The sequence below is a fragment of the Actinoplanes hulinensis genome (genome assembly GCF_019429605.1).
Taxonomy (GTDB): Bacteria; Actinomycetota; Actinomycetes; order Mycobacteriales; family Micromonosporaceae; genus Actinoplanes; species Actinoplanes campanulatus.
Map to the genome: position 1 here is coordinate 252,891 of NZ_JAHXZI010000007.1, position 114,546 is coordinate 367,436.

Genomic DNA, 114,546 nt, shown 5'->3' on the forward strand with positions numbered 1-114,546 from the left:
GCCGGCGGCCGCACCGGGATGCTCCGGGCCGGATGGGACTTGGCGGGGACGTGGATGCCGCGCAGGTCGGCCGTGACGGCGAGGACGCCCTTCGGGCCGAGGTCCTCGCAGATCTCGGTGAGCAGTGGCAGGATCACGTCCATCGCCCGGGGCGGCAGCGCCCACTTGGAACGGCGGATCAATCCGGCGTGCCGGTGCAGGCTGGCGGCCAGAGCGGCCCATTCGGCGGCCGGGTGGGTCGCGGCGAACCCTCGTTCGAGGATGAGCGCCTGGTGCAGCGGGTGGAATCCCGCGATGGCCGCCTTCTGCTTGCGCCAGAACATGACCCGGACCGTATCAGTGGGCTTCGACCCGGTCGTACACACCGGCCAGCCGGGCGCGGGCGTGTTTCCAGGTGAACCCGTCCTCGACGTGGCGGCGGGCGCGCTCGCCCAGATCCCGGCAGGCGTCCGGGTACTCCAGCAGCACGCGGATGGCGCGGGCCAGTTCGGTCGGCCGGTCCGGTGGCACGAGCCGGCCGTGGTCGCCGAGCACCTCGCGGATCACTGGCAGATCCGAGGCGACCACCGCGGTTCCGGCCGCCATCGACTCCCACACCTTGATCGGGCTGCATCCCTGGTCGAGGTTGCGGGGGCCGGCGGTCAGCGGGGCCACCGACAGTTCGGCGTGCGCCAGCCAGGCGGCCACGTCGGCGTGCGGAAGCTGGTGCTCCCACCGGATCCGGACACCGAGGCGTTCGGCGAGGCGGCGCAGCGGGCGGGCGCGCGCCGGCGACACCGACGAGCAGACGACCAGGGTGAGGTCGGTGAGGTCGGCGAGCCGGGCGAAGGCGCGCAGCAGCACGTCGACGCCCTGCCACGGTTGCAGCGCGCCCACGTAGATCACGTAACGGCCCGGCGCGGTGGGTGGTCGCGGCACGTCGGCCGGCACCGGGTCGGCGCCGTTCGGCACGAGGTGCACGCGGTCCGGTTCGGCGCCGCGGTCGGTCACCGCCTTCAAGATCACCCGCGATGGTACGACCACCGCGTCCGCTTCCTGGAGACAGTGCTCCTCCAGCTCACGGATCTTGGCAAGGGTGCTGGGTGCGGCCAGCGGCCAGTGGTACGGCAGTTCGATGGACGGCAGGCCGTTCGCCTCGTAGACCAGCCGGGCGCCGGTGGACAGGGCGGGCAGCGCACCCCACGGGTCGCGGACGTGGCAGATCTCCAGGGTGTCGCGGTGCGGGGCGAGCCGGTCGGCGGCCCACCGCGAGAATGCCGCGGCCCGGTCCAGCAGGTTCGGCACCACGTCGGTGAACCGGACGATCTCCACGTCGCCCTCGCGCTGGTAGGCGGGCAGTTCGCCACCGCCGAGCACGCAGAGCAGGCCGCCGCCGTACCGGTCGAACAGTTCCGCCGCCATGTGCCGGATGTGCACGGCCGAGCCCTTGGCCGACGGGAACCGGTCGAACGCCAGATACGCGGCCCTATGCACGGCGTCTCCCCCGATGCCAGTCGATCTGTGCGGCCAGGCCCTCGTCCAGGCCGGTCGTCGCCGTCCAGCCGAGCAGTTCGGCGGCCCGGGTGGTGCCCGCCCATGTTCTGGCCACGTCGCCGGGCGCGGCGTCCTTCGGGACGGTCGGCGCCGGGGTTCCCAGCAGGTCGGCGATGCGGTCGAGGGCGTCGCGCAGGCTGGTCGTCGTGGGGTGGCCGATGTTCAGGACGGTCCCCGGCGGCAGCGGCGTCCCGGCGGCGCGGACGGTCGCGTCGACGACGTCGCCGACGTAGGTGAACGAACGGCTCTGGGCGCCGTCGCCGTACAGCGGGACGGGTGAGCCGTCGAGGGCCGCCTCGATGAACCGGTGGAACGCCATGTCCGGGCGCTGGCGGGGCCCGTACACCGAGAAGTAGCGCAGGATGACGACCGGCAGGCCGTCCGCCGCGGCCTTCTGCGCGAGCCGCTCCGCTTCGGCTTTCGAGGCGGCGTACGGGCTGCGCGGGTCGATCGGGTCGTCCTCGGCGCACGGGCGGTCGGCGCTGCCGTACACCGACGAACTCGACGCCAGCACGAATCGGGGCCGGGTGGCCGCGCAGGCGGCGAGCAGGCGTTCGGTGGCGGTGACGTTGTCCCGCCAGGTGGCGGCCGCGCCGTCACCCCACGACGCCCGCACCCCGGGCCGGCCCGCCAGGTGCAGGACCACGTCGGCATCGGCCAGCGCGGTGAGGTCGCCGGTGGCGAGATCGCACCGGTCCGGGCCGTTCACGTCGACCGGCACCACGTCGTGGCCCTGCCCGGTGAGCGCGTGCACGAGATGCCCGCCGATGAAACCGGACGCCCCCGTCACCACAACCCGCACACGCGGCACTCTATCCGGTGGCCCACCTGCCGGGAGCGGCCCGGGAGACCAAGACCGATCGGTACGGCACGACGACGATCCTTCCCGCCGGGAGCGGCCCGCGAGACCAAGACCGATCGGTACGGCACGACGACGATCCTTCCCGCCGGGAGCGGCCCGCGAGACCGAGACCGGCCCGTACGGCACGGCGGCGGTCCTTCCCGCCGGGGCTACGCCGCCCGGCGTCCGCGGCCGGTTGATCCTGATCGGGCGTCCACCGCGCAGAGAGCGGCGGGCCGGGCCAGGCCGCTGCTCGGGTTCTCCCGCAACGGGCGGACGGCGGCCGGAACCGGCGAACCGGCCGGGACATAGGCCGCCGTAAAACTGCCGTGGTAGCCGAACAGCGGCCCGAAGCGCCGGTTCGTGACGGTCACCCGGATCCGGAACCGTTCGGCCCGCTCGTCCCACCACTCGTGCACCTCGGCCTCACCGGTCACCGACGACGGGCAGCGCACCCCACCTCGCATCGTCTGCGGCCCGCTGCGGATCCGCAGGCCGCCCCGGCCGTCGACGGACACGTCCAGGTCGACGGCCAGGTGCTGGGTGGTGCCGAGGTAGTCGATCACCGTGTCGCGGCCGCCGTCGTACACCATGGTCGCGTCGAACCGGCGGCGCCGGTGCGGCCGCACCTGGAAGGTCCGCACGAACGTCAGCGTGGGCCGGCCGTAGGTGTCCGGGTAGGCGTAGTTCTCGATGGTGAACGGGATGCCGGTGCCGGTCTCCGGGAACAGGATGTGCCGCAGCGTGCCGAAATGCAGGAACGGCACCGTGAAAGCGCCACCGCGCCACACCCGGTCCATCACGCCGGTGCCGACACAACCCTGGTCGCGGTCGCCGTCGACGCCGAAGCGCCGTTGCAGCCGCGGGTGCAGCCGCCCGAAATCCGCACGCAGAGCGTGCTCGAAAACCGAGGTCATCGCGGGGTCTTCCTCTCCGGCCAGGCCACTCGTCACAAGCGGTCGGCGCTTCACAAGAGCCTTCTTTGGCTGCCCACGGCGTGGATCCGCAATCCCTCGCCAGTGGACGCGTCACCCGGAGCGATCTTGGTCGATTTACCACAGTTTCTGGTGGCAAGTCGTTCAAGATCGCATAAACCCGGCATGCAAAGCGGGCGAAACGGGCGCATGTTTCCGATATAAGCCCCATTTCCGCCTAGCCCGGCAGACGGCGCCCCCATGCGGCGATTCGCCCGACCGGCGCTTGACGTGGAACCGCGAACACCCAAGAAGAAGACTCACAAGCAGTTGGCGTTTCATAGCGGTTGGCGCCTCACGAGCGGGCACGCGATTCGAGCCCGACGACTTCCGAGCGGGACACGCGAATCGAGTGGGTCGCTCTTGCCGGGTCGGCGGCGGCATCGTCGGGCCGCGGGCGTGTGCCGATGCGGGGGTACGCCGAGCGCCAGCCCGAGCGCGATCAGGACGACGAGCGGGCGGCCGTCGAACGTGACGGCGGCGGTCACCAGAGCCGCGCGTGCCGACAGCTCGGCGAGGGCCCGGCGGCGGGCGCTCTCCGGGGACACGCCGTGTTCCAGCCACAGGCGCAGCCGATCGAACGACCAGGCGGTGGCCCACCCGAACACCGGCCCGAACACCAGGTCGACCAGGCGGCCGGTGCGCCCCCAGCGGGTCCGGTAGGCGTACCCCGTCAGGAAGCGCACCCCACCGGGAACCGGAACATAGCGCCAGTAGCCCGACCCGTCCCGGATCGGCGAGCGAGGGTCGGCGGAGCCGAACCGCAGCGCCGACGTGGCGGAACCGTCGGCCTGCCGCCGCTCCCCGCTGTGCTCGCCGTGCCCGGCGATCTCGACACCGGGCAGGACCGCGGTGGCGTAGGTGAATGCCTCCGGAACGCTGCCCGGCACCGGGTCGATGCGGCCGAACCGAACGTCCCACCGGGCATGCCGCCGATGGTCCTGGGTCGCGGCCCACACCTCCTCCAGCGGCGCGCTGATGATCGTTTCGACGTAGACCCGGGCCACGGCACCCCCTTTGAGCGAGTGCTCAAACCCTAGCAGTTTTGAGCAGATGCTCAAGACCGTGTTCGCCGGATCACCCACTCCGCCACCACGATGTTGATCAGCCACCCGGCGGCCAGCGTCCCGGTCTTGCCCCACATCGTCAGCGGCCCCGCCGTGACCAGCCAGAATCCCTGGGTGAACGCCTGCGTGCCGGCCCCCATCCCGATCGCGTAACCGCGGATCATCCAGGCCCGGTGCCGCGCGAAATCCCGCCGCAGCACGGCCGCCAGCCCGAGACTCAGCGACACCGCCATGTATACGACGACCACGACCCGGACGGCGGCGGTGGCGTCACCGTCGATCGGCGAACGCGGCAGGAACAGACTCAGCCACAGCCCGCTGAACGCCGCGACCAGACCGGCCGGGACGACGACCCGCCCGGCCACCCGATGCCAGCCGCGCCGCCGCCGCAGCCGTGGCGCGAACTGGAACGCGCCGAGCACGCTGAACACCAGGACACTGACGATGTGCACGATGACCGGCAGGGGCGCCGAGGTGATCCGCTCGCTGTCCGCCAGCACCTGGGCGCCACCCGCGAACTCGGCCAGCCGCAGACTTCCGGCGATCCCCGGAACCGCGGCTAGAAGCAGCAACGCACCCGGAACGAGCCAGTTCGATGTTCGCATGTGCCCATCGTCGCGAGGGACACGCGCCGGTTCATCGGAGCGAGGTCCGGAACCGGCCCGTGCTGAAGTGCCGTCCGGATCCCGTACTTCAGACCGATCCGTCCACGCCCACCGAGTGTCAGGCGAAGCCGCCGTTGCTGAGCAGCAACTGGCCGTTGATCCACTGGCCCTCGGGTGAGCAGAGGAAGGCGACCAGGTTGGCGGTGTCCCGCGGGGTGCCGAGGCGGCCGAGCGGCGTCTGCCGCAGCAGCAGATCGCGGCCCTCGCCGGACATCCAGCCGGTGTCGATCGGACCGGGGTTGATCACGTTGCAGCTGATCCCGAGGTGCGCCAGCTCGTGGGCGGCGGCCTGGGTGATCCGGTCGAGGGCGCCCTTGCTCGCCCCGTACGGCAGGTTCCCGACCGTATGATCACTGGTCAGCGCGATGACACGGCCGTCTCCGTGGCGGCCGCGGTACCGCTGACCGTGCTCCCGGATCAGCAGCCAGCTGGCCCGGGTGTTGACGGCGAAATGCCGGTCGAAGCTCTCGACCGTGGTGTCGAGCAGACCGGAGTCGACCGACTCGCAGTGGCACATCACCAGGGCGGTGACCGGCCCGAGGCGGCGCTCGGCCTCGTCGTAGACCGCCGCGGGCGCCGCCGGGTCGGCGAGATCGGCCTCGATGGCGGCGACGGCCGCGCCGTACCCGATGAGGGTTTTGGTGATCGTCTCGGTGGCGCCTTGCTCCACGCCCCAGGTCATCCGGTCGTCGTAGGGCGTCCAGTAGGTGAAAGCGATGTTCCACCCGGTGGCGGCCAGGCGGGCGGCGATGCCGGCGCCGATCCCGACGGTACGGCCGACCCCGGTGACAAGTGCCGTCGGCCGGGTCTGCTCAGGATTCGTCACGGGCGGATCCTCCACAACCGGCCCGAACCGCGCAAACGGTTTCCCGGTCAGTCCACGTAGGGCAGGCACAGTCCTTCGGGGTACCGCCAGAGGTTCATGCTCGCTTGCGCGTCGGCCGCCGTGTAGAGGGCCGCGTTCTTCTTGTCGACGTCGGCGCCGGCCTTGTCCAGCAGCGCGATCACCGCCTTGCGCGCCGCGATCTGGTCGGCGAGGGCGGCCCGCACATCCTTGTCGGTGGTCAGGCCCCGGGCCTTGGCCACGGCCCGCACATTGGCCTGATAGCCGCTACGCAATGCGGCCACGGCGGCGGTGACCTCGGCCGGGGTGGCGTCGTCGCCGACCGCCATCGGGCCGTTGGCCGCAGCGACCTCGTAGAGGCGGTCCTCGGCCTTCCCGGTCGCGTCACAGGCCGCATTCGGGTCGCTCTTCGGGTCCGCCGTGGCCGGCTTGGGCGACGGGCTGCGCTTCGAAGCCGACGGGGACGCCGACGCCTTCCTGGACTTCGACGTCATCGGCTCGGGCGAGGACACCGACGGGGACGGCGGCGTCGAGGTGACCGGGGCCGCGACCGCGATCTCCGAGGTGCCCGGCGACACCAGGACCGGCTCCGCGGTCTCACCGCAGGCGGCGGTCAGCAGGCACGCGCCGAGCGCCAGGACGGCGAGGGTGCTTCTCATGCGGATTCCTCAAGATCAATCAACCGGGCGGCGCGACTATACCGGTAGGTCGCATCGGCGGCCATGAACCTCACCGCGTCAGAACGCAGGGCGAGGTTTCCCAGCCGGAGACATGTCCACCGGTCCGATCACGACGGGGATCCTAGAGCGGGCGGTCCAGGGCGGCGCGGACGGTGTCGAGGCGTTCGGCCAGGTCGGGGGCCCGGTCCCGCAGCGAGTCGGTCAGGGCGGTACGTGTCTCCAGCAGCTGCCCCCACAGCACGTTCCGGCCCATCTCCAGCAACTGGGCCGCCTCGCCGGGCGGCCCCGCGTGCACGGCGCACGCCGCCGCGTCGGCGCCGAGCCCGGACCAGTCGGCCAGCAGGAGTTCCTGGCTGGCCCGGTTGATGCCGCGCCCGGCCTGGAGCGGGATGAGCTCCACCGCGGCGGCGTACCCGGCCCGGGCGGACGGCCAGTGCTCCCGGCCCGCCGCCGCGGCGCCCCAGGCGCGGGCCGCCGCGATGCGGTTGCGTGGCGGCCCGGAAGCGGTCTCGACGGCGTCCCGCCACACGTCGACGGCGCTGTCCACCTTCTCCTGCGCCTGGAGCACGCGGCCGAGGAGGTAGAGGTAGCCGGCCCGGTTGGGATTGCCGGGCGGGCAGGCGTCGATGGCGAGCCTGGCGAAACCGGCGGCCTCGTCCAGGTCCGCCTCGCCGTCGGTCGCGCGCCACCGTTCGTGGAGGGTCAGGCTCAGCTCGCCGAGCGCGTACAGGCGGGTGGGCAGGTCGGTGCCGGTCAGTGCGACGGCGGTCCGGGCGGCTTCGACGGCGTCGTCCAGATCGGCCGGCTGTTCGGTGTCCTGGTACCGGGTTCGCAGGACGCGGGCGAGGCCGAAGAAGTAGGCCTGCCGGTCGGGGTCGGCCGGGTTGACCGTTTCGGCGGCGGCGCGGCCGTTCCGGACAGCCTCGTCGATGTCGGCCCGGTCGGCGACGGCGTCGAACCGGTCCAGCAGCGCCAGTGCGAGGTTCGAGAGGCAGAGCGGCCGGTGCGGATGCCCGTCCGGCAGCGGGGCCAGCGCGGCACGGCCGATCTCGACCGCCTCGTTCAGGTCGGCGAGCTCACCTCGCTGGATGGCACGGGACCGCAGCGCGCTGAGCAGGTTCACGGCGCAGAGGACCCGCTCCGGCTCGTCGTCCGGCAGGTTCTCGAGGGCGGATCGGCCGGTGGCCACCGCCTCGTCGAGATCGGCGACCCGGCCGGTGTGTTCGAACCTGTGCCGCAGGGACTGGCTCAGCACCGTCAGATGTGCCCCGTACTCCCGGTCTCCGGGCCGGAGTGCGGCACCTGCCGCCCGCGCGAGCCGGACCGATTCCTCCAGGTCAGTGGGGTCTCCCGCGGTCAGGAAACGCATGCGCAGGGTGATCGCGAGGCCGCGGAGCCCGGCCGGGCGGTCCGGTGCCATCTCGACGGAGACGCGGTGAACGGCGATCGCCTCGGCCAGGTCCGCGGCCACGCCGCCGACGGTGTACCGGTAGGTCAGCGAGGTGCCGAGACGCGACAGAAAAGCGGCGCGATCCAGGTGATCCCCCGGTTCGGGCACCGGCGCGGCACGAAACGCCGCGAGCGCCTCGTCGATGTCGGCGCGATCCCCGGTGATCTCGGCGCGCCGGACGGCGATCGCCTCGTCCAGATCGGAGCGCCGACCGGCTTCGTCGTATCTGCTGTAAAGGGCCTCGGCCAGGGTGCCGGCATGGCGGAACCGGCCGGGATCGCCGGATGCCGTGGTCTGCCACCGGGCACGACTGACGTCGATGATCCTGTCCAGGTCCTCGGCGCGATGGTGCAGGTCGTAACGCCTGGTAATGGCGTGTTCGAGGGTTTCCCGGAACGCGTCGGCACCGGACTCGGCGAAGCTGCCGGTACGCAGCGCCGCCACCGCGGCCTGCACCGCCAGGTCGAGGTCGCCGGGCGCCCCGGCCCGGTCGAACCGCATGACATATCCGCTGGCCAGGTTCTTCAGATGCACGCCACGATGCGGATCGTCGGGCGCGACGGCGGCGAGGCCCTGCTCCAGCATTTCGATCGCGGTGTCGAGGTGGGCCGGGTCGGCGTCGGCAGCGAGGTCGGCGAGGACGCGGGCACCGGCATACGGCCAGCGCGCCCGGTCCGGATTTCGGAGCTCGGGCGGGATCAGCTCGGGGAACGTGTCGCGAATCTCGGTGAACAGGGCGCGCGCGATGTCGAGATCCCGCGGATCGGGCATCGCCTGCCAGCGAGTCCAGTGCAGCCAGGCCAGCGTCTCCACGACCTCCACCGGCACCGACTCGGCGTGGCTGAGGCAGAACTCGTGCAGTTCGGCGAGGTCGGCGCTGGCCCGTGGCTCGAACAGGCCCAGCCGGTCGCCGTCGTCGAGACAGGCACGGATCCGCCGGCGAAGGCTCTCGACGAGGCGCTGCGAATCCGTCATCCCGCCATCGTGGCGGCCGGCCATGACAACTGGTAGCCCACTGCGCCGCGCCGCGTACCCCCGAAATGGTCTGAGAAGGATCCGCGCCAGCGCCGTCGCCGCACTGGCCCGCCCGCGCCATGATGGGCGGCATGGATTTCCAGAGCGCGCTTACCTCACTCTTCTCCGCCGAGGGACGTCAGGATCCGTATCCCGCCTATGACGTGCTCCGCGGCCATGCGCCGGTCTTCCAGGCGATCGACGATCGCTGGTTCGTCACCACCCACGAGCTGACCAGCCGGATCCTGCGGGATCCCGGCATGCGGGTGTCCGACGCCGGCGACTACGACGTGTTCTGGCCGGACTGGCGGGAGAACCGGGGCGTGGCCGCGATCGTGCGATCCATGTTGCAGAACAATCCGCCGGATCACACCCGGGTGCGCCGGGCGGCGGCGTCCACGTTCACCGCCCGCCGGGTCGCCGCGATGCGTGACGTGATCACCCGCCAGGCCGGAGAGCTGATCGAGGCGATGCCGGGCGAGACCGACTTCATGACGGCGTTCGCCTACCCGCTGCCGATCGGCGTGATCTGTGCGCTGCTCGGCGTTCCGGACACCGACATGCCGTGGTTCCGGCGGCAGGCCGCCGGCCTGACCGTGGTGCTGGAGCCGATCAGCACCGAGGAGGAGATGCGGGCCGCCGACGCCGCCGCCCGCGAGTTGGAGGACTACTTCATCGGTCTGATCGCCGAACGGCAGCGCCACCCGCGGGAGGATCTGACCAGCGCGCTCGCCGCCGCCGGATCCGGCCTGACCGGGAGTGAGCTGCTGGCCAACCTGGTGCTGCTGCTGGTCGCCGGCTTCGAGACCACCACCAACCTGCTCGGCACCGGCCTGCGGATCCTGTTGGACCATCCCGATCTGGCCGCCCGGTTGCGCTCCGATCCGGGCCTCGCGCCCGCGTTCGTCGAGGAGATGCTCCGGTACGACTCCCCGGTGCAGTTGGCGTCCCGGTTCACCTCGACGGCGGTGGAGCTGGACGGCCGGAAGCTGGAGGCCGGCTCGGCGCTGACGCTGCTGCTCGGCTCCGCCAACCGCGACCCGGCCCGCTATCCCGACCCGCACCGGTTCGACCCCGACCGGCCCAACGTCCAGCCGGTCTCCTTCGGCGGTGGCGCCCACTACTGCCTTGGCGCCCCACTGGCCCGTCTGGAGGCGCAGGTGGCGTTTCCGCTGCTCCTGGCCACGCTCCCCGGCCTGGCGCTGGCCGGCGTCCCGGAACACCGCGACCGCCTGGTTCTGCGCGGCTACGCCACTCTCCCGGTCACCACGGGATGATCCGCCAGGCCGGATGGTCTGGCGGATCACGGGCACGAGGGCTGCCTCAGCCGGCGGCGGGAGAGGTCAGGATGGGGCGCCGAACCGCAACTCGATCAGGCCCAGGGCGGAGGCGATGCCGAGGGCCAGGACCAGCAATGCGAGCAGCAGGAGAAGCAGGGCCGCGCCGAACACCAGGAGACGCATCGGTCCAGGTTCGCACCACTGTGGCTGTTTCGCGAAATTGGCTAGGCCTCGGCCTGGTACTCCTCGACCTTCTCCAGCGGCCAGCCGATGAACTCGGCGATCTCCTCCGGGTCACCGGTCAGGACCCAGTCCTCGATGGTGGCGGCCAGGCCCTCGGGCAGGCCGGGTGTCTCCACGTACTCCGTCTCCTCGTCCTCGAGGATCTGGTCGAGGTGGATCCAGGTGCCCTCCGGATCGAGCTCGGTGCCGGCCGCAGCGTACCCGGCCAGGCCGTCGGTGCCGGCCGCGAGGATCTCGTTGGTACGCCAGTCGATGATGTCCCAGGAGTCCTCGCCGATCTGGCCGCCGGTGATGACGCGGCGGCCCTGCTCCTCGTACTCCTCGACGCGCTGCATGGTCTTGGAGACGGCAGCGAAGTTGGCTTCGAGAACGTTCTCGATGTGCGTCTTGAGCAGGTCACTCATTTTCCAGCCCCGATGATCATGATGGTTACGCCTTCGAAGCATACGGTCCGTCACGCCCGTACCGGAGAATGGTCGAGATCGCGGCGTCGAGATCCGCGTCGTCCCCGGCCCGCTCGTATCGCAACCACAGCGCGTACCCCGGATTCGACAGGCCAACACGGTTGCCGGGACTTCCGGTAGGGAAGGCCCCGGCCGCGGACCGGAGCACGCTTATCGCCTCGGTCAGCGCCCCCGGGTCGTCTTCCTCCTCCACGTGCCGGACCAGGCGCTCGCCGATGGTGAGCAGCTGGAGGGGACGTCGTGTGCCATCGCCCGGAGCAGCTCGTCCAGCCGGGCGGCCGCGGCGGCGGCCGTGCCGTCGAGGACCGGCGCGGGATCACCGGCACGGGCCGCCTCCACGCGCGCCCGCAGCGCGGCGGTCAGCTGTGCCATCTCCTCATCGATGTCCGGATGCCAACGCTCGATAGGGTGGCGCGATGCGCGTACTCCTGAGGGTTCTGGCCTCGGTCGTCACGGTGCTCGCGCTGATCGGCGCGGTGCGGCTGGTCGTTTCGGCGACAGACCCTTCAGGGGTACGGCGTCAGCTCGCCTTTCTGCGCGCGGAACTGGAGGGCGGCGCGGACGCCGACGCGCAGGCACTGTTTCCGGAGGGCTACTACTTTCTCAACGTCCTGTACGGGCTGACCTGGGTGGACCTGGGCCACCGGGGGGTGGAGCCGGAGCGGGCGGCGGACGAAGCGGCCTGGGCCCTGGCGCGGGTGGAGTCGCCGGCCGGGCGGGCGCCGTTCGAGGCGGGCGCGGTCCCGGCGTACGGGGTCTTCTACGCAGGCTGGACGGTGGACGGCTCGCGCGGCACCTCGCAGGCGCTCATCCAGCGGTTCCTGGTGGACGTGGACCCGGTGTTCGCCCGTGAGCAGTACCTGCGGTTTCGGGAGGAGTTCCTGGCCCGGCCGCTCGGGATCACCCCGGCGATCCGGGAGTATCCGCACGGTGTGAACGGCGCCGGGGACGTCGACTCAGGGCCGCTGCTCCTGGGGGTCAGCCTGTCCACGACGGTGGTCGCGCTCGGGGCCGCCCGCAGCCAGGGCGACGACCCGCTGGCCGAGGCGCTCGCCGGGTTCGGGGAGTTCGCCGGGATCCCGTTCTCCACACCGGGCACGAAACGGTACGCGCTGGGCCTCGTACCGATCGGTGACGCCTTTCTCGCCTGGTCGAAGACGGCCCGCCCGTGGACCGTCGAGACACCCGCCGCCCCGGACCCGGCCGTGTCCTGGTGGTGGCGGCTGCCCCTGCTGACGCTGCTGTTCCTGATCGGGGCGGCGCCCTGGTCGCCGGTCCGGCGAAGGATCGGGATGGCGTTGTGGTCGCCGGTCCGGCACACAGCACGCCGACTTGCGGCGCGGCGGGCGAATGGGTAGCAATGCTGCGATGAGGACGATCACGCGTGGTGTCGTGGGCATGAGCCTGTTGGTCGGGCTGGCGGGATGCTCGTCGGAGGAGCCGGTCGCGCCGATCCGGCCGACGGTGCCGCCGCCGTCGTCGGCCGTGGCGCGGGTGCCGGACCTGGCGGCCACCGACGTGCGGGTCCTCGACGGGGCCGGAACGGCGCCGTTCGACGGGAAACGGCGGGTGCAGGCGCCGCCCGGCTGGACGGTCAGCGTGTGGGCGCGGATCCCCAGCGCACGGCTGCTCGCGTGGGCACCGGACCGGCGGCTGCTGGTGTCGCGGCCGAAGTTCGGGGACGTCGTCGCGCTCGTGCCGGGCAACGGGGCGCCGCGACAGGAGACGCTGCTCAGTGGGCTCAATCAGCCGCACGGGCTGGCGTTCAACGGAGACACGCTCTATGTGGCCGAAAGCGACCAGGTCAACGCGTACACGTACCGGAATGGAAAGGTCTCGGATGAGCGGGTCGTGGTCGGCGGGTTGCCCGACGACAAGAGCCCGGAGCTGCGTGGCGCCTACTCGCACGCGCTCAAGAGCGTGGCGATCGGCAAGGACGGGACGATCTACATCTCGGTCGGGTCGACCGGCAACATCTCGGAGGAGGACCGGGACGCCTCGCCGGAGCGGGCGACGATCCTGAAGGCGCCGGCCGCCGGTGGTGAGCCGACGGTGTTCGCGCGGGGTGTCCGCAACGGGACCGGGCTGGCCGTCGACCCGGGCGGGGCGGTGTGGACGGCGGTCAATCACCGCGACAACATCGAGTTCCCGTACGACCGGGACTACGACGGCGACGGCCGTGGCGACCGCGGCGAGGTGATGCAGTCGTATGTCAACGACCACCCGATGGAGCAGCTGGCCCGGCTGACCGAGGGCCGTGAGCTGGGCTGGCCGTACTGCAACTCGGAACCCGACCTGTCGCCCGGCGACCCGGAGTCGGCGCTGAGCTACACCGGGCGGCCGTTCGTGCGGGACCTCCAGACCAATCCGGACGGCGCGAAGCTGGACTGCTCGAAGCTGGCGCCCGTCGAGCAGGGCATGGGCGCGCACTCGGCGCCGCTCGGCCTGAGTTTCGCCGTCTCGCCGGGCCTGGCCGGGTCGTACGGGCCGGGCGCGCTGGTCGGCATCCACGGCTCGTGGAACCGCAACCCGCCCCGGCCGCCGGAGGTGTCCTTCTTCGCCTGGCGCAACGGGACGCTCGGCCCGCAGCAGACCCTGCTGACCGGCTTCCAGAACGAGGACGGCTCCCGGTGGGGCCGCCCGGTGATGGCGGTTCAGGGCCCGGACGGCGCCCTCTACGTCAGCGACGACCACGCGGGCGCCGTCTACCGGGTCACCGCCCCCTGACGTCGATACCGGCCGGCTCGTCAAGAAGGCGGCGCAGTTCGGCCTCGGTGCCGATGGCGGGCCGGTGTTCGGGGTGGTCGGCGTACTCCTGGATGACCCGGGCCAGGAAGGTGCTGTCGATCTTCCAGGTGGACAGGCTCCGAGCCCCGAGCAGGACCTGGAAACCCGATGAACACCGTGGTGCTCAGACGGCGACACAGGCGGCGGCCAACAGGATCTCGACGAGGACGACAGCCCGGGCGAGGAACGCCGAATTCAGCACGGCCACATCGTCATGGGATGCGATCCACAGGTGATTCGCGGCTATTTCACAGCGCCAGAACAGCGCCGTGGTCATGAGCGCGGAAAATGAGGATCGAAATCCGCGTCCTCGAATTCTCGGTCGTCGTCGGCGTCGTCGAAATCAAAGTCGAAGTCGAAGCCCACCTGCGGGTCAGCACGCCTGTCCGGGCTGGCCGGAGCGGGTCGACGGAGGCGGGTCATGAAACCTATGGCGTTGCGGACGGCGGTAGACATGAAACCCTCCGAAGAAGAGAATCCCGGCTGTTGCGAGAAACGTTAGGAATCCCGGTCAGGCGCTGTCAAGAATCGACGGGCGGGCACGCGATATTGCTATCGACCGCACAGTTTCCGCATAGAACGTACGGCCGATCACAGCGCCCCCGCGGCGGATTGGGCAGACTTCACCCTGTCCGGTGGCGCGGTGCCGCCGGGCAGGAGGGAAACCGTCTTGTCCACCCCGCCCCGGCGCCCCGCCCTGGTCGCGTTGATCCTGGTCATGGGGGTCGGCCCGTTCGCCACCGACACCTACATCGCGGCGCTGCCGGAGCTGCGGCGCACCCTGGAGACCAGCGCCACGGTGGCGCAGCTGACGCTGACCGCGTTCATCGTCGGCCTGGCGGCGGGGCAGTTCCTGATCGGGCCGCTGAGTGACTCGTACGGTCGCCGCCGCCTGCTCATCGGGTGCAGCGTGCTGTTCGCGGTGCTGTCGGTGGTGTGCGGGCTGAGCCCGACCGGGGCGGTGCTGGTGGCCGCCCGGCTGTTGCAGGGCTTCGTGGCCGGCGGCGGCGTGGCACTGGGCCGCGCGGTGGTCACCGACACCTACCGCGGGGACCGGGCGGCGGCCGCCTTCGGCGCGATCTCGTCGGTCACCTTCTTCGGGCCGGTGGTGGCGCCGGCGATCGGTGGCGTGATCCTGGCGCACGGCACCTGGCGGACCGTCTTCGCGGCCCTCACCGTGCTGGGCGCGGCGATGGCCGTGGCGGTGACACTGGGCATCGCCGAGACCCTGCCACCGCCGCAGCGGCATCCAACCGGCCTGCGGGCGCTCGGCGTCCGGATGGCCGACCTGGCCCGGGACTGGTCGTTCATGCGGCACGTCACGCTGCAATGCCTGGCCGCGGCGGGCTTCTTCACCTACATCGGCGGCTCGGCGTTCGTGCTGCGCTCGGTGTACGACCTGAGCCCCACCCAGTACACGATCGTCTTCGCGTCGAACGCCGCCGGGATGGCTCTGTTCAGCCTGCTCTTCCGGGCGCTCGTGGCGCGGGCCGGCGCGGTCCGGCTGCGGGCGGTCGGCATCACCGTGTCGACGCTCGGCGCGGCCGGCCTGCCCGCGGTGGCGCTCGCCGGGCCGGAGGCGGTTCCGCTGGCCGTGCCGTGGGCGCTGCTGTGCGCCGTCGTCGCCGGGATGGGCTTCTCGATTCCGGCGAGCACCGCGCTGGCGCAGGAGGCCGGGCGGCGGGCGGCCGGCACCGCGTCGGCGCTCCAGGGCGGCCTCACCTTCCTGACCGCCGCCCTGGTGACGCCGCTGACCGGCGTGTTCGGCCACGACACGCTGACGCCGATGGCGATCGCCATGAGCGGCTTCTTCGCGGCCGCTTTCGTCCTGATGTGCGTGCTGGCGAAAACCCGTCGCCCGGCATCGGCCATCCCGGTGGGCTGATCTCTTACCCTTCTTCGGTACGCCGGACGCGCACCGCCGAGGAGGTCGAGTGTCCGTAGTCTTCATCACCGGCGCCAACGGGTTCATCGCACGCGCGCTGGCGGCCCGGCTCCGTGCCCGCGGCGACACGGTCACCGGCGTGGATCTGCGCGCCGACGAGGCCGCCGGGGTGGCCGCCGGGGACATCGGCGAGGAGGGCGCCTGGCAGGAAGCCGCCGCCGGGGCGGATCTGGTCATCCACACCGCAGCCGTGGTCTCCAACGCGGTCGGCCTGGACGGGCAGTGGCGGGTCAACGTCGCCGGGACCCGCCACGCCCTGGACGCCGCGGTCCGCGCCGGAGCGAGCCGGTTCGTCCAGTTCTCGTCGATCCGGGCGTTCTCCGACCTGGGCTTCCCGGACGGCGTGAGCGAGGACCATCCGGTCCGGACGGACGGCAACCCGTACGTGGACACCAAGATCGCCGGCGAGCAGGTGGCGTTGCAGGCGCACGCCGAGGGCCGGGTCGCGGTGACCATCGTGCGGCCCGGTGACGTCTACGGGCCGGGCTCACGTCCGTGGACGGTCCTGCCGGTCGAGCTGATCCGCAAGAACCGGTTCCTGCTGCCGGCGGGCGGCCACGGGATCTTCAGCCCGGTCTACATCGACGACCTGATCGACGGGGTACTGCTCGCCGCCGAGAAGCCCGAGGCCACCGGACAGATCTTCACCCTGACCGGCGGCGCCGGGGTGCCGTGCCGGGAGTTCTTCGGCCACTACTACCGAATGCTCGGCAAGCGTGGCCCGGTCGTGGCGCCCACCCCGGTGGCGGTCGCCGTGGCCGGAATCATGGGCGCCGCCATCCGGCTGGTCAGCGGCCCGACCGAGGTGAACGCGATCTCGATGCGCTACTTCACCCGGACCGGCACCTACTCCATCGAGAAGGCCCGGCGGCTTCTCGGCTACCGGCCCCGGGTGGATCTCGCCGAGGGGATGGCGCGAACCGGGCGGTGGCTACGTGATCAGGGCCTCCTGCCGGCCTGATCCCAGACGGCCAGTTCCCCGTTGGCCAGGCACACGATGAGACGGCCGTCCGCCCCGGCGATCGCCCACGACTCAGTCTCCGCGTCGGCGTCGACCACCAGCCGCGCCCCGCTGCCGAAGCTGATCAGCAACTCTCCACCGGCCCCGGTGCGGGCGTCCCGGACCACGTCACCGAGCAGCGTCACGAGAGTGTCCACCGAGTCGTCGCCGGGCCGGATGCCGTGACCGTCGAGGTGCGCGACGCCCTCGAACAGCACCTCGTCGCCGCCGGTGAACCGCAAGGAGACGGCGTCCCCGAGCAGGACACTGGTGAGCCGCTGCCCGGTCAGCGCCGCCAGTTGTGGGGAAGACATGACCGCCATGGCGAGAACGTAGCGGGCACTTCCATAAGAGAACCTTAACGACCACTAGACAGATTGGTGATCGTGATCTACGGCCACGCCGGGTGAACACCCGCGCACGATGGCGTCACCGGCTGTCTCCCGTGGTCCGGCGGGTGCGGCGTTTGGCGGCCGGCCGGGCGGCCTTGGTGGCGCCCTCCTCCGCGGCCGGCCGCACCGCACGGGCCAGCGGGTCGAAGAGCAGGCGCAGGTCGGTCTGCTCGCCGGGGCCGGTGACCCACGCCAGCGGGGCGTGCGCGACGGTGCCGCCGGACGGTTCGGCCAGCAGAGGGCGGCCGGCCCGGTCGCGGGGCCACTCGACGTCGCCGGTGGCGGTCCGGGCCGGGATCAACCAGGAATCGCCGGTGGCGTAGGCGAAGTCACCGGCCGCGAAATACACCTCGACGCCGTCCTCCAGCGTCAGCCAGCGGCCCTCCTCCACCCGGATCACACCCTCCGGGGTGCCGGCGGTGTGGTCCCAGCGCCGCAGGTAGGGCCGCAACTCGGGACGGCGGCCCACACCGGCGGCGGGTTCGGCGGACAGGCGCACCCGGCCGGCCGGCAGGTCCACCTCCTCGACCCGCAGCAGCGGCAGCGGCTCGTGGCGGCTGGTGTAGGCGGTGTCCACCACCTCCACCCACTCCCCCGCGCTGAGCTGCACCTTGTCCACGGTGTCGAGTTCCACCCAGGCGCCGTCGACGTCGTGCACGGCGAACACCACCGAGCCGTTCTCCCGCGACCACTTGAACGTCGCCCCGGCGGCCGGGCCGGCGTCGTGGATCTCCACCCGGTACAGCTGGTTCTCACGCCCACGGAACCGGGCCTCCGGCCGGATCAGGCACGGATCGTCGGTCGTGTCCTCGGGGCGGCGGGCACGGGCGGCCAGGCGCGGCTCGTCGTCACGGCTCGCCCAGTCGGCCAGCGCCGCCCGTACCGTGCCGGGGTCGGGGTCTCCGGAGAGGCCGAGCTCCGCCTCAGGCACCGTGTGCACCTGCCAGACCACCCGGATCCGCGCCGCGGTGTCCGGCATCGCCGGACCCAGCGCGACCTCGCGCAACGAGGGCTCCTCGACGGCGGTCACGGCCCGTTCCCACACCTTCAGATACACGAGGTACGGGTAAGCGCCCGGCAGCCGGTCGCCGGTGCGTTCCTGGTCGCGGAAGCCGTCGGGCTGGGTGAACCAGGTCCACGGCCGCGGGTCCTCCGGCTCCCGCGGGGCGCCCTCGTCGGGCACCGCGATGGCGGGAACCGGGCGGGTGGCGTCGATGAGGACACCATCGACGTAGTAGCGGCCCTCGCCGATGGTCAGGTCGTCGAGGGCGCCGCCCTCGCCGGGCACGTGGGTGATGGCGAATCCGGCGTCGTCGCGGGGCCCGCCGTCCGGCCCGATCAGGTCGGCGACGACGGTGCGGAGCCGGTGGTTCTGGATGGCGGCCTGCTCGTTGAGGTCGGCGTCCAACTGGACCCGGCCCTGCTGGGCGAGCACCATCGAGTAGTTCCGGCCGGCACGGAAAGTGTCGCGGGACAGATCTGCGTGCATGTGCGGGTTCCCCTTCAACTGACGAAGCTGATGGCGGCACGGGTGCCGGCGGGCGTGTACTCGGCGAGCCGCGCACGCAGGTTGTCCTCGCGTTGCGGCTGGTAGAGGTCGTGGAAGACGCCCATCTCGGAGCCGTCCTCGGCGCCACGGGCGATCTCGGCGGGGCAGCGCGTGGCGAGCCGCCCGTAGTCGGGTGCGCCGTGTTCCAGACTGTCGAACAGTGGCCAGACCCGGGTGGCCGCGTCCGGTCCGGCCAGGTCGGGCTGGCAGCGGAACCGGCGCGGTGTCCGCGAGCCGGGCGGCACGTAGCAGAACCGCAGGGTGCCCCGCTGGCGGCGGGCGACGTTCACGATCCCGGTGAAGATGCTGTCCGCGGCGGTTTCGACAGCGTGCACGCGCGCCTCGCCGACGACGGTCACCCGCTCGGCGTGCAGGACGGCGTGCGCGTGCCGGCCGTCCGGGGCGCCCAGCGCGGGCCGGTCGTGGCCGGTCGCGTCCAGGATGCTGTCGCGCAGGTGGATCGGGGCCGGGTCAGTGCCGACCTCGTCGGCGAGCACCACGATCGGGCCGAGAACGCTGCGCTCGATGTGGACCGCCGTGGTGGCGCGTTCCAGGAACAGGCTCGGCTCCTCGCCGTCCGGGACGAGGGTGCAGTGCCGCAGGGTGAGCGCCGCCAGCGGCCCGCCGGCCCGGATGCCGCGCCCGGCGATCACCAGCCCGTCCAGGGTCATCGACGACTCGCGGCAGTCCTCGCCGGCCTCGATGACGAGGGCGTCAGGTTGGTCGCTGGACCAGTCGAGCAGCCGCAGCACCGGGCGGGCACCGTCGGCGGCGCGCAACGTGAGCCGCTGCCCGTCGTCCAGTTGGAAGGCGAGTTCCTCCTGGTAGGCACCGCTATCGGTGATCTCGATCACGGCGTCCGCGGGGCGGTCGGCGCGCCACTCGCGGTGGGCGTCGGCGATCCGCCGGTACGGGTGACCGGGCCCCACCCGATAGACGTGCCCGGGGGTGGACAGGTCCCGCGGATACTCACCGCCGCCCAGGTCGTCGCTGAACGCGTAGTGGTAGGTGACCCGTACCCCCTCGTCGAGGTCGGCGCGCGGGCTGAACGCGATCCGGCCCAGCTCGGGGTCGACGGCCACCCGATCGCGGCGCGGCTCGTAGCGCCAGCCGCTCAGGTCGGCGACCACGATGTCGGACACCGGTACGAGCCGGTCGCCGCGCCGAATCGCCACCGACTTGCCGGGCCCGTAGAAGTCGGCGAGGCGGTCAGCGAACAGGCGCCGCCGCAGCCGGGCGGGCACGTTGTCGACGGTGGCGAGGTGGGTGGTGGACGGCTCCGGCTCGGGTTTGGTGACCAGGGCGGTGTCGGCGCCGAGGACGTCGAAGGTGAACAGGTCGCGGGCGCCCTCGACACGGTAGGCCGGGGCGTCGGTGACCGGGTACGCCTTCTGCCGCCACACGTACAGCTCCACCCCGGGGCGGCGGACGTCGAAGGTACGGGCGGCCGTCTGGAACGCGGTGCCGGTCAGGTCCAGGGTGCTGCCGTCACGCAGGTCGGCGAGGCGGCCGCGGGACGCGCGTACGGTGTCGGTCCGGGCCGTGGCAGCGCCGTAGAGCCGCACCGGCTGGGTGTGCGCCAGCAGGCGGGACGTCTCCACGGCACGGGCCGGCCAGCCGGCGGCCGACTCGGCGAGTTCCTCCAGCAGCGACAGGGTGCCCTTGCGACGGCGGTATCCGACCGTGTTCGCGACGTCGCGCCGTGGGGCGAGCGCCTCGGCCAGGCGGCGGATCGACTCCGCGGCCGGGCCGCCGTCGCGCAGCCCCTCGCTGAGGATCCGCTGGTAGCCGGCGAGCGGCCGGTAGCCGACCAGGTCACCGATCAGGGGCAGGGCCCGGGCGTCGGCGGTCTCGACGAACCAGTCCTCGTACTGGCGGGCGGTCGCGTCGCGTACCCGGTCGATCTGTTCCTCGATGGCCGCGAGCAGGCCGCGCAGATGGTCGCCGGCCTCCTCGTCGGCGAGCAGCCAGCGCGGCAGCAGTCCCGCAAGTTCATCGGTGGTCATGCGATCTCCGTCAAAGTCAGATTGCCGGCCGCGAGGACGGCGAACTGCGCCGGCCGGATGCCGCGGAAGGTGGTCACCGTGCTTCCGGCCGGAAGCGGCCGGACGCTGGTGATGCCGGGGTTGAGCCGGGCCAGTTCGGTCAGCGGGATGCCGGCCGCCACGGCGACCGACGTGACGGTCTGCCCGTCCTGGGCGGTGACCCGGTGGACCTGCTCGGTGTAGCTGGCGGGCCGGGCCGGCACGACCGGGAGCGGTTGCTCAGGCCCGTCGACGGGGGCAAAGACGGCCACGTCCATGTAGTCGACGCCAGGCGTGCGGTCGGCCACCGCCAAGACGTCGCTCAGGTATGCGTCGCGAGCCAGATCCCGGCCGGAATAGCCGAGCCGGGCCAGCAGCGCCCGCTCCAGCCGTGGCGCGACGATCTCGAAGGAGTGCCCGGGCGACACCTTCACCCCGGCGACCAGCCGCAACGCGACCAGGTCACGCACGTCGACCCGGACCGGCAGGCGGGGGTCACCGTGGGCGGCCAGCGCCGCCCGCAACGCGGGCACCAGGTCAGAGCCCTCATCGAGGGGTACGTCGTCGACCGCGGCCACCGTCACGTGCACGACCCGCCGGCGGCCGTCGAACATCTCCCACGCGGCCGCCCGCCCGATCCCCACCCGGGACCGGGTGAAGTCGGCGTAGTCCCGCGCCGACACCAGCCGGTCCAGGGTGGACACCGCGAGCGGGATCCGCCGGCGGGCCAGTCCCGGCCCGTCCGGGTCGGCGCCGCCACTGGCCGGAACCGGGTTGGTGACGCCGATGACGCCGAGCGGCCGGGTCACCGGCTGGGTGATCCGACCCGCCGGCAGGTTGCCCTCCGGCCCGGCCCCGAACCGGTGGCGGGCGCGAACGTTCTCCTGCCCGGTGGGCAGCCGGGCACCATGCGCCCCGTCGCCGAAGGTGACCGTGGTCCGGCCGTCCGGCGTGTTCCCGAGCACGTAGACCCGCTCCGCCGGGCCGCGCCCGTCCAGGCTGTCGACCGGCTGCCAGAGCAAGCCGTCGACCCGGATCTCCAGGGCCGGGCGTGCGCCGGACGGGTCTTCGGACGGCAGCCAGGTGAGCGGCTCCTGCCACAGGGTGAAACTCTGGTGCACGGCGGTGGCGTCGCCGCTGCCGAGCGGGTCGTCGCGGGTCTCGCCGTGGCTGGCCGGCACCACGTTGCCGAGAATCCGCACGGTGTCCCGCGGATAGCGGTGCGCCAAGGCGTCGGCCAGCACGATCGTGGTGTTCGCGGGCCCGTGCTCGACCGCGGCGATCGTGGCGAGTTCGGTGTGCGCGCCGGTGACCGCCAGGATCCGGCCGGGGCGCAGGCCGTCCTGGCGGTCGGCCAACTCGATCCGGTCGCCGTGCACGTCCTCGGCGAGCGGCTGCCCGGCCGGGGTCAGCGGCTCGCCGCCCGCGTAGACCGTGGTGTCGCGGATCTGGGAGAGCAGCACGTCGCGTTCGTCGAGCCAGTCGTCGTCCAGGGTGAGCTGGGTGCCGCGGCCGGTGATGCCGAACATCGCGAAGGTGGCGGGGCGGGCCTCGGCGACCCGGGTGACGATCGTGGGCCGGCCCGCCCGTTCGACGACGATCGGGCTGCCCACGGTGATCGCCTGGTGGACCGCGTTCAGGGACAGGACCGCGCGGCGGCTCTGGTCCGGAACCGTCGCCACCACGATCTCCAGCGAGGCGGGCTGGGTGGCGGGGGCATGCCGGACGGTGACCACCTGGCCGTCCACGGTGATCGGCCGGGTGTCGCCGGGGCTCAGCTCGAACGACTGCCCGTCCACGGTGACGGCGACCCGGCGCTCCGCGGTGGGCGTAGCGACGGTCAGCTCGTGTGTGGGCAGGCCGGCCCGCAGACTGACGGTCACCGCCGTGGCGGTTCCGGTCACGGCGACCTGGCCGGGGCCGAGGTCAAAGGTGGTCTCGCCGATCGGCAGGTTCTCGCTGTGCTGGACGGTGCCCTCCGGCTGGGCGTGGATGAACTCGGCCCGTACGGCGGCGCGCCCGGCCGTGTCGAAGACGATCCGGGTGGTGGTCAGCGTGGCGCCGGGCAGCGGCCAGTCGGTCAGGTTGATCACCCGGCCCTGCTGGTCGCGTACCGGTTGCAGGGGTGCCGTGGCGCCGAACGGGGTGGCGACGACCCGCAGCGCGAACAGGCCGGTCAGGGCGGTCGAGGCCAGCGCGGACACGGAGGTGTCGACGTCGACTCCACCCAGGCCGAGGGCGCGGTCGGCGAGGTCGGCCAGGACCGCGGCGAGGCGGTCGAACCAGTCGGCGGCGTCCTGGCGGGGACCGGCCAGCGCGGCCGCCTCGGTGAGCCGCTGGATCGGCCCGGCCAGGCGTTCCGCGTACCCCTCGGGGGTGTTGATCTGATCGAGATCGGCCTCCAGCGGCGCCAGCACGAACCGGTCCACGTCGGCCACGAGCGGGGCGCTGGGGCGCGGCTCGGCGAGACGGCGGCGCAACTCGGCGATCAGCTCGGGCAGGCTGGGTGGCGGCGAGCCGGGCAGGCTGATCGCGGTGACGTCGCGTTCGCGGTCGGCGCGCAGGCGGGCGACCGGGATCAACCGCCGGTCGTCGCCGAACTCGAACAGCAGCCGGTCCCCCACCACGAGCAGCGTGTTCGTGCCCGCGACCAGGATCTCCGCGCGCCGGGTGAGGTCGTCGGCGGTCAGCGGATCGGGGCGCTGCCGCCGGACCGCCAGCTCGTTCCAGGCGGCGCGGGCCAGCAGGTCGGCATCGGTCTCGAAGGTCTGCGGCTGCTCCCCGGCGGACGCGGGCACGCTACGGCTTCGTGAGCCGCGGGGAATCAGCACGCCAGCGGGCTGGGAGCGGGCATCCAGCCGGTACGCGAGATGAGTGTCCGCCGCGAGCCCCGGCCGCGGCCGGTAGTCGACGAGCCTGCCCAGCAGCCCGAGCGAGCGCCGGTCCCGGGCGGTCCGCAGGTAGCCCTCGGCCGCGATCCGGTCGCCGTGGAAGGTGAGCAGGTCGGCGACCACGGCGGCGGCGTCGAGCAGGGCGATCGCCGGGTCGTCGGTGGTGCGCACGGTGAGCCGGCGCAGCGCCGGGTGGTCCAGCATGTCGCTGAGGAACGTGCCGTGGTCCATGTCAGTCGCCTTCCTCGGTCAGAACCGTCTCCAGGCGGCCGTTCTCCGGTCGGTCCGGATCGTTGTCGCAGCGGGCGACCTCCAGCGGGCCGAGGCGCAGCAGCCCGGCCGCGAGTTCCCCGGCGTCCGGTGCGGACAGCCGCCGGAGCCGGGTCACCCGGGCGGTGCGCACCCCGGGAACCGACGCGGCCAGTGCGGTCAGCCGGCTCACCCGGACCGGGTCGCCGAAGGTCAGCGCGTCCGGCCGGAACGCCGCGAGCAGCTTGCGGTGCAGGTCGGCGAGGATGCGGCCGTGCTGGTGGCCGGGCGCCGCACACACCTCGACGACGATGTCCAGCGGGACCGGGCGGGCGGGTGTGACGACCAGGTCGTGGCCGATCCGCCGGTACGCCTCCAGCCGGTCCGCCACCTCGTCCAGCAGTCGTTGGGAGGGGTCGGCGGAGCCACGGGCGTCGATAGCGACGTGTGCCTCGGCGGTGCCGCCGGTCCAGCGGATCTCGGCGGCCGCCCGCTGCACGCCGGGCAGCGCGGAGGCCAGTTCGGCGTAGTCGGCCGCGGTGATCGCCCGCCGCTTCTTGCGGCGCAGGTCGAGCGGGGCGAGGCGGCGGACCCGGTCGACCGGTTCCGGGTCGGCGCCGCCGACAGCGGGCAACGGATTGCGTACGCCGGTGACCGCCGGTATTCCGCCATCGTCACGGCAGGTCACCAGGTGGGTGATCGCCTCGGCGCCGACGTTGCCGGCGGTGCCGCCGCCGATCCGGTAGCCGATCTCCGTACCGGGTGGGGGTGTGGTGTTGAAGCGCAACCGGAGGCGGCCGTCGTCGGTGAGCTCGCCGACGACGTGCCGGTCGCGGGGGCCGCTGTCCAGCAGGTCGCGGCGCGGCTTCCAGTCGCCGCGCAGGGCGGGCAGGGCCTGAGCGGGGTCGCCGGCCAGGGCGCTGATCGGACCGGCCAGGACCGGGTCGCCGGGGCGCAGGCCGTCGGCGTACCGGTCGCCCCAGGTCTGGGCGATCTCCTCGGCGACGTGGTCACCGAGGATCGTGCCGGCGCGGGCCCGGGCGGCGAGCACGTCCAGGCGGCGGCGCTTGGCGGCCAGCAGCCGGTCCGCACGGTGCAGCAGGTGACGCAGCGTGCGCACCGGTTCCTCGCGCAGGGCGGTGCGCACACCGTAGGACAGGTCGAACAGGACGGTCAGTTCGTCGACCTCGGTGTCGGAGAGCCCGGTGCGGTCGCCGGCGCTGCGCCACAGTGCGGTCAGCCGCTCCCGGGCCCGGTCCGGGATTCCGGCGAGGTGGGCGGCCTGGCCGGCGCAGACGTGGGCGGGCAGCGGGTACGGGACGGCCTGCGTCACCCACCGTGGTCCCGAAGTGGTGACCGGCACGGTACGGCCGTGATCGGCGAGGATCGCATTCCCGCGTGCCACACTCTCGTCGAGGTCCAGTCCGTGGGTGAGCGCGTCCTCGTCTGCCCAGGTCACCTCCACGATCGTCTGGCCGGAGAGCCGGTCGGTGCCCGGGGTGGCGGAGAGCAGGCGGACCGCCTGCCGATGGCCACGGGTCTCCTCGAGGACCAGCACGTCGCCGGGCCGCAGCCGCAGACAGCGGTCGTCGTCGCGCAGCGTCGCCGCGGTGGCGCCGGCCGGCAGTGACGGCTGGTCGCCCTCCCACGTCCAGAACCGGATGGCGTTGTGCTCCGGCCACAGTCGCGCCGGCCGCCGGTCGAGCGGTTCGAAGATCAAGGCGTTCTCGTCTTCGATGACGCTTCCCCGGTGCCCGCCGGCCGCCGCGAACCGGTACTCGCCCGGCCGCAGGGTGACCGGCTCGGCGACGTCCACCACGACGACCACCCGGGCGTTCGCGCCGTCGTGCATCGGGTAGTCGATCAGCCTGGTGTGGCGGCGGACCGACACCCGGTGGCGGGCGGTGTCCAGGTACGCCTCGGTGGCGACCGCGTCCTGCTGGTACGAGATCTGGTCAGCGGTGTAGGCGAGCAACTCGACCAGGGCGACGCCGAGGTCGACCGGCCCGCGTTCCACCCACGCCGGAATGGTCAGGGCCATCCGGTCCAGCAGCAGCCGCCGTATGGTGTCGTAGTCCCGGGCGGTGTAGTCGATCACCGGCGCGGGCGGGCTCATCGGCTCCGGCTCCGGCGGCTCGAACGGCGCCGGGCACTGCGGCCGGAACCGGAACGTGGCGCTGAGGTAACGCTGGTCGAAACCCGGGTACGGGGTGTCGCCCGGCCGCCCGTACAGGTCCGGCTCGACGATCGACAGCCGGTAGCGGGACGTGTCGCCGGCCCGGTCCACGGTGACGTGCAGCCGGTCGTCGAGTTCCGGGTCGTCGGCGTGTTCCACCTCGACGGCGACCGCGGTGACGCCGGTGATACGGCGGCCACCGTCGATGCGTACGTTGCCGGGTTCGAGATCGTCCGGGGCCCGCCCGAGGAAGGTGACGGAGAGCCGCAGCCCGTCGTCGCTGACCTCGACCTCGTCGACCCCGTTGTGGCCGGCCGCCCGGATCGCCGCGCGCCTCCGGTCGCTCATGATCTCCCCTCGAAGACGTCTTTACGCTCGTTGCCGGTACGCCGGACGGTGTAGGTCAACTCGACCCGGACGACGCCGCGCGACACGGTCATGTCCAGCGCCCGCACCTCGATCAGGTCACCGAGCCACCGCTGGAGGGCAGCCCGGACGGTCAGCTCCAGGGCCGCGACCAACTCCGGGGCGGTCGGGGCGAACACCAGGTCGAGCAGCCCGCAGCCGAAGTCGGGCCGCATCACCCGCTCCCCCGGGCTGGTGAACAGCAGCTGCTCGATCAGGTCACGGGCGTGCTCGTCGAGGGTCGCGGTGGCGGTCCGGCCACGGACCCCGATCCGGAACGGGACAGCGATGTCGGTGCGCATCAGGTCCTCCCCGGAAAGATCTGTCCGTTGACGTCGACCCGGCCGCCGGAGACCGTGAGCACGCCGCCGGCACCGTCCTCGATACGGACGCCGCCGCCGTCGATCCGTACCGACGCGCCACCGGCCTGCAACAGGATCCCGCCACCGGCGGTGTCGAAGACGACCACCTTGTGGCCGGCCCGGGTCTGGATCACGACCGGCTGGGTGGGCGGTTCCGCTTCCTGGGCGGTACGGGCGTCCGGCGGCAGTTCGCCCGCCTCGCCGTACCAGGTGCCGGACCAGATGGGGTGGCTCGGATCGCCCTGCTCGAACTCGATCCACACCCCGGCGCCGACCGCGGGCAGGTTGAAGTGCCCGGCCTGCTCGCCGGTGAACGGCAGGCACGGCATCGCCCACGTGGACCACTCCCGGCCCAGCACGTCGGGCACCTCGGCCCGCAGCCGGGCGATGTGCCGGGGGTCGGCGTTGTCGACCACCCGGCCCCGGTACTTGCCGAGGAAACGGTTGTTCGGTTCCGGCATGTCCAAAGCTCCTTAGGGCCGCACGGTGTCGCCGCGCGCCACCATTCCCTCGCGGGAGATCGTGAAGTTCTGCAGGTACTGCCCCGGCCGCAGAGTGTGTGTGACCGAGGTGACGAAGTAGTCGCCGTCGTACGCGACCCCCGCGCCGCGTACGCCGACCAGCTCACGGGGACGCAGCACGAAGCCGTACCGGGTGACGTCCAGCGACCCGGATCCGGCGATGGCGTCCGCCGAGGTGGCGGCGCGGGCCAGCAGCTCGGCCTGCGCCTCGGCGGTGCTGAGTTTGGCGGTGGTGCGCACGCTGGGCCGTTTCAGCGCCTCGGTCGGGTCGCGGCCCAGCGGCGGGCGCAGCGGGTCGATCGTCGGCTGGCCCAGCTGGATGATCTCCCGGGTGGCCGGAGTCTGCACCAGCACGGTCGGCTCCTCGCGGGCCAGCCCGTCGTAGGCGAAGGTCAGCTGGTCGACCGTGGAGTTGGCGTCCATGTTGACCGACAGCGCGTGCTGGCGGACGCCGGCGCGGATCTGCGGCCCCCAGTAGGCGGTCGACCGGCCCGCCTCCGGCCCCGGCTCCAGATAGAACGTGTAGCCGTTGGCGCGCGCCAGCCGGTTGAGATAGTGCAGGTCGGTGCCGCTCTGGTAGTCGATCCGCTCGGCCGCGTCCGGCGGCTGCGGCACCTGCTCGGTGATCACCCGCGGCGTGATCCCGTAGTTCGCGTAGCGGCGCAAAATGAGCTCGGCCCGCTGCGACGGCGCCAGGTTGGGGAAGCCTTCCGCACGCTCCTCCAGGTCCATGACCAGCGTCAGGTCCTCACCGGTGACGGTCAGCGTGGACTGGCCGGGCCGATTGCTGGCGCCCACCTCCTGCCGGGTGATCAGCCCATCGAAGATCACCGTCGTGACCCCGCGCAGCGTGGTGCTCATGACCACCCGCGTCTTCGGATGGAAGAACCGCTCCGGCAGGTAGCGCCGGGCGATCGGCCCGTTCTTGGTGAGGTCGAAGGCCAACTGGAAGCCACTGCGCTCGCCCGCGGTCGCGGTGATCTGCGCCGACAGCAGCGCGTCACCGATCTCCGGCGGCACCGGCCGGGGCAGGTCGCGGCCCATGCTGAGGTCGAGGTGCAGCGGTCCGCGCCCGAAAGGTTCGTCTGACAAGATCAAAACCTCGTTTCCGGTACGCCGATGGCGCGGCCCGGCTCGTCGGTCAGCTCCCGCGGGTCGAGCACCGGATTGGCGTCGGCGATCCGCCACCACTGCTCCGGGTCGCCGTAGAAGCGCCGCCCCAGCAGGTCGGGCCGCTCCCCCGAGGTGACCGTGTGGACGATGGTGTCGTCGCCGTCCGGCAGCGGCGGCAGCAGCCGGTGCCGGGCGTACCGGACCTCGGTGCCGTCCGGCCGGGTGTGCACGGCGATCTCGGTGCCGGCGTAGCGGCTGGTCCGCGGGTACGGCCCCGCGCCGGGGATGCCGTCATAGACGCTCTGGTACGGCTCGGGCACGTCAGCCTCCGATCCTGCTGCCGCGGGCGGCGAGTTGTTCCTTCATCGCCAGGTGGGCGAGGTAGAGGTCGGCGCCGGGGTGCCCGAACGGCAGATCGCTGACGGTCAGGATCTTCATCCCGATGCTCAGCGATGCCCGGATCGGGTTGAGGTTGACGTCGAACGCCTGCTCGTTGACCGAGAACTCGGTCAGCCGGACCGGCATGATCCGCTTGTTCCCCCAGGTGAACAGCGTCAGCGGCGTCTCGATCGGATTGACTTCGATGACCCCGCGCCGAGTGGCCTCGATGGACTCCCGAAGCTGCGCCGTGGTCGGCTGCAGAAGCATCTCCAGCGCCGCCAGCTGCGGATGAATCCCATCCGGCGCCGCCACATCCAGCTGATCAGTCGAGTCGATCTCCGCGGTGAACTTCCACTGCTCCTCGGCCGGTCCCTTCAACCGCAGCGCCTCGTTCCGATCCCCATCGGTCCCGCTGCCACTCGCGTCGGCGGTCCCCCCGGCCGCCTGCGGCTGAATCGACCGTTCGAGAGAGTCCGGATTGAACTGCATGACGATGGCCCGCTGCGGCGTGGCGGTATCCGGATCCACGACGACGATCGCCGCCCGAATAGCCCGGGGAATGTCCGGGAAGGTCACGACCGCTCCTCCATTTGCCGCTGGAGCAGCGAGTAGTCCTCGTCGGGGAAGTGTTCGGTGAACACTTCCAGGCCCGTCCTGACGTTGTCGAGGAGACCCGTGTACGGCCCGGAGAAGAAGTCCAGGTCGGTAAACAGGTACTGCCAGCCGTGCAGGCCCTTCGTCAGCGACAACTGCTCTAGGTACTCCTCGTAGGTGAGAGTCAACCGCAGATATCCGGGCGGGTATGGGGGTACCTCGATGTCCTCCAGCACGTTGTGCCACAACTCGAACGACGAGGATTCCGAGGACAGCCGGATACAGGTCTTGATCCCGCGCGAGGACGCGAACGAGTGATCTATGAAACGGAGACCGGCGACGAAATCTCGCTGGAATCTATCGCGCATGGAGCCGATCACCGGGTCTGGCTTCTGCCGCAGCAGGCCCAGCGCCCCGGGAAGGCGGAACTCGCCGGAGACGGCCGGGAGCGGCTTCTCGGTTTCCCACCAGACCGCCATCCCACGGAATCGCGGGGCGGCGTCCAGCATGTACCGATCCAGTTCGATGTCCTTCCACGCCGGATACCTCGACAGCGGCATGAGTTCCCGAAAGGAGCTGTCGACCGCGCCTTCCACCTGTTCGATGATGTCGATCCGGTCCGCCTGCTCAAGCTTCTCGACCGCGACCGAAAGTTTGATCTCTATGTCGTTCAGTGGCTTCACACACTTGTTCCTCACGCCTAGAAGGTGAAGAGGCGGTCTTTGTATCGCACTTCCAGATCCGCCAAGATCGCGTTGAGGCCGCGAAGTTTCGCCCCGGTGCTGGTGTACGCCGTCAGTTTGACCCGCATGTCCTCGAAGGGATCCGCCCCGACGTACGGCTGGCAACTGATCAGCGCGGTGATCAGAGCGTCTCGCCTCCTCGTCCCGTCCTTCCGCTTGATCGCATTTCCGATCTTCTTCCGGTCCTTCTCGGTGCTCAGGTTGACCGGGCCCCGCACCTGCGGTGGCGGCGGGAAGGTCAACGCGGCGGAGTCGCGCTGCTCGGGAGCCCACGAGGATCTGAGGCGCGGATTCTCGCGGCCCTTTCGGTGGTACACGCCCCATGCCGCGACAAGGCCCTGCGGGAAACCCTCCGGCCACCTGTCTCCGGGATAGCCACGCGCCGGGCCGGAGCGCAGCTGCAATCCGATCCGGTACCACCCGGGGAACGGCGGATGCGGCGGGGTGAATCGCGGATCGTGCCCGAACTCCGGCACCGGGAACTTCTCAAAGGAGTGGTAGAAACCCTTGTTGATCGAATTTCGCGCCGGTATGAAGTTGGTGCCGGCCGCGTTCCCGCCCAGCTGCCGGGGAAGCAGGTGCATGAGGTCCCAGGTGTCACCGCTGTCCGGATTCTGCAGATCGTTGGCGATGATGTACCGCATACCCCTGGAGCTGTGCCTGTTGCTGGGCGGATAGCGACCTTTGTCCTTGGCGAACTTGGGATTGATGAACCGGATGTAGAAGCTTCGCGGCAGCTCGTTGTCGACGAACGGTAGCGAGTCCGGCGGCGGCAGCTCGTCCACGTCTTGTGGGTCGTCCCAGTCCTCGACGGTGCCGTTCACCGAGTTCGGGACCTGGTTCACGTCCTCGACCGGAACGAGCGGGCTCAGACCAGCATGGACCATCGTGATCGGCTGGCCCAACCCGACCAGAACCTTCAAGCGGTAGTACATGCGCAGGCGCACCAGCATCGCCCGGAACAGCCGATCCTGCATGCCGTGCTCTGTCCTCTGCTTGATGATCTTCCTGATCTTCGGAACGATGAGCGCTAGCCGCTTCGATTTCGCGGCGGGTGAGTCCTCCTCCCGGCGTCTCTGGTCCCGCTGGTCCTCCCGCCGGGTGCGCTTGTCGCGGGTCGACGGCCTGCCGTCACCGTCGCGTTCCGGCTTCGACGGCTTGTCCCGGTCGGGCCTGGGCCGGCCACCGTCCGGGTCACGGGCGGTCTTGTCCGGGTCATCGTGTCTGGTCGATGGAGGCTTGTCGCTGACGCCACGGTCGGCCCTCGGCGCGCCTCCGTCGGTCTTCGGTGTGCCTCCGTCGGGCTTCGGGCGGGCATCGGCCGCAGCCCGCTCGTCCTGTCTCGGACGCGCACGGTCCGGCGTCGAACCAGGCACGGGCGTCGGAGCCGCCGACGAGGCCGGGCGGGTCCCCGTTTTCTGATCCGTGGACGTCCCCGGCTTGCCGCTCCTGTCCTTGGAGCCGGCAGGCACCGACGGTTTCGCCGTCGCGGCAGGGGTCGGTCGCGGGGGTACGGAGGCCGGCCGTCTTGCCGGTGGCGGTGTATCCCGGTCACCCGACGGCCTGCCGGGAACGCTTGCCGCCCTCGTTCCGGGGCCTGCGGGAGGCCTACCGTCAGGTCGCGGGCCGGCGGGGGGACGGCCGTCCGGTCGCGGGCCGGCGGGGGGACGCGGTCGTGGGATGGTGCCGGGACGTCCGGGAAAGCCCGACCGCGGCACTGCCGGTGGGGTTGCGGTGTCCGGCCGCCCGGTGGTGGTTTCCCCGGCCCTCTCGCCGGTGCGGTCCGGTCCATCGTCGTCGCGTGGGGACTCGCCCGGGGTGCCCCGCTTCTTACCCTTGAGCATGCGCTGGGCCACTGCCTTGAGGCGTTTGCCTACCTTGGCGACGTACTTGCCTACGCCGCTGATCAGGGCCTCGTAGGCGAGTTCGAGCAGGGCCACGATGCCGGCCGCGACCGCCTTGGCGAAGAGGATGCCGGCACCGCCCTGCCGGACGGACATCAGCCAGGTGAGGACCGCGCCGAACGCTCGGAGGATCTCGCCCATCGCGCCGATCGCCGTGCGGATGGCGTCGATCACGGCCATCACCCAGCCCGCGCCGGGGATCAGTTTGGCGATGACCTTCGTGATGACGATCTCGCCGATGATGATCGGGAGCATGGGGACGATGGCGTCCCACGTCTCCTTGACGATCTTCTCCAGCGTCAGGCCGCCCTTGACCAGGGTGTCGAAGACGGCCTTGCCGATGCCGAGAACTTCCTCGATCTTGGACTGGAACCACGCCTTCACCGCGGACTTGACCTCGCGGAAGAGGTGGTTCTTCGCGCCGTCCACGGCCGAGTTCTTGGCGCCGCCGAGCCAGCCGCCGGGATCGGACAGGAAGTCGATGGCGACGAACATGAACTTGCCCAGCGCGCCCAGCAGATGGGAGGCGGCGGCCAGAACCTGCTTGACCGCGTCCACGATCGCCTTGATCACGTCCAGCAGGGCCCGCAACAGGATCTTCAACAGATCCTTGAGCAGTTTGCCGAGAGCGTCCAGCAGGTCCTTGATGATCTGCTTGAGCATCGTGGCAAGCTTGTTGACCAGGGCGATCGCCGCATTGATCAGGTCAGTGATCAGCGTTCGGATGCGGTTGGCCAGGTCGATGATCGCCTGCACCATGGCCTTGGCGAACTCGATCAGCTCGTCGATCAGCTTCTTGATCGCGTCGACGATGAACGTACGGGCCTCGTTGATCCAGCGTTCGACGGCCGACTTGAAGTTCCTGATGAAGCCGACCACCGCGTCCCGCGCCGCCCGGATGACCCGGACGATCGCGTTCTTGATCTCGATGACCTTCTGCTTGAGCCATTCGAAGGCCTTCGTGACCCAGTTCCCCGAGTTCTGGACGGCGGTCTCGCGTTCCCGCTCGGCGTCGCGCTCGGCGTTCGCCGCCTCGTCGCGGATCTTCTTGTCGCTGGCGCCCTTCTCCTTCGTGACGTCGTCGTCGGCCTTCTTCTCCCGGTCCTGGACGTCGCTGCGTACCTTCGCCTGCCGGTCGGTCTTCTTGGTGCCGAGCTTCGACAGTTCCTCGTCCTGTTCCGAACGCCAGGTGGCGCGCTCGGATTCGACGTCGGCGAGGGCGTCACCGCGTACCCCTGCCTGGTCCTTGGTGTTGATCGTGATCTCGGTGTCGACCCGGGAGCGATGGGTCGCCTGCGAGTCGCGGAAGCCCCGGTCCTTGTCCTGGCGGCTCTGTGCCATGCCCTGGCGGCCCTGCTGGAACGCCGTCTGGATGCGCGGGCCGTTGTCGTGCTCGGCGACCTTCGAGGCGGCCTCGGCCGGCACCACTCCGGTCGGCGCGCTACCCGCGGGCGGTGGTGGCCCACCCTCACGGCCGGGGACCTGCGCCTCCATCTGTTCCGGCGGTACGTCCGGGTAGACCTGGTCCTCGCCCATGCCCCGGCCGGTGTCGTCGCGGGCCGCGCCGACCGTCTGCTGTCCCTTGGTGTCGACGGCCGCGCCCTGCTCGTTCGACGTCTGGTCGGCGGCGCCGGTCATCTGCACGCCCGGCGCGTTCCCGGCCATCGCTTGTTTGAGGGCCTCGTCCTTGGTGGGCAGTCCGGCGAACTTGGCGGCCAGTTCCTGGGCGTCCACCTCGAAGCCGAGCCATTCGGCGACCTTGCCGATGCCGAACCCGAGGGCCATCTTGAAGGTGTCCCAGCCGCTCGGCTCCTCGGCCTTCTCCGCCTCGATCTGGCCCTCGGGCTCCTTCGCGCCCGCGACCTCGGCCTTCTGGTTCTCCGGGGTGGTGGAACGGGCCGCCGGATCCTTCGAGTACTGGACCGGGGCGTCGGTCTTCGGGTCACCGGAGAGGGTCTGCGGGGCGCCGGCGGGGCGTTGCATGGCGGGTGGGGCGGTGGCCAGATTCTTGTGTTCGTCGCCGACCGCCCGGTCCGAGGCCCGGCCCACGCCGGTCATGGCCTCCAACGCCCGATGCGGTTTGAGTCTCGCGGCCGTCGCGAGGCCCGCCTCCGGGGAGGCGGTGGAGAGGTCGGGGGCGGGTTCGGACTGCTTCTTCTGCTCGACCGGGGCGGCGGCGGTGCCGCCGCTCCTACCCGGCTCGGTACGGGGTGCGGGTTCCGCAGCCCGGGGTTCCGCGCCCTCGGGTGCGGCCGATCGCCGGTTGGCGGACGCGGGCGCCGCCGACCCCGGCGAAGCCGAAGCCGAAGCGGGGGTGGCAGCGGTGGGCGCGGCCGAAGCGGGCGCGGCGGTGGGCGCGGCCGAAGCGGGACCGGGCACGGACTCGGCCGGAGCGGGCGCAGCCTCAGCCGGAGTGGGGCCGGCGTCCGTCGGAGCGGGGGCCGCCTGGCCGCCGGCCGGCTGCTGAGCCGCCTTCTCCGGCGCGGCCGGAGCCTTGTCCCCGGCCGCCGGGGTTCCCTTCTCCTCCTTGGCGGCCTGTTCGGTCTCCCTACCGCTGCCGTCGGATCGGCCGCCCGCCTCCTGCACCGTGGTCTGCGCCTCGACCGGCCCGCTCTTCGGATCGGTCCCGCTCGCAGGATCCCGCAGCGTGAGGCCCGGAGTGGGTGGCGCCGCGACGACCGCTTCCGGTTCGGGTTCGGCCGGGCTCTCGGCGGCGGCCTCCGTCTCCGGAAGCGACGATTCCGGCTCGACCGGCTCCTCTTCGGCCTCCTCCGCCTCGGCGGCCTCGTCCTCGGCGTCGCGTTCCGCCTGCACCCGGTCGGCGCGGGTGACCGGTGGCGCCGGGAACGACGGCATCGGCGGAACGGCCTTCGACTCCGGATCGATCATGTCGACGGTCGGGATCGCGGACACGTCGGGATCCTGGGCCGGAAGGAAGTCCTCGGGCCGGAGGGTGATGTCCCAGGCGCTCTCCGGCTCCCCGCCGGGATCCACCTCGGACACGCTGGTCGGTGGCGACGGATCGGCCGCCGGTTCGGCGAGTTCGGGCACGTCCTGGTTGCGGACCGGATCGAGGGTCGCGGCCGCGGAGAAGAGCTGGGTGTCCTTGCCGGACGTGACCGGGCTGCCGGCCGGTCGCCCGGGTTCGAGCTTGTCCTCGGGCTTCAGCCGCACGCCCGCGACCTCGGTGTCGGCTGCCTCGGGCCGGTTCTTCGCCGCGGATGCCTCCGGGCTCGCCACCGGTACCTCTTGCTTGGCGGGCTGTTCCGGAGCCGCGGACTTCGAGCCACCGCCCGCACCCTGAGTAGCGGCGGCGGACGAATCCGACGTGGCACTCGCCGCCGGTACGGACGAGCCAGGTGCGGAGGCCGCCGTCGGAGCAGCGGTCGAGGCGGGCCCGGAGGCCGCGGCCGAGCCGGGCGAGGAAGAAGCGGTCGAGCCAGGCGCGGCGGTAGCAGCGGGCGGCCGGGCGGCCGCCGGCCCCGGGACCTGCGCCCCGGTCTGCGGCGTCACCTGATCGCCCCGCTCGCCCCCGTTGCGAGGCGTACTCCCGGCGGCACCGGAATCCCCGTGCCCTTCCAACTCCGGACCGGGCGCGGGAGCCGGACGCTGAGCCCGCGCACGCTCCTCCGCCGCCCGTCGCCGAGCCAGCTCCCGCTCGTTGCGCAGCCACTCGGCCACATCCGGCTCGGGCAGCGGCGCCGCGTGCGCCTCCGGCTCCGGCACCTCCCCCTCGACCTCGCCGAGCAGGTCGAGAACCCGCTCGTACTCGGGCCCGAGCAGCCGGTTCTCCAGCCGTTCGAGGACCGGTTCGACGAGTTCTGAGGGCAGCCGCGACAGCTGCACCCGGGTGCGCCGCGACCAGTCCGCCGGATCGCCGCGCAGCGACCGGACGATGCTCGCCGTCAACCGGTCGGGCAACGTGGCCGGATCCAGCCGCTCCACCCGCATCCGGTCAGCGGTCACGGTCGCGAACCGCATCCACCCGGGCAGCGGCGCTTCCGGCTCGACGTCGGCGGCGCCTTCCGGATGCGAAGCACCCTCCTCAGCCGCCCGCTCGGCCGGATCGGCGGGCAGGCTGACCGCCCCGTCACCGCGGCCCACCCGCAACACCCCGAGCCCGTGCGGATCCTGAACGGTGTGCAGCAACTCGTGCACGAGCAGCCGCTGACCGTCCACACCGTCCGGCTGATAGGCCCCGGCCCGGAAGAACACGTCCGTCCCGACCGTGACGGCATCCGCCCCCACCAGCGTGGCGAGCGCGTCCGCGTCCCGGTCGGTGTGCAGCCGGACCTGCCCGAAGTCGTATCCGAGCCGCTCCTCGACCTCCCGCCGCACGCTGACGTCGAGCGGCTGCCCGGCCCCGCTGACGATGTTCTTGGGCGACGGCGCGGCCGTGGCCCGGTTCCGCTTACGCCGCCGGTCGGCCTGGCTCGGCTGCCGGTCCTCGGTGGCCCGGGTGGAGGTCATCGCGGCTCCCCCCGTACCTCTCGCCCTTGTCCGGAAAGGCCCGCATGCACGGACCTGGCCAGAGCGACGCCGAGCCGCGCGGGCGAAGCCGAAGGCGAGACGGGAGGCAGCCCGGCCAGGGCGTCCCACTCACGGTCACTTCCCACCCCGATGGGTACGCCGTGCGCGCGCACCAACCGCACCAGTTCGGCGGTGAAGGCGGCCGACACGAGTTCCACGTCGACGTGCGGGCCGAAACCGTCGAGCACCAGCTCGCCGATCTCCACGTGCACGTCCCCGGTCAGACCCATCCGCGCACCTCCCCCGGGGTGAGGGAACGTTCGAGCTTGAGGTATTCGGTGCGGGCGGCCGCCAGGAGATGCCGCATCTCGAGTTTGCCGCCCTCGTCAGCGGCGAGGAACGCACCGGACAGCGCTATGTTGCGAATGGACCCACCGGCCACGGTGAGCTGGGCGAGCAGCTCCGGGTCGAGCCCCCGCGACGGGGTCTGCGGCGGCAGAACGCGCCGCCAGATCTCGGCCCGCTCCCGTTCGCCGGGGAACGGGAAGTCGACAACAAACCGGATGCGCCGCATGAACGCCGGGTCGAGGGCCTGCTTCATGTTGGTGGTGAGCACGGCCAGCCCCCGGTACGCCTCCATCCGCATGAGCAGATAGCTGACCTCGAGGTTGGCGTACCGGTCGTGGCTGTCCTTGACCTCGCTGCGTTTGCCGAAGAGCGCGTCTGCCTCGTCGAACAGCAGCACCGCCCCGCCCTGTTCGGCGGCGTCGAAGACCGCACGCAGGTTCTTCTCGGTCTCGCCGATGTATTTGCTGACCACCTGGGACAGGTCGATGACGAACAGGTCGAGCCCGAGCTCTCCGGCGATCACCTCGGCGGCGAGTGTCTTGCCGGTGCCGGAGCCGCCCGCGAAGAGCACGGTGACGCCGAGCCCGCGCCGCAGGGTCTGGGCGAAGCCCCACTCCTGGTGGACGACGGCCCGCTGCCGGACGTGGGCGGTGATCTCCTTGAGGATGACCATCTGCCGGTCGGGCAACACCAGGTCGGTCCAGGCCGCATCGGGTTCGATGCGGCGGCCGAGGCCATCGAGTCCGATCCGGGCCTCCGCGAGGCTGGCCTGCCAGGCCACCTCGACGGCGGGCGTCTCGGCTTTGGGAAGGTCGCGGAAGACGGCGGCGGCCACCGATCGGACGGTGTGCGGGGGCAGCTGGAACTGGGCGACCAGCCCCCGCAGCTGGTCGTCGGCGAGCTCCGGGACGGCGTGGAAGGCGCCCCGCCAGAGTTCGAGCTGTTCGGCGTCGGACAGCGGAGGCACGGTGACCCGCCGGCCGCACTGCTGTGCGTCGTCGCCGGCCACCACGAGCGGCACCGCGGCGGTGGCGACGAACGCATCGGCGGCCACGGTCTGCTCCCGGTCCATCGGGCCCGTTTCGACGAGCAGGGCGGCGGGCAGGAGGATCGCCTCGCGTTGCCACAGCCGGGCGAGCCGGTCCCGTTCGATCGGGTCGGTGGGGATGTCGTCGGCTGCCATCACGTACAGCGAAAGGTCGAGGCTGTCCGCCGCCGCGGCGGCGATGTCGGAGCGGATCCGCCGTTCGCCGCCGGTCAGTTCGACCCGCAACGGGCTCACCGAGAGCCCGGCAGCGACCCGATCGGCGGCAACCTGGTAGCCGGCTGGCAGGTCGGGTGGCGGTGCTGCCGAGCGCAGCATGCCGTGCAGCCGGGCGTCAAGGTAGGGCGATCCGGCCAGGAAGTGCAGGACCCGCTCGTCGATGCGCAGCGGGGAGGCGGTCAGCCTGCCCTCGTCGGCCGGTTCGACCAGCCGCCAACGGCGCAGCGGGGCGACCGGGGTGAGCGCGTCCCAGTGCGGTTCCGGCAACGCGGCCAGGGCCAGGCCGAACGTCGGGTACGCACGTTCCGGGTCGCCACTGGCGGCGGCGCAGCGGCTGCCGGTGGTGGGGTCGAGTTCGACCGCGGCGGCGAGCAGCAGAACGGCCCGCTCGAAGGGGCTGAGCCCGAACCGGTCCACCAGCGCCCGCAGCGGGGCGGGGTCGCCGGTGGACGGCGGTGTCGGGTCCACGGCCGTCTCGCCCGCGTGGGAGTCCAGGCGGGCGAGTACGGAGCGGACGGCGGCGGCGAGCGCCGCTGGTTCACCCACGGGCGGCCACCCGGACCGTCGGCTCGCGGACCGGCGGTCGCTGCGGCGGCACCTCACGGCCGTCGACCAGGACGAGCGCCGCTTGGTAGACCACGGACAGGACGTACGGGGTCTGGTGGAACATCCCCCACAGCTTGGAGGTCTCGTCGACGTCCATGGCGGTCGGTGTGAGCCGGACCCGCTGGATGGCGGCGGCAAGATCGCTGCCGTCCAGATAGGGGCGCTGTGCCGCCTCGGTGATGACGTCGGCGGGCAGGACCGGATTCTCGTACATGGTGCGGACGATGCTGCCGATCAGCCGCTGGCCGACGAGTTCGTTCTCCTCGCCGTACGCGCTGATCAGGTAATGCAGGTCGAGGGCCGCGGCGGCCCGGCTGAGCAGGGTGCCGTCGGAGGCGCGGACGGGCTGGTCGGCGTTGCGCAGGGCGGCGTTCGCGGTGACCTGGTAGCAGAAGACGGTGATGGACGGCTCGGTCGGCGGTTCGCTGTGCGGGCGCCGGGTCTGCACGTTGACCGCGAAGTCGATCTCAGGCGGCAGGTTCCGCTCGATCTGCATCGCCAGCGCCTGGGTGACGGTCGCGATCGCCAGCGCGTTGCTCACCGCGCCTCCCCGGACAGGTAGTCGGACAGGTTCACCACCGGCGTGGGCCGGCCGTGCCGCGGGGTACGGGCGGGCGTGCGCTCGGGTGCGGTGGCACGCACTTCGAGCCGGCCGATGGTGACGCGCACGGTCGGCTCGGCCGGTCGCGCCCGGCGGTGGGACACCGGCGGCCGCGCGGATTCGGGCCGGGTGGGCGCGGCCGGCGCTTCCCGGGCCGCCGCCCGCGGGAGGGGCGCCGGACCGGCCGCCGGGTGTTCCGCCCGTGCCGTGGTCGGCGCGGGACTCCGCGGCGGGACGGCGGCGGACCGGACCGGCGGCTCGGAGGTGACACGGGAGACGATCACCCGGTCCCGGGGCGGCCGCGCGGCGGGCTCGGCCGGGAGGGTGGGCTCGGTGGACGGAATCGGCGTGTCCGGCTCTGGGTCGGCAACGCGCGGCGTGAACCGTTCGGTGTGCCGTATCTCAGTGCGCCGCTCGATCCGGGCCGGGGCGGCGGGCGCCGGTCGAGCGCCGGGTTCAGACGCGGAACGCAGAGGCTCCGGAGGTGCTTCCACCTCCTCCCACCGGGGTTCGGCACGCTCGAACGGGCCGGGCAGCCGCGGCCGGGCCGTCACGGCGTCACCGAGGCCGGTGTGCCGGGCGAGCAGCCGGTCGAAGAAGTCCGGTTCAGGCATCCGCGCACAACTCCAGGTAGTAGCGGCGCCGCACCGGGCTCAACGCCAGGATCTCGGGTTCGGTCCAGCCGTACGCGCGGGCCAGCACGTGCACGTCGGTGAGCAGGTCACGGGCCCAGAAGTCGAGTTCGGCCCAGAGGTGGGCGGCGATGTCCAGCCGCAGCGGGGTAGCCGCGCCACAGCCGGGACAGGCAGTGCGCAGCGTGATGTCGGCGGCCGGGTCGGCCCGCTCGGCCGCCTCGGCGAGCCGCCGCTGCACCGCCTCCGGCAGGTCACCCGCATCGACCTCCCGGTCGCCGTACCGGGCGGTGAGGACGCACCGGTGCAGCAGTTCACCACGGGGGTCCAGGGCGGACGCGGCGGCCGTCAGATCGCCCACGGTGGGCGGCCGGAACTCGACCTGCCACCCGTCCTCGGTCACCCGCAGCGGCTCGTCGCCGGGTTCCGGGGGCGCGGCCAGCGCGGCCGCGTCCAGGTCGAACTCGAGAGCCTCGCCGCAGTGCGCGCAGTCGGCCAGCACCGGCATCCGGTCGCCGAACAGGGTGCGGCGCAGCGCGTACAGATCGGCTTCGCGCTCGCCGACCGGAAGCCGCAACAGATCGTCCGGGCCGGCTCCGGGCCGGGCGGCCCGGTGCAGCGCCAGGGTACGGGCCGGCCCGCGGTGGGCCAGCCCATCCTCCCAGGCGGCCAGCAGGCCGGCCGATCCGTGCACCGTCATCAGGCCGGGTTGGTGAACGACGGCTCGACCGGCTCGGGCACCTCGTAGTCGCGTTCCCAGCCCTCGAACTCCAGCTTGAGGCTCTGGATGGCGACGGCGTTGGCGTTGGCGTCGAGTTCGCCGACCACCTGGTATTCGGCCACCCAGGCCCGGTACAGCTTGTGCGAGACGGCGACCTGCCCGGCCTCGTTCAGCACGTCGATGATGATGTTCTTGCGGAAGTCGGCGAGCGACACCTCGGCGCCCAGCCCGGCGCCGACCTGCCACACCTTGTTGGCCCACCGGTCGAACTCCGGGTCGTGGGTGACGCCGCGTTCCAGAGTGACGCCCTCGAACTCGGTGCGGCCCGGCGACTTGCGCGGGGTGCTCGGCGAGCCGCCGTCGCGGTGCTTGACCACCTCGGTGGTGCGCTTGAGCGGGCTGACCTTGCTGATCCCGGCTACCGTACGCCCGTCCCACCGGACCAGGAACTTGAAGTTCTTGTACGGGTCGAACCGGTGCGCGTTGACTTCGAACTCGGCCATCGAAAATTTCCGTCCCTAGGTCAGAAGGCGAGCTGCCCGGCCGTCTGCCGGATGGTGACGATCACGAACTCGGCCGGCTCGACGGGTGCGAACCCGGCGACCACGTTGACCACGCCGTTGTCGATGTCGGCCCCGGTCGTGGTGGTGGCGTCGCACTTGACGAAGAAGGCCTCGCGCGGGGTGAGACCGGCGAAGGCGCCGCGCCGGAACAGCGTGTCCAGGTAGGCGCCGACCTCGAGGCGGATCGCCTGCCAGAGCTGCTCGTTGTTGGGTTCGAAGACCACCCAGCGCAGCGCCCGGTGCAGGCTCTCCTCGATGTGCAGGGCCAGGCGCCGGACCGGCACGTATCGCCATTCCGCGGGTTGCTCCCCGGCGTCCAGGGTTCGGGCGCCCCAGACCACCGGGCCGCCGCCCGGGAAGGTGCGCAGGCAGTTGACGGCGAGCGGGTTGAGCAGGCCGTTCTCCCGGTCGGTGAGCGGCACGGTGAGGGCGCGCACCCCGATCAGGCGGGCCGCGGTCCCGGCGGGCGCCTTCCAGACGCCGCGTTCGGCGTCGGTACGGGCGATGACCCCGGCCACCGCACCCGACGGCGGGACGGCACACGGGCGACCGGACAGCGGGTCGTCGAGCAGCAGGTGCGGGAAGTACAGGGCGGCGTGGTCGCTGCGGACCGCGGCGAGCTGCTCGATGCCGCTGCGGGCAGCGTCCACACCGGTCCAGGCGGCGGGCGCGTCGATCAGCAGCAGGGCCCGCAGCTCGCGGGCGATCCGGTCGGCCACCGACAGCACGGTCGACGCGTCCTCGATCGACTCCCAGCCGGCCAGGTCGGGCAGGTTGAGCAGGTTGACGTCGGTGAGATCGGTCAGCGCGTGCAGGCCGGACTTGGCGGACTCGGCACCGATCAGGTCGCCGGGCTGCGGCGGGTCGCCGTCGTCGCCGCCGGAGAGGGTGAACACCGGCGGTCCGGCGTACGCCTCCAGGCCCAGTCGCTCGGCGTCGCGCCCCTCGAAGTGGACGATGTCGTCGGGGTCCACCGACCCGGCGACGGTCTGGAGCCGGCGGCCGAAGGCGCGCACCCGGGCGCCGGAGAAGGCGGTGCTTCCCGGGCAGTCCGGTTGGGCGCGCAGCTTGCGTTCCAGGAGGGCGGCGAGCTCGGAGAGGCGGCGCGGCGGCGGGCCGTCGTGGTGGCCGTGGAAGAGGCGGAAACGCCGCTCCTCGTCACCGATCCGGACAGTGATCTCCAGGTCGTCGCAGGCCGGCAGGTCGTGGTCGAACTCGTGGGAGACGGTGCCGTTGGGGTCCGGCCGGTCCTGGCCGACCGCCTCGACCCGGATCAGCCTCGACGCCTCGTTGATCACCTCGGGGGCGTACCGGCTGGAGTCCGGGTCCATCGACAGGTCGTGGTAGGACTCGCGGGCCGGGCCGTTGGCGACGTGCAGGTTGAACGTCTCGTGCGGGTCGCGGGTGCCGTGGTCGACGCGAACGAGCAGGTCGTTTCCCCAGCAGCCGGGCTCCTTGGCGTGGACCTCCAGCACCGGCCGCTCGCGCGGACGGTGGTCATGGTCGTCGGGGCGGCCGCGGTCCTCAGCGACTTCGGCATCGGCGCGCGTCTCGCGTACCCCTCGATCGTCTTTGTCGTGGGGGTGATGATCGTGGCCGTGATCGCGCGCGGTGAGGGTGACCGACGCCGCCTCGGCGCTGCCCTCCTTGATCACCCGGACGATCACGGCGGAGGTGCCACCGTTGGCGAAGAACTGGCGGGCCGCGTATCCGACCGCGCCGTGCCGGCTCAGTCCGCCGAAGTACCGCTCGAAGTCGCCGAAACCGCCGATCCGCACCGGCTGGTCGACCGGGCCGCGCCGGGTGTAACCGACGAACGCGGCCGTCGCGGTGGACACCGGTGTGACGCCGCCTGTGCTCGTGGAGATCTCCCCGACGTACACCCCGGGATAGGTCGTCTCCGCCGGCATCCCGTCTCCAATCCCTCGTCATCGACCGATACGCGGTAGATAGTCGGAAAACCGACTTAAAGTGAACTAGCGCCGGTATCCGATAGAGGGTGAGCCCCATCGATGTATAGATTGCTGCTGAAAAGCTAACGGGCAGATCGCCCGGCCCGCGGAATCCGCGGGACGAGCATCGTCGGGGTGCACGGGATGCTGATTCGGCTTCTAGGGCCGGTCGAGATCATCAACGACGGGCGGGCACTGGAAGCCGGCCCGCCGCAGCAGCGGCTCGTGCTGACCGCGCTCGCCGCCGATGCCGGCCGGCTGATCGGCACCGAGACCCTCATCGACCGGGTGTGGGACCAGGCGCCCGACGGGGCGCGGCGCACGCTCCAGGTCCATCTCAGCCGTCTGCGGCGGCTTCTGGACACCGCTCAATCAAACGACCAGACACCGGTACGGGTGGTGCGCCGCTCCGGCGGCTACCAGCTGGACGTCGAACCGGACCAGGTGGACGCGCACCGGTTCCGCCGCCTCGTGGAGCAGGCCCACGAACGTCACCGCACCGACCTGGAGCGGATAAAACTGCTCGCCGAGGCGATGGACCTGTGGCGCGGTCCGCCGCTGTCCGACCTGCCCGGCCAGTGGGCGGCCACCGTCCGGCAGGCGTGGCAGCAGCAGTACCTCGACGCCGTCCAGGAGTGGGCGGCCACCTCGGTGCAGGCCGGCGAGACCGGCCCGGTGCTGCCCCTGCTGGCCGGGCTGACCGCCGAGCGCGTCACCGACGAGCCTCTCGCCGGGGCCTACATCCGGGCCCTGTACGCGGCCGGGCGGACCTCCGACGCCCTCGACCAGTACGCCGTCATCCGCCGGCATCTCGCCGAGCGCCTCGGCGCCGACCCCGGCCCCGAACTGCAACAGCTCTACCGGCAGATCCTCGCCGCCGACCCGGCGCTCACCCCGGCCGCCACCGAGGCGCACACCCGGTGGACGCCCCACGAACTGCCCGCACCGCCGCCCGCCTTCACCGGCCGCGACGGCGAACTGGCCCGCCTCACCTCGCCCAGCGACGGCGCCGACGTGCTGATCACCGTGATCGACGGGATGGCCGGCGCCGGCAAGACCGCGCTCGCCGTCGAGGCCGCGCACCGCATCGCCGACCGCTACGCGGACGGGCAGCTCTACCTCGACCTGCACGGATACAGCGAAGACGCCGATCCGGTCGAGCCGGCCGAGGCGCTCGGGAACCTGTTGCACGGTATCGGCGTACCGTCGGCACAGATCCCGGACGGCCTCGACGGGCGGGCCGCCCTCTACCGCACCCGGCTCGCCGGCCGGCGGATGCTGATCCTGCTGGACAACGCCGCCGGCGAGAACCAGGTGGCCCCGCTGCTTCCGGGCGCGCCCGGCTGTGTCGTGCTGGTGACCAGCCGGCGGCAGCTGGCCGGCCTGGACAACACCCGGCGGCTGGCGCTGGAGACCCTCACCATGGCCGACGCGATCGCACTGTTCGCCCGCCGCGCCGGTGGCCATCCGCCCGAGCTGGTGACCGAACTGGTCGACCTGTGTGGCCGGTTGCCGTTGGCCATCCGGATCGCGGCGGCCCGGTTACGGGCCCATCCCACCTGGACACTGGCGCACCTGGTCGAACGGCTGCGCGACCCGCGCTACCGGCTCGCCGAACTGGAGGCCGGGCAGCGCAGTGTGGCCGCCGCCTTCGACCTGTCCTACCAGCGGCTCAGCCTCCCGGCGCGGCACGCCTACCGGGCGCTGGCCGGCCACCCCGGCCCCGAACTGGACGAACACGCCGCCGCCGAACTGCTCGGCGTGACCCCGGTCGCCGCCACCCAGGTGCTGCACCAGCTGATGGACGCCAACCTGCTGCTCGAACCGGCGGCCGGGCGGTACCGCTTCCACGACCTGGCCCGCGCACACGCCACCACCCAGCGCGACCTGCGTGACCGGCCGGAGAGGAAGGAAGCCGACGCCCGGCCATGACCGGCAGCGGACGGAGTTCCGGTGACCCGCCGGGCCTTGCTCGGCGGGTCACCGGCTTCGGCCAGACGGCTCAGAACTCGTCGACGCGGGGCGCCTGTTTCAGGCAGTCGCTGTCGATCGCCAGCTTGATCAGCTCGCGGGCGGTGGCATGGTCGGTCGCCTCGGCGTCGAGAGTGCCCAGCGAGCGGGTCACCGCGACGATCTCGTCCGCGGGATCACCGGCGGCGAGCGCCGCGCAGGCGGTGTCCGAGATGGCCTGGATGTCCTGGTCGGTACGGTCCTTGGCGATCTCCGGCAGTTCCTGCTTGACCACGAGGACGAACCGGCTCGGGCCGCTGGCCGTCACGACCGGGTTGGGGCTCGCCTTCGTGGTCGTCTTCACGGTGGTCCGGGTGGTCGTCTTCGAGCCCGGCCTGGTGGTCTTCGAGGACTTCGGCGTCCCGCTGCCGCCCGTGCATCCGGCCAGCACACACACCGCCAGGATCGCCGCCACTGTCGTCAATTGCTTACGCATCGTTCCGCCCTCGTCGCTCCAAAATCCCCCCGAGAATAGATGATCAACGCCTGCGGCCCGAACCGGTATTCACCGCCGTCCACGACGTCTACATAGAGCATGACCAGGTTGTTCAGGGCCAGTTGTCGGCTTCCCTACAGGCGCCCGCGAGTCATCCGGCAGGAGAGGCGTTCGGTGTAATCCGCAGCGGCCGCGTCCCTGGGCGCCGCGAAGTCAGCACACAGGTCAGCATCGGAAAGGTGAACTCTCCCTCCGCGGTCTCCGGACGACTCGCCAGGTAGGCGCGGATCCGTCCGAGCAGGGCCTCCCGCTCCGCCGGCGGCATGACCAGCATGCCCGCCCGGGTGGCCAGCGTCGCGACCAGCGAGTCGGCGGTGCGCCGCTGCCCGTGCGGGAACGCGGCCACCTCGGGCACACCGAAGCCGGGCAGCGGCAGGCGGGCGGCCTCGGCACGCCAGTTGTCCGGTGTGTCCCGTGGCCCGATAGCGGCGCTGCCGCTGACTTCCGCCAGGCCGGCGGCCCAGTCGACCCGGTCGTCGACGACGTTCCACAGTCCGGCCAGGACACCACCGGGTGCGAGGACCCGGGCGATCTCCGGCCCGGCGGTGTCCATGTCGAACCAGTGCAGGGCGTTTCCGGCCAGCACCGCGTCGGCGGATCCGTCCGGCAGCGGGATCGCCTCGGCACTGCCCGGAAACGCCCGGAGATCGGGTAGGTATCGGTCCCCCCAGCCAGGGAGGTGATCATGAACAACGCGAAATGATCAGGCGCCGGTCGGCCGGCACCACGTCCGTTCCTCCGCCGGCGCGGCCTGAGCGGCGCTCGGATACGGTCTCCGGCTACAGACAGGGACGAGCACGGGGGTGTGCCGGTGACGGACGATGCGACGGTCATGGCGTGGGAGGACGGCGAGCGGGAGCGGTGGCTGTCGCGGACCGCGGCGCTGGGCCACGGACCCGAGCAACCCGGCTGGGCCGACGCGGTGGACGCCGCCAAGGACCTCACCGATCTGAAGTCCCGGCAGGTGTCGTGGCTGCTCGCCGAGGGCCCGGAGGCGACCGCGCGGAAGCTGCTCGGCAAGACCGACGAGATGCGGTACCGGGTGCCGCACCGGATCGACCTGAGCCGGGTCGCGGTGGCCAGATTGGGAGTGGACGCGCTGCCGCTCGCCGTGGCGGGCGCCGCCCACTCCGCCGACCAACTGGGCGTGCTGCTGCTGCCGTTCCGCGGTCCGGAGCCGGCCCGTCTCGCGGCGGGATGGCTGCGCCAGCTCGGCTCGGCCCGGATGTGGGCACGGCTGTGGCTGGAGCGGCACGCCGAGAACGCGGCGCGGGCACTGGTTCCGGCCACGATCGGGCGGGCCGGCGCGGGCCGGCGCAACGCCGAGGACGCGGTGCGCCATCTCGCGTCGATCGGTCACGGTCCGATGCTGATCAAGACCGCCGAGGGGTACGGAGCAGGCGTGCACGCCGCGGTCATCGCCCTGGTGGGAGCGGACGACGGCGTGCTCACTCCCGTACCCTCGCTGTTTTCGACGCCGGCGCGAGCCACGCGAAGGGTGAAGGTTCCGCCGTGGCTGATCCTCGGCGAACTGCCGGAGGTCCTGCTGGCCGCGGGCGGGACCATGCCGGCCGAGGACACCGGCCGCCTGATCCTGGCGCTGACCTCGTCGCGGCTGGCGGATCCGCCGGAGCCGGCGCCCGGTGTTCCGGAGGGGCCGTTCGGCCGGCCGGTGGTGGTCGAGTCGTGGGAGGCCGCGCAGCCGATGGTGGCGCCGCCCAGCCCGGAGGCGCAGAAGCTGATCGCCGAGTGTGACCGGCAGAGTGTGGCGGAATTCGGGCGGGCGCTGGTGGAGGCGTGGATCGCCGGTGGCCTTCCGCCGTCCGAGGCGTGGGTGGTGGTGGCGCAGGCGCACCTCGGCGACGATGCCACGGTGGACTATCTGGCGCCCAAGGTGCGCGCCTGGCCGCAGGACAGCCGTCACCAGCGGGCCATCGACGGGTACGCGGTGCTGTGCGCGATCGGTTCGGACGCGGCGATGCGGCATCTGCTGGCGATCGAGCAGCGCATGACACCCGGATCCCGCAACCAGCGACTCCGCGTCTACCTCGCCCAGGCCGCCGCGAGCCGCGGCATGACCGTGGCGCAGGTCGCCGACCGGCTGGCGCCGGCGCTCGGCCTGGACGCCGGGATCACACTGGACTACGGACCGCGCTCGTTCCCGGTGGTCACCGACGAGCACCTGACCGCCTTCGTGCAGGGGCCGACCGGGAAACTGCTGGCCCGGCCGCCCAAGCCCGGCGTGAAGGACACCAAGCCCGAGGCGTACCCGTGGTTCCTCCAGTTCAAGAAGGATCTGCGGGCGGCCGCGGCGGCGCAGCTCGTCCGCCTGGAACGCGACATGTTCGCCCGCTACGAGCGGCCGGCCCGCGACCTGCCCGGCTTCCTGCTGCCGCACCCGATCCTCGGCCCGATCACGCGCCGGCTTCTGTGGGGCGAGTACGACGCCGGCGACCGCCTGATCCGGGCGGTACGGGTCGCCGAGGACGGCAGTCTCGCCGACCTCGACGACGACACGGTGACCCTCGACGGCGACGCCCGGCTGCGCATCGTGCACCCGGCGGAACTCGGTGACGATCTGACGTCGTGGGCACGGGTTTTCGCCGACTACGAGATCATGCAGCCGTTCCCGCAGGTGAACCGGCCCGCGGTGGTGCTCACCGAGGCCGAGCGGGCGGCGACCAGCCTGCCCGGCTTCGGGCCGGTCCGGAACACCCGGTTCGAGGAGCCGGTCAACGGCCGCTGGCACGGTGAGGGGCACGGCACCTCGTACTCGCCGTACACCCGGCTGTGGACCGAACTTCCCGGCGGGCTGACCCTGCTGGCCGAGCTGGACAAGCCGGTGTCGACCTCGTCGTACGATCCGGGTAGCGAGCACCGGATCACCGAGATCTGGGTCGACGAAGCGCAATCGGACCACTTCGGCGCCGCACGGCGGATCCCGTTCGGCGACGGTGATCCGGTCGCCCTGTCCGAGGCCCTGGTGGAGTTGTACGCCCTGAGAGGTTGACCCGCCATGCCGACCGCGTCCGAGCAGGCCATCGCCCTGGCCGGGACGATCGCGGCCCGGATCGGCGCCTACCGCCGGTCCGGGGACGCCGCCGCCGTGCTGGCCCCGGAGGCGGTCGAGGAGGTCCGGCGGCTGTGGCTCGCCACCGTCTACGCCGCCCTGTGGGAGGGCGGTGGCGGGCCCGCCGAGTGGGAGCTGCTGGCCCTGTCCGGATGGCTGCACTGGTGCCGCCATCTGGCCGGCCCGTCGCCGGCCGACGACCATGCGGCCGCGCTCGACCACTTCTCCGAGCTGCTGCTGCACCGGCAGGGCGACGAGATCGTGCCGGAGCGGGCGCGCCGCGACATCGACGAGATCCCCCGCGAGCGGTGGGACGGCGCCGCGGCCCGGGTCGACCGCATCGGCGACACGCCCGAGCTCGAACGGATCGATTTCGAGCTCCCGCTGCTGCGGGACCGGCTGGCGCGAACCCCGGACGCGGACTTCGCCACCCATGACCTGCTCACCGGCCGGCTGCGTGAGCGGTTCGAGCTCAGTGGCGACATCCGGTTCCTCAACGAGGCGATCGACCTGAAACGCGACGTGCTGGAACGGCTGCCCCGGCGCCGCCGTCGTCTGGCCCACGGCATCGTTCTGTCCGGTCTGGGCACCATGCTGACGATCCGGTTCGGCCACCTCGGCGAACTTTACGACGTGGACGAGGCGATCGAGGTCCTCCGGCGATCGCTCACCGCGCTGCGGCGCCGCGACCCGGCACGGCCCACGACCCTGTCGGCGCTCGGAGTGGCGTTGCGGGGCCGGTACGACCGCGTGCGGAACCCCGCGGATCTCGACGCGGCGGTCGACGCCTGCCGGGCCGCGACCGTGATCCCGGGCGGTGCGGGCACGACCCTGCTGGGCCGGGCCGAGCTGCTCAGCAACCTCGGCGTGGTCCTCCAGATCCGCTTCGAGGCGCACCGGCGGCTGCCGGACCTCACCGAGGCGATCGAGGCGCTGCGGGAGGCGATCACGCTGCTGCCGCCGGACGATCCGGAACTTCCCGGGTATGTTTCCAACCTCGGCCTCGCGCTGTGTCACCGGTTCGACGCCACCGGCGCGGCCGAAGATCTCGACGAGGCGGTGCGCCTGTTCGAGGCGGCCGTCGACGGCACCCCGGACGGGCACCCCGACCGGGTCATGTACCTGTCGAATCTCAGCGGCACACTGCAATCCCGCCACGCGCTGTCGAACCGGCCGCTGGACGGCCGACGGGCCCGCGACACGGCGTACGAGGGTGTCGCGGTGCGGTCGTCCCCGGTCGCCGAACGGGTGAAGGCGGCACATCACTGGGGCCGCAGCGCCGCGGCGATGGCCGACTGGGCGGACGCCGCCGACGGGTTCGCGGCCGCCGTCGACCTGCTGCCGCTGCTGGCCTGGCGTGGCCTGAACCGGACCAGCCGCGAATTGCTGCTGCTCGACTGGCGGCACCTGACCGACAACGCGGCGGCCTGCGCCTGCGCGGCCGGCGACCCGGCACGTGCGCTGTGCCTGCTGGAGGTGGGCCGGGCGGTCCTGTGGACACAACAGCTCGACACCCGGACCGACCTCACCGCGGTGCGGGCCGCCGACCCTGCCCTGGCCGACCGCCTCCTGACCGTCGCGAACGGCATGGAGGCCCCCGGCCTGGCCGTCGGCACGGGACTGTCCGGATAGCGGCTGCTGGCCCGGCTGGTGCTCAGTGCTGTCTCGACGCCCGCGAGACAGCACTGACGGCCAGCCGAGCAAGATCGACCACAGCGCGAACGGCCGCCGGAGAGCGGACACGTCCTCGGCATGCGGCTGGGGCCGCCGGTGCGATGATGCCGGGCGTGACGGACTCAATGGACTATCGCGGTGTGGAGCGGGCCTACAACACGGTCGCGGACGCGTACGCCGACTATTTTCCGGACACCAGCGCCGAACATGCGCTCGATCTGGCGATGGTCGACGCCTTCGCCGCCGCGGTGATCGCCGGCGGTGAGCCGCGGATTCTCGACGCGGGGTGCGGCTCGGGTCGGCTGAGCCGGTATCTGGTCGGCCGCGGCATTCTGGCCGAGGGTGTCGACCTCTCCCCCGGCATGATCGCCCGGGCCCGCAAGGAGAGCCCCGAGCTGGCCTTCTCGGTGGCGTCACTGACCGGGCTGCCGTTCCCGGACGACGCGTTCCCCGGCGTCATGCTGTGGTATTCGATCATCCACACGCCGCCGGCCGGCCAGGACCGGATCTTCGCCGAGGCGGCGCGGGTGCTGCGGCCGGGCGGGCACCTGCTCGTCGGCTTCCAGCACGGCCTGGGCAGCCGCGACGTCGGCGAGATCTACCGCGGCATGGGCTACGACGTCGACTTGGAGCGCTACAACTACACGGCCGACGAGGTGGCGGCGCGGGCGGAGACGGTCGGCCTGCGCGAGGTGGCCCGCATGGTCCGGCAGCCGCGCCCCGGGGAACGCGACGGCCAGTCGTCGGTCCTGTTCCAGGCGCCCGCCTGATTCGCCGGGCGGCGAGGCTGCCGCGGCCTCGCCGCCCGGCCGGCGGACGGATCTCAGATCCGGCCGGCTCCCGCGCCCGCCTGGACCAGCGACGGCACCGCCGAGGCCGGATCCAGGGTGTACGAGTAGTAGGTACGCGGCTCCACCACGGTCCCGCCGGCCTGGCAGGTGCCGGAGGCGGTGAAGATGTTGGCCCGCTGGACCAGGCGGCCCGGGCCGCTGTCGGCGTAACCGCCGGTGGAGTAGCACGGGTACGGCACCGCGCTGAAGTAGTTGGCCTCCACGACCACGCCGGCGTTCATCGTGGACGCGACCCCGTACAGCTCGTTGCCGTCGAAGTAGTTGTTGTAGACGTGCACCGGTTCGCCGAAGCGCACCCGTGGATGCCGCTGCCGCGACCCGTCGAACCAGTTGTGGTGGATGGTCACCTTGAGATGGCCGACGTCGGTGCCGGACGCCCCGTCGGAGTGGCCGATCAGCATGCTCTTGTCGGTGCCGGCGAAGTGGTTCCACGACACGGTGACGTAGTCGGCGCCGCGCACGATGTCGATCGACCCGTCGACCGGCCGGACGAACGTGTTGTGGTCGATCCACACGTGGTGTGACTGTTGACCCACATTGATCGCGTCGTCCTCGGCGTCGACGAACGTCAGGTTGCGAATGATGACGTTGTACGACCGGTACATGTCGAACCCGCCGCCGGTGATCGTCGCGTTCGTGCCGAGGCCGACGATCGTCTTGTTGGGGCGTACCCCCTGTTTGCTGGTGATGGCGATCGTGCCGGACACCTGGATGATCAGCGGGCCCACCGTGTCGATGGCCTCGAGCAGTTCGTCGGTGGTGTCGACGGTGACGGTGGCCCCGCCCACCCCGCCGGTGGTCCCGGCGGCGAACCCGTCCGCGGCCGCGGCGGGCGCCGCCACGAACAGGGTCGACGAGAACAGCAGCGCTGACAGGATTCCGTGCATCACAGCCTCCCCACCCCGGCGCCGGCTGTGACCAGCGACGGCACCGACGACGCCGGATCGAGCGTGTACGAGTAGAACGTCGACGGTTCGGAGACTGACCCGCCCGCCTCGCAGGTGCCGGAGTTCACGAACGCGTTGCCGCGCTGCACCAGCCGCCCCGGGGCACTTTCGGCGTAACCACCGGTGGAATGACACGGGTAGGGCACGTTCTCGAAGTAGTTGCCCTCCGCTACCACACCGGCGTTCTCGGTGGACGCGATGCCGTACAGCCCGATGTTGTCGTAGTAGTTGTTGTAGACGTGCACCGGCTCACCGAAGCGCACCCGCGGATGCCGCTGGTTGGAGCCCTCGAACCAGTTGTGGTGGTAGGTGACCCGCAGATATCCGACATCAGCGGTGTACGTGTCGGAGTGCCCCAGCAGCATCGTCTTGTCGGTGCCGAGGAACCGGTTCCAGGAGACGGTCACGTTGGTGGACTGCCGCTTGATGTCGAGCGATCCGTCGTAGCCGGGCAGGAACTCGTTGTGGTCGATCCACACGTGGTGCGCCTTGTTCGTGACACTGATCGAGTCGTCCGAGGCGTTGCCGAACCGGATGTTGCGGATGATCACGTTGTTGCCGGGCCGGGTGGTGGTGCCCAGTTGCAGGCCGCCGCCGGTGATCTCGGCGGTGGATCCGACGCCGAGGATGCTCTTGTTCGCAACGACCGTGATCATGCCGCCCGCCGAGATCCGGCCAGCGACCATGATCGTGTACGGCGTGTTCGCGCCCGCGTAACGGGCGAGGTCGGCAGAGTTGGTGACGGTGACCGTGGGCCCGGCCGCGCCTCCGGTGGTCCCGGTGGCGAAACCGTCCGCGGTGGACGTCGAGAGGAAGGGGCCGGGCCAGACCAACATGAGGGCAAGCAGCGTGTGCATCACAGCCTCCCCACGCCCGCGCCGGCGGTGACGATCGCCTTCACCTGGTTCGGGTCGTCCAGCGTGTAGCCGTAGTAACCGGACGGCTCCTGCACGGTGCCGCTGCAATCGGGTGCGCCGGACTCCCCCACGAACACGTTGTTGCGGGCCACACAGCGGCCGGACGGCCCGGCGTACGTGTTGGTGACCGGCTCCTCGACGTCCTCGAAGTAGTTGCCCTCGACCACGCACCCGGCGGTGTTCTGGCAGGCCACCCCGGTGTCGGTGTTGTAGAAGTAGTAGTTGTTGTAGACGTGCACCGGCTCTCCGAAGCGGACCCGCGGGTTGCGCTGCGGGGTCGCGTCGAACCAGTTGTGGTGGTAGGTGACCTTGAGCCGCCCGGTGTCCTGCGCGCCGTTCGCGTCGTCGTGGCCGAGCAGCATGTTCTTGGTGTGGTGGTGGGTGTGGTTCCACGACACCGTCACCAGCGACGACCCGCGCTTGATGTCGATCAGCCCGTCGTAGCCCTGGGCCAGATCGTTGTGGTCGATCCATACGTGATGGGAGTACATCTGTACGTTGATCGAGTCGTCACTGGCATTGCGGAACGTCAGGTTCTGGACGATCACGTTGTGCACCGCGTCGGCGGGCGGCGAGGTGACGTCCGAAACCGGGAGGCCGATGTTGAATCCGCCACCGGTGACGCCCGCGGTGGCGCCGACGCCGACGATCGACTTGTCGCTGCTCACGTCGTACATGCCGGCGGGCAGCGTGATCGTGCCGGCGACGCAGACGGTGAGCGGGCCGGGCGTGGCGATCGAGGAGAGCAGCTCGGCGGCGGTGTCGACCTGGACGGTCGGGCCGCCCGCGCCACCGGTGGTGCCGGCCGCGAAGCCGGTCGCCGCGCCGGTGACGGCGCATCCGCCGGGCGGCGGCGGGGTGGTCGGTGACGGCGAGGTGGGCGACGGGCCGGGGCCCGGCGCGGCGGTGTCGACCGCGACATCATCGAAAACCGCGGCGGCGTACGACGTGACGAGCCCGATCCTGCCCCGCGCGAACGTGCTGTCGGCGGCCCGGACCACGGCGGTCCCGTCGACGTAGCCGGTGAGCGCGCTGCCCCGCACGTCGAGCGCGAGGGTCCGCCACGTCCCGGCGCTGCCGCCGACGACCGCGGTGGCGAGGGTGGTGGCCGTGCCGCCGGACACCCGTTGCAACTGGGCCGCGCCGCCGGCGATCACGAGGGTGTAGTACTGGCTGGTGGACTGGGCGCGGGCGGCCACCCCGGCGGAGGTGCCGGGGCCGATCTGCTTGACCCGTGCCCGCACCGAGTAGTCGGTCCAGGTGGTGGTTCCGGCCAGCGCGCGGGCGCTGGTGCCGGTGCTGGTCTGCTGGTAGGCGGGTGTGCCGTCGGTGACGATCGACCAGGCGCCGCCGTTGCGGCTCCAGCCGTCGGCGTTGCCGTCGTCGAAATCGTCGGTGAACAGGGCGTCGGCCCGGGCGGGGCCGCCGATCACCGCGCTGGCGAGCACGGTGATCGCGGCGCCGCCCACGAGCCATCCGATCTTGCGCATGGCTACTCCCGGGGGAACGGGGACGGGTAGCGGAAACAGCGTCGAGGGGATGTGGACGGTCGCATCGGGGAATGTGACCGTCCGCGGCTGTGAAACCTCCGCGAAACCTTGTGGCCGACCCTAAAATCGCGCATCCGAGGCCGTCAATGCTTTCCGTTTGCAGGAATGTTGCAGTCGCACCCACTGCGAACCATGACGGATTGACCCACCTCGAACCCTGCTGTAGGTTCCCGGCGGGAAAGCGCATTCCCCCACGTCGGCGCGTTCCCGCAAAGGAGATCCCCATGAAATCCCGGAATGTGCTGGCCACGGCTGTCGCGGGCATCGCGGTAACCACCGGAATCATCACCGGAATCCCGTCGGCATCGGCGGCCACCACCACGCTCTACGTGGCGACGAACGGCAGCGACAGCAACGCCGGCACCCTGTCCGCGCCGCTCGCCACCATTCAGAAAGCGATAAGTCTGGTCCCGGCCGGCGGCACCGTCTCGGTCCGCGGCGGCACCTACACGCTGACCACCAACATCCAGATCACCAAGAGCGGTACGGCAAGCGCGCCCTACACCCTCACCGCGTACGGCAGCGAACGCGTGATCATCGACGGCGAGGCCCTCGGCTACACCCCGGGCGCGGTCGGCTCCACCATCCCCAGCACGCAGCGCGGCGCCATCCACATGGAGGCGTCGTACTGGAAGCTCGTCCGCCTGGAAATCGCCAACGGGCCGTACGGGCTCTACTGCGCCGGCTGCAACAACAACACGTTCGACCGCCTGGTGACCCGGAGCAACTACGAGACCGGCTTCCAGTTGCAGGGGTCCTCGGCGAACAACCTGATCCTGAACCTGGACAGCTACGGCAACCGGGACCCGCGCAAGAACGGCGAGAGCGCCGACGGCCTCGGCATCAAGGAGGGCACCGGCACCGGCAACGTGGTCCGCGGCGCCCGGCTGTGGAACAACGTCGACGACGGCTTCGACGCGTGGCTCTTCACCTCGCCGATCACGATCCAGAACAGCGTGGCGTACGGCAACGGCTACAACCGCTGGAGCATCCCCAACTTCTCCGGCGACGGCAACGGCTTCAAGCTGGGCGGCAGCAGCGGCACCGGCCCGGCGGCCGCGCACACGGTCGGCAACACGTTCTCGTTCAGCAACGCGGCGCACGGCTTCACCGACAACGGCAACACCGGCGCCATCGTGATCAACCGCAGCACCGCCTGGAAGAACGTGAAGACCGGCTTCGACGTGGACGGCGGCTCCACCTCGAAACTGACCGCCGACCTGGCCGTCGGCAACGCCACCGCGGTCGCCCTCGGCTCGTCCACCGCCTCCGGCAACTCGTGGAACATCGGCGGCACGTGGACCCTGCTCAGCACCGACCAGTCGGTGATCACCGGGGCACGCGCCGCCGACGGCTCCATTCCGTCGTCCAGCTTCCTGGTCCCGGCCAACGGCTCCGCCGTCGGCGCCAAGATCTAGACGGGATTCAGGCGAGGCCCATCGCCGGCGCCATCAGCCGGGTGACGTCCGGGTCGGCGAGCAGCGAAGCGGGATCGCACCAGTCGCCGATCGCCTTCCGGGCCGGGGGGGGGGCGGGGCCGGCGGGGGGGGGGCGCCCCCCCGCGGGCCACCCACCCCCACCCCGCCGCCCTCGCGCCCCCGCCCCCCCCCCCCCTGTCCGGGCGCCCCCCCCCCCGCCCAGTTTCTCCGAAGAGCCTCACATCACCCTCTGGGGCGGATGAGGTGACCACGACCTGCGGGTACGGTCGGACACATGCCCAAGGACCCGTCGCGCACCTGGCCGCGATCGTCCGCGTGGCTCACCCACATGCGCCGGCTGACATCGCTCGTGTTGAGCCTGTCCCCGCTCTTCCTGGTGGCCGGCCGTCGCCTCCGCCGGTCGCTGTCAAGCATCCCCGCGCGTCTGACCGCGCTCCACCGGAGCGCTGAGGGGCGGCTGGCGGAAGTGCCGGCCGCGACTGGCCGCCGGGCGCGACGGCATCTGCGTCTGTCCCTGTCGCACATGGCCGCGTTGCCGGCAACGGCCCGCCGCCGGGCGCAGCGGCATCTCCGCCGTCTGCCGGCCCGGACCCTGGCGGCCCGCGCCCGGGTCGCCCGCCGCCTGCGGCTGTTCCTGCCCCGGATTCCCGGCCTGCTGGTGGCGACCGCTCAGGACGCGTGGCGACGACTCCACCTGCTGCTGGCCCGGATCCCGACGGTGCGCCGCCGCCGGGACGCTCTCGCCCGGTGGCACGCCGAGGCGATCGAGGCCCAGCGCTACGCCGTCGAGGTGCTGGTCGCGGCCACCCGCGCCGCCGAGGCCGCCGAGCGCTGGCGGGAGCACTGGCGGCAGACCGATCAGGCCGCCACCGAGGCCTGGCAGAGCTGGCAGGACGCCGAAGAGCGGCTGGCGCGGGTCCGCGCGGCGACCGCGTTCCGGACACCGCGCACCCGGCGGACCGTTGCCGAGTTCGCCGACCGCGCCCGTTTCCTGCACCGCGCCGCCGCGGCCGCCGTCGAGCGCGGTGACCTGCCCGCCACGGTGCTGGCCGATCTGGCCGCGGGCGAGGGCGGCTGGAATCCGAAGCTGCACCCGGTCGATCAGGAGCTGGTCCTGGGCCGGGCGATCGCCGCCGTCCGTAACCAGCTGTACCGGTGGGCCGCCGCCACCGAGGCGACGGCCTGGCACGATGCCCAGCTCGCCGTCGCCGCCAGGGACAGCCTGCGCCGCGAGGCGAACGCCGCGGCCGTCCGCGCCGAGGCCCGGCGCCACCACCTCCGGCCGGCCGGAGGACCGTCCCGGTCGGCGATGGCGCCGGCCTGGTCGTCCTGGCATCACGGCTGGGCGACGGCCGGGGAGCATCAGCGGGTGAGGCGTCCCACCATCGCGTGGGCGGCCGCGGTCACCAGAGCCCGGTCGTAACTGACGACGAACTCGAACTGCCGGTCCTCGTCCGGCCCGCTCTCCCCCAGGTCACGGGCGATCAGCGCGGCCGAGATGTGCGCGCCCAGCACCACGACGGTCCATTCGTCGACCAGCGGATCCCGGGGGTGCAGGCCGGCGCCGCGCACCCCGGGCGCCGGCTCCGGCGGCATGTCCACGCCGAGCACGGCGACGAACGGCAGCCGGGCCGCCAGGTCGCTGAACCGGCGCATCGTCGACGGCCCGAAGAACCGCACGTGCTCGAAGGCCGCCAGCAGCACCGGCGGCACGGCGCTCTGCAGCGCCATCAGTTCCAGCGTCTTCGACAGCGGCACGAGCAGGTGCTTCGGCGCGTGCCGGATCCGCCGGGCGGCGCCGACCAGCTGGTACGGCGACTTCTGCAACGCCGTGCCGATCGGCCGGGGCCTGAACCGTTCGGGCTGGAACGTCGAGGGCGGGAAACGGCGCTCGCCCCGGCTCCACAGCCAGCCCTGCCCCATGGTGGCCCCGAGCACGAGCGCCCGGGTGAGGTCTTCCGGCGTTTCGATACCCTCGGCGACGACCTCGGCTCCGGCCTCCTCGGCGTACGCCCGGACCGCCCCGGCGACGGCGACGGTGGCCGGATCGTTGATCGTCCGCAGCAGTTTGAGGTCGAGCTTGACCACTCTCGGCCGCACGATCGGAATGAAGGCGAGCGACTCCGGATGCACACCGACGTCGTCGAGGGCGATGGCGCAGCCCGCGGCCCGCAGCCGCTCGGCCGCGGTCAGCACCCCGGCGAGGTCCTCGAACAGCGCCCGCTCGGTGATCTCGACGACCATCTGCACATGGTCGGCCCGCTCGCCGAGCGCGTCGAGGATGACGTCGAGCCGCTCGGTCAGGGTGCTCGGCTCCAGGTTGACGAAGAGCGTCACCGGCCGCCCGCCGGACATCCGCGCGGCGTCCCGCAGCGAGGCTAGCAGCGAGGCCCGCTCCAGTTCGGCGAGCTGCCCGGCGGCCCGGGCCGCTTCCAGAAGCGCCAACGGCGGCGTCCCCCCGGGGCCACGCATCAGCGCCTCGAACGCCAGCACCGCCCCGGTGTCGAGGTCCACGAACGGCTGATAGACGCAGTGCACGTCGAGGCGGGCGCCGACCGTGACCGGACCGGTCGGTATCGGGCTCACCTATCACCCATCGGCACATCGACCGCCCGGTTGAGTGGCAGGCCGGACCGCCGGCGGTGCGGTCACACGGCGGTCAAACGCCGGTCGGCCGCGTCCAGCAGGACGAGCGTGCCGCGGGCCAGCAGGCGGGTCTCGCGCTCGCGGGCGTATCCGGGGTCGAGCACCCGGGCCGGGTCGAGGGCCGCTCCGGTGACAGCCGTCCGGGTGTCGCCGTCGAGGATCGTGTGGCACCAGTGCCGCAGATCGGTGACCGTACGAGCCAGACGGCACCCGACCGCGTCCACGGCCGCCCGCTCGGCATCCCGCAGCCAGCCGCCGAGCGCCCGCTCCAGCAGGCCGGCGAGACCGGTGCCGGCACGGGTGCCGACCTCGGCGATGGCCCGATCCGGAACGCGCTCCCCCAGCAGCAGACCGCGCCGGACCGATCGGGCGACCCAGTCCCGCCGGTTGCTCGCCGTCGACCGGCAGTCCTCGATGCCGTCGACCACGACGGTCAGCCGGTGCGGGCCGACGACCTCCAGGGCCAGAGCCGTCCACGGCGCCAGCGGCGCGATCCCCGCGCCCGGGGAGGACACGACGTCCGTGTACCGGACCACGGCCAGTACCACGTCCGCGTCGAGGATCGCGGCCCGTACGCGCCCGGAACCGGCCATGTCGTCCAGCGGCGGCGCCACCATGACGCCGAACTCCGGCCGGACCGCGGTGCCGGCCGTGCCGTCCCGCAACGCGGCCGCCACCGGTTCGCCGTCGTCGGCGTCACGGCAGAGCAGGACCACCCGCGGATCCGGCGGACGGCCGTCCCGCAACGCCGTGATGTCCCCGGCCAGGCGCTCCGGAAGCACACCGCGGGTGACCGCGGCGGGCAGCGACATGACGAAGCCCGCCGTGGCCGCCCACCGGTCGAGGTGTGGCCGCACGCTCACTCCGGCAGGTAGATGACACGTCCCGGACTGATACCGGGCGCCCGGCCGGGGAACCGCAGAATCCAGACAACCTTGCCCCGGAGCCCGGCCTCGTCGCGGACCCATCCGGATTCGGCGAGGGCGATGTTCTTGTCCTCCTGCAACGTCTTGCGGACCCCGCTGAACGCCATCCCCGGGCGCATCGACATGCTGTAGCGGCTCGCCATCTGGTGCCGGGCCAGCACCGAGTCGCGGATGTCGTTCAGTATCAACGACCACCAGCTGTCCTCATGTGGCAGCGGCCGCGGCACCAGCCCACGGATCAGCTCGTCGAGCCAGATGAGCCCGTCCAGCTCCTGAGCCGATCCGGGCTCGTGGACGAGGATGTTGTCGATCTGCTGGCCCATCGTGGTGCGGTAGATCCCCGCGCTCTGCGGATCGGCGCGTTCCATCACCGACGTCATCAGGCGCCGATCACCGATCCACACCGCGGGATCGTTCGCGGCCAGCCAGGCGAACCGGCGCGCGATGGGCAGCAGATCCCCGAGGCGGTCGGCCGCCCCGGGCCGGTGTTCCAGGGCCAGCTCCGGGCCGCCGCCGTCATATCCGGGCAGCACCGGCAGGTACGGGTCGTACTCGACGGGCAGGTCCACATGGGCCGCCGCGATCTCCCGTGCCTGCTGCCGAACGGCTTTCGCCTCCTCCTCGGGCAGGCGGATCAGGAGGAGGTGGATTCGTTTCCACAGGTCGGCGATCGGATCCTCGGCCGGGCCGGCACCGAGATACCCGGTGTAGGCGGCAGCCGGTTCGGTGGACGTCAGCTCCCGCCACAGCGACTCCAGCTCGTCCCGGAAGGGATCGGCCGACGGTGGGCGGCTCTCCCGTACCCCCGTGTCCAGATCCTCGGTGGTCACCTGATCCTCGGCGTCCTGCGGCTCGGGTTCGGCCACCTCGGCCACGACGGCCGCCCGCACCGGTTCGGGCGCCTGCGGCTCGCGGGCACGTTTGAGCAGCGAGTCCAGCGCCTGCCACGCCTCGTCCACCCGCGCGGGCCGGTCCCGCTCGTGCGTCACACCGGTCAGCCACTTCAGCAGCTCCACCAGGTGACGCCGCAGCGCCTCGGTGTGCTCGCTCTCCGGAGACCGGAGGATGGCGAGCAGTGCCTCGTCCAATCGCGGTCCCTCGTCGCTCATCGGCACACCCTTGTTCCCCTCATGCCGGCACCTCAGTGTTTCCCGCTGAACGGGTCCCAGTTGTCACGCAGCTCCACTTCGCTGCGGTCCATGTCGGTCGAGAACACCGCGCCCGGCGTCCGTTCGACATCGTGCAGCTTCGCCGCCTTCCAGTACCGCGGCGAACCCCGGTGCAGGCTGAGCCGCCCGCGGACGTCGAGCGTGACCCGGTAACGGGCCGAGGCGGCGTCCCGGGGACCGTTCGCGCTCAGCGGTCCCAGCGGTATGTCACTCCCGTCCGGCCGGCGCAGATGGAAGAAGTAGTCGCCGTTCTCCTGTGGGGAGGGCAGCAGCTCGGACAGCCACCCGTGCACCGCCGGGCTGTCCAGCTCGTCCACCTCGTGCAGCAGCAGCGGGAACCGCTCGGTCACCGGGGTGGCCGGGTCCCACGGCTCGAAGACCGGGCGCCGGCCGTCCACGGTGTCGACGACCAGCGTGTACGGGATCGACCGCAGCCGCATCTCCGTTTCGTCCCACTGGTCACGCAGGTCCCCGCGCAGCTCCAGACCGCCGCTCACCAGGTAGTGCGGGTCGCCCTGGCAGATGTTCACCCGGGGGCTCAGGTTCTGGTCGACCTCAAGCTGCATCGAGACCAGCGACTCACGCCCGATGCTGGGCTTGGCGAGCCAGATCGCCGGGTCCGGTGAGAAGTTCTCCTTCTCCTCGGCGTACGTCTCGAACCGGAACACACCCCATTGGATCGAGGCCAGGTCGTCGATCGGCCGGTGCACGTCGAAGAGTGGCACGAGCGGTCGCCACGCGGACCGTACGCCCACCGTGTTCTCGGTCAGCTCGGCCATCCGGACGCCGCCCTCGATCAGCTCGACGCGGTTCACACCCAGGGTGAACTGCGTGAAGCTGCACGGCAGGGTGTGGAAGAGGTTCTCCACGTCGATGCTCATCAGGGTACGGCCGGCGGCCAGTTCCGACCGCTCCTGCTTCTGCCCACCGATACGCTGACCGAGCGAGTGCCCCCAGCAGGCGCCGATCGCGGCCGCCTGCTTGGCGTAGGTCGCCTCGACCGTCAGCGCCGCCGGGTTCCAGCGGAGCCGGTCGTCGGACTCGGCGCCCGGCAGGTCCTCGACCACCACCTGCTGGAGCAGCTCCATCTTGCTGGTCTGCCCGGAGAGCATGACACGGTCGAGGCGCTCCTCCGGGTCGTCGCCGAGCGTGGTGCGGGCCAGCCAGCGGGCCAGGGCCACCGCCTGGGACAGCACCGGCCGGGCCAGCGCCACGAAGTCGGCCCGGGCTAGCCGGATGCCCTTCGCCGGCAGCAGCGACGCCAGATTGTTGCGGTTCTGCTGGTCGATCGGGTTGAGCACCGACTGCAACTGTTCGCGGCTGATCCGGTGGTGTTCCTTGCCGTCCGGTCCGGGGTCCGCCCCCAGCTGGATCTTCGCCGCCTCGGCGAGTTCCCACAGCTGCTGGAAGGCCAGCTTGGCCGCCTCCGGGGTGTCCGGGCCGGGCGGATAGTGGGTGGGCAGGATCTCCCGGAGCACGTCGATCAGCTCGGCCGGCACCGGATCGTTCACGCCCGCGTGTGCGACCCGGACGCCGAGCGGCCCGTCCGTGCCCAGGTCCGGCAGCAGTGAGTCGACCGTGTCCCGCAGCCGCGCCCGGGCCTCCTCGTGGTCGCTTCCGGTGACCAGCGCGTCGACGATGCAGGCCTTGATCCAGTAGAAGACCCGCAGCGTCAGGTAGTCGCCGCCGAGCTGCGCGTGCCCGGTCGAGTTGATCACCTCGGGCCGGATCACGTAGTAGCGGCCCTGCACGGCCGGGTCCACGCCGTCGATCGGCTCGGTCTGGTCGATCAGCGTCAGCCGGATCAGGGCGATGTCGGTGGTGCCCGCGCCGATGTCGAGCACCAGCATGTTCTGCCGCCACGTCGGCGGGTCGTCGGCGACCCGCCGGGACCGGGCCCGCAGCGTCTCGGCGCCGAACTCCCGGCGGTTGCCGCCGAAGTCGCACATCAGGAAGAAGAGGCCGGCGGCAACCCCTTCGTCGTACGACGTGACGACGGTGGTGACGTCCAGACAATGCTTGACGAGCGACCGCAACCGGGTACGGGCGAACGGCGGCGTGGTGGTCGGATAGGTGACGACCACCGTGTCCATCATCTTCGGCAGGCCCTCGCGATCACGGTGGGCGAACGCCTCGGTGTCCTGGACGAGATGCAGGTACACGTGGGCGATCAGGTCGTCGGTCGTCGCCTCCCGCTCGTCCGCCCCGGTCATCCCGGTGAGCTCCTCCCGTTTGAGGAGCTTGCTCTTGAGCCGCTGGCGGGTGTTGGGGCCGGTGGTGGCGCCGAGCTCGATCTCGATCGGGTTGTCCCGCACGACGCGGAACCGGCTCGCGATCTCCTTGGTGGTCACCTGCGCCCGGGTGAACTCGACCTGCTGTAACTGGTAGTCGGCCAGCGGCGGCACCCGGAACGCCTGGTCGTAGGCGCCGAGCAGCCGTGGGGCGAGCCACCGTCTCAGCTCGGGCTCGGCGGCGACGAGCGCGTTCTCGAACGCGACGCAGACGGCGTCGAACAGGCGCTCCGCGGCGTTCGGCGCACCGTTCTGGCGCCGGCCGCGCCCGGCCAGCTGGTCCGCGAGAGCCGCCGCGCCGCCCGCCGCCACCTCCGGCGCCACGGTGCCGACCTCCTTGAGCAGCCCGGCCAGCGTCACCGACCAGGCCTGGCCCAGATGCTGCGGCGGCTTCCCGGTGAGCAGGCCGGCGAGCTGCCCGCGCAGGGTGGCGAGCTGCCCCTCGTCCAGGCCGGTGATCACGTTGCCGCGGCTGTCGAAGAGCGTGACCGTCGACGCCGACGTGCCGAAGTCCACGGCCGCGAAACCGCTGTACGCCGGCTCGGTGGCCCGGCGGTGGCGCAACGGGCCGGGCAGTCCGAGCCGGCGCGACTCGGGGTCGCCGCGGCGGCCACGACCGGTCTCCGGCCGCACTCCGCGCGGCGCGAACTCCAGCTTGACGTGTTCCCGGCCGGTGGCCGGCGCTCCGGTCCGGTCGGTGTACTCGAGCCGCCAGGTCACCATCACCTCGGCGTACTCGCCGTTCTTCGTGGCCAGGGTGTGGTCCAGCAGGTCGGCCTGGAGGCTGCGGCGGTGGCTGATCTCCTGCCGGCCGGCCACCCACTCGGTGTTGCGGGCGCCCGCGTCCCAGGCCGTGTGCAGCGCCCGCCGCAGCTCGCCGTAGTCGGTCTCGTCGTAGGCGACGCCCGCGATCCGCGCCTCCCGCACCGGCAGCGTCGGCATGCCGGGTTCGACCATCAGCACCACGTCGGGCAGAGGGTAGCGGCCCTCGTACTCGAAGAGCCGGAACTTCTGGGCGCCGACCGATTGCACGTACGGGTCGGGGCTGGCCGCCTGTGAGCCGGGCTCCTCAAACACCAGGTTGATCATCGCGTTCCCTCCACTGCCGAAGCAGACTCCTCAGCGGCGACTCGGACCGGTCCGGCTCCGCGGCGTCCTCCTCCTGCCCGGCCGGACGGTCGACCGGGAACATCCGGCGGATCTCGTCACGGGTGAGCATCTGCTCACTGACGACGGCGAGGTCGTCGCGCCGCAGCTCGTAGAACGCCTCGATCTGACGGACGAGCTCGGCGGTGACCACGCTGACCACGGCGTTGTCCAGCTCGCGCCGCTGCCGGAAGAGGTAGAGCTGATGGCGCACCATCTGCTGCTGGCGGTCGCCGGCCTTCTCCGGCACCGAGACGTTCCACGGCAGCGCCCGCTCCCGCTCCGCCGGGAAGCCGTACTCCACCGCGGCCGCGGCCTCGCCGTCGACCGCCTCGGCCTCGGTCGGCGCCGGGATGACGAACCACTCCAGGTCGGCGAGCAGACCGAGCCCCTGCATACGCGTCTCGACGGTGTCGGCGTCCCCGGTCAGGCGCAGCAGACCCGTACGCAGAAGGTCTTGAATGTCGTCGTCGTTGATCCTCAGCCGCAGCTCGGAGGTCTCCGCGCTCTGTTCCTCGACCCACACCCGCACCGCCTCGGCGAAGGCGCGCCGTCCCGCGTGGATGTACCGGCCGCACGTCTCCAGGTACGGCTCCCGGAAGGCGCCGGTCGAGTCGTAACGGGCCCGCGGCGCCGTGGGGAACCTGGCCCGCAGACCACCCGCGGGCCCCTGGGCGGCCGGCGCGTCCTTGCGGATCAGGCCGCCGTCGGCGCGCTGGAGCACGGTCCGCCACGCCTCCCACGAGGCGACCGCGGTGGTGGCGTCGTTCTGCACCGCCTCGATCAGCGGCTCGCCGGCGGCCATGCCGACGGTCAGCGGATCCCGGAAGTCGCCCAGCGCCCGGAACAGCGCCTCGTGCCGGCGCCGCATGTCGTCGGTGAGCTCCAGCAGCTTCGCCCGCGCCTGCTCCATGGCGTTCGCGCCCCGGGGCAGGTCATGGTGCGGCAACAGCCGGCAGAGCCGTTCCAGCGCCTCCCGCAGCCGGGCGTGCTGCCGCTTCATGGTGCTCAGCTTGTTGGCCACGCCGTGCTCGGTCGCGTGGCGTTCGATCAACCGGCGCAGGTGGTCGAAGCCGCCGTCGGCCACGAACCCCTCGATCGTCGAGACCCATGGGCTGTCCGGCTCGGCCTCCACCAGCCGCCGGGCCACGGATCGCCACCGGACCAGGACCTCCGGCACCCCGGCGCGGGCGGTGGCCAGCTTGGCCGCCTCCTGACCGGTGAACGAGGTGGGGATGCCACGCTTCTCGATGGCCACCACCGACGAGGTGAGCACGATCCGCTCGTCCCGCTTGTCGACCAGCAGCAGGGCTCCGTTGTAGAGGTCGTTGTACTGCTGCGACGCGCCACGCAGCCGCTCCAGCGTGATCGGGCCGGACGGCGGCAGGTCCGGCTCGTTCACCCGGTCGAACGCGTTGCCCACCGCCAGGATCGACTCCCGCAGCTCGGTTCGCGGACGGCCGTGCTCCTCCAGCATGGTGTAGAACTTGTCCGGTACGTCGGTGCCGGCCTTGCCGCTGTCGTACACCGTGATGATCGTGTGAATGTCGCGGAGCACGCTGCGGGAGAGGAACTCGTCGCGTTTCGCCGACCGCCGGGCGGTCAGCCCCGGGAAGTCGAGCAGCAGCACCTCGTTGTCGCCGCGCAGCCCGTCCAGCGGCCAGAAATCCGGGTCGACCAGGACCCGGTACTCGACCCGGCGGATCAGCGAGAACGACCGTTGCAACTGGGCACTGTCGGTCTGGATGCCGTTCAGGGTCAGCGCCGGCAGCCCCGGCCGTCTCGGGAACTCGTCGAGGTCGGGCGCCTCGTCACCCAGGTCCAGCGCCGCGCGGACGATCGCATGGCTGACGCTGACCTGGGCCTTCAGGAGATCACGGCCGGCCAGATGGCCGTCGCGCATGGCCGCCAGCTCCACCGCGATCTTGCGGACCTCGAGGTTGCCGATCGCCTCGGCGTCGGGGCCCGGCCAGATGTGCCGGCGGCACCAGGCGTCGAAACGGTCCCAGCCGTCGGCCACCGGGTCGTAGCCGGCGAGCTGCTCGAGCGCCTCGACCCGGTGCACCTGGCGCAGCGCGGCGGCCAGCTCCGAGAGCATGTACTCGACGCAGCGGCTCAGCTCGGGCTCGGAGAGGAAGCGGACCGTCGCGTCACCGTCGATCGCGGTACGCGTACCGGGCTCCGCCGGGCGCAGGTAGAGCGCGGTCACGTTGCCGGTGGTCGCCCGCTGCTCGACCGGCAACAGGTCGGGGCGCCCCAGCAACGTACCGATGAGCATGGATTTGCCGACGCTGAACTCCCCGACGACGCCGATCGCGATCGGGTCCTGGGCCTGCTGTATCAGGTCGTTCGCGTGCTGTTCCAGTTCCTGGCGCCATTTGAGGAGGGCGGCGTTGTCGTCGAATGGCTCCGCGTTGAGAGCCGTGATCACGGCTCTCGCGTCCCGGAGCAGTTCTGTAACGGACACGATCGATTGCGCTCCTCACAGTGAGGCGGGCGGCGTGGACCGATGCTCCCGTAGCGTTCGATGAACCGACAACCATCCGATCCGGTGATGCGCACCCGCCACATCGGTCTGTCTACAATCGCCGTCCAGCCGCCGCAGGCGCGCCGCGGGTTCGGGAAGACCCACCGATTCGCGGTAGTGGCACTGGTCGCGCGACTGGAAATCTCGACGCATCCAAGATGGACGACCGTATCGGTGGACTATGACCGCGGCTTCGCCTCCGACCACCTCGCACGCCTCATCCGCCGGGTCCGGCCGGAGATCCGGCAGCGCCCTCGCCGATGAGCTGACCACCCTCGCGGAACGGACGCCCGAACTGCATCCGATCCGTGCTGACCTGCTCGAACTCGCCAACGCGCTGCGATCGGCCGAACCCGACGGCGGGTGGGCCGACCTCGACGTGGTCGGCATCTACGCACGCCCCGAGTCGATCGGCACCTCGCCGGGCCGGTCCCGGTCGTGGCGGTCGGCGCTGGAGGAGGCCCCCGCGCTGCTGGTCTTCTTCCCGGTGCTGGTCACCTGGCTCGGCCTGGCCGCCGCGACCGTCGCCTACGGGCGGATGCTCGCCGACCCGGCCGGCCGCGAACTCGCCGAAGGGCGCAGCTTCCTCCAGCTCTGGCAGGAGGGCTTCGCCGGCCGGCTCCCGTCGATCCTCAGCTTCGGGCACGCCGCGATGCTGGCGCTCGCGGTGATCGGCCTGCTCATCGTGGTCACGCTCGGCTCGGTCATGGTCCGGCGCGGCGACGAGGCCCGCCAGGCGCGCCGCACCACCGAGGTCGGCAGCCGGCTCCGGTCGATCCTGGTGCGCTGCCAGATCGAGCTCAACCGGCGGAGGCTCGCCTCACCGGCCCGGTTCGCGGCCGAACTCTCCCAGGCCGCGCATCTTCTGGGGGAGCTTCTCACCCGTACGAGTGAGGCCCAGCGGGACACGGCGAATCTGGCACAGCACAACAGTCACGCCGCCGAACGTCTCGCCGTCTCCATCGACAGCCTGCGCGAGGCGGTCGGCACCCTCGACCGGACCGGCGCCGAGGTACGCGAGGCGACCACCGTCCTCCAGTCCGCGACCGCCGTGCTCCGCGACGACCTGACCGTGCGCGCCTCGGCCGCCGCGGAGCGTTTGGACAGTGCCAGCGAACAGGCGGCCGCCCAGGTCAGGGCGTTGCAGGCGGGCGCCCAGGCGACCCTGCGGGACGCGTCCGCCCGGATCGATCGTGCGCTCGGCGACGTGGCCGACCGGATCGACGCGAGCACGAGCGCCCTGCGCGCCGCCGGCGACGAGTACGCCCGCACGATCAGCGACGCCGCGCGCCGCGCCTCGGTGGAGATCGGTGAGTTCTACGGCGAGGCGGTGGCGACCGCCGCGGTCAGCCTGGCCGGGCGGATGGCCGAGATCGGCGCCGGGCTCAACGACGCCGTCGCGACGGCGCGGGCGAGCGCGGAACGCGACGCGGAGGCGGTCCGCTCGGTACAGGACGCCTATGCCGGCCTCACCGCCACGATGGCCGAGGCCGCCACCGCCACCCAGGCCACGGTGATCCGGCTGACCAGCATCCGTACCGCCCCGACGCCGCGCCGGAGCCGGCCGGTCACCGGGATACCCGTCCGCCGCCGCGGCCGGGCGCGGGCCGCCGAGCCAACCTCTCAGGAGTCGCCGTGAACGGGCAGGTTCTACTGGTCGTCGTGCTGTCGCTGGCCTGCCTCGCCCTGCTGGGCTGGGCCCTGGTCCTGCGCCGCCGTCCGCCCGAGGTCCGCACCGTGACGAAGGAGATCGTCCGGATCAAGGAGGTGCCCGTCGTCCAGATCAAGGAGGTGATCAAAGAGGTCGAGGTGATCAAAGAGGTGGTCAAGGAGGTGCCGGTGCCCGTCTACACGTCGGCCGCCATCGTCTCCGAGCCCGAGATCGCCCTCGGCCCCAACGAGTACCTCACCGAACCCCAGGCTCTGCCCGACGTTCCCGACGCGGTGCACGACACCGTCTTCGACGGCGCCCGGTTCGGCGGTGTCGTGGTGCGCGCCGCCTCGATCCGCGGCGATCTGGCCCGCCGCGACGCCCGGCTGCGCCGGCAGAGCACGGCGATCGCGCTGCTCAGCCGTTTCGGCCCGCCGGTCCTGCTCTCGGTCGTCGCCGCCGGCGACCCGCGGGGCGCCCGCTCGCAGGTGGGAGCCGCCCAGGTGTGCCGAAGCGTCCAGGTCAAGATCTCCGACCGGGCGTACGGCATCGACACCGCCTGGACCGCGGTCCAGCAGGGTGACACCGCGGCCGGCGCCGAGCTGACCGAGCTGCTGCGCGAGGTCGCTCTCGCGCTACGGGACTCGCTGACCCTCACCGCGCAGGGCCGCAACCAGCCGGAATCCGCCGTCGCCACCGAACTGACCTGTGTCCTCTCCCGGCTCGGCGACATGCGGGACCGGCCACACCTCGCCTTCGGCGTCGGCGCCTCGCCGGTCCTGCGGGTCACCGCCGGCACGGGTTTCGAGGAGGTGTTCCGGCCGGCCACCGCGGTGGGTGATGTTCCCCGGCTGCCCCAGCGCCATGACCTCGTCTCCTGGCAGACGTTCACGACCGCGCCCGGCGAGACCGTCATCGCCTGCACCGCGGGCACGGCCGAATACCTGCGCCGGGATCAGGTCCGCGAACGCCTCGCCGAGCTGTGGTCCGACGACGAGCCGCCCGGGCCGGCCGCGTTCCTCTCCCAGCTCGGCGCGGGCCACCAGGCCTATCCGGACGACCGGACCGCGGTGGCCGTCTGGAACGGCGCGGGCGCTTGAAACTCTCCCCCGGTGTGCTGGCCGGCTGGATCTTCGCGGATCTGATGGCCGCGTTCCTGGTGATCGCCATGGGTTCACAGATCCCCACTCCGCCGGTGACGAAGGCCGCGCCCGGGTCGTCCGCGCCGGCCCCGGCCGGCCGGAAACCCGCACCGGCGCGGAGCGCGCCACTCGGCCTCGAGCTCGAACCCGTCGAGATCGACCTGCCGGACACCTCCAGCGTGGCGGCGATCCGCCGGACGATCCGGCAGGAGGCCCCACAGCTCGCCGGGCGCCGCGCCGGCATGGTCCTGACCTTCGGCCGCGGCGGCCCGGCGACCGGCAAGGCGGTGGCCGCGGGCGTCAACGGCAAGCTGCCGGGGGTGGACCCGAAACTCTTCGGCGGCGCCGTGTACCGGAATTTCCACACCACCGGCGGGATCACCAACATCGAGATCTACCTGTACCCGCCGTGACGGGCCGGCCGTCCCTATTCCTGGACGGATGTGAGCAGGTAGTCGTCGGCTTCGGGGCTCCAGGCGAGGTCGATGGCGCCGGCCGTGGCGGCGGCCTTGGCGAACTGGAGGAAGCTGCGGTAGCCGAGCTTCTTCTCGCTGAAGTCGGGGGCGACCTTGCGCACCCGGTTCTTGAGCCCGGAGAGGGCGACCGGCCCGGCGTCGGTGACCACCGCCTTGAGCAGGATGAACGCCGCCTCGCGGTCGCCGTGTTCGGGCAGCGAGACCTCCGGGTCGCCCTTGGCCTGGCCGTCGCCCAGCTCGACGACGTTGCGGCCGGCGAGGTGGCGCAGCAGTTCGCCGAAGGCGCGGAAGCCGTAGTCGGCCTCGCTGAACGTCGGGTCCTTGCGCAGCAGGGTGCGTTTGAGGGTGGAGGCGGTGACCGTGCCGCTGGCGCTGTGCTGGAGGCCGGAGACGGTCTGGGCGACCAGGGTGGCCAGTGATTCCGGGTCGCGGGCGGGGGCGCCGACGACGGTTTCCGGGACCGCGGCGGGTTTCTTGGGGGCGGGCGCCGCCGGGATCTCGACGCCTTCGAGGCGGTCGTAGAAGAGGAACTCGTCGCAGGCGGGCGGCAGCAGCGCCGAGGTGGTGCGCTCGACGCCGACGCCGATCACCCGCTTGTTGAGTTCGCGCAGTTTGTGGACGAGCGGGGTGAAGTCGCTGTCGCCGGTGCAGAGGACGAACGTGGAGATGTAGGCACGTTCGAAGGCGAGTTCCAGGGCGTCGACGACCATCTTGATGTCGGCGGCGTTCTTGCGGGAGGCGCCCATCTTCTGCGGGATGTCGATGAGCTCGACGTGCGAGCGGGTCAGCAGGCGGCGGTCCTCGTCGAAGTAGGACCAGTCGGCGTACGCCCGGCGCACCACCACCCGGCCGCGTTCGGCCAGGGCGTCGGTGACCGGCCGCAGGTCGAAGGTCATGCCGCCGAGGTGGTCGCGGGCGCCGATCGCCAGGTTCTCGTAGTCCAGGAACAGGGCGATGCGTTCTTCTTGGTCCACACCCCGAGCCTATCTGCGCATCGCCTCGCGCACGTTGATCAGCAGGACCAGGAGCGCCGCGGCGAAGAAGGTGAACGTGACGACGTAGCGGCCGTCGTACCAGAGCAGGACGAGTGCCCCGATCGCGGCGGCCGCCAGGATCAGGCGCAGCAGGACGGCCAGGAACTTGCCGCGGACCAGGCCCTCCACGGCGAGCAGGCCGAGCAGCAGGGCCAGGGCGATGTCGCTGCCACCGGTGCCCAGTGGGAAGGCGAGGGCGCCGAGCGCGCCCAGGATCAGCGGGGTGCTCAGAACCGCCCACCACGACATGATCCGGCCACGGAGGCCGATGGCGGGTTCCAGCGGGACGCGGCGGTGCAGCAGGTGGGCGTGCGGGTGGTCGGTCAACGGCGCGGCGGTGGCTGCGCCGGCCAGTTCGTCGGCGAGGCGGGTGTGCTCCATGCGCAGGTTGAGCAGCCGGCGTTCGTCCGGGAGCAGGCCGCGGACCTCGGCCGAGCCGGCCGGGAGCCCGGCCGCGGCGACGGCGAGTTCCTGCCGCAGGGTGGTGATCTGGTCGTCGAGGGCGGTGAGGCGGTCCTGGTCGCGTTGCAGGCGGATCTCGGCGAGTTTGCGTTCGGCCTCCGGATTGGGGGCGACCTTCGCGAGGCCGGCCCAGCCGACCGGGTCGGCCCAGGGCTGCCGGACCGTGCCGTCGCGGCTGTAGCGGGGGCCGGCCGGGCCGCGTTCGCCGCCGAGCCGGTCGCGGGTGTCGCGGCCCCACAGGCCACGGAAGTCGCGGACCCATGGGGTGTCGTCGCCGATCAGGACCGGGTTCCACGGTTCGTCGTGGCCGGGGCCGACGGCGCGGCCGTCGCCGCGGGCGTAGTCGACGTACGGGATGCCGACCGACGGATGGGGTTCGTGGTGCCAGGGCGCGAACAGCCGGGCCGACCAGCGCAGCGCCCCGACCAGGCCGCGCAGTTTCGGCGGCTTGACCGTGATCAGGTAGTCGCCGGGCAGGTAGGCGCCGGAGTGCGAGCCGGCGCCGACGAACACGACCGGGTGCCGGCCGGCGTACACCGTGAGGTCCGGGTCGTCCCAGCGGCGCCGCAGGTCGTCGCCGGTCTCCTCGTGGGCGGAGAAGACCACCCAGCGGGGCGGCGGCAGCCCGTCCGGGCCGGTGACGGTGCCGTCGAGGTAGACGGTGACCTGTTCCCAGTCGGCCTCGTGCTCGTTGACGCCGCCGAACGCCGACCGCCAGTTGTTGAAGCTGTAGAAGAACCAGTACTGACAGACGATCCACGGGTCGTCGCGCAGCACCCGGCCGTAGTAGGCGGGCCGGTCCGGCCGCAGGTGGTCGCGTTGCAGCAGGAAGGACTGGGCGGCGCTGCCGCCGGGCACGCTGCCGCGGAACAGCAGGGAGAACCGGTTGATGGCGTCGAGGAGCCGGGCGGTCGGGCCGACCGAGGCGAGCCGGCTGGACCGGCGCAGGTGGGGTGGGCGTTCCCGGAGCGGGATGTGCGCGTGCCTGTCGTTGGCGCCGATGCCGGACAGCGAGTAGCCGCTGTCGGCGGGCAGCCGGTCCAGGGTGAGCCCGCCCGGGGGCGCCTCCTGTGCCGGGCCGCTGCCGGGCCGGGCACGCCACAGGCTGGCCCGGCCCACATAACGTTCGACCGAGACGGGGAAGAAGTACTCCCCTTCGGTGAACCGGGCCACCGGTTCGTAGGCGCGCAGCAGGCGCAGGTCGTCCTCGATAACCCCGAGGTTAGCGGCCCGCCCGGACGGCGGGCCGCGTCCCCCGCCGAGTGTGACGGGTCAGAACCCGATCGGCTCGCGCACGATGATCACGGTGCCGCGGTCCGGGAACGCCTCCCGCTCCAGGATCAGGATCCGGGCGATGAACGAGGTCTGGCCATAGCGCTCCCGCAGGCGCTCGTTCTCCCGGGGCAGGCTGAAGGTGCGCAGCCGGCCTAGGGCGGTGTCCAGGTCCGGCACGATCTTCTGGGCGCCGGCGACCCAGATCGCCTGGCGGGCGCCGGAGGCGTACGGGGCGAACTGGCTGCCACTGGCCGACCCGACGACCAGGTGCCCCTGTTCGGTGATCGCGTGCACGCTGCCGACCACCACGTCGGGCAGGGCGCCGAGGCGGATCACGTCGTAGATGTCGCCGGACGGCGCCGGGGCGCCGGCGCGAATCGAGGTGAAGGCGCCGGATTCGTCGAGGTCGGCGGTGATGCCGGCGGTACGCAGGGTCTCGCTCTGCGCGGTGAAGACGCCGCGGTCGCGGGGCACGAGCTCGGACACCAGGCGGCGGGCGTCCTCCGGGGCGTCCACCACGTGGGTGGTGAAGTCGTTGGCGCGCAGTGCCGCGGCGGTCCGTTCGATCCGCTCACCGTCGGCCGCGACCGCGAAGGACTCGTCCAGGGACAGGGTCGTCATCTCTACATTTCCTATCGGTCTCGGTTGGTAACTGACCCCATCGTCGGGAACCATGGGCCGGGTACGGAAGACGGCACCTTTTTCTGCCTCGGTTACCTGGAGGTCACCATGACCGTCCTGTCCCGGCACGACGACGCGACCTGCCGGGTGCGCGACATCCTCGACCGGGTCGGCGACAAGTGGTCGCTGACCGTGATCGACGGACTGGGCGCCGAGACCCGGCGGTTCACCGAGCTCAAGCGGGCCATTCCGGGGATCAGCCAGCGGATGCTGACCGCCACCCTGCGCGGCCTGGAACGCGACGGCCTGGTCCACCGGACCGTTCACGCGACGGTGCCGCCCCGGGTCGACTACACGCTCACACCGCTGGGGCTGACCCTGCTGGAAACCGTGTGGACGCTGCTGAACTGGACACTCACCCACATGGACGAGATCGACGAGGCCCGCACGGCGTACGACCGGCGGGCCTGACGAACGTTAATAGATCGTTTTAAATGCATTGGTACGTTGCCCCGCATGAGACCCATGCTCGGCAGGACCGTCGCCGTCACCGCGGCCGTCCTCACCGTCGTCCTCGGCATCCAGGCCGGCGCCCAGGCCGCCCCCACCCCCGGCAGCCCCGGCATCGGCGACGTCTACTACCCGGAGTACGGCAACGGCGGCTACGACGTCGGCCACTACGACATCCGCCTGCGCTACCACCCGGACACCGACCGCCTGACCGGCACCACCACGATCCTCGCCACCGCCACCCAGGACCTGTCCGCCTTCAACCTGGACTTCGCCCTGGCCACCCAGTCGGTGCGGGTCAACAACCGGGCCGCCACCTTCGCCCGGCAGAGCGACCACGAACTGGTCGTCACCCCGGCCCGCCCGATCACCAAGGGCAGCCAGGTGACCATCGTGGTCCAGTACGACGACATCCCGTCACAGGTCGTGGCGTCCGGCTTCACCTCGTGGAACCGCACGGCCGACGGCGCGCTCGCCGTCAACGAGCCGGAGATCGCCTGGTGGTGGTACCCGAGCAACGACCACCCCACCGACAAGGCCAGTTTCGACGTGTCGGTGCTGGTTCCGGACGGCGTCGAGGTGATCTCCAACGGCACCCCGACCCGGTGGGCGCAGCAGGCGCTCGTCGGCTGGGACCGCTGGTCGTGGCGGCAGGAACGGCCGCAGGCCACCTATCTGACGTTCCTGGCGATCGGTGACTTCGACACGTACCGGGACACCTCCGCCGACGGCAGCCCGATCGTCACGGCGTACAACACCCGGCTCGACGCGACCACCGCGGCGGCCGCCCGGGCCAGCATCGAACGCAGCGACGAGATCACCGACTGGGCGGCCGGAAAGTTCGGGCCCTACGCGTTCACCGCCCGCGGCGGCGTGGTCACCGGCATCAACGATCAGGGCTTCGCCCTGGAGACCCAGACCCGTCCGGTGTACGACGGAGTCTCCTTCACCCGCGGCACCAACAACTCGCTCGTGGTCCACGAACTGGCGCACCAGTGGTTCGGCGACTCGGTGGCGCTCGGCCAGTGGAAGGACATCTGGCTCAACGAGGGCTTCGCGTCGTACGCCCAGTGGCTGTGGTCGGAGGACCAGAACGAGGGCACGGCCGACGAGATCGCCGACTACGTCTACTCGGTCGCCCACCCCGCGAACGACCCGTTCTGGCAGGTGCTGCCCGGCGACCCCGGCCCGGCTCGCCTGTTCCACAGCGCGGTCTACGACCGTGGCGCCCTCACCGTCCACCACCTGCGCAAACTGGTCGGCGACGAGGACTTCTCCGCCATCGTCCAGGCGTGGACCAGCACCAACCGCGACGGCGACGGCACCACCCCGGAGTTCCAGGCGCTCGCCGAGAAGATCTCCGGCGTGGACCTGGACGCGTTCCTGGCGACGTGGCTCTACACCCCGGGCCGCCCCGACCTGGGCATCTCGACGCTGAGCCTCCCGTCCGAGCCGAAGTCCTGGGCCAAGATCTCCGCCACCCACGAGCAGGCACACCGCCACTGACGGTCAGGGATGCGCGCGCCGCCACCGTCGTCCGGTGGCGGCCGCGATCCCGTGCACCATGCGTGCCAGGTCTGCGGCGCCCTCCGCGTCGTCGGCCCGGCGGACCGTCCTCAGGATGGGCGCGACCTCGTCGAGCTCGATGCCGCCACGCAGCAGCAGGAAGTGCAGGACCATCCCGGCAAGACGGGCGTTGCCGTCGTCGTACGGGTGGAAGAACGCGACGTCCAGGTAGGCTCGGGCGGCGCGGGCGGTCACCGGCACCAGGGGGTCGGTGGCCTGTGCCAGACAGGTGGCGAAATCCCGCTCGGTGCCGGCGTCCAGCCCGTACCGCTCCCGGCCGTTCTTGGCGAACGCCGGGCCCGCGCGGAACCGCGCCACCGTGACCCCGCGCCCGATGCGGTTCCACCGGGACGTGAGGCTCAAGGTGAGGTCACTGGTGGCCGCCTCCCGCCGAACGTCGGCGTATGCGGCCTGGAGGAGAGGGCTGCCCCGGGCGAAGTCCGCGAAGCCGTCGCGCAGCGCGGGCACCGGCGTGACCAGGTGCGGGACGGCGTCACGCCAGGCGACCCGCTCCCGCACCCGCCGCCACACCGCCAGGTGGTCAGGCGTCACCGGTCACCCGTTCCGCGAACCGCTCCGCCACCGCCCGGACGTCCTTTCGTTTCGGCTCCACCCAGCTCGAGAAGCTGCCACCGACCGCGTGCCCGATCAGCGGGCCCCGCCGGGACTCCTCGACACCGGCCGCCTCCAGGAACCAGCGCAGGACGGTGGTGCAGCACGAGTACCAGCCGGACTCGTACTCGGTCCGGTCGCCGACCGCGGTGATCAGGTGGGCGACCGCACGCTCCCAGGGTTCCGGGTCGCCGTCCGGCATCGGCAGGAAGCGGTCGAACCGCCCGGCCAGATCGGCCAGGAAGTCGTGCCACTCCAGCACGGCCGCGACGATCGTGGCGGTGGTCGCCTCCGGAGTGCCCACCGAGTGGCCGAAACAGCACCAGTTGCCGACCGGGCCGCCGTCGAAGTCGCCCTCGCCGACCGACCAGCGCCAGCCGGTCACCCAGGGCCCGTACCGCTCGACGATCCCCTCGGCGACGATGTCGAGCCAGAGGTCCCGGAGGCGGGAGTCGTCGTCGCGGTCGGGGATCTCGGACGCCGCGACCAGGGCCGCGACCAAGCCCGGAACCGTCGCCGGGTCGAAATCGCGGCCGGTCACGTCGACGTCGGCCCAGGTCAGGCTGGTCGGGTGGGGTACACGCGGTGGCGGCCAGTCACCGACGTACCGGGTGATGCCGGGAGCGCGCACGGCCTGCCATGTGTCGGGTCCCGGCGCGGCGGCCGCGAACCGGCCCGGCGTGCCGGTGGCCAGTTCGACCGTCAGCTCGTGGAAGGCGACGATCCCCGTGGCGAGCCGGTCGAGCGTGTCGTCCGGCGTCGTCACCATGGGCAGGCTGGTCAGCCAGATCGGGATCCGGCCGCGGCCCTCGTGGTCCCGCAACTCCAGGGTGTAGCGCCAGCCCACCACCCAGTCGCCGAGCCGCTCCACCAGTGCGGCGACCATGTGGTCGAACCAGATACTGGCGAGCCGCCGGTCGGCATCGGCGGGCGGCATCGCGGCGACCGGCGGCAGTGACCGCACCAGCGCCCGAATGGTGGCCGGATCGAAGTCGCGGCCGGCCGGATCGACGTCCTGCCAGGTGAGTCGACTGAACTCGGGGAGCCGGGGCCGCTTCATCGAGATGACTATAGGGTCGGGCCGGTGCGGTTCGAACAGTTGGAGTACCTGACGGCGGTGATTCGCCACGGGTCTCTGCGCCGCGCCGGGGAGCACCTGCACGTGTCCCAGTCGGCGCTCAGCGAGGCGATCAGCACCCTGGAGCGGGAGCTGGGCGTCCCCCTGCTGGAGCGCCACCGGTCGGGGGCGCGGGTGAGCCGCGAGGGCCGTGACCTGTTGCCGTTGATGACCGAGATCCTGGCCGGGGTGACGCAGCTCAAGGCGGCGGCCCGCGATCACGCGCGGACCAGCCGGGCGATCCGGGTCGGCACCGTCAATGCCGGTACGTCGGTGCTGCTGGTGCCGACCGTCCGCGAGTTCGGGGCCGGGCACCCGAACACGTCGGTCGACGTCGCCACGATGTTCCAGCCGGAGATCGAGGAGGGCCTGCTGGAGGGCCGCCTCGACGTGGGCCTGGTGAACGTCTTCCCGGGTGACGACATCCCGGCGGTGCTGCACCGGACGACGCTGCTGCACGGCACTCCGGCGGTCTGCTGCCGCACCGACGACCCGCTCGCCGCCCAGGCCCGGATCAGCGTCGACGACCTGCGGGCACGCGCCTTCGTCGGGATGCGGCCGGGATATCTGATGCACCGGCTCGCGCAGCGGCTGTTCGGTGGCGATCCGCCGCCGGAGACGTATTCGGCGGACGGCGCCGAGATGGGCAAGTCGCTGGTGGCCAGTGGCACCGGCCCGGCCATCCTGCCGGACTACAGCATCGCCGGCGACCCCCTCGAAATGGCCGGGCTGATCACCATGCGGCCGCTGGCCGAGGAGGTGCCGCCGGTGATGATGGTGCTGCTGCGGCGCCGGTTCGACCGGGTGCCGCCGGCGATCCTGGACTTCGAGGAGACCATCGTGCGGCTCGCCCGTTCGACGTAGCCGAAGGGGTGTTCGGCGTCTCCGGTCATCACCGGGCTTGCCTAACCCACAAAATCTAGCGAGCCTATAGGTATTGCGTTGAAAGGGCTCGCATGTCTCTCAAGTTCCACTGGTTCCTGCCCACCAACGGCGGCGACGGACGGCACGTCGTCGGTGGCGGTCACGGCGTCTCCGCAGGCAGCTCCGGCCGCCCCGCCGACGTCGCCTACCTCACCCAGGTCGCCCGCGCCGCCGAGGACAACGGCTTCGAGGCCGCCCTCACCCCGACCGGCGCCTGGTGCGAGGACGCCTGGCTGAGCACCGCGATGCTCAGCCAGACCACCGACCGCCTCAAGTTTTTGGTCGCCTTCCGGCCCGGCGTGATCTCCCCGTTCCTGGCCGCGCAGATGGCCGGCACCTTCCAGAACATGTCCGGCGGCCGCCTGCTGCTCAACGTCGTCACCGGCGGGGAGAGCCACGAGCAGCGGATGTACGGCGACTTCCTCGACAAGGACGCCCGCTACCGCCGCTGCGACGAGTTCCTGGAGATCGTGCGCCGCCTGTGGGCCGGGGAGACCGTCGACTTCCGGGGCGAGCACCTGTCGGTCGAGGCGGCCACCCTCAGCCAGATCCCGGACCCGATTCCGGAGGTCTACTTCGGCGGTTCCTCGCCGGCCGCCGGGATCGTCGCCGCCAAGCACGCCGACGTCTACCTGACCTGGGGCGAGCCGCCGGAAGCGGTGGCCGCGAAGATCGCGTGGATCCGCGAACTCGCCGCCGGGCAGGGCCGGACGATCCGGTTCGGCATCCGGATGCACACCATCACCCGCGACACCGCCGAGGAGGCGTGGGCCGAGGCCGACCGGCTGCTCGCCGGGATCTCGCCGGAGACGATCGCCAAGGTGCAGGCCGGGCTGCGGCTGTCCGAGTCGGAGGGCCAGCGGCGGATGCTGAACCTGCACGGTGGCAAGACCTCCGACCTGGAGATCTACCCCAACGTGTGGGCCGGCGTCGGCCTGGTCCGCGGCGGCGCCGGCACCGCCCTGGTCGGCAGCCACGAGCAGGTCGCCGACCGGATCGCCGAGTACGCGGCGCTCGGCATCGAGGAGTTCGTGCTGTCGGCGTACCCGCACCTGGAGGCGCCTACTGGTTCGGCGAGGGCGTCCTGCCGATCCTGGCCGCACGCGGGCTGTGGAAGGACGAACGGCCACGCCGCCGGAGCAGCCCCACCGTGCCGTTCGCCGCCGTGGGACGAGCCGTGCGGTGACCTCGTTCGCCACCGATCAGGACCTCGATCCGGTACGCCTGCGTCAGGCGTTCGGGGTCTTCCCCAGTGGCGTGGTGGCCGTCGCCGCGACCGTCGACGGCATCCTGGTGGGCCTGGCCGCCAGCTCGTTCACCTCGGTGAGCCTGGACCCGCCGCTGGTGTCGGTGTCGATCGCCAACAGTTCCAAGACGTGGCCGGACCTGCGCCGGGCCGGCCACGTCGGGGTGACCGTGCTGGCCGCCCATCACGGCGAGCTGTGCCGGCGGCTCGCCGGGCCGGTCGAGCACCGGTTCGACGGCGCCGCCGTGTCGGCCACCGAGACCGGCGCGGTGACCATCGACGACGGGCTCGCCCGGTTCGACTGCTCCATCTACCGCGAGGTGACGGTCGGCGACCACACCATCGTGCTGCTGCGCCTGCACGCCGCCGACCACAGCACGGACCAGGGCGGCGGGCCGCTGGTGTTCCACCGTTCCGCCTTCGGGCGCGTTTCCCCGTACCGCTGAAAAGGAGATCTCCCCATGCCCACCTCTCGCCGTCGTCTCCTGATCGGTGCCGCCGGCGCCGCGTTCCTCGCCGGCTGCGGCGGGACGGAATCCGGCGCGAGCGCCGGCAGCGCCCCGGGGACGCTGCGCATCGGCTACCAGCGCTTCGGCGGGCTGAGCCTGTCGAAGGCACGCGGGGACGCGCCGGACGCGGAATGGTCACTGTTCGAGAGCGGGCCGGCGCTCACCGAGGCGCTCAAGGCCGGCGCCATCGACATCGGCCAGACCGGCGAGGCGCCACCCATCTTCGCCGCGCTGGGCAGCTTCTTCCCGCTCTACTTCAACACGTACGCCGGGATCCGCGACATCGACCAGCGGCTCGTCGAGGCCGCCAAGACGTGCGGCCTCAACCAGTGGGAGCGGCTGCGGCACGTGGTGCTGCCCGGCGCCCTGCCGTCGCTGTTCCTCGGGCTACGGCTGGCGATCGGCGCCGGCTGGCTCAGCCTGGTCGTCGGCGAGCAGGTCAACGCCCAGACCGGCATCGGCTTCCTGATGATGGAGGCCCGCGAGTTCGCGCAGACCGACGTGGTCGTCTTCGGCCTGCTCGTCTACGCGGCTCTCGGCCTGCTCTCCGACACCCTGATCCGGATCGCGGAACGGAGGACCCTGGCATGGCGACGCGGCCTACAGGCGACCTGACCGTCCAGGTCACCGGCCTGCGCCGGGCCTTCGGCGACACGGTCGTCCTGGACGGCGCCGACCTCACCGTCGGCCGCGGCGAGGTGGTCGCGCTGCTCGGCGGCAGCGGCTCCGGCAAGAGCACCCTGCTGCGGGCGCTCGCCGGACTCGACCCGGAGGCCACCGGCGACATCACCGTCCCCGACCACTACGGCGTCGTCTTCCAGGAGCACCGCCTGCTGCCGTGGAAGCGGGTCGCCGACAACGTGGCGCTCGGTGTGCCCGGCGCGGGCGCCCGGGCCCGCGCGCTCGCCGCCCTCACCGAGGTGGGCCTCGGCGACCGCGGTGACGCCTGGCCGGCCGAGCTGTCCGGCGGCCAGGCCCAGCGGGTCGCGGTCGCCCGCGCCCTGGTCCGCGAACCGGAGCTGCTGCTGCTCGACGAACCGTTCGGCGCCCTCGACGCGCTGACCCGGCTGCGGATGCAACAGCTGCTGCAACGCCTGCGCGACCGGCACGGCTTCGCCGCCCTTCTGGTCACCCACGACGTGGACGAGGCGCTGCTGCTGGCCGACCGGGCCCTTGTCCTGGAGGGCGGGCGGATCGCCGAGGAGCTGCCGATCGTCCTGCCGCGCCCGCGCCACCAGGACGACCCCGGCTTCGGCGGACTGCGCCGCCACCTGCTCGACCGTCTGGGTGTGCCGGCCGTCTGACGCCCGCTCTTCACCCGGTGTTTGACCTTCGCCCCGGGTGAAGGTCGAGACTTGGCGGCATGGACGGACTCCTGCCGATCGGCGCGTTCTCCCGGGCGACGCTGATCTCGGCCAACACGTTGCGGGCCTACCACGAGTCGGGGCTGCTGGAACCGGCCGTGGTCGACCCGCGGACCGGTTATCGCGGCTACCGGGTCGCCCAGTTCGGGGACGCGGCGGTCATCCGGCACCTGCGGGAGCTCGACGTGCCGCTGGCCGCGATCCGGGAGATCCTGGCCGCCCGCGATCCGGAGGTCACCCGGCGGCTGCTGGCCGAGCACCGGGACCGGACGCTCGAACGGGCGGCCCACCTGGAACGGGTGCTGCGCACCACCGGCGAACTGCTGGACGCGCCGGAGATGGTGACCCCGGCCGCGGTCATCGAGCGGGTCCTGCCGCCGGTCCGCGCGTTCACGATCACCCGTGAGGTGGCCGAGCACGACTTCGCCGGGTTCCTCGGTGAGGCGTTCCGGCAGCTCACGGCGGTCGCCGCGGTGGGGCCGCCGGGCGCCGTCTTCCCGGCCGAGTACCGGGACGAACCGGTGCCGGTGACCGCCTACATGCCCGCCGACGACGGCCCCACCCTGCTGCCGGGCGGACGGTTCGCGGTCTTCGAGTTCACCGGGCCGTACCGGGAGATGACCATCGGATACCGCTCGCTGGGCGCGTGGCTGGCCGGAACCGGGATGGCCATCGCCGGCCCGGTCCGGGAGTCCTACCTGATCGGCCCGGGCGACGGTGTGCCCGAGGACCGCTATCGCACCGACATCTGCTGGCCCCTACACCTGACGGAGAAATGATGCTCAAGCTGGAGAACATCACATTCGACTGCGCCGACGCCGCGGAGCTGGCCGGATTCTGGTCACGGGCGCTGGAACGGCCGGTCGACGACGGCGCCAACCGGTTCCACGCCACCATCGGCTCGGCCGACGCCGGCCCCACGATCATGTTCCTGCAGGTCGGCGAGCCGAGGGCGGCGAAGAACCGCTGCCATCTCGATTTCTCCTCCGACGACCGGGAGGCCGAGGTCAAGCGCCTGCTCGACCTCGGCGCGACCCACGAGGCCGAACACGACGAGTACGGCGTCCGCTGGACGGTCCTGCGCGATCCCTCGGGCAACGAGTTCTGCGTCGCGGGCGTATAAGTCGGCGGCACTCCGCTTCCGGCTCAGGAGACACGTCGCAGACGAGCCCGGGACCCCCGCTGACCGGGGAGGAGGTGGCGACTCGATGTTCGCTGCCTGCCTTACGGAGATTCACATGGATTTCGGCCTCCTCTACTGCTAGGACGAGGACCCGTCCCAGGTCGAGGCCCTCGCCGAGATCGTGCGCCGATGACCCGTCATTCGCGGTGACCGAGGGCGCCGGCCAGTTCGGGGTAGGTGGGGGCGAGCCGGCGCAGCGTCTCCACGGCCGGTTTGAGGTCACCGGCCACGATGTCGCGCTGGAGGGCGCCGGCCAGCCGCGCCTGTCGGGTGGCGACGGCGGCGGCCCGGTCGTGGCCGAGCCGGCTGAGCGCGGCGGCGGCGTCGGCGAGCCGCCGCGCTCCGGCACGGATCGCGAAGTGGGCCAGGTGATCCCGTACCCCTGGATCGAGGTTCTGGGTGATCTGATCCGCGAGCAGGTGGACGCCGGGCTCGCCGCCGACCGTCCCGGGCGGGACCGGCAGGTCCTCGCGGCCGCGCAGCCAGGCGGCCGCCCCGGGCAGCGCCGCACGCAGCGCGTCGTCGGCGGAGACCCGGCGGACCCGCTCGAACGAGCCACGCATCGTGTACGCCGTGGTGCGGTAGCCGATGGTGTCGGCGCGCCAGGCGGCCAGGAAGTCCGGCACCGGCAGGGTCGCGTAGGGACAGCCGTGCGGATCGTGGAAGCGGACCAGGTCACCGTCGACCTCCAGCACCACGACGAAGTGGTCGGACCCGATCGGCCCGGTCATCCCGGGCAGGTGCCGGAGCAGCCCGAACTCCACCGGCCCGATCATGGCGGGCCCCGTTTCGAGGGCATCACGCAGCATGGTCAGCGCCTGATCGTCATCCTCGGCGCCGGTGCGGTGACAGGTCCAGCCGAGCAGCCGGATCGCTTCGTCGAGGCCACGGTCGGGATCCCACCCGTACGGATCGAAGAGGGGAAGCCGCCCGCCGAGGATCTCGAACCCGAACGGCGAGCCGGTCAGCACCTCGATCACCGACGGTGATGGCGCCTCGGCACCGAGCATCATGGCCAGCGAGTTGGCGTAACAGTAGGGCCCGGATCCGATGTAGTCAGTCACAGCAGCCAGGCTCGGGCCTCACACAGTGGGAGAGTCAACCGTTTGCACAGGTTGCTTCCTCAGGATCCGGGATCTCTTGGCCCCCACCGGGTCTGTCAGGACCGACGGGGCCGCGCCTTGACGGTCCCGGGCGAGCGCGGCCGGCGGCAGCCCGGCGAGGGCCACGGTCTCCCGGCTGAGGTGGGCCTGGTCCACGTAGCCGGCCCGGACCGCGAGCTCGCCGAGCCCACCCGCCGAGTCCAGCAGCTCCAGGAAACGGCGGAACCGCAGCACCCGGTGCATGGTCTTGGGGCCGTAGCCGACGGCCGCGGTGAACCGGCGCCGCAGCTGGCGGTCGCCGATGTCCAGCCGCCCGCTGAGGTCGTGGACCTGTGCGCGCGGATCGTCCAGCCACCGCACCGCCGCCAGCATGGCCGGGTCCGGTGGCCGTTCCTCGGCGAACCCACCGGAGATCGTCACGAGCCGGTGCAGCGCCTCGGCCGGGGGCAGGTCGTCGGGCAGTCGCCGAGCCGCATCGGGGCGCAGGTCGGACAGGTCGACGCGGAGGTTCCGCAACGGGTCGAGCGGCATGCCGAGCAGCGGTCCTCCGGCGCCGGGCCTCAGCCGTACCCCGATCATGGTCTTCCCGGCCGGCATCGTGCCCGGCATCGGCCCGGTGTCCGGGCCGGCGAGAAACGCCCCGCGCCCCTGCTCCCAGATCAGGTCGACGCAGCCGTCCGGCAGCACCAGCACCGACGATCCGCCGGCGGAGGCGGTCCGGCGCCACAGGCAGACCACGGAGCCACGCAGCGAAGGCGGCGGCGCCCACTCCTCGTAGCCCATGGCTCCCAGTATCGCCGGGTGTCCGTTTCCTACAAGACGCCGCCGGGCACCGCTGCCTATGTTCGGGGCGTGACCGATTTCCTGGCAGCCGCCCGTTTCCTGCACCGTGAGGCCCGCCCGCTGGAGCGCCGTCTCTTCGCCACCTGCTTCGAGGGCGCGCCGCCGGACGGTGTGGTGGACGCCCTGCGCGCCTACCGCAACCCCGACGGCGGGTTCGGGCACGGCCTCGAACCCGACAAGCGCTGCCCGGCCAGTCTGCCGGTCGACGTGGAGATCGCCTTCCAGTCGATGGCGATCGCCGGCGCCCACGACGTGCAGGTGCTGAAAGAGGCCTGCGACTTCCTGGCCGGAGTCTCCACCGATGGCGCGGTGCCGCTCGCGTTCCCGGTGATCGAGGAGTTTCCGCGGGCCGCCCACTGGACCGACTGGACCTATCAGCCGGGCGTCAATCCGACCGCCGGGCTCGCCGGGCACCTGTACGCGCTCGGTTTCGATCACCCGTGGCGGGAGGCGGCGACCCGCTTCTGCTGGGACGCCGTCGAGGGCGGCACCCTGCCGGACGAGGTGCACGGTCTGTCCGAGGTGATGGCGTTCCTGGCACACGTGCCCGATCGGGAGCGGGCCGAGAAGCACGCCCGGACCGTTCTGGATCAGATGATCGACACGTCGATGTTCCAGGCCACCCCCAAGCCCGGCGAGTACGGGCTCACTCCCCTGCACGTCGCGCCGACCGCCGGCTCGCCGTGGCGGAAACTCTTCGACGACACGCAGATCAACGCGCACCTGGACCAGTTGGCCGCCGCGCAACTACCGGACGGCGGGTGGCCGGTCACCTGGGAGCCGCCGAGCGAGGCGTCACGTCTGGAGTGGCGCGGGTTCGTCACGTTCCAGGCGCTGAGGACGCTCACCTCGTACGGCCGCCTGGTCGACGGCGAGAGCCGCCAGTAACGCACCCAGGGCGACCAGGGCGGCGCCGTGCCAGCCGGCGCTGTGCAGCAGCGGCGCGGCGAGCGCGGCGCCGACCGCACCGACAGCGAAGTACAGCACCAGGTAGACGCTGCTCAGGCTGCCCGAGTGCCGCGGGTCGAGGGCCTGGACGCGGCTCTGGTTGGCGGCCTGGGCGGCGAACAGGCCGGCGTCGAGCAGGGCCAGTCCGAGCACGGTGACCGGCGGGTGGGCGAGGCCGGTCGTGAGCAGGGTGGCGCCGGCCGCGGCGATGAGCAGGCCGGCGGCGATGACCCGGGGCGGACCGAATCGGTCGGTGACGCGTCCGGCGTACGGGAGAACGACGAAACCGAGGAGCCCGGCCAGGCTGTAGAGGCCGATGACGGTCGGGCCGAGTGGGGCGAGCGCCAGCGCCAGGGCGACCCAGACGAGGTGGAAGGCGAGATACCAGAGGCCGCCCGAGGCGACCGCCCAGCGCAGTGCCCGGTGGCGGCGCAACTGCTGGGGGAAAGCGGCGAGCGCGGCGGCACAGGACTGGCCGGCGCCCGGCTCCTGACCGGGCAGCGCCGCCGCCCCGGCGGCGCGATCCTGATCGGCGTTCGGCCGGATTCGGGGCAGCAGCAGCCTGGCGGCGACCGCTCCGGCGAGCGCGACCGCGGCGAAGACGAGCAGCATCCACCGCCATCCGAGCAGGTCGGTCAGCACTCCGCCGACCAGGCGGCTGAGCAGGATCCCGGCCGACATCCCGGCGGCCACCATCGCGATCGCGGCCGTCCGCCGCCCGGCCGGCGCGTGCCGCCCGGCGATGACACCGGCCTGCGCCGCCACGCTCGCGGCGGCGCCGATGACGAGGTAGGCGGCCAGGAGCACGGCCGGGTGGGCGCTGATCGCGGCGACGGTCAGCGCGGTGGCCAGCACGGCGAGATGCGCGGCGACGAGACGGTCCGGGGCGATCCGGTCGGTGAGCGGCAGCAGCAGGGCGAATCCGGCCATGCACCCGGCGAGCGCGGCCGTGGGCACGAGCCCGATCAGCGTGAGCCCGGCCCCGAGGTCGGCGGCGACGGTGGCCAGCGCGGGCTGAACGGCGTAGTTGTTGGCGATGGCCGTGCCGGCGATGGTGGCGAGAAGCAGGCGGACGACGGTCACGGCGCGGTGTGCCGGGTGAGGATCACGGTGTACCGGCACTCGCTGCCGGTGGCGTTGACGAAGGCCCGCTCCGCCGGTTCCCCGAGCTCGATGGTGTCGCCCGGCCCGAGCACGTGCACGGTGTCGCCGTCGTGGAAGGTGAGTTCGCCGTCGAGCACCCACACGACCTGCCGGATGAAGGCGAACGCGGCCGCCGGGTAGGGCACCCGGGCGCCGGCCGGCAGGTGGATCTCGGCGATCTCGGCCGGGAAGTCCGGGCCGGTGATCTGGCGGCGCCGGTAACCGGTCCCGGGATCCCGCCACTCGACGGCCTCGTCCCGGCGGCGGACCCCGCTCGCCGGCTCGGGATCCGTCTCGGCGAGCAGGGCGGCGATGCTGAGCTGGAAGGCGGCCGACAGTTTGCCGAGGATGACGGCGCTGGGGCTGCTCTCGCCGCGCTCGATCCGGCTGATCATCGCGGAGGACACCCCGGAGGCGTCGGCGAGTTGTGCGAGGGTCCACCGGCGGCCTTCCCGCTCGGCACGGATACGGGTTGCGATCCGTCCCACCAGCGGGTCTACGATATTGGACATGAATCTAATATACGAGACGACGATCCGGGCGGCCGACGCCGGCGACATGGAGGGCATCCGGGCGATCCGCAACCGGGCCATCGAGCAGACGACGGCGCTGTGGACCGAGACGCCGCAGTCCCCGGCCGAGGCGACCGCGTGGCTGGCCGCCCACCTGGCGCGGGGTTCGGCGTTCGTGGCGGAAGCCGGCGGCGAGGTGGCCGGTTTCGCCACCTACGGGCCGTGGCGGCCGCTCGACGGCTACCGGCACACGGTGGAGAACTCGGTCTACGTCCGCGAGGACCGGCACGGCCTCGGGATCGGATCGGCCCTGATGACGACGGTGATCGCGGCCGCGCGCGAGGCCGGGCACCACGTCATGGTGGCCGGCATCGAGGCGGGCAACACGTCGTCGATCCGGCTGCACGAGCGGTTCGGCTTCGAGCACGCCGGCACGATCCGTGAGGTGGGCACCAAGTTCGGCCGCTGGCTGGACCTGACCATCATGCGACTACCCTTGGCGTGAGCCGCTCGGCCAGATGCCGTGCGACGAAGCGGGCGTCGTCCTCGATGCCGTGCAGCAGCGTCGACCGGCGACGGCGCAACACCGGCAGGCCCAGCGCGTAGAGACCCGGACTGTCCACGACACCGCCGTCGTGGCGCAGCCGGCCCTTCTCGTCCACGACCGGCACGTCCAGCCAGCGGTAGTCGGGCCGGAACCCGGTCGCCCAGATGATCGTGGTGATCTCACCGCCGCGCAGATCGAGCCGCAGCCTCGGCGCCGCCGGAATCCAGGTCGGCTCGAACCCGGCCGGGCCGTCACCGATCCCGGCCCACTCGTCGAATCCGGCCAGCAGCCGTCTGATCTTGAGGTCGGCCAGCGAGCACACGTTGCGCAGGCCGCCGGAGAACAGCGCCTGCCCGTCCCGGATCACCGCGAGCCGCCCGACCGGTTCGACACCGAGCCCGGTCAGCGCGTTGAGGTCGATGGTGGTGCCCGGTTCACCGACGAGTTGCGGCGACGGCAGCCGCCGGGCGCGGGCGAGGTCCTCGATCTCGTCGTAGCGCTGCGCCCACACCCCGGTCGCGTCCATCCACCACAGCACGTCACGGCCGCGATAGGTCCGTGGCAGGCGTACGTGCTCGCCCACCGACAGCACCACCGGCCGCCCGGAGCGGCGCACCTCGGCGGCGAGCTGCACGCCGGTCGCCGACGCCCCGACCACGAGCACCCCGCCCTCCGGCAGTGACCCGGGGTTGCGGTACTCGAACGGGGTCAGCTGCGTGATCCCGTCGGGCACGCCGGCGGCGCACTCCGGCACGACCGGCGCGTTGCACGCGCCGGACGCGATCACGACTGTCGCGCAGTCCAGGTCACCCTCGCCGGTGGAGACCTGATAGCCGCCATCGGTACGCCGTACCGAAGTGACAGTGGTGTTCTCCCGGACCGGCGCGGCGGTGACCGTCGCGTAGTCGCCGATGAAGTCGGCCACCTGGCCGGCCGTCATGTACCCATCCGGATCCGGCCCGCCGTACGTGTGGCCGGGCAGCCGGTTCAGCCAGTTCGGCGTGAGCAGGCGCAGCGAGTCCCAGCGTTCCCGCCGCCACGTGTTGGCGATCCGGCCCCGCTCCAGCACGATGTGGTCGATCGACCGCTCGCTCAGGAAGTGGCTGGCGGCGAGGCCGGCGTGCCCGGCGCCGATGACGACCGTGGTGACCCGTTGCGACACTCAGGCGACCTCGACCGTGACGCTGGTCGGGTTGGTGAGCGCGTCGTAGACGGCGGACCGTTTCTGCGACTGCGCGACCAGGGCCTCGATCTCCTCGCGGCTGGCGTCGGCGTCGATGCTGAAGGTGACCTTGACGTCGTTGAAGCCGTTGCGGACGTCGCTGTCGGCGCCGAGGATGCCGCGGATGTCGTGGTTGCCCTCGACCGTCGAGGTGACCGAACGCAGTTGGATGCCCCGGTTCTGGGCCACCGAGGCGACACCGGCGGTGAGGCAACCGGCCAGGCCGACCAGCAGGTACTCGATCGGGGTGATGCCGTTGTCCTCGGCCGCGAAGATCTCCGGGTGGTCGGCGGTGAACTCGGTCTTCGTCTTGTGCGACTGCTCCTGGCCGAGGCCGAAGAAGTTCTGGATCGTGGTGGTGCTGTGCACGCCGTTCTTCCACGTGGAGGTGGCACGCCAGGTGAACTGGGCGGCCTCCGGCGCGCCCTTGAGGGCTTCGCGCGCATCGAGCAGGGCCTGAACGTTGACGCCGTTATCGGTGGTGGTCATGGCTGGAATCCTTCCGCTTGATCCACTCTTCTACAACACCCATCGGGATGCTAGACAATGATCTTGGCCTGGCCTAGCGTTGTTTCCTGATGACGACAGTCGGTGTGGTGAAAACGCGGTTCCTGGACCTGCCGGAACCACTGCCGCTCGACTGTGGGCGCGAGCTGCGGTCGGTCCGGGTGGCCTACGAGACGTACGGCACCCTCGCCCCCGATCGGGACAACGTCATTCTTGTCTGCCACGCGCTCTCCGGTGACGCACACGCCGCCGGAATCGCCGCGGTTCCCCCGCAGGAGGGCACCCGGGAGGGTTTCGAGAAGAGCCTCGGCTGGTGGGACGGCATGATCGGGCCGGGCAAGGCGTTCGACACCGACCGCTGGTTCGTGGTCTCCACCAACCTTCTCGGCGGCTGCCGTGGCACGACCGGCCCGTCGTCGGTCGATCCGGCCACCGGCGAGCCGTACGGGCCGGACTTCCCGGTGATCACGGTCGCCGACATGGTCCGGTGTGAACGCGCGTTCCTGGCCCAGCTCGGCATCGACCGGCTGGCCGCGGTGGCCGGCGGCTCCCTCGGCGGCATGCAGGCCCTGCAATGGGCCATCGACCACCCTTCCGATGTCGGCGCGATCGTGGTGATCGCCTCCACGCACGCGCTGCAACCGCAGGGGGTGGCGTGGAACGCGATCGCCCGCGAGTCGATCCAGCGCGACCCCGACTGGCAGGGCGGCCGCTACTACGGCACCGGCCGCTCCCCCGACGCCGGGATGGGCGTGGCCCGCATGGTCGGGCACATCACCTACCTGTCGGCGCCGGGCCTGGCGGCGAAATTCGGGCGCCGCCTGCAATCCGGTGCGGACATCCGCTACACGATCAGCGAACCCGAGTACGAGGTGGAGAGCTACCTGCGCCATCAGGCCGCCTCGTTCGTGCGCCGCTTCGACGCCAACACCTACCTCTACACGTCCCGGGCGCTCACCTACTTCGACCTGGCCCGCGACCACGGCTCGCTGGAGGGCGCACTGGAAAAGGTCCAGGCACGTACGCTGCTGATCTCCTTCAGCTCCGACTGGCTCTACCCGCCGGCCGCCTCCCGGGAGATCGCCGACGTGCTGACCGGGCTCGGCAAGCCGGTGGAGAACCACGTCATCGACGCGCCCTACGGACACGACTGCTTCCTGCTGGAAGAGGCCCGGCAGACCCCCATCGTCCGCGACTTCCTGGAGGAGAAGAATTCATGAGCCGGGTGGAGGAGCCGCACGAGTTCGGGTTCGAGACCAGACAGCTGCACGCCGGGCAGCGGCCGGATCCGAACACCGGAGCCCGGGCGGTGCCGATCTTCCAGACCACCAGCTACGTCTTCGAGGATCCGGAGTCGGCGGCCGCCTACTTCAACCTCCAGGAGTACGGCAACACCTACTCACGCATCATGAACCCGACCGTGGCCGTCTTCGAGGAACGGGTGGCCAACCTGGAGGGCGGCAGCGGCGCGGTCGCCTTCGCCAGCGGCATCGCGGCCCAGGCGGCGGCTCTGTTCACCCTGCTGGAGCCGGGTGACCACGTGGTCGCGTCGTCGGCCCTCTACGGCGGCACCGTCAACCAGCTCAAACATCTGCTGCGCAAGATGAACGTGGAGCTGACCTGGGTGGATCCGGACGACTCGGAGCTGTGGCGCAAGGCGGTCCGGGACTCCACGAAGGCGTTCTTCGGGGAGACGATCGGCAACCCGGGCGGCAACGTCCTGGACATCGCCACGATCGCCGGGATCGCCCACGAGCACGGGCTGCCGCTGATCGTGGACAACACGTTCGCCACGCCGTACCTGTGCCGGCCGATCGACTGGGGCGCCGACATCGTGGTGCACTCGGCCACCAAGTTCATCGGCGGGCACGGCACCAGCATCGGCGGTGTGGTCGTGGAGGCCGGCACGTTCGACTGGTCCAACGGCCGTTTCCCGGTGGTCGCCGACCCCTCGCCCGCCTACCACGGCTTGAAGTTCCACGAGACGTTCGGCACCTACGGCTACCTCATGAAGCTGCGCGCCGAGACGCTGCGGGACCTGGGTGGCGCGATGTCGCCGTTCAACGCGTTCCTGTTCCTCCAGGGCCTGGAGACGCTGTCGCTGCGGATGGAACGGCACGTGGCGAACGCCCGCCGGGTCGCCGAATTCCTGTCCACCCACCCGCTGGCCTCGAACATCACCTATCCCGGCCTGCCCGGCGGCCGCTACCTGCCGCTGGTGGAGAAGTACCTGCCGCTCGGCCCGGGCGCGGTCTTCTCGTTCGACTGCGCGGGCGGCCGCGACGGCGGCCAGAACCTCATCCGCGGCGTCCGGCTGTGGTCACACCTGGCCAACGTCGGCGACGCGAAGAGCCTCATCATCCATCCGGCCAGCACCACACACCGGCAACTGAGCGACGACGAGCTGCGGGCCGCCGGGGTCGGGCCGGGAACGGTCCGGCTGTCGGTCGGCACCGAGTCGGTCGAGGACCTGATCTGGGACCTGGAGCAGGGCTTCCGGGAGGTGGCGCAGCCGTGACCACGCGATACCAGGATCCGCTGACCATCCAGCGGGTGCTCAACACGGCGAGGACGATCGCGATCGTCGGGCTGTCCGGAAACGAGCTGAGGGCCAGCTATTTCGTCGGCTACTACATGCGGCGGCACGGCTACCGGGTCATTCCGGTCAACCCGCGCGAGTCCGCGATCCTCGGCGAGACCTCCCATCCGAGTCTCGCCGAGGTGCCCGTACCGGTCGATGTGGTCAACGTCTTCCGCGCCCCGAGCGCGCTGCCGGAGATCGCCCGGCAGGCGGTGGCGATCGGCGCGGGCACCCTGTGGACCCAGTTCGGCGTGATCAACCCTGAGGGCGCGGAAATCGCCTCCTCCGGCGGCCTCACCGTCATCGAGGACCGCTGCCTGAAGGTCGAACACGCCCGCTACGTCGGCCGCATGCACTGGCTCGGCTTCAACACCCAGCGCATCACCTCAGTCCGCTCCGGCCTCCAATAGACCCTTTTCGGTACGGGTGAGGGTTTATGCGGGTTTGAGGTCGAGGGCGGCGGCAGCCCGGGTGAGGGCGTCGATGTGCTGGTCGACCGTGGTGATGCCGGGCTGGGTGGTGTTGACGGCAAGGTGCGTGGCACCGGATTCCCGCCACGCCTGCGCCTTCTCGGCCAGTTCGTCGGCCGAGCCGGTCCAGGGGACGCCGGCTTCCAGACCGATGGCGGCGGGGTCGCGGCCGGCTTCGACGGCCGCCCGGTTGATGACGCGCTGGGCCGCCTCGAGTTCGGCGCTGCCGGGCGCCAGCTGCGGGAACCAGCCGTCGCCGAGCCGGCCGATGCGGCGGTAGGCGGGCACGGAGCCGGCGCCGAACCAGAGCGGTATGGGCCGCTGCACCGGGTGCGGCGCGATCCCGGCGCCGGTGACCGTCTCGAACTCGCCGCGGTGGGTGATCGACCGCTCTGTCCAGTAGCGGCGCAGCAGGGCGATCTGCTCGTCGTAGCGGCGGCCGCGGTTGTCGAAATCCTGGCCGAGCGCCTCGAACTCGACATGGTTCCAGCCGACGCCGATGCCGAGCCGGAACCGGCCGCCGGTCAGCAGGTCGACCTCGGCGGCCTGCTTGGCGACCAGGGCCGTCTGTCGCTGCGGCAGGATGATGACGGCGGTGGCCAGTTCCAGCGAGGTGATCGCGGCGAGGTAGCCGAAGAGGACGAACGGCTCGTGAAAGGTGCTGTCCACGTCGTAGGGGCGGGTCCAGCCGGGATGGGCCGCCCGGTCGGCCCCGAGCACGTGATCGGCGGCCCGCAGATGGGTGTAGCCCAGTTCCTCGACGGCCTGTGCGTAGGCGCGGACCGCGATGCGGTCCGCGCCCAGCGTGGTCTGCGGGAAGATCACTCCGATGCGCGGCGTCATGCCGTCAGCCTAGTGACAACCCCCTGTTGACAGCTTTTACGATCCGTTCAAGCCGGAGCAGTTGGTGGTGGCCGGACGGTCGGCCAGCCGGTCTCGGAGCCAGCCGATCGCGGTGCCCTGATCCTTGACCAGCGGTCCGAAGTGGTTGATCACCGGGCTGGGAAGCTTGGGCAGGCTGATCGGGGCGTAGACGACATTGCCACCGAGCCGGCACCAGCCGGCGGCCATGGCGCGGGCCTGCGCGAACGGGACGAGGTTGTCGTTGACGCCGGTCGCCACCCGGACCACGCCGGTGGGCCTGAGCGTCCCGATGGTCTGCCCGGCGAGGTAGTCGCGCATCGCCGGCTCCGCCTTGATGATCTCGGAGACCGACTGGCCGGTGGTCGTCCAGGCCGTGCTGCGCTTGTTGGCGTAGGTGAGGATGGCGTCGCCGACGCACATCGTGGACAACTTCCTGAGCGTCGACCGGCCGGCGTCGTTGAGGTAGTGGTCGAGCAGCGGCTGGAGGGCCGGTTCGGACTGGGCGAAGCCGTTCACCGACCAGCCGACCGCGCCCAGCAGCTCACTGCCGTCGATGGCCGCGGTGACGTCGGCCAGGTTCGCCGGGGGCGCGCCGGCGTAGGTGGCCTTCAACGGCACGTCCGGGGCGTAGGTGGCCTGGAGTTCGGCGGCCGACGCGACCGCGCCACCGCCCTGGCTGTAACCGTAGAGGCCGACGCTGGACCGGTCGGTGAGCGAGGTGTTCGGCAGCGCCAGTGCGGCCCGGGCGGCGTCGAGCACGGCGTGCCCGGAATCGACCCGGTTGACGTAGGTGTGCACGCGGTCGGGGGTGCCGAGTCCCAGGTAGTCGGTCTGTACGACGGCGATGCCCTTGGCGAGAAGCCGGTACATCGCCAGGACCTCGTAGCCGATCGAGACCGTCGTCTGTGTGCCCAGGCCGATGACCAGGCCCTTCTGGAGTGCCAGCGAGGTGGAGCACTGGTCGCCCTGGCCCATCGTGCCCGGGGCGAGCACGACCAGCGGGCGGGCGCCGGGACCGCGCCAGGCGGCGGACGGTTCGATGTAGGCGCCGGTCACGGCGACCGGCCCACCGGCGGAATCGGTGGACCGGTACATGATGCGCGTCGCCTTGCCCGGCAGCGTTCCGGTGATGCCGGGCAGCGACAGGGCGAGCTTGAGGGGTTCGGTGCGGATCAGCGTGCCGTTCGACGCCGGCAGCACCGCCGGCGGGGTGTAGAAGGCCGGGATCGTGACACGACGGGATGTGACGGCCTCGGCCAGTTGGGCCGGTAGGACGGTCACACCGGCGACGGTTCCGGCGAGCAGTGCGGCAGCGATGCGGGTTCGTACGGACATGTCCGGCCTCCCTCGGGTGAGCCCGCACACGCATCGATTGTTTCCAATGCATCCCGCGCGGGTTACCGGACGGTAACCAGACGTAGTGAGACATTCCAGAGGTTGAATCTCTCACTCCAGTACACTCACTTTCGTCAGGGGCCGGTCCTGACCGACGTTCAATGGCGGAAGGCCCGGCCGTGCCTACGGTTCATGGGCATGGCAATCGAGACGCGGATCGAGAATGTTCCGGATGTGGCCGGTGGCTGGTACCGGGCGATCGTCGAGTGGGCGGCCACCACTCCGGAGTTCGTGCAGGGCTTCATGGCGCACTTCACCGAGCTGGGCGTGGTGCTGCTGGCGGGGATGTGGGCGCTGACCCTCTGGCGCGCCCGCCGCAGCCCGGCCCTGACGAGGGTGCTGGCCGGCGGCGTGGGGGTGGTGCTCGCGTACGGGCTGAGCGAGTGGTCGAAGACCTACCTGGACGCGGAACGCCCCTGCCGTACCTTCCCGGATCTACCGATCGTGGCGAGCGATTGCCCACCCACCGGAGACTGGTCGTTCCCGAGCAACCACAGCACGATCGCGGCCGCCCTGGTCGTGGCGATCCTGCTGGTCTCCTGGCGGACGGGTCTGCTGGCGCTCCCGGTCGGGTTGCTGGCCGGATTCTCCCGGGTGTTCGTCGGCGTGCACTACCCGCACGACGTGGTGGCGGGTTTCCTGATCGGGGCGGTCGCCACCACCCTCGTGGTCACCCTGCTGCCGCGGCTCCCGCTCATCCGATCATTCCAGCCTGGTACGCGAGAAGCGCGGCCTGCACCCGGTTCCGCAGTCCGAGGCGGGCCAGGATCGCGCTGACGTGTGCCTTCACGGTCCCCTCGACGAGGTGGAGCCGGGCCGCGATCTCCGCGTTGGACAGTCCCTCGCCGACCAGTCGCAGGACGTCGCGTTCCCGCTCGGTGAGGACCTCCAGCTGTTCGCGGGCCGCCGCGCCCCGGGTCACGTGCCCGCCGCGGAAGTGGGTGATGACCCGGCGGGCGACCCGCGGCGACAGGTAGGCGCCGCCCTCGGCCACGGCCCGCACCCCGGCGATCAGCTCGCGGGGGTCGCCGGTCTTGAGGACGAACCCGCCGGCGCCGCCGTCCAGGGCCCGGGCGATGTACTCGTCCTCGGAGAAGGTGGTCAGCACGACGGTGGCGGTCGACGGCACGGTCCGCCGGATCTCGGCGATCGCCTCCAGACCGTCCATGACGGGCATCCGGATGTCGAGCAACGCGACGTCGGGGCGGTGCAGGCGGGCCTGTTCCACCGCCTCCCGGCCGTCGGCGGCCTCGGCCACCACCTCGATCGACGGTTCTCCGGCGAGGATCGCGCGGACGCCCGCACGGATCAGCGCCTCGTCGTCGGCGAGCATCACGCGGATCAACTCGGTCCTCTCAGCGGCTCGGTGGGAGCACGTCCTTGGCGACGAGCCGGCCGTCGCGGAAGCACAGCCGGTAGACGTCGAACGGGGTGGGCAGGAACCCGGCGGTGGACCGGTAGTACTCGCAGGCGCTGCCCGATGGTGGTGGCGGGCCGTTCTCGTCGCGGTGTTCGGGCGCCTGCCGTTCGGGGAGCCGGCCGGCCACCTCGTCCCGGCCGGCGCCGACCACCAGTTCCCGGAACCGCTCCGGCGGCAGGTGGGAGGTGCGGCTGTCGTGGGCGTAGACCGCCATCAGGGTGCCGGCCAGCCCGGCCGTGAGCAGCGTGGGCAGGGCGACCGCGAGCACCAGTCCACGCCGCGCCCGGCGGCGGGCGGTCTCCGGCCCCACCGGCGGGAGGGGGTCCGGGCCGGCTTCGAGCACCGGTCCGGGCCGTGTCGGCAGCCGGGCGACCACCTGGAACCCGCCGTCCGGCAGTGGTCCGGCACGCAGGACACCACCCGCGAGGCCGACCCGTTCGCCGAGCCCGGTGAGGCCCCGGCCGCCGTGGGGCACACGCTCGGCCGGCGGGCACGGAGGTGGCCCGTTGTGGACGGTCACCGTCATCTCGTCGCCGGTGCGGTCGACAAGCACCCGTACGGGGGCCGCCGGGGCATGTTTGGTGGCGTTGGTCAGCGCCTCCTGGACCACCCGCTGAGCGGCGCGGTACTGCATGGGCGCCACGTCGCCGTGGTCGCCGGTGGCCGTCAGCACCACCGGCACGCCGGAGGCGGCGGCCCGGTCGACCAGTGCCCCGATGTGGTCGCCGGCCGGGCGCGGCGGGGTGTCGTCGTCGCGGAGCAGGCCGATGATCTCGCCGAGCCGGTCGGCCGCGGTGGTCACCCCGGCACGGACCTCGGAGGCGGCGGCCCGCTGTTCCGCGGTGAGCGTGCCGTCGAGTTCGAGAGCGCCGGCCCGCAGTGCGACGAGGCTCAGCTCGTGGCCGAGGGAGTCGTGCATGTCCTGGGCGATGCGGGCGCGTTCCTGGAGGCGGGCCTGGTCGGCGACGATCCGCTGTTCGCGTTCCAGTTGGGCGGCCCGGTCCCAGCCCGCCTGGACGAGTTCGGCCTGGAGACGCCGGAACGAGCCGATCAGGGCCGGGAGCAGGCCGAGAACGATCACACCGGTGATCCAGACCAGCCAGCCGTAGAGGTTGGGGCCGCGCAGCAGGGGCACCGCCGTGCCGAAGGCCAGCACACCGGTGAGCCCGGCCAGGACGCTCGTGGCCGGCGGCTCGCGACGGCCCGCCTGGTAGGACAGGATCGCCGCGGCGGGGAGGAGCCGCCAGTCGACGGCGCTGGCGGCCAGCAGACCGAGCGCCGCCGCCGACGGCCGGGACCGGTGCAGCGCCAGGGCCGCCGCGACGAGGAGCAGGCTGAGCGGGGTGATCCACACCGGCAGGCCCTCGTTGAGCGGCCCGGCCAGCAGCGGGGCGGCCATCACCGCCGCCAGCGAGATCATCCGGAGCACGGGGCCAAGGCTACCGGCGCCCACGGAATGGCTGGAAAACGGATCGGGAAGCGATTGTTTCAGCAGACTTTTCGGCCGAGTGACGCGCTAACAAGGGAAATCCTAGATCAAACCCTCCGTTCCGCTGATCCGCGGTGACTAGGAAGATCAACGATCTTGGAACGGCTGTGAGCGCTCACATCGAATACCGGAATCTTCACCGAAGCAGTTGACTAGCGTCGATCGAGGGCCGTAGTTTCCTAACCGTTGATTCGCACTTGTTAAGACATCGACACGCGGTCATCGGGGGCCTCATGCGCGTCGTCACCGTCATTGGCATTCTGTTGCTCACCGGCGTTCTCGCCATCTCCTTGATCAGCAAACTGCGCAGCCGCGCCGGTTTCACCGCGTTCGCCGGCGCGGTCGTGGATCTCGGTCTGGCGCCACGCCGCTGGGCCCGTCCGGTCGCCGCCGCGGCCGTGGCCGCCGAGGTGATCGTGGTGGCCGCCCTGCTCCGGCCGTCCGGCGCCACCGTGGGCCTGGCCCTGGCGGCGGCGCTGTTCGCGGTCTTCACCGCCGCTCTGGCCACGGCTGTCCGGCGCGGCTCCCGGGCCGGCTGCCACTGCTTCGGGGCGTCCAGCGCCCCGGTGTCCCGCCGGCACGTGCTGCGCGCCGCGCTGCTCTGCGCCGTCGCCACCGGCGCGCTCGCCGGCCCCGCCGATCCGCTCACCAGGATCAGCGCCCCGCAGGCCCTCGCCGCGGGCGCGGTCGCGGCGATCGGCGTGGCCGCCCTGGCCTGGCTCGACGAGATCGTCTGGCTCTTCCGCGGAGCGACCCCCGCCCGCTGACTCGTCCGGCACCACCGACCACACCGGAGAGACCCATGGCCCTGCTGTCCGTAGCGGTTGCTGTCCTCACCGCGCTCGTCCTGCTCGACCTGGTCCTGACCGGCGCCGTCATCCGGCGGCTGCGGGAGACCGAGAAGAGACTCATCGAGATCACCACACCACCCGACACCGGGATGCGTCCCGGTGACCCGATGCCCGAGTTCACGTCACCGGACGGCGGGCTGTCCCGCGCCGACCTGGCCGGAACACAGGCGCTCATCGGATTCTTCTCGGCCGGCTGCCACCACTGCCCGGCCCAGGCCGACCGGCTCGCGGCCCGCGCCGACGACCTGGCCGCCATGGGCATCACCGTGGTCAGCGTCCTGACCGTGGCCGGCGGCGACACCGACGAACTGTCGCCGCGGCTCGAGAAGGCCGGGCGGCTGATCGTCGAGACCGGCACCAGCGACATGATGACCGCCTTCCGGGCCGAGGCGACGCCGACGTTCCTGCTGTTCGACGACGCCGGTGTCCTGCTGAACCGCGACCACGGCCTGGACGACGTGCTGGGCGGCCATTAACGATCCCCACGGATGAATCCGGGGGATTTCCCTCCGGGGCCAGGCCCTGGATTCCCAGCTCGGACCGCACCTGATCCACCATCCCGGAAGGAGGCGATCAGATGTCTGACGTCGTCGGCACTGGCACGGTCGCGTTCAGCCGTGGCGAGGATCGTCCTCGCGGCGTTGAGGTCGCGATCTGCGGTGTAGCCGCAGGCCGTGCACTCGAAGATGCGGACACCCAGTCCGAGGCGGTGATTGGCTCTCTCGCCGCACTCGGAGCAGGTCATCGTGGCGTAGGCGGGCGGCACCAGCACCACCTTCCGGCCCGCCCGCATGCCACGCTCGACAAGTTCTCGCTTGCACGCGCCGATCGCCGCGTCGGCGGCCTTACGGGCCATCCGGGACTTCGCAAGGAACTTCGGTCTGAAGTCCTCCACGGCGATCAGGCTGTGATGCTCGGTGACGTTCTTGGCCCAGACCCGGGCGTCGTGGGTGTTCTGCCGGGCGGCCTTCTTGGCGATCCGGGCGGCCTGGCGTTTCGCGGTCTGGTAGCCGTTCGATGGTGGCCGGTCCTTCGGCCGGCGGCGGCGGGCCATCCTGCGCTGTGCCTTGGCCAGTTCAGCAGCGCACCGTCGGCGATGCCCGAGGTGCGGCAGGTCGAACGCCGGATCGGTCGTGGTAGCGGTTACCTTCACGCCCCAGTCGATGCCGATGCCGGGCCGATCCGCCTCGGGCGTTGTGATTCTGTCTCGACGGACCACGAACGATGCATACCAGTGGCCGAGGCTGTCGCGATAGACCCGCACGCTGGACGGGTCGCACGGCAGTTCCCGGGACCAGACGACCGGGATCGTGACCTTGCCGGGCAGGCGAAGTCGGCCGCCCTTGATCGAGAAACCCCGAGTCGTGTACTCCAAACTCGGCAGCGAGTCCTTGAGCCTCTTGACCTTCGGACGGCCCCGGCCCTTCACCGTGAACGAGTGACCCAGGGCGGTGCCGTAGGTGCGCAATGTCTGCTGCTGGGCGACCTGGGAACCGGCGCGCAGCCAGGCGTTACGGCCGCGAGCATCAGTCAGCAGCTTGGACAGTTTTCCGAACGTCGGCTTGCGGCCGGTCCTCTGCTGGTGGACGGCTTCGTTCCACAGCCACCGGCAGCGACCCCACTCACCGAGAAGTGCGGCCTCCGCGGTGCGGCCGGGCCGCAGGCGGTAGGTGTAACGCACCGTCTCGGACACATCGGACACCATACCCGCGAAGCCCAACGACCCTGGAAATCGTGAAGAGGCATGTGGAGAACCAGCACAACGTCCGACCAGACGCCCATCCGCCTCGACGGCGAATGGGCTACCCCTGACCTGCTCCGCAGACGATCCGTTTCCTCCCCACGGCTAAACCCGGGGGTTTCCACGGAAGGCATCCGATGAGCGAGCTTGCGAGCGAATCATTCGGCTCAGTCTCGAACTCATGGCGACGCCGGAGCGCAGCGGAGGTGGCGTCATGAGCGAGCTGGCGAATGCCGCACCCGGCCCCGGAGCTGACGCGACGAGCCGGCCGGCCGGGCTGCCGGACGTGCGGCGCGCGGCAACGCTGATCCGCCGAGCACTCGCCATCCACGTGGGCGCGGCGCCGTGGGCGGCCGGGCTCAGCATCGTGCTCATGGTCGTAGGCGGTCTCACGCCGGTGGCGGTCGCCTGGTTCACCCGGGCGATCATCGAAGGTTTGTCCGCACACGACACCTCCGAGATCGTCCTGGGCGTCACCGGGCTGGGCCTCCTGGGCCTGCTCACTCCGCTCATCGCGCACGTGTCGCACTACGTGGAGCGGGAGACCGAACGACGGGTCCTCGTCCGCACCCAGGCCGAACTGTTCACCGCGGTGTCCGCGCACCCGGGCCTCACCGAACTCGAGGACAGCGGCTACCACGACCGGCTGCGCCTGGCCGGCGAGGCGAGCCGGTACGCCCCGACCCAGCTCAGCACCATGTTCCTCGGGGTCGGCCAGGAACTGATCACGATCGGCACGTTCGCCGCGGCTCTCATGGTCTGGTCCGGTCCGGTGGCGGCCCTGGTGTTCCTGGCCGCCGCCCCCACGCTCGCCGCCCAGATCCGGCTGGCCCGGCTGCGCGGCGAGATGCTGGAACGCACCGCGCCACTGTTCCGCCGGCAGGCGTTCTACGCCGGGCTGCTGCTCGACATGCGCGCCGCCAAGGAGATCCGGCTGTTCGGGCTCGGCGGGTTCCTGCGCGGCCGGATGATGCGTGAGCTGCACGCCGCCCAGGCTCAGGAGCGGCGGCAGGACCGGATCGCCCTGTGGGTGGACGGTTCCCTGGCCGCACTGACCGGGGTGGTGTCGCTGGTCGCGCTGGCCGTCTTCGTACGGCAGGTGCTGGCCGGTCACGGCACGGTCGGCGACCTGGTCGTAGTGATCGCGGCGCTCGCCGCCGTACAGATGTCGGTCTCGGGTCTCGTCCAGCAGCTCGCCATGGCCGGCGAAACGATGATCATGTTCGGTCACTACGTGGACGTCACCGCCGCCGGGCGGGCGCCCGCCGGACCGCTGCCGGAGGCGCCGCCGCTGCGGCACGGGCTGGAGTTCGACGACGTCTGGTTCCGCTACTCCCCCGACCACGACTGGGTGCTGCGCGGCGTCACGCTCACCGTCCCGTACGGAAGCTCGCTCGCGGTCGTCGGCGAGAACGGGGCGGGCAAGTCCACTCTGGTCAAGCTGATCTGCGGCTTCTATCCGCCGACGCGGGGCGTGATCCGCTGGGACGGCGCCGACATCACCGGACTGGACCCGTCCTCGCTACGGGCCCGGATCTCCGCGACGTTCCAGGACTTCATGTCCTACGAGCTGTCCGCCCACGACAACATCGCCGTCGGAGACGTGACCGCCGGCGACGACCCGGAACGCATCGTCGCCGCGGCCCGTACCGCCGGGGTGGACGACGCCCTGCGCACCCTCCCCCGCGGTTACGGCACCGTACTGACCAGGGCGTTCACCGACGACGCCGACCCGTCCGCCGGTGTCGTGCTGTCCGGCGGGCAGTGGCAGCGGATGGCCCTGGCCCGCGCCTGCCTGCGCGACGGCGCGGACCTGCTGATCCTGGACGAGCCGTCGTCCGGGCTGGACGTGGAGGCCGAACACGAGATCCACCGGCGGCTGTCGTCGCTGCGGCACGGCCGCGCCAGCCTGCTCGTCTCGCACCGTCTCAACACCGTCCGGGACGCCGACCTGATCGTGGTCCTGCGCGACGGCACGATCCTGGAACAGGGCGACCACGCCGCGCTGATGGCGGCGAACGGCCGCTACGCCGAACTGTTCCGGTTGCAGGCCTCCGGCTACGACGTGCTCGTCACCGGGGCGACGCCATGACCGCGACGGTCCGGGTGTCCCTGCTCGGCCCGCTCGAGGTGACGGTGGCCGGCCACCCGATGACGGCCATCGGCGGACCCGGCCGGCGTGCGCTGCTGACCGCGCTCAGCCTCGGCCTCGGCACCACCCTCAGCGTGCCGGAACTGCTCGAGGCCATCTGGGACGACCGCCCGCCGATGACCGCCACGACCAAACTCCAGGGCCACATCTGCGCGCTGCGCCAGACTCTCGCCGGCTTCGGCGCCGCCGACGCCCTGCAGACCAAACCTCCGGGGTACGTGCTGTGCCGGCATCGGGTCACCACCGACCTGGTCCGGCACGACGAGCTGATCCGGCGGGCCCGTGACGCCGGCCTGCCGGAGCGCGCCGAACTGCTGCGGGCGGCACTGTCGATGTGGCGCGGCGCGTCGGCGTGCGCGGACCTCCGGTCGGCCTGGGCGGCCGGTGTCACGCACGCGCTCGACGAGCGCCGCTGGCGGGTCATGGAGGACCTCGCCGAGGCGGAGCTGGCGCTCGGCGATCCGGCCGCCGCCATCGACGCCATGGAATCGCTGGTGCGGCAGGCCCCGTACCGGGAACGGGCCTGGGAGCACCTGATGGCGGCACATCTCGAACGCGGTGACATCGCGGCGGCCCTGGCGGTTCACGACCGGTTGAGCCGCACTCTCGCCACCGGCCTGGGCGTGGCGCCGGGCCACCGGATCGCCCACCTGATCGACACCGTCCGCGGCCGGTCGGCGACGGCGCATCGTTAGCGGCTCGTTAGCGGCCGTTGCGAGGCTCGGTCCGCGCCGACACGACGTCGGGCTCATCGAGAAGGGAACGACTCGCATGACCAGGACCATCGCCCGGCTGGGCGACAAGATGCTGAGCGCCGTGCTGCCGAAGGCGAAGGCGTCCGCGTGCACGAACTGCACGCTCGCCTACATCGGCTGCGGCGGCCCCGTCTGCACCTACTACTACAACCGGATCGTCAGCGGCTCGCCCCGCTGTTACGCCTCCCAGCAGCGCAGCTGCTCCGGGCCGTACTACAGCTCGCGCGCCGGCTGCTGCTGACACCCCGGGTGGCCGGCCCCGCCGGGCCGGCCACCATCCCGCCATCGAAAGGGACCGATTCGGCATGGTGGGTGGCATTCTGGCCATGCTCGCGGCCATCGGCGCGCTCGCCGTGGCGCGACGGCGGCTGCTGCTCATCGACGTCGTCGGCGACAGCATGTCGCCGGTCTTCCAACCCGGAGACCGCCTTCTGGTACGCCGTACGCGCCGGCTCCGGCGCGGCGACGTGGTGATCGCCCGCCATCCCGGCGGCGACCGTGCGGACGGCACCCATCTGACCACCTGGCTGGTGAAACGGTTGACCGCGCTCCCCGGCGACCCGGCGCCGGACGCGGTGGCCCATGCCGGCCCGATCGTGCCGCCCGGCATGGGCGTGCTGCTCGGCGAGCATCCGGAGAGCATCGACTCCCGCCTCTGGGGTTTCGTCCCGCTGACCGACGTCGGCGGTGTCGTGGTCAGACGGCTACGTTCCGCCACGTGACCCGGATACGATCGCGTCGCCACCGCCCCGCCGTCGCGTCGCTCCGCGCCGGGACCCACCGCATCGCCCCGCCGCATCCAGCCGTTCTGGCGATGCCGGGCGATGGCCGAGGATGGCGACTTCCAGGCGGCCAAGCGGATCAAATCCACGATCGGCTACCCCGGGACCTTTGGCCGGGACGCGGGCGCCGAGCGATGCGAGGCCCGCGATCCCTGTCGAACACCTGGCGCTGGCGCAACGCGTTCTACTGACAGTACTTCCGGTCCGCGGCGTCGACGACTGCTTCCGCATCGGAGACGAGTTCGGCCATCGTCTTCTTCGCAGTGTCGGACTTCGTTTTCCATGAGGCCGCGGTTTCCCGAGCGCGAGTCCGCAACTCGGAGATGGCATCGTCGCCCAGGGCACCGCCGCTGGTGTAGCCCGGCGCCTGCGCGAGCGCGTCACGATAGTCGCTCAGGTCGGCAGCCAAGGTGGCGAGCGCTTCGTTCACTGCCGCGATCGCGGCATCGACCTCATTGACGGTTTCCTGGAGCGCGAAATCGGCGTCGTGAACCGCCGTCGAGTTGTCGGCGGCCGCGATCACCCGGTCGCAAGCCGCGATGGCGTCATTCTCGGACCCGGCGGCAACCGCCTCCGATCGTGCTTTCGCCAGGTAGGTACGGGCGTCAGAGAGGTGGGTGTCGAGTGATTTCAGGTCCGGTGCTTCCCTGACCACCCTCTGTACGACTTCCATGCCATCGGCAACCTTGCCGAAGGCCGTCTCCGCGGCCACGGAGGCGGCCTGGGCGGCGTCGGCTGACGCTTTCACGTCCGCGGCCGTCCGCACCGTGGCCTGCAAGGCGACGACCAGCTCGTTGTAGTGCTCGACGGTCGACGGTCGCAGCGTGACCTGGCCGACCGATCCGTCCTCCTGGGGCACGGACAGGGTGAGATCATCGCTCGTCAGGGTTCCCGACAGCGCGGCCTGCGATCCGAGCAGGCCGGTGAACGTCAAGGTCAACGCTGTCCCGGACACCGTACCGGTGAATTGCAGATGTGTTGGCCTCAGCACCGTTTCGCCGTATTCGGCCGACGATTCGTCGATGGTGCCGGTGAGCGAGCTGTCCTGCCGGGTCAGCTGCACCATCACTGCAGACTCACTGCTGCTGCCCACCCAGATGTGCGGTGTTCCGTCCGAGGAACTCGAGGAACGCGTTGGCAATCCACAGGCAGCCGTCAGCCACAAGCCGACCATCACCGAAACAGACGCTCGCGAGAACCGCGCTGTCGCACCCACCGCACGCACAGCGGCGAATCTATTCGCCTCGTTGATCGCCCGGAACCGGCCGTCCAGCGTCGTGTCACCGCTAATCGATCTTCGCTGCTGCCCAGACGGACGATCCGCAGCAATGGTGCAACGGCGCGATTACGCTGCGGGGTACCACACCTGAACGGCGACAGTCACATCCGAAAGGCTGTTCGACCCGGTCGTTCTCCACAACGGCCAGCCGCAGCCGTGCAGCTCGGCCCAACCGATGCTGGCCGGCTGCGGCAGCTGACCCTCAACGAGCGTTCCGATGTCCGCGGCCACAGTGCCGTACCCGAAGTGGACCGGCGCCCCGTCGTTCGTACGCCATCGCAGTAGGAACCGCTGATTCGCGCATCCGTTCATCGTTGCCGGATATGACATGTCGCCGCACTGATCACCGGAGCACAGCGACACCCAGTCGCCGCTCGCGCGGAGGCCGCCGTCCCATTCATCTCCGGCTTTCCATCCGGTCAGTTCGGCGGGAAAGGCCGGGCCCTGGCCGGCATGGGCCACATTCTGCGTGCCCTCAGCGGCCCACGCCGCTGCCGTAGATGGAACCGCCGAAGGTTCCATGGCGTCGATCGGGTAACCGCCCTGGTCACGCGACACCCAGACACCGGCAGCGGCCACCGAGCCGGCAACGACGACGCCGGAGAGAGCACCAAGGAGAAGCCAACGGATCCGCGAGTTCACGCGCACACCATAAAGGTGATCAACACGAGCTCGCCGGCGAAGGTCCGGTCACTCAGGTACGACGGTCCGCGTGACCCGGGTCAGCCGGGACTCCCGTGGATGGTGATCGGGGTGTCGCGGGTGCGGTAGTGGACGGTCTCGAACGGCCAGGACTCGCGCAGCCATCTGCCCACGATGTCGGTGAGGGGGCCGTCCAGGTGGGCGTGGGTGGCGGAAACCCAGGAGGTCGCCTGGATCTCGCCAGCGGTCGTGGGCTTGAAGTAGACGCACCCGACCACGTCGCCGGTGGCGGGATCGATGACCGAGTACGCGAAGTCGACCCGGCGGGCCGAGCGGTCGGCGTGGCTCTCCAGGTCGGCCAGGTTCTCGGCGAGCGTCATCCCGTCCGCGGGCGGCCAGCCACGATCGAATCCGGGAGTCGCCCGGATGTGGTCGATGCTCGACGTCCAGGCGGCGTGGTCGGCCTCGTTGTGCCGGGGTCCGAGAAGTTCCAGCCGCAGCCCGCCGGCGGTGTACGACGCCGGAACCTCGAAAGAGCTGTCGACCAGCATGCCCCGAACCCTACGGCAGCAGGTGTTCCATGCGCCGCACCGCACGGAGGGCCTCGGCCCGGACCCCGGATTGTTGAGCCGGCGCGGCAGGTGGCGCAGTCCACGGTGACGGTCCGGTAGCCGGGCGCCGCCTCCTCCCGCCGCCACACCCGGACCGGGCTGCCGCAGGTGCCGCAGTGCCCGCGTACGCAGACCCGTACCGGTCCGGACCAGCCCGGTGGCAGTGGGCGGCGGCAGCGCCCGCACTCGCACCCGGCCCGCCGGTCCTGGCGGCGGGCGAAGCCGCAGCCGCCGCAGGCCACCGCGGCGGGTTCCCACCAGCGCGCGTCCCGGTCCCAGTCCCGCCGGACGGTCGCGGTGGCCGGGCAGCGCGGGCAGCGGACGAGGAACTCCCCGGCGAACGAGGGCAGCCATCGCCCGCTGTCGACGAAACGGCTTTGCGGCACCGGGTGAGTGTAGGTAGGGCAGTCTGGCGGTATGCAGCTCGACACCACGATTCTGGGCCTGTTCCGGGACGCGGCCGGCAGTGTTCCGGCCTATCGGCGGTTTCTGGCCGAGCAGGGCGTGGACCCGGAGACGGTCCGCGAGCCCGGCCAGATCCCGTTGATGACCAAGGAGGGCTACCACCTGCGGTTCCCACTGCCGGAGCGGTGCCGGGACGGGCGGCTGGACGCGGCCGCGATGGTGGCGCTGTCGTCCGGGTCGTCGGGGCGGGCGACGGTGTGGCCGCGCTCGGTGCGTGACGAGGAGCCGGTGACCGCCCGGTTCGCGCAGGTGTTCCGGGACGGGTTCGGCGCGGACCGGCGCAGCACCCTGGCGGTGGTGTGTTTCGCGCTGGGCAACTGGGTCGGCGGGATGTACACGGTCGCGGCCTGCCGGCAGTTGTCGGCCGCGGGGTTTCCGGTCACGGTGGCCGCCCCGGGCAACGACATCGGCGAGATCCTGCGGGTGGTCGGCGAACTGGGCGGGCACTTCGAGCAGGTGGTGCTGCTGGGCTATCCGCCGTTCGTGAAGAACGTCGTGGACGCCGGTCCGGCCCGGGGCGTGAACTGGCCGGAGTACGACGTGAAGCTGGTCCTGGCCGGTGAGGTGTTCAGCGAGCAGTGGCGGGATCTGGTCGCCGCCCGGGCCGGGATCGCCGACCCGGTGTCCGGGGTGGCGTCGCTGTATGGAACGGCCGACGCCGGGGTGCTCGGCAACGAGACGGCGTTGAGCGTACGGATCAGGCGGTTTCTCGCCGACCGCCCGGAGGTCGCCACGAAGCTGTTCGGCGATTCCCGGCTGCCGACACTTGTTCAGTACGACCCGGCGGCCCGCCTGTTCGAGACGGCGCCGGACGGGACGCTCGCGTTCAGCGCCGACGGCATGGTGCCGCTGGTCAGGTATCACATAGCGGACGAGGGCGGGCTGCTGTCGTACCCGGAGATGGTCGCGCTCTGCCGGGAGCACGGCTTCGATCCGGGTGACGGCCCGGAGCTGCCGTTCGTGTACGTGTTCGGCCGTTCCCTGTTCACCGTGTCGTTCTTCGGCGCCAACATCTACCCGGAGAACGTCACCGTGGGCCTGGAACGGCCGGGGGTCAGCGAGTGGACGACCGGGCGCTTCGTGCTCCGTACGATCGAGGACGAGGACCGTGACCGGCATCTGTCGGTCGTGGTGGAACTCGCCGCGGGTGCGGAGCCCACGCCGGACCGTGCGGAGCTCGCCGCCGGATCGATCCGCGCCGAGCTGCTGCGCCTGAACAGCGAGTTCGCCAACTACGTGCTGCCGGAGCACCAGACGCCGCGGATCGAGTTGCGCCCCGCCGACGACCCGGAGTTCTTCCCGCACGGGGTGAAGCACCGCTACACCCGCCGGTAGTCAGCGCTGCGAAAAAAGGCTGTATGCTGCTCGGCGGAAGATCCCTCGTCGATGGCCCGCGTGCGCCGACAAGCACGTACCAGATGATCTTTGATTCCTGGAGCGTCCCCGCTCTCGCCCGGTGAAGCCCGCGATCCGCACCCGGACCCCCGGCGAGATCCGGTCGGCCCGCCGTCCCCGCCGCCACCGATGCTGGGGGCACCTCGTCGCGGCGCCCCTCTGGCCGATGCACGGCGCCAACCTCGGCACCCTTCTGCGCACCTGTGACGCCGTCGGCGCGTGCCTCGCGGTGCCATCGTTCCGCTGGGTCGACGAAGCCCTCGCCCGCGGCAACACGCTGCGCAAACCCGCCTGCGTGCACCGGGTCGGCGATCCGCTGCGCTGGCTGGCCGAGGAACGCCGGGCGGGCGCGCACGTCGTCGGGGTGGAACTCGCCGACGAGGCGGTCCGGCTCGCCGACCTGCCCGCCGCCCGCCACCGGACCGTCATGGTGCTCGGGCACGAGGCCACCGGGATCCCGCCGGAGGCGCTCGATCTGCTCGACGGCGCCGTGGAGATACCCATGGTCGGCACCGGGATGAGCCTCAACGTCGCGGTGGCCGGGTCGCTGGTGCTCTACAGGCTGGCCGGGCTGCTGTGACGTTAGGATTCGCCATGCAGAAGCCGACCCTGGTCGTCATCCGCGGCAACTCCGGCTCCGGAAAGACCACCACGGCCCGTGAGGTGCGCCGCCGCTACGGCCGCGGCGCCGCCCTGGTCGAACAGGACTATCTACGCCGTGTCCTGCTGCGCGAGCACGGCAGCAACCGCCACGATCCGGTCGCGCCCGCGTTCATCGACTCCACCGTGCGATCGGCGCTCGGCCTCGGCTATCACGTGGTGCTGGAGGGCATACTGGACACCGGCGGCTACGGCACGGTGCTGCGCCGGCTGATCGCCGACCATCCCGGCCCGGTGAGCGTCTTCTACTTCGACGTGTCGTTCGAGGAGACGGTCCGCCGGCACACCGGTCGCGCCGAGCCGATCCCGGTCACCGCGGACATGATGCGCGACTGGTACGCCGACCGCGATCTGCTCGGCGTCGAGGGCGAGCACGTCATCCAGGAGTCCACCGGCTTCGACGCGGCGGTGGAGACGATTCTGCACGTCAGCGGGCTCGCGGCGGCGGCCGCCATGACCCCGTGCCCGACCCGTTGCCACCGCTGCGCCGAGAAACAGGGCCACGGCTGATCCTCGCCACCGCCGCGCGCATCGGGCCGCCGGCCTGCGATCATCCATCGATGGATGCGATTCTGGACCGTCCGCTGAGCGAGGCGGAGATCGAGGCCCTGCGGCACTGGCCGCGCTACGCGCACACCAGCAGGCCGGCGGTCGACACCGGTGTCCTGGTGCCGTTGCTCGATGGGCTCCTCGACGGGCTGCCCTGGTGGGACCGCGCGTGGCGGGTGACCGGCGTGGGACACGCCGATCCGGTCGACATGACCCGGATCGACGTGGTGCCGGACGACCTGACCGCCCTCGCTGATTGACAGGTTTCTATTCAGAGGATCACTATTGGGAGCGCTCCCATCCCCTCGCTCTCCCGGAGACCCCCGTGCGCACATCCCTGTTGTGGAAGGCGCTGGCGAGCACCGCCCTGCTCGCCGGCGTCGCCACCGCGCCATCCGGCGCCCACGCCACCGCCCTCGCCGCCACCACCCGCGTCGACATCGACGTCCGGGCCGGCCTCGCCACCGTCGCCGACCAGGCCGTCGGCGTCAACCACGCCATCTGGGACTCACAACTCGGCACCCCGGCCGTCGCCGACCTGCTCAAGGACGCAGGGGTCGGGATGCTGCGGTACCCGGGCGGCTCGTACGCCGACATCTACCACTGGGAGAACCACACCGCGCCCGGCGGGTACGTGGCGCCCGACACCGATTTCGACACGTTCATGGCCGGCGCCCAGCGTACCGGCGCCGAGCCGATGATCATCGCGAACTACGGCACCGGGACCGCGCAGGAGGCGGCCGGCTGGGTCCGGTACGCGAACGTCGAGAAGGACTACGACGTCACCTACTGGACGATCGGCAACGAGAACTACGGCAACGGCCACTACGGCGCCGCCTGGGAGGCCGACGACCACGCCGACAAGAGCCCCAAGGAGTACGCGGCGACCGTCATCGCGTACGCCGAGGCCATGAAGGCCGTCGACCCCGACATCAGGATCGGCGCCGTGCTGACCATGCCGGGCAACTGGCCGGACGCCATCGTCGGCGCCGGCGACCAGGGCTCCTGGAACCAGGAGGTGCTCACCCGCGCCGGCCACGTGATCGACTTCGTCGACGTGCACTGGTACCCGGGCGGCGGCACCCCGGCCGAGACGCTCACCAAACCCGCGCAGATCCAGGACGCCGTCTGGACGCTGCGGCAGCAGATCGAGCGGTACGCCGCCGCGAGCGCCGGCCGCATCCGGATCAGCATGACCGAGACCAACGTCGAGGTCGGCCGCAACACCCAGCCGGGCGCGCTGTTCCTGGCCGACGTCTACAGCGGCCTGCTGGCCCAGGGCGTCTTCACGGTCCACTGGTGGAACGTCCACAACGGCCTCGGCACCGTCTCCACGGTCGCCGGGCAGACCGACTACGGCGACTACGGGCTGCTGTCCAGCGGGAACTGCACGGCCGACAACACGACCTGCCAACCGCCGATGAACACGCCGTTCGCGCCGTACCACGCGCTGTCGCTGGTGGGGGACTTCGCCCGGCCGGGCGACCGGTTCATCGCCGCGGGCTCCGGCGACGCGCTGGTCAGCACCCATGCGGTACGCCGGGCGAACGGTGACGTGGCGGTGCTGATGATCAACAAGGACCCGGACGCCGAACGGACCGTGTCGCTTAACTACCACGGCTTCACGGCCGCGGCGGGGACGCCGACGGTCTCCACCTACACCAACGGCGCAGCCGCGGTGACCACGGCACCGGCGGGCACCGCCACATCGCAGATGCTTCCCCCGTACTCGATCTCGCTCTTGACCTTGAAGTCGGCCGACGCCGTGACGGGCGCGCCGAAGGCGCCGGCCCAGCCGACCGCGACGGTGACCGACCGCTCGGCGACGATTTCCTGGCAGTCGACCGGATCCGGCCTCAAGTACGAGGTGTACCGGCAGAACGGCGGCGCCGCCGAGCTGCTCGGCGAGACCACCGGCACCTCGCTGACCGCGAACAACCTGGAGCCGGGCCGCCGGTACACGGTCAACGTGGTGGCGCGGGCCGGTTCCGGGCGGGCGTCGGCCGCCTCGCCGCCGCTTACCTTCACCACCGGCACCCCGGCGACGGCGGCGTGCACCGTGAAGTTCCGGGACGTCAACGACTGGGGCAACGGCTACGTGGGCCAGGTCGACATCACCAACGACACCGCCGCCGCGGTCAACGGCTGGACGCTGACGTTCACCTGGCCGACCACCTGGCAGAGCGTGAGCAGCGGCTGGAACGCCACCTGGACCTCCAGCGGCCGCACGGTCCGGGTGACCAGCGACGGCACGCTGGCCGCCGGCGGGTCCACCGGCGTCGGTTTCGTCGGCAACTACAGCGGCCCGAACGTGCTGCCGGCCGTCTTCACGCTCAACGGGAACGTCTGTACCAGCGTGTGACGGCTGCTCCCCGGTCCGGGCATCGCCCGGACCGGGCGACGGCCGTCACATTGGCCCTATTTTCCTCATTTGTTCTCAGCGTCGCCGATAGGTTTTCCGACGAACCCGATCGTGGAAGAGAAAGCCGAATCGTGCTGCGCTCGCTCACTGCCGCCCTTGATCCGATCACGCTCGTCGTTACTGGTCTCGTGCTCTGTGCGCTGGTCGTGACCCTTCTACGCCGCACCGTCCGGCCCGTCGTGGAGGACGCCTGCCGCACCGCCCTCGACCGGATGCGACCGCACCTGCCCGCCGGGCTGCTCCGGCTGGCCGGCCGCGTCGAGCCGTCCACCGTCCGCGAGATCCTGGTCACCACCCTCGCCGCCGGGATCGCCTGGAACGCCGCCGACATGCTGCACCTGGTCGGCCCGGTCACCGCCGCGATCATCGCGACCCTGTCGGTGCAGATGAGCTCGCACGCGTCGCTGCGCGCGGGCGCCCAGCGCCTGATCGGCACGGTCGCCGGAATCGCGCTCTCGGTCGCCGCGTGGGGCGTGTTCGGCCTCAGCGCGTGGTCGATCGCGGTGATCGCCGGTCTCGGCCTGGCCGTGGGCCGGGTGCTGCGCCTCGGCGACGCCTCGGTGCTCGTGCCGCTCACCTCGCTGGGCATCCTGGTCGGCGGCACCGCCGTCACCGAGGCGTTCGTGTGGGAGCGCGTCGCCGCCACGGCCCTCGGCATCGTGGTCGGCGTGATCCTGTCGCCGCTGGTCGGTGGCATGACCCCGCTGGAGCGCGCCCGTGTCAAGGCCACCCAGCTGTCGACCGAGATCGCCCGGCTGCTGCGCCGGCTCGGCGACGGCGTCCAGGACGGGTACGACCGCGAGCAGGCCGAGCAGTGGCTGGCCCGCTCCCGGGAGCTGGACGAGGACCTCGGGGACGCGATCGCCGCCGTGGAGGAGCTGACCAAGCAGGCCCGCTGGTCGCTGACCACCCCGGTCGCCAAGGTCACCCCGCTGGACGAGCGGGTCCGTGCCCTGGAGCACGGGGTGCATCAGCTCAACTCGGTGGCCCGGTCGATGTTCGACGCGGCCGCCACCTCGCACACCCCGGCCGTGCCGAAGCGCCTCGGCCAGGTGCTGATCGCCGTCTCCGAGGCGTTCGAGGCGCACGCCTCCGACGCCGGCAAGCTGGAGCAGGTGCTCAACGACCTGCGCGAGACCCGTCAGCGGACGCTGCGGCAGGTGCGCACCGAGATCGACGACACCGGCGTGCTGGTGCTCACCGGCTCGATCATGACCGACATCGAACGGATGGCCGGCGGTCTGGAGCGGTCCGCCCCGGCGCTCGCGGTCGGCGTCCGCGCGCACGGCCCGGCCGTCCCGGCGGTCTCCGAGGTGCTGCCCGCGGTCCGGATGATCTGGGAGAAGACGGTCACCACGAGGGCAGACCGCTAAATCTCGCCGTACGTGTCAGGGCGTAGTGTCCCTGTCGGGCGAAGGTCGGAAACACGTACGGAAGGACTCTTTCACGATGGCTGACTTGCGCGAGGCGATCGACCAGGGGCGGACCGCCCTGGGCATCGAGCTGGGATCGACCCGCATCAAGGCGGTACTGACCGGCCCGGACCACACGGCGATCGCGGTCGGCAGCCACGACTGGGAGAACCAGTTCGTCGACCGGACCTGGACCTACTCCCTCGAGGCGGTGTGGGAGGGGCTCCAGGGCTGCTTCGCCGCCCTCGCCTCCGACGTCAAGAACCGGTACGGCACCGAGCTGCGCACCGTCGGCGCCCTCGGCGTCTCCGCCATGATGCACGGCTACCTGGCGTTCGACGGCGACGGCGAACTGCTCACCCCGTTCCGCACCTGGCGCAACACCAACACCGGTGACGCGTCCGAGGCGCTCAGCGAGCTGTTCGGCTACAACATCCCGCACCGCTGGAGCATCGCCCACCTCTACCAGGCGGTCCTGGGCGGCGAGGAGCACCTCGGCCGGATCGCCCACCTCACCACCCTTGCCGGGTACGTGCACTGGAAGCTCTCCGGCCGCCAGGTGCTCGGGGTCGGCGACGCCAGCGGCATGTTCCCGATCGACATCGCCACCGGCGGCTACGACACCCGGATGCTGGGCCAGTTCGACGATCTGGCCGCCGGCCGGGTGCCGCTGAAGCTGGCCGAGCTGCTGCCGGCCGTGCTGCCCGCGGGCGAGGCGGCCGGCACGCTGACCGAGGAGGGCGCGCGTCTGCTCGACCCCACCGGCGCGCTCCAGCCGGGCGCCGCCCTGTGCCCGCCGGAGGGCGACGCCGGCACCGGCATGGTGGCCACCAACTCGGTGGCCCGCCGCACCGGCAACATCAGCGCGGGCACCAGCATCTTCGCCATGATCGTGCTGGACGGCGAGCTGAGCCGCCGGCACCCGGAGATCGACCTGGTCACCACCCCGGCCGGCGACCTGGTGGCGATGGTGCACTGCAACAACGGCGCCAGCGAGCTGAACTCGTGGGCCGGCCTGTTCGCCGAGTTCGCCACCGCGCTGGGGGCGAAGGCGGACAGCAACGCGGTCTTCGAGACGCTGTTCAAGGCCGCGCTGGACGGCGCCCCGGACGGCGGCGGCCTGATGGCGTTCAACTACCTGTCCGGTGAGCCGATCACCAAGCTGCACGAGGGCCGGCCGCTGTTCC

General features: G+C 71.7%; 102 protein-coding genes and 2 pseudogenes (2 of these 104 running past the window's edge). 43 read left to right on the top strand and 61 right to left on the bottom strand.

Features of this window, described 5'->3' with window-relative positions; genetic code table 11:
* From KZ829_RS15425 to KZ829_RS15465, 9 genes are all read right to left on the bottom strand, one after another.
* On the bottom strand, positions 1-323 hold the start of the coding sequence (locus KZ829_RS15425; protein ID WP_220144580.1) for a hypothetical protein. 382 nt of this gene lie to the left of the window's left edge; 323 of the gene's 705 nt are visible here — the first part of the coding sequence; its start codon is at positions 321-323; its stop codon lies off the left edge, out of view.
* Between the two features lie 13 nt (positions 324-336).
* On the bottom strand, positions 337-1,473 hold the full coding sequence (locus KZ829_RS15430) for a glycosyltransferase family 4 protein (protein ID WP_308285499.1): 1,137 nt from the start codon (positions 1,471-1,473) through the stop codon (positions 337-339).
* On the bottom strand, positions 1,466-2,335 hold the full coding sequence (locus KZ829_RS15435) for an NAD-dependent epimerase/dehydratase family protein (protein WP_220144581.1): 870 nt from the start codon (positions 2,333-2,335) through the stop codon (positions 1,466-1,468). The genes KZ829_RS15430 and KZ829_RS15435 overlap by 8 nt, the downstream gene beginning before the upstream one ends.
* Positions 2,336-2,544: 209 nt before the next feature.
* Positions 2,545-3,291 carry a DUF4166 domain-containing protein gene (locus KZ829_RS15440; protein WP_220144582.1) on the bottom strand — a complete coding sequence of 249 codons (747 nt, stop codon included), beginning with the start codon at positions 3,289-3,291 and terminating at the stop codon, positions 2,545-2,547.
* Between the two features lie 335 nt (positions 3,292-3,626).
* Positions 3,627-4,355: a hypothetical protein gene (locus KZ829_RS15445; RefSeq protein WP_308285500.1), complete on the bottom strand. Its 729-nt coding sequence runs from the start codon at positions 4,353-4,355 to the stop codon at positions 3,627-3,629.
* Positions 4,356-4,405: 50 nt separating this feature from the next.
* A complete protein-coding gene (locus KZ829_RS15450) occupies positions 4,406-5,020 on the bottom strand; it encodes a DUF2306 domain-containing protein (protein WP_220144583.1) in 615 nt (204 codons plus the stop codon).
* Positions 5,021-5,138: 118 nt separating this feature from the next.
* Positions 5,139-5,906 carry an SDR family oxidoreductase gene (locus KZ829_RS15455; RefSeq protein ID WP_220144584.1) on the bottom strand — a complete coding sequence of 256 codons (768 nt, stop codon included), beginning with the start codon at positions 5,904-5,906 and terminating at the stop codon, positions 5,139-5,141.
* Positions 5,907-5,953: 47 nt separating this feature from the next.
* Positions 5,954-6,583 carry a hypothetical protein gene (locus tag KZ829_RS15460; RefSeq protein ID WP_220144585.1) on the bottom strand — a complete coding sequence of 210 codons (630 nt, stop codon included), beginning with the start codon at positions 6,581-6,583 and terminating at the stop codon, positions 5,954-5,956.
* A gap of 142 nt (positions 6,584-6,725) precedes the next feature.
* Positions 6,726-9,029: a tetratricopeptide repeat protein gene (locus KZ829_RS15465; RefSeq protein WP_220144586.1), complete on the bottom strand. Its 2,304-nt coding sequence runs from the start codon at positions 9,027-9,029 to the stop codon at positions 6,726-6,728.
* Between the two features lie 131 nt (positions 9,030-9,160).
* Between KZ829_RS15465 and KZ829_RS15470 the strand changes: the two genes are divergently transcribed.
* The gene (locus KZ829_RS15470; protein WP_220144587.1) at positions 9,161-10,345 is read left to right on the top strand and encodes a cytochrome P450; all 1,185 of its coding nucleotides are present in this window, start codon (positions 9,161-9,163) and stop codon (positions 10,343-10,345) included.
* A gap of 227 nt (positions 10,346-10,572) precedes the next feature.
* Here KZ829_RS15470 and KZ829_RS15475 read toward each other — a convergent pair whose 3' ends face one another.
* Together KZ829_RS15475 and KZ829_RS15480 are read right to left on the bottom strand one after the other, a co-directional pair.
* Positions 10,573-10,995, bottom strand: a complete 423-nt coding sequence (locus tag KZ829_RS15475) for a hypothetical protein (RefSeq protein ID WP_220144588.1) — start codon at positions 10,993-10,995, stop codon at positions 10,573-10,575.
* A 222-nt stretch (positions 10,996-11,217) separates the two neighbouring features.
* The gene (locus KZ829_RS15480) at positions 11,218-11,427 is read right to left on the bottom strand and encodes a hypothetical protein (protein ID WP_220144589.1); all 210 of its coding nucleotides are present in this window, start codon (positions 11,425-11,427) and stop codon (positions 11,218-11,220) included.
* A 44-nt stretch (positions 11,428-11,471) separates the two neighbouring features.
* Between KZ829_RS15480 and KZ829_RS15485 the strand changes: the two genes are divergently transcribed.
* Together KZ829_RS15485 and KZ829_RS15490 are read left to right on the top strand one after the other, a co-directional pair.
* Entirely contained in the window at positions 11,472-12,413 is a 942-nt protein-coding gene (locus KZ829_RS15485; protein ID WP_220144590.1) for a hypothetical protein, read from the top strand.
* 40 nt (positions 12,414-12,453) lie between these two features.
* Positions 12,454-13,782: a PQQ-dependent sugar dehydrogenase gene (locus KZ829_RS15490; protein ID WP_246635650.1), complete on the top strand. Its 1,329-nt coding sequence runs from the start codon at positions 12,454-12,456 to the stop codon at positions 13,780-13,782.
* A gap of 184 nt (positions 13,783-13,966) precedes the next feature.
* Here the strand turns inward: KZ829_RS15490 and KZ829_RS15495 are convergent, their stop codons facing one another.
* Both KZ829_RS15495 and KZ829_RS15500 read right to left on the bottom strand, forming a co-directional pair.
* The gene (locus KZ829_RS15495) at positions 13,967-14,119 is read right to left on the bottom strand and encodes a hypothetical protein (RefSeq protein WP_220144592.1); all 153 of its coding nucleotides are present in this window, start codon (positions 14,117-14,119) and stop codon (positions 13,967-13,969) included.
* Positions 14,116-14,298 (bottom strand): hypothetical protein, encoded by a 183-nt coding sequence (locus tag KZ829_RS15500; RefSeq protein ID WP_220144593.1) that lies wholly within the window; start codon positions 14,296-14,298, stop codon positions 14,116-14,118. The genes KZ829_RS15495 and KZ829_RS15500 overlap by 4 nt, the downstream gene beginning before the upstream one ends.
* A 214-nt stretch (positions 14,299-14,512) precedes the next feature.
* Here KZ829_RS15500 and KZ829_RS15505 point away from each other — a divergent pair, with 214 nt between their 5' ends.
* Complete coding sequence (locus KZ829_RS15505) at positions 14,513-15,727, top strand: multidrug effflux MFS transporter (RefSeq protein ID WP_220144594.1); 1,215 nt, start codon at positions 14,513-14,515, stop codon at positions 15,725-15,727.
* A 49-nt stretch (positions 15,728-15,776) separates the two neighbouring features.
* The gene (locus tag KZ829_RS15510; RefSeq protein WP_220144595.1) at positions 15,777-16,748 is read left to right on the top strand and encodes an NAD-dependent epimerase/dehydratase family protein; all 972 of its coding nucleotides are present in this window, start codon (positions 15,777-15,779) and stop codon (positions 16,746-16,748) included.
* On the opposite strand, the gene KZ829_RS15515 is transcribed toward KZ829_RS15510, so the two are convergent.
* The 19 genes from KZ829_RS15515 to KZ829_RS15605 form a co-directional block, all read right to left on the bottom strand.
* Positions 16,727-17,110 carry a DUF6188 family protein gene (locus KZ829_RS15515; protein WP_220144596.1) on the bottom strand — a complete coding sequence of 128 codons (384 nt, stop codon included), beginning with the start codon at positions 17,108-17,110 and terminating at the stop codon, positions 16,727-16,729. The two genes, KZ829_RS15510 and KZ829_RS15515, sit on opposite strands and share 22 nt — an antisense overlap.
* Positions 17,111-17,216: 106 nt before the next feature.
* The gene (locus KZ829_RS15520) at positions 17,217-18,668 is read right to left on the bottom strand and encodes a DUF6519 domain-containing protein (protein ID WP_220144597.1); all 1,452 of its coding nucleotides are present in this window, start codon (positions 18,666-18,668) and stop codon (positions 17,217-17,219) included.
* Positions 18,669-18,682: 14 nt separating this feature from the next.
* Positions 18,683-20,734, bottom strand: coding sequence for a hypothetical protein (locus KZ829_RS15525; protein ID WP_220144598.1), 2,052 nt, complete (start codon positions 20,732-20,734; stop codon positions 18,683-18,685).
* Positions 20,731-23,874, bottom strand: coding sequence for a putative baseplate assembly protein (locus tag KZ829_RS15530; RefSeq protein WP_220144599.1), 3,144 nt, complete (start codon positions 23,872-23,874; stop codon positions 20,731-20,733). The genes KZ829_RS15525 and KZ829_RS15530 overlap by 4 nt, the downstream gene beginning before the upstream one ends.
* Before the next feature lies 1 nt (position 23,875).
* The gene (locus tag KZ829_RS15535) at positions 23,876-26,416 is read right to left on the bottom strand and encodes a putative baseplate assembly protein (RefSeq protein WP_220144600.1); all 2,541 of its coding nucleotides are present in this window, start codon (positions 26,414-26,416) and stop codon (positions 23,876-23,878) included.
* Positions 26,413-26,775, bottom strand: coding sequence for a GPW/gp25 family protein (locus tag KZ829_RS15540; protein WP_220144601.1), 363 nt, complete (start codon positions 26,773-26,775; stop codon positions 26,413-26,415). The genes KZ829_RS15535 and KZ829_RS15540 overlap by 4 nt, the downstream gene beginning before the upstream one ends.
* Positions 26,775-27,296: a phage baseplate assembly protein V gene (locus KZ829_RS15545; RefSeq protein ID WP_220144602.1), complete on the bottom strand. Its 522-nt coding sequence runs from the start codon at positions 27,294-27,296 to the stop codon at positions 26,775-26,777. Before KZ829_RS15545 ends, KZ829_RS15540 begins: the two co-directional genes overlap by 1 nt.
* 12 nt (positions 27,297-27,308) lie before the next feature.
* Positions 27,309-28,448, bottom strand: coding sequence for a hypothetical protein (locus KZ829_RS15550; RefSeq protein WP_220144603.1), 1,140 nt, complete (start codon positions 28,446-28,448; stop codon positions 27,309-27,311).
* 2 nt (positions 28,449-28,450) lie between these two features.
* Positions 28,451-28,789, bottom strand: a complete 339-nt coding sequence (locus KZ829_RS15555; protein WP_220144604.1) for a LysM peptidoglycan-binding domain-containing protein — start codon at positions 28,787-28,789, stop codon at positions 28,451-28,453.
* A gap of 1 nt (position 28,790) precedes the next feature.
* Positions 28,791-29,426 (bottom strand): CIS tube protein, encoded by a 636-nt coding sequence (locus KZ829_RS15560; RefSeq protein ID WP_220144605.1) that lies wholly within the window; start codon positions 29,424-29,426, stop codon positions 28,791-28,793.
* Complete coding sequence (locus KZ829_RS44500) at positions 29,423-30,142, bottom strand: hypothetical protein (protein WP_220144606.1); 720 nt, start codon at positions 30,140-30,142, stop codon at positions 29,423-29,425. Before KZ829_RS44500 ends, KZ829_RS15560 begins: the two co-directional genes overlap by 4 nt.
* 2 nt (positions 30,143-30,144) lie before the next feature.
* Positions 30,145-36,561, bottom strand: coding sequence for an eCIS core domain-containing protein (locus KZ829_RS15570; protein ID WP_220144607.1), 6,417 nt, complete (start codon positions 36,559-36,561; stop codon positions 30,145-30,147).
* Positions 36,558-36,851, bottom strand: a complete 294-nt coding sequence (locus KZ829_RS15575; protein WP_220144608.1) for a hypothetical protein — start codon at positions 36,849-36,851, stop codon at positions 36,558-36,560. The genes KZ829_RS15570 and KZ829_RS15575 overlap by 4 nt, the downstream gene beginning before the upstream one ends.
* The gene (locus KZ829_RS44505; RefSeq protein WP_220144609.1) at positions 36,842-38,719 is read right to left on the bottom strand and encodes an ATP-binding protein; all 1,878 of its coding nucleotides are present in this window, start codon (positions 38,717-38,719) and stop codon (positions 36,842-36,844) included. The genes KZ829_RS15575 and KZ829_RS44505 overlap by 10 nt, the downstream gene beginning before the upstream one ends.
* A complete protein-coding gene (locus KZ829_RS15585; RefSeq protein ID WP_220144610.1) occupies positions 38,712-39,320 on the bottom strand; it encodes a Pvc16 family protein in 609 nt (202 codons plus the stop codon). Before KZ829_RS15585 ends, KZ829_RS44505 begins: the two co-directional genes overlap by 8 nt.
* Positions 39,317-39,994 (bottom strand): hypothetical protein, encoded by a 678-nt coding sequence (locus KZ829_RS15590; RefSeq protein ID WP_220144611.1) that lies wholly within the window; start codon positions 39,992-39,994, stop codon positions 39,317-39,319. Before KZ829_RS15590 ends, KZ829_RS15585 begins: the two co-directional genes overlap by 4 nt.
* Positions 39,987-40,712, bottom strand: coding sequence for a T4 family baseplate hub assembly chaperone (locus KZ829_RS15595; RefSeq protein ID WP_220144612.1), 726 nt, complete (start codon positions 40,710-40,712; stop codon positions 39,987-39,989). The genes KZ829_RS15590 and KZ829_RS15595 overlap by 8 nt, the downstream gene beginning before the upstream one ends.
* On the bottom strand, positions 40,712-41,236 hold the full coding sequence (locus KZ829_RS15600) for a phage tail protein (protein ID WP_220144613.1): 525 nt from the start codon (positions 41,234-41,236) through the stop codon (positions 40,712-40,714). The genes KZ829_RS15595 and KZ829_RS15600 overlap by 1 nt, the downstream gene beginning before the upstream one ends.
* 20 nt (positions 41,237-41,256) lie before the next feature.
* Positions 41,257-43,206, bottom strand: a complete 1,950-nt coding sequence (locus KZ829_RS15605; RefSeq protein ID WP_220144614.1) for a phage tail sheath family protein — start codon at positions 43,204-43,206, stop codon at positions 41,257-41,259.
* Positions 43,207-43,392: 186 nt separating this feature from the next.
* Between KZ829_RS15605 and KZ829_RS15610 the strand changes: the two genes are divergently transcribed.
* Positions 43,393-45,180, top strand: a complete 1,788-nt coding sequence (locus KZ829_RS15610; RefSeq protein WP_220144615.1) for an AfsR/SARP family transcriptional regulator — start codon at positions 43,393-43,395, stop codon at positions 45,178-45,180.
* A 70-nt stretch (positions 45,181-45,250) separates the two neighbouring features.
* On the opposite strand, the gene KZ829_RS15615 is transcribed toward KZ829_RS15610, so the two are convergent.
* Complete coding sequence (locus KZ829_RS15615; protein ID WP_220144616.1) at positions 45,251-45,694, bottom strand: hypothetical protein; 444 nt, start codon at positions 45,692-45,694, stop codon at positions 45,251-45,253.
* Positions 45,695-45,845: 151 nt separating this feature from the next.
* A pseudogene (locus KZ829_RS15620) lies at positions 45,846-46,379 on the bottom strand (methyltransferase domain-containing protein); the annotation flags it as partial.
* Between the two features lie 186 nt (positions 46,380-46,565).
* On the opposite strand from KZ829_RS15620, the gene KZ829_RS44510 reads away from it, so the two are divergent.
* The 3 genes from KZ829_RS44510 to KZ829_RS15635 all read left to right on the top strand — a co-directional run bounded on the left by KZ829_RS44510 (position 46,566) and on the right by KZ829_RS15635 (position 51,268).
* Positions 46,566-48,764: a DUF4132 domain-containing protein gene (locus KZ829_RS44510; RefSeq protein WP_220144617.1), complete on the top strand. Its 2,199-nt coding sequence runs from the start codon at positions 46,566-46,568 to the stop codon at positions 48,762-48,764.
* Between the two features lie 6 nt (positions 48,765-48,770).
* Positions 48,771-50,456, top strand: coding sequence for a tetratricopeptide repeat protein (locus KZ829_RS15630; RefSeq protein ID WP_220144618.1), 1,686 nt, complete (start codon positions 48,771-48,773; stop codon positions 50,454-50,456).
* Positions 50,457-50,611: 155 nt separating this feature from the next.
* Positions 50,612-51,268, top strand: coding sequence for a class I SAM-dependent methyltransferase (locus KZ829_RS15635; RefSeq protein WP_308285501.1), 657 nt, complete (start codon positions 50,612-50,614; stop codon positions 51,266-51,268).
* A gap of 53 nt (positions 51,269-51,321) precedes the next feature.
* Here the strand turns inward: KZ829_RS15635 and KZ829_RS15640 are convergent, their stop codons facing one another.
* From KZ829_RS15640 to KZ829_RS15650, 3 genes are read right to left on the bottom strand one after another with little or no spacing between them, the layout of a single operon-like run.
* Positions 51,322-52,236: a pectate lyase family protein gene (locus KZ829_RS15640; protein ID WP_220144620.1), complete on the bottom strand. Its 915-nt coding sequence runs from the start codon at positions 52,234-52,236 to the stop codon at positions 51,322-51,324.
* Positions 52,236-53,153, bottom strand: coding sequence for a pectate lyase family protein (locus KZ829_RS15645; protein ID WP_220144621.1), 918 nt, complete (start codon positions 53,151-53,153; stop codon positions 52,236-52,238). Before KZ829_RS15645 ends, KZ829_RS15640 begins: the two co-directional genes overlap by 1 nt.
* A complete protein-coding gene (locus KZ829_RS15650) occupies positions 53,153-54,703 on the bottom strand; it encodes a pectate lyase family protein (protein WP_220144622.1) in 1,551 nt (516 codons plus the stop codon). The genes KZ829_RS15645 and KZ829_RS15650 overlap by 1 nt, the downstream gene beginning before the upstream one ends.
* Before the next feature lie 284 nt (positions 54,704-54,987).
* Between KZ829_RS15650 and KZ829_RS15655 the strand changes: the two genes are divergently transcribed.
* Complete coding sequence (locus tag KZ829_RS15655) at positions 54,988-56,181, top strand: right-handed parallel beta-helix repeat-containing protein (protein ID WP_220144623.1); 1,194 nt, start codon at positions 54,988-54,990, stop codon at positions 56,179-56,181.
* A 295-nt stretch (positions 56,182-56,476) separates the two neighbouring features.
* Positions 56,477-57,625 carry a hypothetical protein gene (locus KZ829_RS15660; RefSeq protein WP_220144624.1) on the top strand — a complete coding sequence of 383 codons (1,149 nt, stop codon included), beginning with the start codon at positions 56,477-56,479 and terminating at the stop codon, positions 57,623-57,625.
* Here KZ829_RS15660 and KZ829_RS44515 read toward each other — a convergent pair.
* From KZ829_RS44515 to KZ829_RS15685, 5 genes are all read right to left on the bottom strand, one after another.
* Positions 57,565-58,788 (bottom strand): EAL domain-containing protein, encoded by a 1,224-nt coding sequence (locus tag KZ829_RS44515; RefSeq protein ID WP_220144625.1) that lies wholly within the window; start codon positions 58,786-58,788, stop codon positions 57,565-57,567. The genes KZ829_RS15660 and KZ829_RS44515 overlap by 61 nt on opposite strands.
* 62 nt (positions 58,789-58,850) lie before the next feature.
* Positions 58,851-59,705 (bottom strand): hypothetical protein, encoded by an 855-nt coding sequence (locus KZ829_RS15670; protein WP_220144626.1) that lies wholly within the window; start codon positions 59,703-59,705, stop codon positions 58,851-58,853.
* Positions 59,706-59,707: 2 nt separating this feature from the next.
* Positions 59,708-60,883, bottom strand: a complete 1,176-nt coding sequence (locus tag KZ829_RS15675) for a hypothetical protein (protein WP_220144627.1) — start codon at positions 60,881-60,883, stop codon at positions 59,708-59,710.
* Between the two features lie 32 nt (positions 60,884-60,915).
* Positions 60,916-64,311 carry an Hsp70 family protein gene (locus tag KZ829_RS15680; protein WP_220144628.1) on the bottom strand — a complete coding sequence of 1,132 codons (3,396 nt, stop codon included), beginning with the start codon at positions 64,309-64,311 and terminating at the stop codon, positions 60,916-60,918.
* Positions 64,304-66,847 carry a P-loop NTPase family protein gene (locus KZ829_RS15685; RefSeq protein ID WP_220144629.1) on the bottom strand — a complete coding sequence of 848 codons (2,544 nt, stop codon included), beginning with the start codon at positions 66,845-66,847 and terminating at the stop codon, positions 64,304-64,306. The genes KZ829_RS15680 and KZ829_RS15685 overlap by 8 nt, the downstream gene beginning before the upstream one ends.
* Positions 66,848-67,088: 241 nt before the next feature.
* Here KZ829_RS15685 and KZ829_RS15690 point away from each other — a divergent pair, with 241 nt between their 5' ends.
* The 3 genes from KZ829_RS15690 to KZ829_RS15700 are packed head-to-tail and all read left to right on the top strand — an operon-like array spanning position 67,089 to position 70,113.
* Positions 67,089-68,546: a hypothetical protein gene (locus KZ829_RS15690; protein ID WP_220144630.1), complete on the top strand. Its 1,458-nt coding sequence runs from the start codon at positions 67,089-67,091 to the stop codon at positions 68,544-68,546.
* Positions 68,543-69,658, top strand: coding sequence for a cytochrome c-type biogenesis protein (locus KZ829_RS44520; RefSeq protein ID WP_220144631.1), 1,116 nt, complete (start codon positions 68,543-68,545; stop codon positions 69,656-69,658). The genes KZ829_RS15690 and KZ829_RS44520 overlap by 4 nt, the downstream gene beginning before the upstream one ends.
* Complete coding sequence (locus tag KZ829_RS15700) at positions 69,655-70,113, top strand: hypothetical protein (RefSeq protein WP_220144632.1); 459 nt, start codon at positions 69,655-69,657, stop codon at positions 70,111-70,113. The genes KZ829_RS44520 and KZ829_RS15700 overlap by 4 nt, the downstream gene beginning before the upstream one ends.
* Before the next feature lie 14 nt (positions 70,114-70,127).
* Here KZ829_RS15700 and KZ829_RS15705 read toward each other — a convergent pair whose 3' ends face one another.
* The 3 genes from KZ829_RS15705 to KZ829_RS15715 all read right to left on the bottom strand — a co-directional run bounded on the left by KZ829_RS15705 (position 70,128) and on the right by KZ829_RS15715 (position 73,568).
* Positions 70,128-71,150 carry an NYN domain-containing protein gene (locus tag KZ829_RS15705; protein WP_220144633.1) on the bottom strand — a complete coding sequence of 341 codons (1,023 nt, stop codon included), beginning with the start codon at positions 71,148-71,150 and terminating at the stop codon, positions 70,128-70,130.
* A gap of 9 nt (positions 71,151-71,159) precedes the next feature.
* Positions 71,160-72,845: a hypothetical protein gene (locus KZ829_RS15710; protein WP_308285502.1), complete on the bottom strand. Its 1,686-nt coding sequence runs from the start codon at positions 72,843-72,845 to the stop codon at positions 71,160-71,162.
* Between the two features lie 99 nt (positions 72,846-72,944).
* Complete coding sequence (locus KZ829_RS15715) at positions 72,945-73,568, bottom strand: LUD domain-containing protein (RefSeq protein ID WP_220144634.1); 624 nt, start codon at positions 73,566-73,568, stop codon at positions 72,945-72,947.
* Between the two features lie 108 nt (positions 73,569-73,676).
* Here KZ829_RS15715 and KZ829_RS15720 point away from each other — a divergent pair, with 108 nt between their 5' ends.
* Together KZ829_RS15720 and KZ829_RS15725 are read left to right on the top strand one after the other, a co-directional pair.
* Positions 73,677-74,039: a winged helix-turn-helix transcriptional regulator gene (locus tag KZ829_RS15720; RefSeq protein ID WP_220144635.1), complete on the top strand. Its 363-nt coding sequence runs from the start codon at positions 73,677-73,679 to the stop codon at positions 74,037-74,039.
* A 45-nt stretch (positions 74,040-74,084) separates the two neighbouring features.
* Positions 74,085-75,584, top strand: coding sequence for a M1 family metallopeptidase (locus KZ829_RS15725; protein WP_220144636.1), 1,500 nt, complete (start codon positions 74,085-74,087; stop codon positions 75,582-75,584).
* 3 nt (positions 75,585-75,587) lie between these two features.
* On the opposite strand, the gene KZ829_RS15730 is transcribed toward KZ829_RS15725, so the two are convergent.
* Positions 75,588-76,196: a hypothetical protein gene (locus KZ829_RS15730; protein ID WP_220144637.1), complete on the bottom strand. Its 609-nt coding sequence runs from the start codon at positions 76,194-76,196 to the stop codon at positions 75,588-75,590.
* Positions 76,186-77,316 (bottom strand): hypothetical protein, encoded by a 1,131-nt coding sequence (locus KZ829_RS15735; protein ID WP_220144638.1) that lies wholly within the window; start codon positions 77,314-77,316, stop codon positions 76,186-76,188. Before KZ829_RS15735 ends, KZ829_RS15730 begins: the two co-directional genes overlap by 11 nt.
* Before the next feature lie 24 nt (positions 77,317-77,340).
* Here KZ829_RS15735 and KZ829_RS15740 point away from each other — a divergent pair, with 24 nt between their 5' ends.
* The 7 genes and pseudogenes from KZ829_RS15740 to KZ829_RS15775 all read left to right on the top strand — a co-directional run bounded on the left by KZ829_RS15740 (position 77,341) and on the right by KZ829_RS15775 (position 82,539).
* Complete coding sequence (locus KZ829_RS15740; RefSeq protein ID WP_308285503.1) at positions 77,341-78,237, top strand: LysR family transcriptional regulator; 897 nt, start codon at positions 77,341-77,343, stop codon at positions 78,235-78,237.
* 92 nt (positions 78,238-78,329) lie between these two features.
* Positions 78,330-79,483, top strand: a pseudogene (locus tag KZ829_RS15745) (LLM class flavin-dependent oxidoreductase).
* Positions 79,480-79,989, top strand: coding sequence for a flavin reductase family protein (locus KZ829_RS15750; RefSeq protein WP_220144639.1), 510 nt, complete (start codon positions 79,480-79,482; stop codon positions 79,987-79,989). The pseudogene KZ829_RS15745 and the gene KZ829_RS15750 overlap by 4 nt, the downstream one beginning before the upstream one ends.
* 15 nt (positions 79,990-80,004) lie before the next feature.
* Entirely contained in the window at positions 80,005-80,667 is a 663-nt protein-coding gene (locus tag KZ829_RS42990; protein ID WP_246635651.1) for an ABC transporter permease subunit, read from the top strand.
* Positions 80,640-81,356, top strand: a complete 717-nt coding sequence (locus tag KZ829_RS15765) for an ABC transporter ATP-binding protein (RefSeq protein WP_220144640.1) — start codon at positions 80,640-80,642, stop codon at positions 81,354-81,356. The genes KZ829_RS42990 and KZ829_RS15765 overlap by 28 nt, the downstream gene beginning before the upstream one ends.
* Before the next feature lie 59 nt (positions 81,357-81,415).
* Positions 81,416-82,195 (top strand): MerR family transcriptional regulator, encoded by a 780-nt coding sequence (locus KZ829_RS15770; protein ID WP_220144641.1) that lies wholly within the window; start codon positions 81,416-81,418, stop codon positions 82,193-82,195.
* Positions 82,195-82,539, top strand: a complete 345-nt coding sequence (locus tag KZ829_RS15775) for a VOC family protein (RefSeq protein ID WP_220144642.1) — start codon at positions 82,195-82,197, stop codon at positions 82,537-82,539. The genes KZ829_RS15770 and KZ829_RS15775 overlap by 1 nt, the downstream gene beginning before the upstream one ends.
* A gap of 197 nt (positions 82,540-82,736) precedes the next feature.
* Here the strand turns inward: KZ829_RS15775 and KZ829_RS15780 are convergent, their stop codons facing one another.
* Positions 82,737-83,663 (bottom strand): YobF C-terminal domain-containing protein, encoded by a 927-nt coding sequence (locus KZ829_RS15780; protein WP_308285504.1) that lies wholly within the window; start codon positions 83,661-83,663, stop codon positions 82,737-82,739.
* An 18-nt stretch (positions 83,664-83,681) separates the two neighbouring features.
* The gene (locus KZ829_RS15785; RefSeq protein ID WP_220144643.1) at positions 83,682-84,485 is read right to left on the bottom strand and encodes a helix-turn-helix domain-containing protein; all 804 of its coding nucleotides are present in this window, start codon (positions 84,483-84,485) and stop codon (positions 83,682-83,684) included.
* A gap of 69 nt (positions 84,486-84,554) precedes the next feature.
* Between KZ829_RS15785 and KZ829_RS15790 the strand changes: the two genes are divergently transcribed.
* Entirely contained in the window at positions 84,555-85,433 is an 879-nt protein-coding gene (locus tag KZ829_RS15790; RefSeq protein ID WP_220144644.1) for a prenyltransferase/squalene oxidase repeat-containing protein, read from the top strand.
* Here the strand turns inward: KZ829_RS15790 and KZ829_RS15795 are convergent.
* Positions 85,341-86,576, bottom strand: coding sequence for an MFS transporter (locus KZ829_RS15795; RefSeq protein WP_220144645.1), 1,236 nt, complete (start codon positions 86,574-86,576; stop codon positions 85,341-85,343). The two genes, KZ829_RS15790 and KZ829_RS15795, sit on opposite strands and share 93 nt — an antisense overlap.
* Positions 86,573-87,148, bottom strand: coding sequence for a helix-turn-helix domain-containing protein (locus KZ829_RS15800; RefSeq protein ID WP_188123466.1), 576 nt, complete (start codon positions 87,146-87,148; stop codon positions 86,573-86,575). The genes KZ829_RS15795 and KZ829_RS15800 overlap by 4 nt, the downstream gene beginning before the upstream one ends.
* Here KZ829_RS15800 and KZ829_RS15805 point away from each other — a divergent pair.
* Complete coding sequence (locus KZ829_RS15805; RefSeq protein WP_220144646.1) at positions 87,147-87,653, top strand: GNAT family N-acetyltransferase; 507 nt, start codon at positions 87,147-87,149, stop codon at positions 87,651-87,653. The genes KZ829_RS15800 and KZ829_RS15805 overlap by 2 nt on opposite strands.
* Here the strand turns inward: KZ829_RS15805 and KZ829_RS15810 are convergent.
* Together KZ829_RS15810 and KZ829_RS15815 are read right to left on the bottom strand one after the other, a co-directional pair.
* Positions 87,631-88,857: an NAD(P)-binding domain-containing protein gene (locus tag KZ829_RS15810; protein ID WP_308285505.1), complete on the bottom strand. Its 1,227-nt coding sequence runs from the start codon at positions 88,855-88,857 to the stop codon at positions 87,631-87,633. The two genes, KZ829_RS15805 and KZ829_RS15810, sit on opposite strands and share 23 nt — an antisense overlap.
* Positions 88,858-89,406: an OsmC family protein gene (locus tag KZ829_RS15815; RefSeq protein WP_220144647.1), complete on the bottom strand. Its 549-nt coding sequence runs from the start codon at positions 89,404-89,406 to the stop codon at positions 88,858-88,860.
* A gap of 89 nt (positions 89,407-89,495) precedes the next feature.
* Between KZ829_RS15815 and metX the strand changes: the two genes are divergently transcribed.
* From metX to KZ829_RS15830, 3 genes are read left to right on the top strand one after another with little or no spacing between them, the layout of a single operon-like run.
* Entirely contained in the window at positions 89,496-90,644 is a 1,149-nt protein-coding gene (gene metX / locus KZ829_RS15820; protein ID WP_220144648.1) for a homoserine O-acetyltransferase MetX, read from the top strand.
* Positions 90,641-91,942: an O-acetylhomoserine aminocarboxypropyltransferase/cysteine synthase family protein gene (locus KZ829_RS15825; protein WP_220144649.1), complete on the top strand. Its 1,302-nt coding sequence runs from the start codon at positions 90,641-90,643 to the stop codon at positions 91,940-91,942. The genes metX and KZ829_RS15825 overlap by 4 nt, the downstream gene beginning before the upstream one ends.
* Positions 91,939-92,415 (top strand): CoA-binding protein, encoded by a 477-nt coding sequence (locus KZ829_RS15830; protein ID WP_220144650.1) that lies wholly within the window; start codon positions 91,939-91,941, stop codon positions 92,413-92,415. The genes KZ829_RS15825 and KZ829_RS15830 overlap by 4 nt, the downstream gene beginning before the upstream one ends.
* A gap of 24 nt (positions 92,416-92,439) precedes the next feature.
* On the opposite strand, the gene KZ829_RS15835 is transcribed toward KZ829_RS15830, so the two are convergent.
* Together KZ829_RS15835 and KZ829_RS15840 are read right to left on the bottom strand one after the other, a co-directional pair.
* Positions 92,440-93,318, bottom strand: a complete 879-nt coding sequence (locus tag KZ829_RS15835; RefSeq protein WP_220144651.1) for an LLM class F420-dependent oxidoreductase — start codon at positions 93,316-93,318, stop codon at positions 92,440-92,442.
* Between the two features lie 36 nt (positions 93,319-93,354).
* Positions 93,355-94,674 (bottom strand): lipase family protein, encoded by a 1,320-nt coding sequence (locus KZ829_RS15840; RefSeq protein ID WP_220144652.1) that lies wholly within the window; start codon positions 94,672-94,674, stop codon positions 93,355-93,357.
* 198 nt (positions 94,675-94,872) lie between these two features.
* Between KZ829_RS15840 and KZ829_RS15845 the strand changes: the two genes are divergently transcribed.
* Positions 94,873-95,511 carry a phosphatase PAP2 family protein gene (locus KZ829_RS15845; RefSeq protein ID WP_246635652.1) on the top strand — a complete coding sequence of 213 codons (639 nt, stop codon included), beginning with the start codon at positions 94,873-94,875 and terminating at the stop codon, positions 95,509-95,511.
* Here the strand turns inward: KZ829_RS15845 and KZ829_RS15850 are convergent.
* A complete protein-coding gene (locus KZ829_RS15850; RefSeq protein WP_281428147.1) occupies positions 95,429-96,067 on the bottom strand; it encodes a response regulator in 639 nt (212 codons plus the stop codon). The two genes, KZ829_RS15845 and KZ829_RS15850, sit on opposite strands and share 83 nt — an antisense overlap.
* Before the next feature lie 22 nt (positions 96,068-96,089).
* Positions 96,090-97,574, bottom strand: a complete 1,485-nt coding sequence (locus KZ829_RS15855; RefSeq protein WP_246635729.1) for a sensor histidine kinase — start codon at positions 97,572-97,574, stop codon at positions 96,090-96,092.
* A 302-nt stretch (positions 97,575-97,876) separates the two neighbouring features.
* On the opposite strand from KZ829_RS15855, the gene KZ829_RS15860 reads away from it, so the two are divergent.
* Positions 97,877-98,410 (top strand): MauE/DoxX family redox-associated membrane protein, encoded by a 534-nt coding sequence (locus KZ829_RS15860; RefSeq protein ID WP_220144656.1) that lies wholly within the window; start codon positions 97,877-97,879, stop codon positions 98,408-98,410.
* 35 nt (positions 98,411-98,445) lie between these two features.
* The gene (locus KZ829_RS15865; RefSeq protein ID WP_220144657.1) at positions 98,446-98,970 is read left to right on the top strand and encodes a redoxin domain-containing protein; all 525 of its coding nucleotides are present in this window, start codon (positions 98,446-98,448) and stop codon (positions 98,968-98,970) included.
* On the opposite strand, the gene KZ829_RS15870 is transcribed toward KZ829_RS15865, so the two are convergent.
* Positions 98,967-100,187: an RNA-guided endonuclease InsQ/TnpB family protein gene (locus tag KZ829_RS15870; protein ID WP_220144658.1), complete on the bottom strand. Its 1,221-nt coding sequence runs from the start codon at positions 100,185-100,187 to the stop codon at positions 98,967-98,969. The two genes, KZ829_RS15865 and KZ829_RS15870, sit on opposite strands and share 4 nt — an antisense overlap.
* 262 nt (positions 100,188-100,449) lie before the next feature.
* Between KZ829_RS15870 and KZ829_RS15875 the strand changes: the two genes are divergently transcribed.
* From KZ829_RS15875 to KZ829_RS15890, 4 genes are all read left to right on the top strand, one after another.
* Positions 100,450-102,327, top strand: a complete 1,878-nt coding sequence (locus KZ829_RS15875; protein WP_220144659.1) for an ABC transporter ATP-binding protein — start codon at positions 100,450-100,452, stop codon at positions 102,325-102,327.
* Positions 102,324-103,082: an AfsR/SARP family transcriptional regulator gene (locus tag KZ829_RS15880; RefSeq protein ID WP_220144660.1), complete on the top strand. Its 759-nt coding sequence runs from the start codon at positions 102,324-102,326 to the stop codon at positions 103,080-103,082. Before KZ829_RS15875 ends, KZ829_RS15880 begins: the two co-directional genes overlap by 4 nt.
* Before the next feature lie 76 nt (positions 103,083-103,158).
* The gene (locus KZ829_RS15885) at positions 103,159-103,383 is read left to right on the top strand and encodes a hypothetical protein (protein ID WP_183221472.1); all 225 of its coding nucleotides are present in this window, start codon (positions 103,159-103,161) and stop codon (positions 103,381-103,383) included.
* A 64-nt stretch (positions 103,384-103,447) separates the two neighbouring features.
* Positions 103,448-103,864: a S26 family signal peptidase gene (locus tag KZ829_RS15890; RefSeq protein WP_220144661.1), complete on the top strand. Its 417-nt coding sequence runs from the start codon at positions 103,448-103,450 to the stop codon at positions 103,862-103,864.
* Between the two features lie 244 nt (positions 103,865-104,108).
* Here the strand turns inward: KZ829_RS15890 and KZ829_RS15895 are convergent, their stop codons facing one another.
* The 3 genes from KZ829_RS15895 to KZ829_RS15905 form a co-directional block, all read right to left on the bottom strand.
* The gene (locus KZ829_RS15895; protein WP_220144662.1) at positions 104,109-104,990 is read right to left on the bottom strand and encodes a hypothetical protein; all 882 of its coding nucleotides are present in this window, start codon (positions 104,988-104,990) and stop codon (positions 104,109-104,111) included.
* A 279-nt stretch (positions 104,991-105,269) separates the two neighbouring features.
* Positions 105,270-105,845 carry a hypothetical protein gene (locus KZ829_RS15900; RefSeq protein WP_220144663.1) on the bottom strand — a complete coding sequence of 192 codons (576 nt, stop codon included), beginning with the start codon at positions 105,843-105,845 and terminating at the stop codon, positions 105,270-105,272.
* Positions 105,846-105,925: 80 nt separating this feature from the next.
* A complete protein-coding gene (locus tag KZ829_RS15905; RefSeq protein ID WP_220144664.1) occupies positions 105,926-106,396 on the bottom strand; it encodes an N-acetyltransferase in 471 nt (156 codons plus the stop codon).
* Between the two features lie 168 nt (positions 106,397-106,564).
* On the opposite strand from KZ829_RS15905, the gene KZ829_RS15910 reads away from it, so the two are divergent.
* The 8 genes from KZ829_RS15910 to KZ829_RS15945 all read left to right on the top strand — a co-directional run.
* On the top strand, positions 106,565-106,849 hold the full coding sequence (locus KZ829_RS15910; RefSeq protein WP_220144665.1) for a hypothetical protein: 285 nt from the start codon (positions 106,565-106,567) through the stop codon (positions 106,847-106,849).
* A gap of 24 nt (positions 106,850-106,873) precedes the next feature.
* The gene (locus tag KZ829_RS15915) at positions 106,874-108,256 is read left to right on the top strand and encodes a phenylacetate--CoA ligase family protein (protein ID WP_220144666.1); all 1,383 of its coding nucleotides are present in this window, start codon (positions 106,874-106,876) and stop codon (positions 108,254-108,256) included.
* A 121-nt stretch (positions 108,257-108,377) separates the two neighbouring features.
* Positions 108,378-108,896, top strand: a complete 519-nt coding sequence (locus tag KZ829_RS15920; protein ID WP_308285506.1) for a TrmH family RNA methyltransferase — start codon at positions 108,378-108,380, stop codon at positions 108,894-108,896.
* Between the two features lie 14 nt (positions 108,897-108,910).
* Entirely contained in the window at positions 108,911-109,486 is a 576-nt protein-coding gene (locus KZ829_RS15925; RefSeq protein ID WP_220144667.1) for an AAA family ATPase, read from the top strand.
* Positions 109,487-109,536: 50 nt separating this feature from the next.
* Complete coding sequence (locus KZ829_RS15930; RefSeq protein ID WP_220144668.1) at positions 109,537-109,785, top strand: hypothetical protein; 249 nt, start codon at positions 109,537-109,539, stop codon at positions 109,783-109,785.
* Positions 109,786-109,850: 65 nt separating this feature from the next.
* Positions 109,851-111,887: a cellulose binding domain-containing protein gene (locus KZ829_RS15935; RefSeq protein ID WP_308285507.1), complete on the top strand. Its 2,037-nt coding sequence runs from the start codon at positions 109,851-109,853 to the stop codon at positions 111,885-111,887.
* 131 nt (positions 111,888-112,018) lie between these two features.
* Entirely contained in the window at positions 112,019-113,320 is a 1,302-nt protein-coding gene (locus KZ829_RS15940) for an aromatic acid exporter family protein (protein ID WP_220144669.1), read from the top strand.
* A gap of 76 nt (positions 113,321-113,396) precedes the next feature.
* A protein-coding gene (locus KZ829_RS15945) for a xylulokinase (RefSeq protein ID WP_220144670.1) crosses the window boundary here: on the top strand, positions 113,397-114,546 show its 5' portion. It continues 440 nt past the right edge of the window; the window shows 1,150 of its 1,590 coding nt (coding positions 1-1,150); the start codon lies at positions 113,397-113,399; its stop codon lies beyond the right edge, outside the window.

What these genes read in the sequence shown, in the direction of transcription:
- KZ829_RS15725 (WP_220144636.1), top strand. Translation starts at nt 74,085, where the DNA reads ATGAGACCCATGCTCGGCAGGACCGTCGCCGTCACCGCGGCCGTCCTC.
- KZ829_RS15475 (WP_220144588.1), bottom strand. Translation starts at nt 10,995, where the DNA reads ATGAGTGACCTGCTCAAGACGCACATCGAGAACGTTCTCGAAGCCAAC.
- KZ829_RS15835 (WP_220144651.1), bottom strand. Translation starts at nt 93,318, where the DNA reads ATGACGCCGCGCATCGGAGTGATCTTCCCGCAGACCACGCTGGGCGCG.
- KZ829_RS15535 (WP_220144600.1), bottom strand. Translation starts at nt 26,416, where the DNA reads ATGAGCGACCGGAGGCGCGCGGCGATCCGGGCGGCCGGCCACAACGGG.
- KZ829_RS15530 (WP_220144599.1), bottom strand. Translation starts at nt 23,874, where the DNA reads ATGGACCACGGCACGTTCCTCAGCGACATGCTGGACCACCCGGCGCTG.
- KZ829_RS15480 (WP_220144589.1), bottom strand. Translation starts at nt 11,427, where the DNA reads ATGGCACAGCTGACCGCCGCGCTGCGGGCGCGCGTGGAGGCGGCCCGT.
- KZ829_RS15845 (WP_246635652.1), top strand. Translation starts at nt 94,873, where the DNA reads ATGGCAATCGAGACGCGGATCGAGAATGTTCCGGATGTGGCCGGTGGC.
- KZ829_RS15595 (WP_220144612.1), bottom strand. Translation starts at nt 40,712, where the DNA reads ATGACGGTGCACGGATCGGCCGGCCTGCTGGCCGCCTGGGAGGATGGG.
- KZ829_RS15675 (WP_220144627.1), bottom strand. Translation starts at nt 60,883, where the DNA reads ATGAGCGACGAGGGACCGCGATTGGACGAGGCACTGCTCGCCATCCTC.
- KZ829_RS15575 (WP_220144608.1), bottom strand. Translation starts at nt 36,851, where the DNA reads ATGGGTCTGACCGGGGACGTGCACGTGGAGATCGGCGAGCTGGTGCTC.
- KZ829_RS15805 (WP_220144646.1), top strand. Translation starts at nt 87,147, where the DNA reads ATGAATCTAATATACGAGACGACGATCCGGGCGGCCGACGCCGGCGAC.
- KZ829_RS15735 (WP_220144638.1), bottom strand. Translation starts at nt 77,316, where the DNA reads ATGAAGCGGCCCCGGCTCCCCGAGTTCAGTCGACTCACCTGGCAGGAC.
- KZ829_RS15590 (WP_220144611.1), bottom strand. Translation starts at nt 39,994, where the DNA reads ATGCCTGAACCGGACTTCTTCGACCGGCTGCTCGCCCGGCACACCGGC.
- KZ829_RS15515 (WP_220144596.1), bottom strand. Translation starts at nt 17,110, where the DNA reads ATGGCGGTCATGTCTTCCCCACAACTGGCGGCGCTGACCGGGCAGCGG.
- KZ829_RS15840 (WP_220144652.1), bottom strand. Translation starts at nt 94,674, where the DNA reads ATGTCCGTACGAACCCGCATCGCTGCCGCACTGCTCGCCGGAACCGTC.
- KZ829_RS15715 (WP_220144634.1), bottom strand. Translation starts at nt 73,568, where the DNA reads ATGACGACCCTGTCCCTGGACGAGTCCTTCGCGGTCGCGGCCGACGGT.
- KZ829_RS15645 (WP_220144621.1), bottom strand. Translation starts at nt 53,153, where the DNA reads ATGCACACGCTGCTTGCCCTCATGTTGGTCTGGCCCGGCCCCTTCCTC.
- KZ829_RS15825 (WP_220144649.1), top strand. Translation starts at nt 90,641, where the DNA reads ATGAGCCGGGTGGAGGAGCCGCACGAGTTCGGGTTCGAGACCAGACAG.
- KZ829_RS15895 (WP_220144662.1), bottom strand. Translation starts at nt 104,990, where the DNA reads ATGGTGCAGCTGACCCGGCAGGACAGCTCGCTCACCGGCACCATCGAC.
- KZ829_RS15855 (WP_246635729.1), bottom strand. Translation starts at nt 97,574, where the DNA reads ATGATCTCGCTGGCGGCGGTGATGGCCGCCCCGCTGCTGGCCGGGCCG.
- KZ829_RS15690 (WP_220144630.1), top strand. Translation starts at nt 67,089, where the DNA reads ATGACCGCGGCTTCGCCTCCGACCACCTCGCACGCCTCATCCGCCGGG.
- KZ829_RS15615 (WP_220144616.1), bottom strand. Translation starts at nt 45,694, where the DNA reads ATGCGTAAGCAATTGACGACAGTGGCGGCGATCCTGGCGGTGTGTGTG.
- KZ829_RS15890 (WP_220144661.1), top strand. Translation starts at nt 103,448, where the DNA reads ATGGTGGGTGGCATTCTGGCCATGCTCGCGGCCATCGGCGCGCTCGCC.
- KZ829_RS15850 (WP_281428147.1), bottom strand. Translation starts at nt 96,067, where the DNA reads ATGCTCGCCGACGACGAGGCGCTGATCCGTGCGGGCGTCCGCGCGATC.
- KZ829_RS15500 (WP_220144593.1), bottom strand. Translation starts at nt 14,298, where the DNA reads ATGTCTACCGCCGTCCGCAACGCCATAGGTTTCATGACCCGCCTCCGT.
- KZ829_RS15775 (WP_220144642.1), top strand. Translation starts at nt 82,195, where the DNA reads ATGCTCAAGCTGGAGAACATCACATTCGACTGCGCCGACGCCGCGGAG.
- KZ829_RS15650 (WP_220144622.1), bottom strand. Translation starts at nt 54,703, where the DNA reads ATGCGCAAGATCGGATGGCTCGTGGGCGGCGCCGCGATCACCGTGCTC.
- KZ829_RS15880 (WP_220144660.1), top strand. Translation starts at nt 102,324, where the DNA reads ATGACCGCGACGGTCCGGGTGTCCCTGCTCGGCCCGCTCGAGGTGACG.
- KZ829_RS15525 (WP_220144598.1), bottom strand. Translation starts at nt 20,734, where the DNA reads ATGACCACCGATGAACTTGCGGGACTGCTGCCGCGCTGGCTGCTCGCC.
- KZ829_RS15860 (WP_220144656.1), top strand. Translation starts at nt 97,877, where the DNA reads ATGCGCGTCGTCACCGTCATTGGCATTCTGTTGCTCACCGGCGTTCTC.
- KZ829_RS15815 (WP_220144647.1), bottom strand. Translation starts at nt 89,406, where the DNA reads ATGACCACCACCGATAACGGCGTCAACGTTCAGGCCCTGCTCGATGCG.
- KZ829_RS15440 (WP_220144582.1), bottom strand. Translation starts at nt 3,291, where the DNA reads ATGACCTCGGTTTTCGAGCACGCTCTGCGTGCGGATTTCGGGCGGCTG.
- KZ829_RS15485 (WP_220144590.1), top strand. Translation starts at nt 11,472, where the DNA reads ATGCGCGTACTCCTGAGGGTTCTGGCCTCGGTCGTCACGGTGCTCGCG.
- KZ829_RS15470 (WP_220144587.1), top strand. Translation starts at nt 9,161, where the DNA reads ATGGATTTCCAGAGCGCGCTTACCTCACTCTTCTCCGCCGAGGGACGT.
- KZ829_RS15905 (WP_220144664.1), bottom strand. Translation starts at nt 106,396, where the DNA reads ATGCTGGTCGACAGCTCTTTCGAGGTTCCGGCGTCGTACACCGCCGGC.
- KZ829_RS15495 (WP_220144592.1), bottom strand. Translation starts at nt 14,119, where the DNA reads ATGACCACGGCGCTGTTCTGGCGCTGTGAAATAGCCGCGAATCACCTG.
- KZ829_RS15450 (WP_220144583.1), bottom strand. Translation starts at nt 5,020, where the DNA reads ATGCGAACATCGAACTGGCTCGTTCCGGGTGCGTTGCTGCTTCTAGCC.
- KZ829_RS15460 (WP_220144585.1), bottom strand. Translation starts at nt 6,583, where the DNA reads ATGAGAAGCACCCTCGCCGTCCTGGCGCTCGGCGCGTGCCTGCTGACC.
- KZ829_RS15630 (WP_220144618.1), top strand. Translation starts at nt 48,771, where the DNA reads ATGCCGACCGCGTCCGAGCAGGCCATCGCCCTGGCCGGGACGATCGCG.
- KZ829_RS15600 (WP_220144613.1), bottom strand. Translation starts at nt 41,236, where the DNA reads ATGGCCGAGTTCGAAGTCAACGCGCACCGGTTCGACCCGTACAAGAAC.
- KZ829_RS15540 (WP_220144601.1), bottom strand. Translation starts at nt 26,775, where the DNA reads ATGCGCACCGACATCGCTGTCCCGTTCCGGATCGGGGTCCGTGGCCGG.
- KZ829_RS15915 (WP_220144666.1), top strand. Translation starts at nt 106,874, where the DNA reads ATGCAGCTCGACACCACGATTCTGGGCCTGTTCCGGGACGCGGCCGGC.
- KZ829_RS15520 (WP_220144597.1), bottom strand. Translation starts at nt 18,668, where the DNA reads ATGCACGCAGATCTGTCCCGCGACACTTTCCGTGCCGGCCGGAACTAC.
- KZ829_RS15660 (WP_220144624.1), top strand. Translation starts at nt 56,477, where the DNA reads ATGCCCAAGGACCCGTCGCGCACCTGGCCGCGATCGTCCGCGTGGCTC.
- KZ829_RS15800 (WP_188123466.1), bottom strand. Translation starts at nt 87,148, where the DNA reads ATGTCCAATATCGTAGACCCGCTGGTGGGACGGATCGCAACCCGTATC.
- KZ829_RS15785 (WP_220144643.1), bottom strand. Translation starts at nt 84,485, where the DNA reads ATGGGCTACGAGGAGTGGGCGCCGCCGCCTTCGCTGCGTGGCTCCGTG.
- KZ829_RS15570 (WP_220144607.1), bottom strand. Translation starts at nt 36,561, where the DNA reads ATGACCTCCACCCGGGCCACCGAGGACCGGCAGCCGAGCCAGGCCGAC.
- KZ829_RS15930 (WP_220144668.1), top strand. Translation starts at nt 109,537, where the DNA reads ATGGATGCGATTCTGGACCGTCCGCTGAGCGAGGCGGAGATCGAGGCC.
- KZ829_RS15865 (WP_220144657.1), top strand. Translation starts at nt 98,446, where the DNA reads ATGGCCCTGCTGTCCGTAGCGGTTGCTGTCCTCACCGCGCTCGTCCTG.
- KZ829_RS15770 (WP_220144641.1), top strand. Translation starts at nt 81,416, where the DNA reads ATGGACGGACTCCTGCCGATCGGCGCGTTCTCCCGGGCGACGCTGATC.
- KZ829_RS15885 (WP_183221472.1), top strand. Translation starts at nt 103,159, where the DNA reads ATGACCAGGACCATCGCCCGGCTGGGCGACAAGATGCTGAGCGCCGTG.
- KZ829_RS15490 (WP_246635650.1), top strand. Translation starts at nt 12,454, where the DNA reads ATGAGCCTGTTGGTCGGGCTGGCGGGATGCTCGTCGGAGGAGCCGGTC.
- KZ829_RS15875 (WP_220144659.1), top strand. Translation starts at nt 100,450, where the DNA reads ATGAGCGAGCTGGCGAATGCCGCACCCGGCCCCGGAGCTGACGCGACG.
- KZ829_RS15545 (WP_220144602.1), bottom strand. Translation starts at nt 27,296, where the DNA reads ATGCCGGAACCGAACAACCGTTTCCTCGGCAAGTACCGGGGCCGGGTG.
- KZ829_RS15605 (WP_220144614.1), bottom strand. Translation starts at nt 43,206, where the DNA reads ATGCCGGCGGAGACGACCTATCCCGGGGTGTACGTCGGGGAGATCTCC.
- metX (WP_220144648.1), top strand. Translation starts at nt 89,496, where the DNA reads ATGACGACAGTCGGTGTGGTGAAAACGCGGTTCCTGGACCTGCCGGAA.
- KZ829_RS42990 (WP_246635651.1), top strand. Translation starts at nt 80,005, where the DNA reads ATGCCCACCTCTCGCCGTCGTCTCCTGATCGGTGCCGCCGGCGCCGCG.
- KZ829_RS15655 (WP_220144623.1), top strand. Translation starts at nt 54,988, where the DNA reads ATGAAATCCCGGAATGTGCTGGCCACGGCTGTCGCGGGCATCGCGGTA.
- KZ829_RS15765 (WP_220144640.1), top strand. Translation starts at nt 80,640, where the DNA reads ATGGCGACGCGGCCTACAGGCGACCTGACCGTCCAGGTCACCGGCCTG.
- KZ829_RS15465 (WP_220144586.1), bottom strand. Translation starts at nt 9,029, where the DNA reads ATGACGGATTCGCAGCGCCTCGTCGAGAGCCTTCGCCGGCGGATCCGT.
- KZ829_RS15610 (WP_220144615.1), top strand. Translation starts at nt 43,393, where the DNA reads ATGCTGATTCGGCTTCTAGGGCCGGTCGAGATCATCAACGACGGGCGG.
- KZ829_RS15640 (WP_220144620.1), bottom strand. Translation starts at nt 52,236, where the DNA reads ATGCACGGAATCCTGTCAGCGCTGCTGTTCTCGTCGACCCTGTTCGTG.
- KZ829_RS15925 (WP_220144667.1), top strand. Translation starts at nt 108,911, where the DNA reads ATGCAGAAGCCGACCCTGGTCGTCATCCGCGGCAACTCCGGCTCCGGA.
- KZ829_RS15720 (WP_220144635.1), top strand. Translation starts at nt 73,677, where the DNA reads ATGACCGTCCTGTCCCGGCACGACGACGCGACCTGCCGGGTGCGCGAC.